At 68.2% G+C, this 113,054-nt stretch carries 108 protein-coding genes and 3 pseudogenes; 77 read left to right on the top strand and 34 right to left on the bottom strand.

What is annotated here, in order from left to right; translation table 11 throughout:
• The 6 genes from BLQ75_RS02730 to BLQ75_RS02755 form a co-directional block, all read right to left on the bottom strand.
• Window positions 1-1,140 (bottom strand): methyltransferase domain-containing protein (locus BLQ75_RS02730; RefSeq protein WP_092597346.1); only part of this gene is annotated, 1,140 nt, incomplete at its 3' end.
• The gene (locus BLQ75_RS24105) at window positions 1,127-1,327 is read right to left on the bottom strand and encodes a hypothetical protein (RefSeq protein ID WP_244515200.1); all 201 of its coding nucleotides are present in this window, start codon (window positions 1,325-1,327) and stop codon (window positions 1,127-1,129) included. The genes BLQ75_RS02730 and BLQ75_RS24105, both read right to left, overlap by 14 nt.
• An 800-nt stretch (window positions 1,328-2,127) precedes the next feature.
• Window positions 2,128-2,466, bottom strand: a complete 339-nt coding sequence (gene tgmA / locus BLQ75_RS02740; protein WP_092598307.1) for a putative ATP-grasp-modified RiPP — start codon at window positions 2,464-2,466, stop codon at window positions 2,128-2,130.
• A 301-nt stretch (window positions 2,467-2,767) separates the two neighbouring features.
• A complete protein-coding gene (locus BLQ75_RS22915) occupies window positions 2,768-3,130 on the bottom strand; it encodes a hypothetical protein (RefSeq protein ID WP_139182893.1) in 363 nt (120 codons plus the stop codon).
• The gene (locus tag BLQ75_RS02750; RefSeq protein WP_092597352.1) at window positions 3,123-3,365 is read right to left on the bottom strand and encodes a hypothetical protein; all 243 of its coding nucleotides are present in this window, start codon (window positions 3,363-3,365) and stop codon (window positions 3,123-3,125) included. The genes BLQ75_RS22915 and BLQ75_RS02750 overlap by 8 nt, the downstream gene beginning before the upstream one ends.
• Window positions 3,362-3,580 carry a hypothetical protein gene (locus BLQ75_RS02755; RefSeq protein WP_092597355.1) on the bottom strand — a complete coding sequence of 73 codons (219 nt, stop codon included), beginning with the start codon at window positions 3,578-3,580 and terminating at the stop codon, window positions 3,362-3,364. The genes BLQ75_RS02750 and BLQ75_RS02755 overlap by 4 nt, the downstream gene beginning before the upstream one ends.
• Window positions 3,581-3,732: 152 nt before the next feature.
• Between BLQ75_RS02755 and BLQ75_RS02760 the strand changes: the two genes are divergently transcribed.
• The 3 genes from BLQ75_RS02760 to BLQ75_RS02770 all read left to right on the top strand — a co-directional run bounded on the left by BLQ75_RS02760 (window position 3,733) and on the right by BLQ75_RS02770 (window position 5,386).
• Window positions 3,733-4,593 (top strand): helix-turn-helix domain-containing protein, encoded by an 861-nt coding sequence (locus BLQ75_RS02760; RefSeq protein ID WP_092597357.1) that lies wholly within the window; start codon window positions 3,733-3,735, stop codon window positions 4,591-4,593.
• On the top strand, window positions 4,590-4,781 hold the full coding sequence (locus tag BLQ75_RS02765; protein ID WP_092597360.1) for a DUF397 domain-containing protein: 192 nt from the start codon (window positions 4,590-4,592) through the stop codon (window positions 4,779-4,781). Before BLQ75_RS02760 ends, BLQ75_RS02765 begins: the two co-directional genes overlap by 4 nt.
• Window positions 4,782-5,059: 278 nt before the next feature.
• Entirely contained in the window at window positions 5,060-5,386 is a 327-nt protein-coding gene (locus BLQ75_RS02770) for a DF family (seleno)protein (RefSeq protein ID WP_092598310.1), read from the top strand.
• A 222-nt stretch (window positions 5,387-5,608) separates the two neighbouring features.
• Here the strand turns inward: BLQ75_RS02770 and BLQ75_RS02775 are convergent, their stop codons facing one another.
• Window positions 5,609-8,863: a CHAT domain-containing protein gene (locus tag BLQ75_RS02775; RefSeq protein WP_092597363.1), complete on the bottom strand. Its 3,255-nt coding sequence runs from the start codon at window positions 8,861-8,863 to the stop codon at window positions 5,609-5,611.
• A 781-nt stretch (window positions 8,864-9,644) separates the two neighbouring features.
• On the opposite strand from BLQ75_RS02775, the gene rpoB reads away from it, so the two are divergent.
• Both rpoB and BLQ75_RS02785 read left to right on the top strand, forming a co-directional pair.
• Window positions 9,645-13,127 carry a DNA-directed RNA polymerase subunit beta gene (gene rpoB / locus BLQ75_RS02780; protein WP_092597366.1) on the top strand — a complete coding sequence of 1,161 codons (3,483 nt, stop codon included), beginning with the start codon at window positions 9,645-9,647 and terminating at the stop codon, window positions 13,125-13,127.
• Window positions 13,128-13,219: 92 nt separating this feature from the next.
• The gene (locus BLQ75_RS02785) at window positions 13,220-17,131 is read left to right on the top strand and encodes a DNA-directed RNA polymerase subunit beta' (RefSeq protein ID WP_092597369.1); all 3,912 of its coding nucleotides are present in this window, start codon (window positions 13,220-13,222) and stop codon (window positions 17,129-17,131) included.
• Window positions 17,132-17,655: 524 nt separating this feature from the next.
• Here the strand turns inward: BLQ75_RS02785 and BLQ75_RS02790 are convergent.
• Both BLQ75_RS02790 and pdxR read right to left on the bottom strand, forming a co-directional pair.
• Window positions 17,656-18,129 (bottom strand): DUF6319 family protein, encoded by a 474-nt coding sequence (locus BLQ75_RS02790; protein ID WP_092597372.1) that lies wholly within the window; start codon window positions 18,127-18,129, stop codon window positions 17,656-17,658.
• A gap of 141 nt (window positions 18,130-18,270) precedes the next feature.
• Complete coding sequence (gene pdxR, locus BLQ75_RS02795) at window positions 18,271-19,689, bottom strand: MocR-like pyridoxine biosynthesis transcription factor PdxR (protein WP_092597375.1); 1,419 nt, start codon at window positions 19,687-19,689, stop codon at window positions 18,271-18,273.
• A gap of 45 nt (window positions 19,690-19,734) precedes the next feature.
• Between pdxR and BLQ75_RS02800 the strand changes: the two genes are divergently transcribed.
• The 30 genes from BLQ75_RS02800 to map all read left to right on the top strand — a co-directional run bounded on the left by BLQ75_RS02800 (window position 19,735) and on the right by map (window position 43,914).
• On the top strand, window positions 19,735-20,199 hold the full coding sequence (locus tag BLQ75_RS02800; RefSeq protein WP_092597378.1) for a carboxymuconolactone decarboxylase family protein: 465 nt from the start codon (window positions 19,735-19,737) through the stop codon (window positions 20,197-20,199).
• A gap of 331 nt (window positions 20,200-20,530) precedes the next feature.
• Window positions 20,531-24,790 carry an ADP-ribosylglycohydrolase family protein gene (locus BLQ75_RS02805; protein ID WP_092597381.1) on the top strand — a complete coding sequence of 1,420 codons (4,260 nt, stop codon included), beginning with the start codon at window positions 20,531-20,533 and terminating at the stop codon, window positions 24,788-24,790.
• 517 nt (window positions 24,791-25,307) lie between these two features.
• On the top strand, window positions 25,308-25,682 hold the full coding sequence (rpsL, locus tag BLQ75_RS02810; protein WP_043570381.1) for a 30S ribosomal protein S12: 375 nt from the start codon (window positions 25,308-25,310) through the stop codon (window positions 25,680-25,682).
• A complete protein-coding gene (gene rpsG / locus BLQ75_RS02815; RefSeq protein ID WP_043570383.1) occupies window positions 25,682-26,152 on the top strand; it encodes a 30S ribosomal protein S7 in 471 nt (156 codons plus the stop codon). Before rpsL ends, rpsG begins: the two co-directional genes overlap by 1 nt.
• A 79-nt stretch (window positions 26,153-26,231) precedes the next feature.
• Window positions 26,232-28,334, top strand: coding sequence for an elongation factor G (gene fusA / locus BLQ75_RS02820; protein ID WP_092597384.1), 2,103 nt, complete (start codon window positions 26,232-26,234; stop codon window positions 28,332-28,334).
• 162 nt (window positions 28,335-28,496) lie between these two features.
• Window positions 28,497-29,690 carry an elongation factor Tu gene (tuf, locus tag BLQ75_RS02825; RefSeq protein ID WP_092597387.1) on the top strand — a complete coding sequence of 398 codons (1,194 nt, stop codon included), beginning with the start codon at window positions 28,497-28,499 and terminating at the stop codon, window positions 29,688-29,690.
• Window positions 29,691-30,216: 526 nt separating this feature from the next.
• Window positions 30,217-30,522 (top strand): 30S ribosomal protein S10, encoded by a 306-nt coding sequence (gene rpsJ / locus BLQ75_RS02830; RefSeq protein ID WP_017976809.1) that lies wholly within the window; start codon window positions 30,217-30,219, stop codon window positions 30,520-30,522.
• A 51-nt stretch (window positions 30,523-30,573) separates the two neighbouring features.
• Window positions 30,574-31,224, top strand: a complete 651-nt coding sequence (gene rplC / locus BLQ75_RS02835) for a 50S ribosomal protein L3 (RefSeq protein WP_092597390.1) — start codon at window positions 30,574-30,576, stop codon at window positions 31,222-31,224.
• Window positions 31,224-31,922 carry a 50S ribosomal protein L4 gene (gene rplD, locus BLQ75_RS02840; RefSeq protein WP_092597393.1) on the top strand — a complete coding sequence of 233 codons (699 nt, stop codon included), beginning with the start codon at window positions 31,224-31,226 and terminating at the stop codon, window positions 31,920-31,922. The genes rplC and rplD overlap by 1 nt, the downstream gene beginning before the upstream one ends.
• Complete coding sequence (gene rplW / locus BLQ75_RS02845; protein ID WP_043570394.1) at window positions 31,919-32,218, top strand: 50S ribosomal protein L23; 300 nt, start codon at window positions 31,919-31,921, stop codon at window positions 32,216-32,218. The genes rplD and rplW overlap by 4 nt, the downstream gene beginning before the upstream one ends.
• 47 nt (window positions 32,219-32,265) lie before the next feature.
• Window positions 32,266-33,105: a 50S ribosomal protein L2 gene (gene rplB, locus BLQ75_RS02850; protein ID WP_092597396.1), complete on the top strand. Its 840-nt coding sequence runs from the start codon at window positions 32,266-32,268 to the stop codon at window positions 33,103-33,105.
• 18 nt (window positions 33,106-33,123) lie between these two features.
• Complete coding sequence (rpsS, locus tag BLQ75_RS02855; protein WP_019852820.1) at window positions 33,124-33,405, top strand: 30S ribosomal protein S19; 282 nt, start codon at window positions 33,124-33,126, stop codon at window positions 33,403-33,405.
• 69 nt (window positions 33,406-33,474) lie between these two features.
• Window positions 33,475-33,900 carry a 50S ribosomal protein L22 gene (rplV, locus tag BLQ75_RS02860; RefSeq protein WP_170837289.1) on the top strand — a complete coding sequence of 142 codons (426 nt, stop codon included), beginning with the start codon at window positions 33,475-33,477 and terminating at the stop codon, window positions 33,898-33,900.
• On the top strand, window positions 33,900-34,817 hold the full coding sequence (gene rpsC, locus BLQ75_RS02865) for a 30S ribosomal protein S3 (RefSeq protein WP_092597399.1): 918 nt from the start codon (window positions 33,900-33,902) through the stop codon (window positions 34,815-34,817). The genes rplV and rpsC overlap by 1 nt, the downstream gene beginning before the upstream one ends.
• Before the next feature lie 3 nt (window positions 34,818-34,820).
• Window positions 34,821-35,240: a 50S ribosomal protein L16 gene (gene rplP / locus BLQ75_RS02870; protein WP_043570406.1), complete on the top strand. Its 420-nt coding sequence runs from the start codon at window positions 34,821-34,823 to the stop codon at window positions 35,238-35,240.
• Window positions 35,240-35,482: a 50S ribosomal protein L29 gene (gene rpmC, locus BLQ75_RS02875; RefSeq protein ID WP_017976800.1), complete on the top strand. Its 243-nt coding sequence runs from the start codon at window positions 35,240-35,242 to the stop codon at window positions 35,480-35,482. The genes rplP and rpmC overlap by 1 nt, the downstream gene beginning before the upstream one ends.
• Entirely contained in the window at window positions 35,479-35,757 is a 279-nt protein-coding gene (gene rpsQ / locus BLQ75_RS02880; protein WP_043570408.1) for a 30S ribosomal protein S17, read from the top strand. Before rpmC ends, rpsQ begins: the two co-directional genes overlap by 4 nt.
• Window positions 35,758-35,883: 126 nt before the next feature.
• Window positions 35,884-36,252, top strand: coding sequence for a 50S ribosomal protein L14 (gene rplN / locus BLQ75_RS02885; protein WP_043570410.1), 369 nt, complete (start codon window positions 35,884-35,886; stop codon window positions 36,250-36,252).
• Window positions 36,252-36,566 (top strand): 50S ribosomal protein L24, encoded by a 315-nt coding sequence (gene rplX, locus BLQ75_RS02890; RefSeq protein ID WP_092597402.1) that lies wholly within the window; start codon window positions 36,252-36,254, stop codon window positions 36,564-36,566. Before rplN ends, rplX begins: the two co-directional genes overlap by 1 nt.
• Window positions 36,567-36,569: 3 nt before the next feature.
• A complete protein-coding gene (gene rplE / locus BLQ75_RS02895; RefSeq protein ID WP_043570416.1) occupies window positions 36,570-37,145 on the top strand; it encodes a 50S ribosomal protein L5 in 576 nt (191 codons plus the stop codon).
• A gap of 43 nt (window positions 37,146-37,188) precedes the next feature.
• The gene (locus tag BLQ75_RS02900) at window positions 37,189-37,374 is read left to right on the top strand and encodes a type Z 30S ribosomal protein S14 (RefSeq protein WP_043570418.1); all 186 of its coding nucleotides are present in this window, start codon (window positions 37,189-37,191) and stop codon (window positions 37,372-37,374) included.
• Between the two features lie 234 nt (window positions 37,375-37,608).
• Window positions 37,609-38,007 (top strand): 30S ribosomal protein S8, encoded by a 399-nt coding sequence (rpsH, locus tag BLQ75_RS02905; RefSeq protein ID WP_092597405.1) that lies wholly within the window; start codon window positions 37,609-37,611, stop codon window positions 38,005-38,007.
• 16 nt (window positions 38,008-38,023) lie between these two features.
• Complete coding sequence (gene rplF / locus BLQ75_RS02910) at window positions 38,024-38,563, top strand: 50S ribosomal protein L6 (protein WP_043570422.1); 540 nt, start codon at window positions 38,024-38,026, stop codon at window positions 38,561-38,563.
• A gap of 2 nt (window positions 38,564-38,565) precedes the next feature.
• Window positions 38,566-38,970 carry a 50S ribosomal protein L18 gene (gene rplR / locus BLQ75_RS02915; protein ID WP_170837290.1) on the top strand — a complete coding sequence of 135 codons (405 nt, stop codon included), beginning with the start codon at window positions 38,566-38,568 and terminating at the stop codon, window positions 38,968-38,970.
• A gap of 64 nt (window positions 38,971-39,034) precedes the next feature.
• Window positions 39,035-39,646 (top strand): 30S ribosomal protein S5, encoded by a 612-nt coding sequence (rpsE, locus tag BLQ75_RS02920; RefSeq protein ID WP_092597410.1) that lies wholly within the window; start codon window positions 39,035-39,037, stop codon window positions 39,644-39,646.
• 5 nt (window positions 39,647-39,651) lie between these two features.
• Window positions 39,652-39,834 carry a 50S ribosomal protein L30 gene (rpmD, locus tag BLQ75_RS02925; RefSeq protein ID WP_092597413.1) on the top strand — a complete coding sequence of 61 codons (183 nt, stop codon included), beginning with the start codon at window positions 39,652-39,654 and terminating at the stop codon, window positions 39,832-39,834.
• Window positions 39,834-40,283 carry a 50S ribosomal protein L15 gene (rplO, locus tag BLQ75_RS02930; RefSeq protein ID WP_092597416.1) on the top strand — a complete coding sequence of 150 codons (450 nt, stop codon included), beginning with the start codon at window positions 39,834-39,836 and terminating at the stop codon, window positions 40,281-40,283. Before rpmD ends, rplO begins: the two co-directional genes overlap by 1 nt.
• Before the next feature lie 454 nt (window positions 40,284-40,737).
• A complete protein-coding gene (gene secY, locus BLQ75_RS02935; protein ID WP_092597418.1) occupies window positions 40,738-42,048 on the top strand; it encodes a preprotein translocase subunit SecY in 1,311 nt (436 codons plus the stop codon).
• 282 nt (window positions 42,049-42,330) lie between these two features.
• Window positions 42,331-42,885: an adenylate kinase gene (locus tag BLQ75_RS02940; RefSeq protein WP_092597421.1), complete on the top strand. Its 555-nt coding sequence runs from the start codon at window positions 42,331-42,333 to the stop codon at window positions 42,883-42,885.
• A gap of 240 nt (window positions 42,886-43,125) precedes the next feature.
• The gene (gene map, locus BLQ75_RS02945; RefSeq protein WP_092597423.1) at window positions 43,126-43,914 is read left to right on the top strand and encodes a type I methionyl aminopeptidase; all 789 of its coding nucleotides are present in this window, start codon (window positions 43,126-43,128) and stop codon (window positions 43,912-43,914) included.
• Window positions 43,915-44,236: 322 nt separating this feature from the next.
• Here map and BLQ75_RS02950 read toward each other — a convergent pair whose 3' ends face one another.
• On the bottom strand, window positions 44,237-44,878 hold the full coding sequence (locus BLQ75_RS02950; protein WP_244515201.1) for a class I SAM-dependent methyltransferase: 642 nt from the start codon (window positions 44,876-44,878) through the stop codon (window positions 44,237-44,239).
• Window positions 44,879-45,422: 544 nt separating this feature from the next.
• Between BLQ75_RS02950 and infA the strand changes: the two genes are divergently transcribed.
• The 8 genes from infA to BLQ75_RS02990 all read left to right on the top strand — a co-directional run bounded on the left by infA (window position 45,423) and on the right by BLQ75_RS02990 (window position 50,262).
• Window positions 45,423-45,644 carry a translation initiation factor IF-1 gene (gene infA, locus BLQ75_RS02955; RefSeq protein ID WP_017976785.1) on the top strand — a complete coding sequence of 74 codons (222 nt, stop codon included), beginning with the start codon at window positions 45,423-45,425 and terminating at the stop codon, window positions 45,642-45,644.
• 53 nt (window positions 45,645-45,697) lie between these two features.
• Window positions 45,698-45,811: a 50S ribosomal protein L36 gene (gene rpmJ / locus BLQ75_RS02960; RefSeq protein WP_084133832.1), complete on the top strand. Its 114-nt coding sequence runs from the start codon at window positions 45,698-45,700 to the stop codon at window positions 45,809-45,811.
• 233 nt (window positions 45,812-46,044) lie between these two features.
• Window positions 46,045-46,422, top strand: coding sequence for a 30S ribosomal protein S13 (gene rpsM / locus BLQ75_RS02965; protein ID WP_092597426.1), 378 nt, complete (start codon window positions 46,045-46,047; stop codon window positions 46,420-46,422).
• A 23-nt stretch (window positions 46,423-46,445) separates the two neighbouring features.
• Window positions 46,446-46,850 carry a 30S ribosomal protein S11 gene (rpsK, locus tag BLQ75_RS02970; RefSeq protein WP_043570442.1) on the top strand — a complete coding sequence of 135 codons (405 nt, stop codon included), beginning with the start codon at window positions 46,446-46,448 and terminating at the stop codon, window positions 46,848-46,850.
• A 25-nt stretch (window positions 46,851-46,875) separates the two neighbouring features.
• Window positions 46,876-47,481, top strand: a complete 606-nt coding sequence (gene rpsD, locus BLQ75_RS02975) for a 30S ribosomal protein S4 (RefSeq protein ID WP_092597428.1) — start codon at window positions 46,876-46,878, stop codon at window positions 47,479-47,481.
• Window positions 47,482-47,632: 151 nt separating this feature from the next.
• Entirely contained in the window at window positions 47,633-48,751 is a 1,119-nt protein-coding gene (locus BLQ75_RS02980; RefSeq protein WP_092597431.1) for a DNA-directed RNA polymerase subunit alpha, read from the top strand.
• Window positions 48,752-48,802: 51 nt separating this feature from the next.
• Window positions 48,803-49,363 carry a 50S ribosomal protein L17 gene (gene rplQ / locus BLQ75_RS02985; protein ID WP_092597434.1) on the top strand — a complete coding sequence of 187 codons (561 nt, stop codon included), beginning with the start codon at window positions 48,803-48,805 and terminating at the stop codon, window positions 49,361-49,363.
• A 5-nt stretch (window positions 49,364-49,368) separates the two neighbouring features.
• Window positions 49,369-50,262, top strand: coding sequence for a tRNA pseudouridine synthase A (locus BLQ75_RS02990; protein ID WP_211481135.1), 894 nt, complete (start codon window positions 49,369-49,371; stop codon window positions 50,260-50,262).
• 81 nt (window positions 50,263-50,343) lie between these two features.
• Here BLQ75_RS02990 and BLQ75_RS02995 read toward each other — a convergent pair whose 3' ends face one another.
• Window positions 50,344-50,637: a DUF2218 domain-containing protein gene (locus tag BLQ75_RS02995; RefSeq protein WP_092597438.1), complete on the bottom strand. Its 294-nt coding sequence runs from the start codon at window positions 50,635-50,637 to the stop codon at window positions 50,344-50,346.
• Window positions 50,637-51,143: a MarR family winged helix-turn-helix transcriptional regulator gene (locus tag BLQ75_RS03000; protein WP_170837291.1), complete on the bottom strand. Its 507-nt coding sequence runs from the start codon at window positions 51,141-51,143 to the stop codon at window positions 50,637-50,639. Before BLQ75_RS03000 ends, BLQ75_RS02995 begins: the two co-directional genes overlap by 1 nt.
• 95 nt (window positions 51,144-51,238) lie before the next feature.
• Here BLQ75_RS03000 and BLQ75_RS03005 point away from each other — a divergent pair, with 95 nt between their 5' ends.
• Window positions 51,239-52,651 (top strand): DHA2 family efflux MFS transporter permease subunit, encoded by a 1,413-nt coding sequence (locus BLQ75_RS03005; RefSeq protein ID WP_139182894.1) that lies wholly within the window; start codon window positions 51,239-51,241, stop codon window positions 52,649-52,651.
• Window positions 52,648-53,010, top strand: a complete 363-nt coding sequence (locus BLQ75_RS24630; RefSeq protein ID WP_092597448.1) for a helix-turn-helix domain-containing protein — start codon at window positions 52,648-52,650, stop codon at window positions 53,008-53,010. Before BLQ75_RS03005 ends, BLQ75_RS24630 begins: the two co-directional genes overlap by 4 nt.
• A 55-nt stretch (window positions 53,011-53,065) precedes the next feature.
• Here the strand turns inward: BLQ75_RS24630 and BLQ75_RS03015 are convergent, their stop codons facing one another.
• The 4 genes from BLQ75_RS03015 to eccE all read right to left on the bottom strand — a co-directional run bounded on the left by BLQ75_RS03015 (window position 53,066) and on the right by eccE (window position 58,009).
• Entirely contained in the window at window positions 53,066-54,301 is a 1,236-nt protein-coding gene (locus BLQ75_RS03015) for a cytochrome P450, cyclodipeptide synthase-associated (RefSeq protein ID WP_092597451.1), read from the bottom strand.
• Between the two features lie 23 nt (window positions 54,302-54,324).
• The gene (locus tag BLQ75_RS03020; RefSeq protein ID WP_170837292.1) at window positions 54,325-55,026 is read right to left on the bottom strand and encodes a tRNA-dependent cyclodipeptide synthase; all 702 of its coding nucleotides are present in this window, start codon (window positions 55,024-55,026) and stop codon (window positions 54,325-54,327) included.
• A 1,070-nt stretch (window positions 55,027-56,096) separates the two neighbouring features.
• Window positions 56,097-56,831 (bottom strand): hypothetical protein, encoded by a 735-nt coding sequence (locus BLQ75_RS03025; protein ID WP_052427819.1) that lies wholly within the window; start codon window positions 56,829-56,831, stop codon window positions 56,097-56,099.
• The gene (gene eccE / locus BLQ75_RS03030; RefSeq protein ID WP_170837327.1) at window positions 56,828-58,009 is read right to left on the bottom strand and encodes a type VII secretion protein EccE; all 1,182 of its coding nucleotides are present in this window, start codon (window positions 58,007-58,009) and stop codon (window positions 56,828-56,830) included. The genes BLQ75_RS03025 and eccE overlap by 4 nt, the downstream gene beginning before the upstream one ends.
• Window positions 58,010-58,322: 313 nt before the next feature.
• Here eccE and eccB point away from each other — a divergent pair, with 313 nt between their 5' ends.
• The gene (gene eccB, locus BLQ75_RS03035) at window positions 58,323-59,903 is read left to right on the top strand and encodes a type VII secretion protein EccB (RefSeq protein WP_092597460.1); all 1,581 of its coding nucleotides are present in this window, start codon (window positions 58,323-58,325) and stop codon (window positions 59,901-59,903) included.
• Between the two features lie 239 nt (window positions 59,904-60,142).
• On the opposite strand, the gene mycP is transcribed toward eccB, so the two are convergent.
• Together mycP and eccD are read right to left on the bottom strand one after the other, a co-directional pair.
• On the bottom strand, window positions 60,143-61,585 hold the full coding sequence (gene mycP / locus BLQ75_RS03040; RefSeq protein ID WP_092597463.1) for a type VII secretion-associated serine protease mycosin: 1,443 nt from the start codon (window positions 61,583-61,585) through the stop codon (window positions 60,143-60,145).
• Window positions 61,586-61,657: 72 nt separating this feature from the next.
• Window positions 61,658-63,070 (bottom strand): type VII secretion integral membrane protein EccD, encoded by a 1,413-nt coding sequence (gene eccD, locus BLQ75_RS03045; protein ID WP_092597466.1) that lies wholly within the window; start codon window positions 63,068-63,070, stop codon window positions 61,658-61,660.
• A 327-nt stretch (window positions 63,071-63,397) separates the two neighbouring features.
• Here eccD and eccCa point away from each other — a divergent pair, with 327 nt between their 5' ends.
• The 11 genes from eccCa to BLQ75_RS03095 all read left to right on the top strand — a co-directional run bounded on the left by eccCa (window position 63,398) and on the right by BLQ75_RS03095 (window position 77,796).
• On the top strand, window positions 63,398-67,444 hold the full coding sequence (eccCa, locus tag BLQ75_RS03050; RefSeq protein WP_092597469.1) for a type VII secretion protein EccCa: 4,047 nt from the start codon (window positions 63,398-63,400) through the stop codon (window positions 67,442-67,444).
• Between the two features lie 245 nt (window positions 67,445-67,689).
• On the top strand, window positions 67,690-69,555 hold the full coding sequence (locus BLQ75_RS03055) for a type VII secretion-associated protein (protein WP_092598316.1): 1,866 nt from the start codon (window positions 67,690-67,692) through the stop codon (window positions 69,553-69,555).
• Between the two features lie 176 nt (window positions 69,556-69,731).
• Entirely contained in the window at window positions 69,732-70,049 is a 318-nt protein-coding gene (locus BLQ75_RS03060; protein WP_043570460.1) for a WXG100 family type VII secretion target, read from the top strand.
• 51 nt (window positions 70,050-70,100) lie between these two features.
• Window positions 70,101-70,391: a WXG100 family type VII secretion target gene (locus tag BLQ75_RS03065; protein ID WP_092597472.1), complete on the top strand. Its 291-nt coding sequence runs from the start codon at window positions 70,101-70,103 to the stop codon at window positions 70,389-70,391.
• A gap of 419 nt (window positions 70,392-70,810) precedes the next feature.
• The gene (gene rplM / locus BLQ75_RS03070) at window positions 70,811-71,257 is read left to right on the top strand and encodes a 50S ribosomal protein L13 (protein WP_043570465.1); all 447 of its coding nucleotides are present in this window, start codon (window positions 70,811-70,813) and stop codon (window positions 71,255-71,257) included.
• Between the two features lie 23 nt (window positions 71,258-71,280).
• A complete protein-coding gene (gene rpsI / locus BLQ75_RS03075) occupies window positions 71,281-71,781 on the top strand; it encodes a 30S ribosomal protein S9 (protein ID WP_425286432.1) in 501 nt (166 codons plus the stop codon).
• A 202-nt stretch (window positions 71,782-71,983) separates the two neighbouring features.
• Entirely contained in the window at window positions 71,984-73,318 is a 1,335-nt protein-coding gene (gene glmM, locus BLQ75_RS03080; protein ID WP_092597478.1) for a phosphoglucosamine mutase, read from the top strand.
• Window positions 73,319-73,369: 51 nt separating this feature from the next.
• Window positions 73,370-73,537, top strand: coding sequence for a hypothetical protein (locus tag BLQ75_RS23310; RefSeq protein WP_170837293.1), 168 nt, complete (start codon window positions 73,370-73,372; stop codon window positions 73,535-73,537).
• 586 nt (window positions 73,538-74,123) lie between these two features.
• Window positions 74,124-74,453, top strand: a complete 330-nt coding sequence (locus BLQ75_RS03085) for a hypothetical protein (protein ID WP_092597481.1) — start codon at window positions 74,124-74,126, stop codon at window positions 74,451-74,453.
• Between the two features lie 3 nt (window positions 74,454-74,456).
• Window positions 74,457-77,075, top strand: coding sequence for a WXG100 family type VII secretion target (locus BLQ75_RS03090; RefSeq protein WP_092597484.1), 2,619 nt, complete (start codon window positions 74,457-74,459; stop codon window positions 77,073-77,075).
• A 163-nt stretch (window positions 77,076-77,238) separates the two neighbouring features.
• Window positions 77,239-77,796, top strand: coding sequence for a hypothetical protein (locus BLQ75_RS03095; protein ID WP_092597487.1), 558 nt, complete (start codon window positions 77,239-77,241; stop codon window positions 77,794-77,796).
• Window positions 77,797-77,919: 123 nt separating this feature from the next.
• Here the strand turns inward: BLQ75_RS03095 and BLQ75_RS23315 are convergent, their stop codons facing one another.
• Both BLQ75_RS23315 and BLQ75_RS03100 read right to left on the bottom strand, forming a co-directional pair.
• Window positions 77,920-78,066, bottom strand: a complete 147-nt coding sequence (locus tag BLQ75_RS23315; RefSeq protein WP_170837294.1) for a hypothetical protein — start codon at window positions 78,064-78,066, stop codon at window positions 77,920-77,922.
• 546 nt (window positions 78,067-78,612) lie between these two features.
• Window positions 78,613-79,422: a hypothetical protein gene (locus BLQ75_RS03100; protein WP_092597490.1), complete on the bottom strand. Its 810-nt coding sequence runs from the start codon at window positions 79,420-79,422 to the stop codon at window positions 78,613-78,615.
• Between the two features lie 355 nt (window positions 79,423-79,777).
• Here BLQ75_RS03100 and BLQ75_RS24635 point away from each other — a divergent pair.
• Window positions 79,778-79,954, top strand: a pseudogene (locus BLQ75_RS24635) (RNA-guided endonuclease TnpB family protein); the annotation flags it as partial.
• 100 nt (window positions 79,955-80,054) lie between these two features.
• Here BLQ75_RS24635 and BLQ75_RS03105 read toward each other — a convergent pair.
• Entirely contained in the window at window positions 80,055-80,873 is an 819-nt protein-coding gene (locus tag BLQ75_RS03105) for a dienelactone hydrolase family protein (protein ID WP_092597493.1), read from the bottom strand.
• A gap of 123 nt (window positions 80,874-80,996) precedes the next feature.
• Here BLQ75_RS03105 and glmS point away from each other — a divergent pair, with 123 nt between their 5' ends.
• The 6 genes from glmS to BLQ75_RS03135 all read left to right on the top strand — a co-directional run bounded on the left by glmS (window position 80,997) and on the right by BLQ75_RS03135 (window position 88,113).
• Window positions 80,997-82,859: a glutamine--fructose-6-phosphate transaminase (isomerizing) gene (glmS, locus tag BLQ75_RS03110; RefSeq protein WP_092598319.1), complete on the top strand. Its 1,863-nt coding sequence runs from the start codon at window positions 80,997-80,999 to the stop codon at window positions 82,857-82,859.
• A 204-nt stretch (window positions 82,860-83,063) separates the two neighbouring features.
• Window positions 83,064-84,590, top strand: a complete 1,527-nt coding sequence (locus BLQ75_RS03115; protein WP_244515205.1) for an NAD(P)H-hydrate dehydratase — start codon at window positions 83,064-83,066, stop codon at window positions 84,588-84,590.
• A gap of 284 nt (window positions 84,591-84,874) precedes the next feature.
• Complete coding sequence (gene alr / locus BLQ75_RS03120; RefSeq protein WP_092598321.1) at window positions 84,875-86,020, top strand: alanine racemase; 1,146 nt, start codon at window positions 84,875-84,877, stop codon at window positions 86,018-86,020.
• Window positions 86,017-87,129, top strand: coding sequence for an alpha/beta fold hydrolase (locus BLQ75_RS03125; RefSeq protein ID WP_211481136.1), 1,113 nt, complete (start codon window positions 86,017-86,019; stop codon window positions 87,127-87,129). Before alr ends, BLQ75_RS03125 begins: the two co-directional genes overlap by 4 nt.
• The gene (tsaE, locus tag BLQ75_RS03130) at window positions 87,126-87,608 is read left to right on the top strand and encodes a tRNA (adenosine(37)-N6)-threonylcarbamoyltransferase complex ATPase subunit type 1 TsaE (RefSeq protein ID WP_043570494.1); all 483 of its coding nucleotides are present in this window, start codon (window positions 87,126-87,128) and stop codon (window positions 87,606-87,608) included. Before BLQ75_RS03125 ends, tsaE begins: the two co-directional genes overlap by 4 nt.
• 118 nt (window positions 87,609-87,726) lie before the next feature.
• Window positions 87,727-88,113: a DUF5313 family protein gene (locus tag BLQ75_RS03135; RefSeq protein ID WP_092597499.1), complete on the top strand. Its 387-nt coding sequence runs from the start codon at window positions 87,727-87,729 to the stop codon at window positions 88,111-88,113.
• Between the two features lie 507 nt (window positions 88,114-88,620).
• Here the strand turns inward: BLQ75_RS03135 and BLQ75_RS03140 are convergent.
• On the bottom strand, window positions 88,621-90,018 hold the full coding sequence (locus tag BLQ75_RS03140; RefSeq protein ID WP_092597502.1) for an FAD-binding oxidoreductase: 1,398 nt from the start codon (window positions 90,016-90,018) through the stop codon (window positions 88,621-88,623).
• Between the two features lie 62 nt (window positions 90,019-90,080).
• On the opposite strand from BLQ75_RS03140, the gene BLQ75_RS03145 reads away from it, so the two are divergent.
• The 5 genes from BLQ75_RS03145 (at window position 90,081) to BLQ75_RS03165 (ending at window position 92,815) form a co-directional block, all read left to right on the top strand.
• Window positions 90,081-91,058, top strand: coding sequence for a helix-turn-helix transcriptional regulator (locus BLQ75_RS03145; RefSeq protein ID WP_211481137.1), 978 nt, complete (start codon window positions 90,081-90,083; stop codon window positions 91,056-91,058).
• Window positions 91,059-91,176: 118 nt separating this feature from the next.
• The gene (locus BLQ75_RS23320) at window positions 91,177-91,326 is read left to right on the top strand and encodes a hypothetical protein (protein ID WP_170837295.1); all 150 of its coding nucleotides are present in this window, start codon (window positions 91,177-91,179) and stop codon (window positions 91,324-91,326) included.
• A gap of 401 nt (window positions 91,327-91,727) precedes the next feature.
• A complete protein-coding gene (locus tag BLQ75_RS03155) occupies window positions 91,728-92,042 on the top strand; it encodes a MerR family transcriptional regulator (RefSeq protein ID WP_244515206.1) in 315 nt (104 codons plus the stop codon).
• A gap of 219 nt (window positions 92,043-92,261) precedes the next feature.
• Window positions 92,262-92,465, top strand: a complete 204-nt coding sequence (locus BLQ75_RS03160; protein WP_092598332.1) for a cold-shock protein — start codon at window positions 92,262-92,264, stop codon at window positions 92,463-92,465.
• Window positions 92,466-92,593: 128 nt separating this feature from the next.
• Entirely contained in the window at window positions 92,594-92,815 is a 222-nt protein-coding gene (locus BLQ75_RS03165; protein WP_092597508.1) for a DUF5313 family protein, read from the top strand.
• Here BLQ75_RS03165 and BLQ75_RS03170 read toward each other — a convergent pair.
• Window positions 92,791-93,027 (bottom strand): hypothetical protein, encoded by a 237-nt coding sequence (locus tag BLQ75_RS03170; protein WP_092597511.1) that lies wholly within the window; start codon window positions 93,025-93,027, stop codon window positions 92,791-92,793. The two genes, BLQ75_RS03165 and BLQ75_RS03170, sit on opposite strands and share 25 nt — an antisense overlap.
• 51 nt (window positions 93,028-93,078) lie before the next feature.
• Window positions 93,079-93,906, bottom strand: coding sequence for an SAM-dependent methyltransferase (locus BLQ75_RS03175; protein ID WP_092597514.1), 828 nt, complete (start codon window positions 93,904-93,906; stop codon window positions 93,079-93,081).
• Between the two features lie 162 nt (window positions 93,907-94,068).
• Here BLQ75_RS03175 and BLQ75_RS23325 point away from each other — a divergent pair, with 162 nt between their 5' ends.
• Window positions 94,069-94,242, top strand: coding sequence for a hypothetical protein (locus tag BLQ75_RS23325; RefSeq protein ID WP_170837296.1), 174 nt, complete (start codon window positions 94,069-94,071; stop codon window positions 94,240-94,242).
• Window positions 94,243-94,404: 162 nt separating this feature from the next.
• Here the strand turns inward: BLQ75_RS23325 and BLQ75_RS03180 are convergent, their stop codons facing one another.
• The gene (locus BLQ75_RS03180; RefSeq protein ID WP_092597517.1) at window positions 94,405-95,211 is read right to left on the bottom strand and encodes an IclR family transcriptional regulator; all 807 of its coding nucleotides are present in this window, start codon (window positions 95,209-95,211) and stop codon (window positions 94,405-94,407) included.
• 455 nt (window positions 95,212-95,666) lie between these two features.
• Between BLQ75_RS03180 and aceB the strand changes: the two genes are divergently transcribed.
• Together aceB and BLQ75_RS03190 are read left to right on the top strand one after the other, a co-directional pair.
• On the top strand, window positions 95,667-97,268 hold the full coding sequence (gene aceB, locus BLQ75_RS03185; RefSeq protein ID WP_092597520.1) for a malate synthase A: 1,602 nt from the start codon (window positions 95,667-95,669) through the stop codon (window positions 97,266-97,268).
• A gap of 414 nt (window positions 97,269-97,682) precedes the next feature.
• Complete coding sequence (locus BLQ75_RS03190) at window positions 97,683-98,942, top strand: DUF6986 family protein (protein WP_092597523.1); 1,260 nt, start codon at window positions 97,683-97,685, stop codon at window positions 98,940-98,942.
• Window positions 98,943-99,374: 432 nt separating this feature from the next.
• Here BLQ75_RS03190 and BLQ75_RS03195 read toward each other — a convergent pair whose 3' ends face one another.
• From BLQ75_RS03195 to BLQ75_RS03205, 3 genes are all read right to left on the bottom strand, one after another.
• A complete protein-coding gene (locus tag BLQ75_RS03195; RefSeq protein ID WP_092597526.1) occupies window positions 99,375-99,869 on the bottom strand; it encodes a DUF3995 domain-containing protein in 495 nt (164 codons plus the stop codon).
• 157 nt (window positions 99,870-100,026) lie between these two features.
• Window positions 100,027-100,770, bottom strand: coding sequence for a M15 family metallopeptidase (locus tag BLQ75_RS03200; protein ID WP_092597529.1), 744 nt, complete (start codon window positions 100,768-100,770; stop codon window positions 100,027-100,029).
• A gap of 84 nt (window positions 100,771-100,854) precedes the next feature.
• Window positions 100,855-101,928 carry a peptidoglycan recognition protein family protein gene (locus BLQ75_RS03205; protein WP_092597532.1) on the bottom strand — a complete coding sequence of 358 codons (1,074 nt, stop codon included), beginning with the start codon at window positions 101,926-101,928 and terminating at the stop codon, window positions 100,855-100,857.
• 256 nt (window positions 101,929-102,184) lie between these two features.
• Here BLQ75_RS03205 and BLQ75_RS03210 point away from each other — a divergent pair.
• Both BLQ75_RS03210 and BLQ75_RS03215 read left to right on the top strand, forming a co-directional pair.
• Window positions 102,185-103,025: pseudogene (locus BLQ75_RS03210) on the top strand (IS5 family transposase).
• A gap of 28 nt (window positions 103,026-103,053) precedes the next feature.
• Window positions 103,054-103,857: pseudogene (locus BLQ75_RS03215) on the top strand (IS5 family transposase).
• 683 nt (window positions 103,858-104,540) lie between these two features.
• On the opposite strand, the gene BLQ75_RS03220 reads toward BLQ75_RS03215, so the two are convergent.
• From BLQ75_RS03220 to BLQ75_RS03245, 6 genes are all read right to left on the bottom strand, one after another.
• Window positions 104,541-106,064: a nucleobase:cation symporter-2 family protein gene (locus BLQ75_RS03220; protein ID WP_170837297.1), complete on the bottom strand. Its 1,524-nt coding sequence runs from the start codon at window positions 106,062-106,064 to the stop codon at window positions 104,541-104,543.
• A gap of 168 nt (window positions 106,065-106,232) precedes the next feature.
• Window positions 106,233-107,123 carry a factor-independent urate hydroxylase gene (pucL, locus tag BLQ75_RS03225; protein ID WP_092597535.1) on the bottom strand — a complete coding sequence of 297 codons (891 nt, stop codon included), beginning with the start codon at window positions 107,121-107,123 and terminating at the stop codon, window positions 106,233-106,235.
• Window positions 107,124-107,130: 7 nt separating this feature from the next.
• Window positions 107,131-107,481 (bottom strand): hydroxyisourate hydrolase, encoded by a 351-nt coding sequence (uraH, locus tag BLQ75_RS03230; protein WP_170837298.1) that lies wholly within the window; start codon window positions 107,479-107,481, stop codon window positions 107,131-107,133.
• Window positions 107,478-108,005, bottom strand: a complete 528-nt coding sequence (uraD, locus tag BLQ75_RS03235; RefSeq protein ID WP_092597538.1) for a 2-oxo-4-hydroxy-4-carboxy-5-ureidoimidazoline decarboxylase — start codon at window positions 108,003-108,005, stop codon at window positions 107,478-107,480. Before uraD ends, uraH begins: the two co-directional genes overlap by 4 nt.
• A gap of 318 nt (window positions 108,006-108,323) precedes the next feature.
• A complete protein-coding gene (locus BLQ75_RS03240; RefSeq protein ID WP_092597541.1) occupies window positions 108,324-108,680 on the bottom strand; it encodes a helix-turn-helix domain-containing protein in 357 nt (118 codons plus the stop codon).
• Between the two features lie 8 nt (window positions 108,681-108,688).
• Window positions 108,689-108,943 (bottom strand): thiamine-binding protein, encoded by a 255-nt coding sequence (locus BLQ75_RS03245; protein ID WP_092597544.1) that lies wholly within the window; start codon window positions 108,941-108,943, stop codon window positions 108,689-108,691.
• Between the two features lie 160 nt (window positions 108,944-109,103).
• Here BLQ75_RS03245 and BLQ75_RS03250 point away from each other — a divergent pair, with 160 nt between their 5' ends.
• From BLQ75_RS03250 to gcl, 3 genes are all read left to right on the top strand, one after another.
• Window positions 109,104-109,901, top strand: a complete 798-nt coding sequence (locus tag BLQ75_RS03250; protein ID WP_092597547.1) for a hydroxypyruvate isomerase family protein — start codon at window positions 109,104-109,106, stop codon at window positions 109,899-109,901.
• Window positions 109,902-110,154: 253 nt separating this feature from the next.
• Window positions 110,155-111,033, top strand: a complete 879-nt coding sequence (locus BLQ75_RS03255; RefSeq protein WP_092597550.1) for a 2-hydroxy-3-oxopropionate reductase — start codon at window positions 110,155-110,157, stop codon at window positions 111,031-111,033.
• Window positions 111,034-111,354: 321 nt separating this feature from the next.
• The gene (gene gcl, locus BLQ75_RS03260; RefSeq protein WP_092597553.1) at window positions 111,355-113,049 is read left to right on the top strand and encodes a glyoxylate carboligase; all 1,695 of its coding nucleotides are present in this window, start codon (window positions 111,355-111,357) and stop codon (window positions 113,047-113,049) included.
• The last annotated feature ends 5 nt before the right edge of the window (window positions 113,050-113,054 follow it).

Consider the following 113,054-nt stretch of genomic DNA (forward strand, 5'->3'; position numbering starts at 1 on the left):
CCAGTGGGTGGGGTTGTGGGGGTGGTCGATCCAGAGCCGTTGGTGGTGTTGGGTGGCGGTGATGCCGAGGCGGGGCCAGTCGGGTTTGCCGTGGGTCAGCCAGGTCTGGTGGGCGTGTTCGACGGGTTCCCACAGTGGGGTGGGTCCGGTTTCGGTGACCTCGTATCGGTTGTTCGTGGTGGTGAGGGTGATGTCGGTGGTGGAGCCGTCGGGGGCGGTCATGGTGGCCGCCGCCGGTCGGCCGGTGTCCGGGTCGAGGCGCATGCCGATCGTGACTCCGTCGGGCAGGCCGTGGAATTGGGCCAGCAGCCAGACCACGCGGTTGTCCCACCAGGGGGTGGGTGGGGTGGTGGTCGTCCGGCTGCGGGGGCTGCTTGTGTCGGGTGCTCGGTGTTCGCCGGGGGTTGTCGGAGCGGCGCCGCGCATTCCCATGAACGAGGCCCACCGGCTGGAGAACCGGCCTTCCAGTCGGTCACCCCGCCGGTGGAGGAGAGCGAGCCCGCCCGCGTTGATCGCCGCGGGCATCACGTTCACGAGCACCGTGCCCCCGGGGGTGAGTTGTTCGGCCCAGTTCCAGGGCACGCGGGGGACGGAGCAGGTGGCGATGATGCGGTCGTAGGGCGCGTGTTCGGGCAGGCCGTCCGCGCCGTCGCGGCAGGCCAGCGTGGGGTGGTGGCCCAGGCGGGCCAGCCTCTCGCGGGCGGCCTCGACCAGAGCAGGGTCGATGTCGACGGAGTACACCTCGCGGTCGCCGAGCCGATGGGTCAGCAACGCGGTGGTGTAGCCGGTCCCGGTGCCCACCGCCAGCACGGTGTGCCCGTCGTGGACGTCGAGGGTTTCGAGCATACGCAGGATCAGGTCGGGTTTGGTGCCGCTGGACAGCGGATGGTCTCGCCCGTCGAGCGAGGTCACCAGCGTGATCGGGGAGTACGCCGCGTCCAGGCCTTCCGGCGTGGTCGCGTCCACGGGTTCCCATTCGTAGTTGTCCGGGGTCTGCCGGTAGAAGGTGGGAACCAGTTCGTGCCGAGGCGTGGCGGCCACGGCCGCCTTCCACGCGGGCTCTTGCAGCGCTCCGTCGGCCTCCAATCGTTCGGCCAACCGCGCCGCGCGATCGGTCCAGGCGCCCTCACGCTGTGACATGGTGGTGCTCCTCGTGGTCGGTGGGGTTTGAGGTGAGCAGTTCGGCCAGCTGGCCGGTGATCGCCGCGCCGGTGGCGGCTTCGAGCCACCCGTACTGGCCGCCCGGGTTGATCTCCAGGAAGACCCACCGGCCCTCGGGAGTGATCACGAAGTCCAGCGCGCCGTACAGCAGACCGAATCGCCGCATCAGCGCGCACGCCGTCGGCGACCCGCTGCGGTGGGGTGGTGAGCTCGTAGTGCAGTGCTCCGATGTCGCTGCGCCAGTCCACGTGCGACGCGGCGTTTCCCGCTTCGATGCGCACGGTAGTGATCGTGTCACCAACCGCGATGACACGTGCCTCGGCCCGCTTCGGTACCCATCGCTGGGCCAGGTGCACGGTCGACTCGATGCCGTTCAGGTCGTCGAGATCGGCCGCGTCGAGCGCCCGCGTCCAGGCAACGGAGTGGGTGTTATCGCTGGTGAGGCTGGTGTTGCCGAGCATTTTCGTGACTGTTCGCCCTCGGCCCGCGAACGAGGTGAACGAAGTCGGCTCGTTGGTCAACGCGGTCTCGGGCACGCACAGGCCGAGCCGGGCTGCTTCGGTCAGTTGCACAGGCTTGTACGCGGCGTCGGCCAGGCGGGACGGGTGGTTGACCCATATCGCGGGTAGCGAGGCCAGCACCCCGCCCAGGCCGTACTTCGCTTCGAGGAACGCGTGTTGGCGTACCTGTGGTTCCCACTCGTTCGGGAACCGGAACGCTTCGGGTGCGCGGTAGTACACGCCGGTGATCTCGGAGAGGTCGATGGTGTGCGCGGGAGTGGTCAGGTGTCCGCACCAGCGGTCCCCCGCGCAGCTCGGCGGACAGGCCGAGCCGCGCGGGAAACCATCCGGTGTTCACCCGATGAACCCGCGTGCCGCGTCGTTGGACGGCCTCGACCATCGCGTCCGCACTGGGGTCGATGTCGCGGGCGAGGATGAGCACTGTCACGGATGAAGCCTTTCCGGATCAGTTCGATTCGGACATGTCCGGGGCGAAGTCCTTGGCCGACCAGTCCTCGGAGGGGCCTTCCTGGCCGTCCATGTTGGTGGTGGTCATGCCCATGTGAAGTTCGTGCAGCGGCATACCCCGCTCGTCGACGGCGACCTGGCGGTCGTGGTCGTAGCGGCCGTTCAGTGCCCTGTCCGTCGGATCGCCGACGGCGACCATGTTCCGCAGTCCCCACGGCTGAGAGGCAGGCCCGGCGGGCTGCTCCCCCTGCGGGCGTGCCAGCGGGAACTGGGCCGAGTGCGAGGCCACCGGCTCGTGGGCGAACGTTGCGTCGCGCTCGCTGGTTGGCGTTGTCATAACCTGTTCTCCTTCCTTTCGGGGCAGTCCTGCCCTGCTCGTGTCGTCCCCGGCGGCTTCGGAGAACCGCCGGGGACTCCCGGTGGGGACCGGGTGGACACCGCCGGGTCGGCGGTTGACGTGGAGGCACCGGCTCGGCGGCAGCGGTTCGGCGGTGGGCGGGGTGGTTTCGCCGAAGCGGGGTAGTGGGGGTGTTTCGCGCTGGGTGGTGGCCCGGTCGATGTTGTCGGGGTGTGCATCGGCCGGGCGGGACGGTCCGGTGCCGGGGGTCGGGGGTGTCAGCGGCACCGGACCGTGTTCGCTACAGGGTGCGTAGCCCGGCCAGGACACGGTCGAGCAGAGCCGTCGAGGGCCGCTCGTCGGGCGCGGTAGCCTGGGCGGGCCGACCCGGTAGCTTGCTCCTACCGGGTCGGCGCTGTACTGCCGCCGACAACGGCAGCGTCCCGCGCCAGTGCGTGAAGCGGCCTTGTCCGAGCGCGGGCATGATCTCGGTGAGGGCCGCGTCGGCCCGCACCTCCTCGGGCCCGGTGCGGCCCGCTTCTCGTCGTGGCCGCCGGGTGGTGAACGCCCCCGGCCCCGCCGTTGGCACGGGAGGTTCGCCGTGGCGACTGGTGGCCGCGTCCCGGCTCCATCGGTGAGCGGCGCCCGGTGACGACTCAGGCATCGCCATCCCCCTCGACGGGGGTGGTCCGCCCGTTCGGCTCGTGACCGGGAAGTTCCCCGGCGGGCAGGGTCTCGGCGTGCTGGCGCAGAGCGGTGGCGAACTCTTCGAGCGCGGCGGCGGCATCACGGCACTGCGCCGAGCTGTAACGGCGCCAGCCCAGCGCGAAGGCCGCGTCGCTCATCAGCCACTCGCAGCGTCGTGCCAGGATCGCGATCTCGGCGTGCGGGCTGCTCATGAGAGCTCACTCGCTCGGATCGCCGCGTCGAGCACCGCCCGCAGCTCCCGGGCCTGCCGCACCGTCCACACCGTCCGGTTGTAGACCGTCGGCGTCTCGATGCGGATCACCTCGGGAGTCCACTGTGACCGCCACACCCGCAGCGAACCGGAGCCACCTTCGTGATGGCATCTCACCCGCACCCCGAAACCGGACGTCTCGTATCTCTGGGACATTCGACAAGCTCCCTATTTTTCGCGGAACGACCAGCTGTTTCCGCTCCTCGTGACCATGTGATGCGACAGTATTTTGTCGTGCGCGCCATCCACGATGCTTCGATCGAGTGATGTTGGTACACAGAAAAGTCTCAGCGACATAATCTTGTCGCATGGCAAACACCAAGCGAACTTCTCCGAGGGCGCGTGCTCTTGGCGCAGAATTGCGCGATTTCCGCGAACAAGCAGGAATGACAGTGCGCGATGTAGCGGAGCGACTCGGTGGGCATCACTCGAAGTACGCCAGACTCGAAACCGGGCAGACGCCGCAGTCTCCGGAAATGGTCGTCGCACTGCTCACGACATACGGAGCATCGGAATCCGAGCGCGACAGGCTCGCGACAATGGCCCGCGATGCGACAGACGAAACGAACTGGATCAAGCCGAGAACACGATCGGTGAACCAAGATCTGACCACGCTGATCGAGTTCGAGCGGACAGCGACCTCGATCGTGGACGTCTCACCGATCATGATTCCGGGACCGCTCCAGACCGCGGACTACGCACGAGCGGTCATGTCCAGCGGGACACCTTCGGAAGAGCTGGAAGCACAAGTCACGATGCGCGTGGGGCGGCGTGACGTGCTGACAAGACGAAACGCCCCGACGCTGCACTCGTTCATCGGTGAATGGGCGCTGCGCGAGCCGATGGGCAGTGCCGAAATCATGGCCGACCAGCTACGGCACCTCGCCAAGATGGCTGAACTCGACAACGTGACCATGCGCGTGATCCCCAGCAGGACCGGCGGGTGGACACCCGCGCACGCGGGTCACTTCCTGCTCTTCGAATTCGCCAAGGCGGCACCGGTGGTGCACGTGGAACACCTGCGATCCGATGCGTTTCTCAGCAGCCCTGGGGAGATCGAGGTGTACCAGGAAGCGACGGCTAACCTCCGTGGCGTGGCGATGAGTCCAGAGGACTCGGCGGAACTCATCGCCAGCATCGCAACGGAGTTGGAGGACAGCCAGGAATGACGGTACACCCCCGAGGATGGCGGAAGTCTAGCCGCTCGAACCAACACTCGCACTGCGTCGAGATCGGCCGCGTCGGTGACGGCGCCGCCGTGCGTGACACCAAGGATCGTGCGGCCGGGTACTTCACCGCCACCGGCGCCCAGTGGGCCGCGTTCATCGATGCCGTGAAGAACGAGCGGTTCGAGTGAGCCGACGGCTCGTGCGGCAGCCCGGTTCGTGAACCGGTCCGAACCGTTCCTCGGGGGTCGGTTCCGAGTTTCGGCCCCGACTTTCCGGGGAGCGGTTCAGCGCGGGCCGCACCGTGAACCCCACCGCGAACCGGCCGCCGGAGCTCTCCCGGCCATCGACTCCCCGAGCTTGGGACGCGACGGCCTTCGAGGTCCGCGAGCTCCGAACGCGGCCGGTGAGTGAGAAGCGGGCCCGAACTCCGGAGACAACTGCCCGCGAGCCGGTGCACCATGAGGTCGTGGACGTCGAACTGCTCTACTTCGCGGACTGCCCGAGCTGGTACCTGACCCGGGAACGGCTCGACCAGGCCCTCAGGATGTCGGGGCACCCGGAGGTGGAGGTCCGCCTGCGTGCTGTCGAGACGGACCGGCAGGCCCGGGACCTAAGCTTCCCGGGATCTCCCACCGTCCGCGTCAACGGCCGTGACGCGTTCCCGACCACGGCCGGGACGTACGGCCTGACCTGTCGGGTCTACACCACCCCGGACGGGCTCACCGGTTCCCCCACCGTCGACCAGCTCGTCCACGCGCTCCGCGCCGCTTCCCAGAGCCACGCCTCCCAGTGACCTCGCGGCGTTCCCCGGCTCGTGACGATCCCCGAATCCACCCCGGTTCGGTCCCGAGGTCCGGCGCCGGTTCCACGGCCCCGCGTGCGGGCCGTCCCCGAGAAATCGGCACCGCCCCCATCGGTTCGTGCGCCCGCCGTGCGGACAGGTGCCCCCAGGTCGGTGCTCCCCAGCTCGTGTTCCCCGGCCGGCGCCGCCGGAGCGGTGCTGCCGGATGGGACCTCAGGTCCCCACGTGGGTGTAACCGGCCCACAGCGTCGGTGCGTCGGGATACCGCTTGCGCAGTCTGCGCGTCGTCGCGTTGAGCACGCTGGGGGAGAACTCGGCGCGGAACTCGCCGTCGCGGGCCAGCTCCGCGTACAGCGCCGAGAGCACGTCCTCCGCCGGTCCCCGGTGCATCGCCCACAGGGTGCTGATCACGTGCCTGAAGCCCATGAAGGCGAACGCGCCCGCCATCGTCAACGCGGCGGCCGAGGGGGTGTCCTTGGTCCTGCAGCGGGCCAGGCACAGGAACTTCGCGTCGCCGAAGTCGCGCTGGCCCAGCTCCAGCAGATTCAGCGATCTCGCGCGCTCCTCCCGGTCCAGCACCAGCCCGGCGGCGGGCTGGGCGGCGTGCTGCGTGCTCGGCTCGCAGACGTGAACCAGTTGGTGCTGGTCGAACGCGGCGAACACGTCGTCGGCGGTGTGGTCGCGCTCCGACATCAGCGTCGCCGAGGGCCAGTGCCGCGCCGGAATCCTGCCCGGCTGGTCGGGGGTCCGCTCGTCGGCCGGTCCGGCGATCAGCGCCCCGTCGGCCCCCGCCCGCTCCCGGCGGTGCTTGGCCGCCAGCAGCACGCGCAGCCCCGGGGTGTACGAGGAGATCACGCGGTCCAGCGCGCTCTCCCCCGCGGTGGACGTCGCGGCGTGCAGCGGCAGGAAGGCCGCCGCGCCCTGCGTGCTCCACCACAGCCTGGGCCAGCGCGCGCCCTGCGGCGGCATCCGGGTGTAGCCCATCCGGTCGAGGACGGGGCGCGTGACGTTCCGCCACAGCCAGTCCAGCGTGCTGCCGAGCGCGCGTTCGGTGTCGGCGGTGCGCTGCGCCTGCTGCGCGGCGTTCAGGGCCGAGGCGGCGTGCTCCTCGGCCAGTTCCGGGGTCACCGAGGGCAGGCTCACCACCAGCGCCCGACCACCGAAAACGATTACCGCGTCCGAACGGTACTCGCTCAGGTTGACCAGCACGACCGCTCCCTCGTCGGCCGCCTCGGCCAGCGCGTCGAAGGTCCGGGTCCGAAGCCTGCCCTCGTGCCCGGGCTCCGCGCGGATCTCGGTGAGCAGCTCCTCCCAGGTGTCGGCCAGCCAACGCCTGCGGCGCACGTCGTCGATGACGTCCACCCCGCCGAGGATCGGTTCCTCGGGATGTCGGTCGAGGAGCCTGCGCAGCCGAACCGCGTCGGTGGCCAGCTCCGGGTGGCTCAGGTTGAGCTGGCCGAGTTCGCTGCCCGCGGGCAGCAGCTCGGACAGCAGCGCGGCGCGGCCGTGCTCCAGCAGCTCCACCGCCCGCTCCGGCTTGCCGACCTCGATGGCGCAGGCCGCCGCGTCGGCGGTCACGTGGGCCCAGCGGCGCTGCACGGTCGGGGTGGCCACGGCGCGCTTGCCCTGGGTGACCAGCGGAAGCAACTCGACGGCCAGTGTGAACGACTCCAGCGCCTCGGACCAGCGGTGCGCCTGGGCGGCGAGCCTGCCGCACAGGTTGGCCGCCTTGAGTCGCTGGTCGGCGGGACCGGTCGGCAGCGTGGCCGCGTCGGTCAGCGTCTTGCGGGCCCAGCGGTACAGCTTCCGCCTGCCGGTGCGGCGGTAGAGCGTCTGCAGCGCGCGCCCCAGATGGGTGGCGACCGTGACCCGCTCCGGTGCCGAGTCCGGCATGGCGATCAGCGCTCTGTCGAACATCTCGATCGCCGTGTCCAGCTCCTCGTTGCGGGAGTTGAGCCGGTGGCGGTGGGCGGCCACGACGCCCAGCTGCGCGTAGGCGGTGTACTGCGGCGCGGTGCGCTGCTGGGAGTTCCGCAGCGCCTCCTCGGCCGCTTCCCCCGCCCGGTCGAGGTCGGACTGCTGGCCCGCCCGCTCGAACCTCGTGATCAGCGTGGAGGCGAGCGAGTTCAGCACCGCGCAGCGCTTGGCCGGGGTGGTCTCGCTGTCGGTGGCGGCCTCCCCGGCGGACACCGCCGTGTCCAGCGCGGCCGTGTTGCCCGCGTGCAGGTAGTGCCTGCGGGCCAGCGCGCCGTAGCTGGCCAGGGCCACGGCACGGTTCGGGTCGTCGCCGGCCAGGTCGCGCATCACCGGGCTGATCGTCTTCAGCGCGCGGTAGAGGTTGCCGGACTCGCCGCTGCTGTCCAGGTGCTCCACGGTCGAGGAGGTGAGGTTCCAGATCAGCTTGCCCAGCACCGGGTTCCCCGCGTCCAGGTCCTCCAGCACTCCGAACAGCTCGTTGATCGCGGACTGCAGGTCGGCGAGATCGCCCCGCTGGCGGTAGCGCAACCGCAGCGCTTCCGCGAAGCGGAGCAGCATCCAACGGCGGTGCTGGCCGTCCGGGAGCAGCCCCACGCCGATCCGCAGGTACTTGATCCCCTCGTCGAGGTCGTTCGGGTCGGTGGTCCGCTCGTGTCTGCGCAGCAGGGCCGTGCCCAGACTGATCAGCGGATCGGGACTGTCGGTGGGAGGGCCGCCGTCCTGGCCCGCGGACTCGCGCAGCGCGGCCTGGAAGACCTCGATCGACTCGTCGTCCGAGTCGTTGTCGGCGGCCAGCCTGGCGTGCAGCTTCAGCGCGTTGCCCAGCCTGATCAGGGCGGTGCCCCGGTGGCGCCGCAGGTCCTCGGCCGGGTCGCCCACCGAGGAGGGAGCCGTCCTCTCGGTGCGTTCGACGCCGAGGCGGGCGATCTCGACGGACTCGGCGGCCTGCTCGGCCGAGCCCGTGCGGTTCGCGGAGTCGGTCAGCGCCAGTGCCAGGTTGCTCAGGTAGAGCACCTCGTCCGGGTCGTCGCGCCTGGCGGCATCCGCGGCGGCGCGGTAGTAGGACACGGCGTCCTCCAGGTGCGCCGGATCACCGGAGGCCAGGTGCGCGAGCTGGGCGGCGCTCCCCAGATTGTTGAGCACCCCGGGGCGGGAGGGGTCCTGCTCCGGCAGCGCCCCCGCCGTGGCGCGCAGCACCTCGGTCACCCAGGACAGTTCCGTGAAGTCGAAGGTGCTCATCATCCGGTTGAGGGCGGCCAGCGCCTCCGCGTAGCGCTGCTCGGCGTCCTGCTCCGTCGGTCGGGCCGGGGTGGTGCTCCGCCCCTGAGGGGCGGGCTGCTGCCGCGGGGGCTGCTCCTGGGAGGGACGGTCGTCCGCCTCGTTGGTGAACCAGCTGTTGGCGGTACCGCTCGTTCGCCGTTCCGGTGTCGGCCCCCCGGAGTGGTCCTGGCCCCGGGGCGTTCGGTCCTGCTGGTTCAACTGGTCGTTCATCCTGTTCTCCCGTGTCACCGCGGGTGCGAAACCGGGGCCGACTCCTCGGTGCCTGCGGCGTCCGCCGAGTAGGATCACGATTCCGCACGGTCACGCGTCGATCGTGTCACGACCGTTGCTCGGTGCAGACGATACGAGTGCGTCGTACGGTTCCGCCGGGGTATCGGTCAAAAATTCGCACAGATCTTCCGGGATGTGGGAACACGGGACGTTCTCGCGGTGTTCACCCTCCCGTTGACCTGGCGGCGGGGCGCGGCCGGGTCGGGTGCGGTGGTTCGGTTCGCGAGGGGGGTCTCGCCGTAGCCCGCTCCGGAAGGGCCGAGCCGGGGCGCTCGCCGCGATCTCGGGGCGGGTGAGCTGTGACGTCGGTCGCGGCGTAGAGTGACGATCGGAATGCGCGGCGTGGTGTGTGGTCACATCGAGTGACCATGCTTTCGTTCGGGAGAGTGATGCGGCGTGGAGCTCTTGACTCACGGCCTCCGGGCGGTCACGCTTGTTTTCGGTAGACGCCGGAGCGGATGACCTAGCGGGTGATGCGGTGATCGCCGAGGCGGGCGGTAACGGCCCCCTCTCGACAGCGGGCGACACGCGCGCTAGACTGCTACGTTGCGCTGCCCGCATTCCCCGTTCCCTGGCCTGAGGACTCAGCAATGGTGGCCCTGAGCTGGGGCTTTCCGGATTGCGGGCGCCATTGCACCCTTGACAGCCGTGCTATCCGGACACCTACACCCAACGCTCCGGAAGCGGTTGCAGCCAGTTCAGAGTCCCGGAAGGACGCATCTTGGCAGTCTCCCGCGCGACCAAGGTCTCTGCAGCTTCCAACTTCACGAGGGGGATCCCTGGGGCCCCCAGGCGGGTCTCATTCGAGAAGATCCGTGAGCCGCTGGAAGTACCAGACCTGCTCGATCTGCAGGTCCAATCCTTCGAATGGCTCGTCGGTGACGAGGCCTGGTTCCAGCGCCGGGTCGATGCCGGCGAGGAAATGCCCGTTGGTGGCCTGGAAGAGGTCCTGAACGAGATCTCCCCGATCGAGGACTTCTCGGGCTCCATGTCGCTGTCCTTTTCCGACCCGCGATTCGACGAGGTCAAGGCCTCCATCGAGGAGTGCAAAGACAAGGACATGACCTACGCGGCTCCGCTGTTCGTCACGGCGGAGTTCATAAACCAGACGACGGGCGAGATCAAGAGTCAGACCGTCTTCATGGGGGACTTCCCCGTGATGAGCGACAAGGGCACGTTCATCATCAACGGCACCGAGCGTGTCGTGGTCTCCCAGCTGGTCCGCTCGCCCGGCGTGTACTTCGACCAGACCGTCGACAAGTCGACGGACAAGGACGTCTACAGCGCGAAGATCATCCCCAGCCGGGGTGCCTGGCTGGAGTTCGACGTCGACAAGCGCGACACCGTCGGCGTGCGCATCGATCGCAAGCGCCGCCAGCCGGTGACCGTCCTGCTCAAGGCGCTGGGGTGGACCGCGGAGGGCATCCGCGAGCGGTTCGGCTTCTCCGAGACGATGCTCTCGACGCTGGAGAAGGACCACACCACGGGCCAGGACGAGGCCCTGCTGGACATCTACCGCAAGCTGCGTCCCGGCGAGCCGCCGACGAAGGAGAGCGCGCAGACGCTGCTGGAGAACCTCTTCTTCAAGGAGAAGCGGTACGACCTCGCGCGCGTCGGCCGGTACAAGGTCAACAAGAAGCTCGGCATCGACCTGCCGTTCACCTCGGGGGTGCTCACCCACGAGGACATCGCCACCACCATCGAGTACCTGGTGCGGCTGCACGCGGGCGAGAGCTCGATGGGCTCCGAGGGCAACGAGGTCCCGGTCGAGCTCGACGACATCGACCACTTCGGCAACCGCAGGCTGCGCACCGTCGGTGAACTCATCCAGAACCAGGTGCGGGTCGGCCTCTCCCGGATGGAGCGCGTCGTCCGCGAGCGCATGACCACGCAGGACGTCGAGGCGATCACGCCGCAGACGCTGATCAACATTCGTCCGGTGGTCGCCGCGATCAAGGAGTTCTTCGGTACCTCGCAGCTCTCCCAGTTCATGGACCAGACCAACCCGCTGGCCGGGCTGACGCACAAGCGGCGGCTCTCGGCCCTGGGGCCGGGCGGTCTGTCCCGGGAGCGCGCCGGCGTCGAGGTCCGTGACGTGCACCCCTCGCACTACGGTCGGATGTGCCCGATCGAGACGCCGGAGGGGCCGAACATCGGTCTGATCGGTTCGCTGGCGACCTTCGGCAGGGTCAACCCCTTCGGGTTCATCGAGACGCCCTACCGCAAGGTGGTCGACGGTGTGGTCACCGACCAGGTGGACTACCTCACCGCCGACGAGGAGGACCGCTACACCAAGGCGCAGGCCAACACGCCGATCGACGACGACGGCAACTTCCTGGAGGAGCGCGTACTCGGCAGGCGCAAGGGCGGCGAGGTCGAGCTGCTCGCCCCCACCGAGATCGAGTACATGGACGTCTCGCCGCGCCAGATGGTCTCGGCGGCCACGGCGATGCTGCCGTTCCTGGAGCACGACGACGCCAACCGCGCCCTGATGGGCGCCAACATGCAGCGGCAGGCCGTTCCGCTGCTGCGCAGCGAGTCCCCGCTCGTCGGCACCGGCATGGAGCTGCGTGCCGCCGTCGACGCGGGCAACGTCATCACCGCCGAGAAGGCGGGTGTCGTCGAGGAGCTGTGCGCCGACTACCTCACGATCATGGACGACGACGGCAACCGGCGCACCTACCGGCTGCAGAAGTTCGCCCGCTCCAACCACGGCACCTGCATCAACCAGAAGCCGATCGTCAACGAGGGCGACCGGGTCGAGGCCGGCCAGGTCATCGCCGACGGCCCCTCGACCGAGAACGGCGAGATGGCGCTGGGCAAGAACCTGCTGGTCGGCATCATGCCGTGGGAGGGGCACAACTACGAGGACGCGATCATCCTCTCCCAGCGGCTGGTGCAGGACGACGTGCTGACCTCGATCCACATCGAGGAGCACGAGGTGGACGCCCGCGACACCAAGCTGGGTTCCGAGGAGATCACCAGGGACATCCCGAACGTCTCCGAGGACGTGCTCTCCGACCTCGACGAGCGCGGCATCGTCCGGATCGGTGCCGAGGTGCAGGGCGGCGACATCCTCGTCGGCAAGGTCACCCCCAAGGGTGAGACCGAGCTGACCCCCGAGGAGCGGCTGCTCCGGGCCATCTTCGGCGAGAAGGCCAGGGAGGTCCGCGACACCTCGCTGAAGGTGCCGCACGGCGAGACCGGCAAGGTCATCGGCGTCCGCGTCTTCAATCGCGAGGAGGACGACGAGCTTCCCCCCGGTGTCAACGAGCTGGTCCGGGTCTACGTGGCCCAGAAGAGCAAGATCCAGGACGGTGACAAGCTCGCGGGCAGGCACGGCAACAAGGGCGTCATCGGCAAGATCCTGCCGATCGAGGACATGCCGTTCACCAAGGACGGCACCCCGATGGACATCATCCTCAACACCCACGGTGTGCCGAGGCGTATGAACATCGGGCAGGTTCTGGAGACGCACCTCGGCTGGATCGCCTCGCAGGGCTGGTCCATCGACGGGGACCCGGACTGGGCGAACAAGATCCCCGAGGAGCTCTACGACGTCGAGCCGGGCACCAAGACGGCCAGCCCGGTGTTCGACGGTGCTCGCGAGGAGGAGATCACCGGTCTGCTGTCGTCGACGAAGCCGAACCGCGACGGTGAGCGCGTCGTGGACGGCGATGGCAAGGCGATGCTGATCGACGGGCGGAGCGGGGAGCCGTACCCGCACCGTGTGGCGGTCGGCTACATGTACATCCTCAAGCTGTTGCACCTGGTGGATGACAAGATCCACGCCCGGTCGACCGGGCCGTACTCGATGATCACCCAACAGCCGCTGGGTGGTAAGGCCCAGTTCGGTGGCCAGCGCTTCGGTGAGATGGAGTGCTGGGCGATGCAGGCCTACGGCGCCGCCTACACCCTGCAGGAGCTGTTGACGATCAAGTCCGACGACGTGCTCGGCCGCGTCAAGGTCTACGAGGCGGTCGTCAAGGGCGAGAACATCCCCGAGCCGGGTATTCCGGAGTCGTTCAAGGTGTTGCTCAAGGAGCTGCAGTCGCTGTGCCTGAATGTCGAGGTGCTCTCCAGCGACGGCGCCGCCATCGAGATGCGTGACGGCGACGACGAGGACCTCGAACGCGCGGCGGCCAACCTCGGCATCAACCTGTCCAAGAACGAGGCGCCCTCGGTCGACGACGTTGTCAACTGACCTCGTCGCCGGTTCGCGGAAGCCCGGCGCGGCTTCCGCGAACCGGCCCCACGTCCACCCGGCACACACCCAACAAAGGGAGAAGACCCGACGTGCTTGACGTCAACTTCTTCGACGAACTCCGCATCGGACTCGCGACTGCCGACGAGATCCGCCAGTGGTCGTACGGCGAGGTCAAAAAGCCCGAGACCATCAACTACCGCACGCTCAAGCCGGAGAAAGACGGGCTGTTCTGCGAGAAGATCTTCGGCCCCACCCGGGACTGGGAGTGCTACTGCGGCAAGTACAAGCGAGTCCGGTTCAAGGGCATCATCTGCGAGCGCTGCGGTGTGGAGGTCACCCGGGCCAAGGTGCGGCGCGAGCGGATGGGACACATCGAGCTGGCCGCCGCGGTCACCCACATCTGGTACTTCAAGGGCGTGCCGAGCAGGCTCGGGTACCTGCTCGACCTGGCCCCCAAGGACCTGGAAAAGATCATCTACTTCGCGTCGTACGTGATCACCTCGGTCAACACCGAGATGCGTCACAACGACATGCCGACGCTGGAGAGCGAGATCGGCGTCGAGCGCAAGAACATCGCCGACCAGCGTGACTCGGACCTGGAGGCACGGGCCCAGAAGCTCGAGTCGGACCTCGCCGAGCTCGAATCCGAGGGCGCCAAGAGCGACGTTCGCCGCAAGGTCAAGGAGAGCGGCGAGCGCGAGATGCGCCAGATCCGCGAGAAGGCCCAGAAGGAGATCGACAAGCTCGACGAGATCTGGGAGACCTTCACCAAGCTGGAGCCCCGTCAGCTGATCTCGGACGAGTCGCTGTACCGCGAGCTCTACGACCGCTACGGCGAGTACTTCACCGGCGGCATGGGCGCCGAGGCCATCGAGGCTCTGCTCGCCAACTTCGACATCGACGCCGAGGCGGAGGGCCTGCGGGAGGTCATCCGCAACGGCAAGGGCCAGAAGAAGCTGCGCGCCCTCAAGCGCCTCAAGGTCGTCGCCGCCTTCCAGACGACCAAGAACAGCCCGCAGGGCATGGTGCTCGGCGCGATCCCGGTGATCCCGCCGGACCTGCGTCCCATGGTCCAGCTCGACGGCGGCCGCTTCGCGACCTCCGACCTCAACGACCTCTACCGCAGGGTCATCAACCGCAACAACCGCCTCAAGCGCCTGATCGACCTCGGCGCCCCCGAGATCATCATCAACAACGAGAAGCGGATGCTGCAGGAGTCGGTGGACGCGCTGTTCGACAACGGCAGGCGTGGCCGTCCGGTCAGCGGCCCGGGCAACCGCCCGCTGAAGTCGCTGTCCGACCTGCTCAAGGGCAAGCAGGGCCGGTTCCGGCAGAACCTGCTCGGTAAGCGCGTGGACTACTCGGGCCGTTCGGTCATCATCGTCGGTCCGCAGCTGAAGCTGCACCAGTGCGGCCTGCCGAAGGAGATGGCGGTCGAGCTGTTCAAGCCGTTCGTGATGAAGCGGCTGGTCGATCTCAACCACGCGCAGAACATCAAGTCCGCCAAGCGGATGGTCGAGCGGCAGCGCCCCCAGGTCTGGGACGTGCTCGAAGAGGTCATCTCCGAGCACCCGGTGCTGCTCAACCGTGCGCCCACGCTGCACCGGCTGGGTATCCAGGCCTTCGAGCCCCAGCTGGTGGAGGGCAAGGCGGTTCAGCTGCACCCGCTGGTCTGCGAGGCGTTCAACGCCGACTTCGACGGTGACCAGATGGCGGTGCACCTGCCGTTGTCCGCCGAGGCGCAGGCCGAGGCCCGGGTGCTGATGCTGTCCAGCAACAACATCCTCTCGCCCGCCTCCGGGCGTCCGCTGGCCATGCCGCGACTGGACATGGTCACCGGGCTGTACTACCTGACCCGGCAGGTCGACGGGGCCACCGGTGAGGGGCACGCCTTCTCCTCGTACGACGAGGCGCTGATGGCCCACGACCGGGGGTCGCTCGACCTGCAGGCGCTGGTCAAGATCCGGATGCGCGACATCGTCCCGTCGAAGGAGGAGACTCCGGAGGACTGGGAACCGGGCACCCCGTTGACGCTGCAGACCACCCTCGGCCGGGTGATGTTCAACGAGCTGCTGCCCGCGGACTACCCCTTCGTCAACCGGCTGCTGCCGAAGAAGGCCCAGGGCGCGATCGTCAACGACCTCGCCGAGCGCTACCCGATGGTCTCGGTCGCCCAGACGCTGGACAAGCTCAAGGACGCCGGCTTCTACTGGGCCACCCGGTCCGGTGTCACCACCGCGATCTCCGACGTGATCGTTCCGCCGAACAAGAAGGAGATCCTCGACTCCTACGAGGAGAAGGCGGATCAGGTGGAGAAGCGGTACCGCCGTGGTGCGCTCTCCCACGAGGAGCGCAACGCCGAGCTGGTCAAGGTCTGGAACGCCGCCAAGGACGACGTCTCCGAGGCGATGGAGAACAACTTCCCGGAGGACAACTCGATCAACATGATCGTGAAGTCCGGCGCGGCCGGGAACATGTCCCAGGTCGTCCAGCTCGCCGGTATGCGCGGTCTGGTCTCCAACCCGAAGGGTGAGTACATCCCGCGTCCGATCAAGACCAACTTCCGCGAGGGTCTGTCGGTGCTGGAGTACTTCATCTCCAACCACGGTGCCCGCAAGGGTCTGGCCGACACCGCGCTGCGTACCGCCGACTCGGGTTACCTGACCCGTCGTCTGGTGGACGTCTCGCAGGACGTGATCGTGCGCGAGAACGACTGCGGTACCGACCGCGGCATCCGGATGCCGATCGGCGAGACCACGCCGGACGGCAAGCTGGTGCGCGAGCAGCACGTCGAGACCAGCGTCTACGCGCGGATGACCGCCGAGGACGTCACCGACTCCGAGGGCAACATCCTGCTCGCCCGCGGCTCTGACCTGGGTGATCCCGCCATCGAGACGTTGATTTCGGCGGGCGTGAGCACCGTCCGGGTCCGCAGCGTGCTGACCTGCGAGTCCGGTTCGGGGGTCTGCTCCTACTGCTACGGCCGTTCCATGGCCACCGGCAAGCTCGTCGACGTCGGCGAGGCGGTCGGCATCGTCGCCGCCCAGTCCATCGGTGAGCCGGGTACGCAGCTGACCATGCGTACCTTCCACCAGGGCGGTGTCGGCGGTGACGACATCACGGCCGGTCTGCCGCGTGTGCAGGAGCTGTTCGAGGCCCGGCTGCCGAAGGGCAAGGCTCCGATCGCCGACGCCTCCGGCCGTGTCCGCCTGGAGGACAACGACCGCTACTGGAAGATGACCCTCACGCCGGACGACGGCGGCGAGGACATCGTCTACGACAAGTTGTCCAAGCGGCAGCGGCTCGCCGTGATCAACGTGCAGGGCACCGAGCGGCAGCTCGAGGACGGCGACCACGTCGAGGTCGGGCAGCGGCTCATGGAGGGTGCGGTCGATCCGCACGAGATCCTGCGCGTGCTCGGGCCGAGGGAGGCGCAGCTGCACCTGGTCCGCGAGGTGCAGGAGGTCTACCGCTCGCAGGGCGTGGGCATCCACGACAAGCACGTCGAGGTCATCGTCCGGCAGATGCTGCGCCGAGTGATCATCATCGACTCCGGTGCGACCGAGTTCCTGCCCGGTTCGCCGGTCGAGCGGGCGCAGTTCGAGTCGGAGAACCGGCGTGTGGTCTCCGAGGGCGGCGATCCGGCCTCCGGCCGTCCGGTCCTGATGGGTATCACCAAGGCCTCGTTGGCCACCGAGTCGTGGCTGTCGGCGGCCTCCTTCCAGGAGACCACCCGGATTCTGACCAACGCCGCGATCGAGGGCGCCAGCGACAAGCTGATCGGTCTGAAGGAGAACGTCATCATCGGTAAGTTGATCCCGGCCGGTACCGGTATCAACAAGTACCGCAACATCCAGGTGCAGCCGACCGAGGAGGCTCGGGCCGCGGCCTACGCGATCCCGTCCTACGACGACGGCTACTACGCGCCGGACGTGTTCGGTCCCGGCACCGGTGCCGCGGTGCCGCTGGACGACTTCGACTTCGGGCGCGACTACCGCTGACACGAACGGTGCGCCGGACCAGGGAGTTCGGCGCACCGTCGCGGTCGAAGAAGGCTCCCTGCTCGTCTCCTCCGAGCAGGGAGCCTTTTGTGTCGTGAAACTTCGGGGCCGGTTCGCGTGCCGGTGCCGGTGGCGGAACCTCCGGCGCCGACGGCGCTCCGGGAGTGGGCACCTCGAGTAGCTACTACGCCACGTGCCCACTGTCCTCGCGGCGCCGACGCCGGAGAACCCGCGGCGGTGCGGGATGCGCAGCCGTAAGTGCTCGGCGTCGTTCGATCCGTCGATTTCTCGCGTAATCGCCGGGACTCTTCGACTGGGTGATCAGTTCCGACCACCCTCGTGGGCCGACTCCCACCACTCACTCCACCGGCACCGCCGCGGGGTCTCGGGTGCGGCTCTCGCGAGGACGCCGGAGACGTCGTGTAGTACCTACCCGATGTCTCCGACCCCGCAGCGAGAGCCGTGCCAGAGGTTCCGCCGGACGACCTCCTACGCAACCGGGGCGGAAGTGCTCACACCGGAGGTCAGCTCTCCAACTCTTCCAGCGTCTTGCGCACCCGCTGCAACTCCGCCTCCAGCTCGGCCAGCCTGGCCTCGTGCTGCTGACGGGCCTCGGACAATACCGACTCGATGGCCTCCGAGATGTCGTCGTGCAGCTCACCGGCGGCCTTGGACACCGAGGACGCCGCGATGGGCAGCCCCTGTACGATCTTCTTGCCCGCGTGCGTCAGGTCGGCCTGCCACTCGCCCTCGGCGGTGCCGCTGACCGTCAGCGTGAGCTCCACCTGGCGTGTCTTGCGCGCACCGCCCTGCTTACGCCCCTTGGTCTTCTTCTGCGTTCCCTGCTCCGCGCTGCCGCTGCCGCCGCTCGGATCGGCGGTCTCGGCCTGCCGCTCCGCGTCACCCCGGCCGGTGGCTTCCTGGCCGGTGGTGGGCTGTTCCGGAGCGGTCTGCTCGGTGGTGGGCTGGTCGGAGGTCGGTTCTTGCTGTTCGCTCACTTTTCCCCTCTCGGGTCGCACGGCCGAAAAAGATCAGGATAGAACGTCTGTTCGATACCGCTTCGTGCGGTGCTGCCACCGCCGCGGCGGGAAAGGCGAGGCCGCGAACGGATTCCGCCGCCGTGCCCTCGAATTCCCGGTTCAGTGCTCCGTCAGGCCACGTAACAGCGCACGCAGTGCCTGTCCGAACGCGTGTCCCGGCGGAGCCGCGTAACCGATCATCAGACCTTCCCGGCGCAGCCGGTCGTCCATCCAGTGTTCGGCGAGCCCGTTCACCGCGACGGAGTGCCGACGCAGCCGTCGCAGCACCCGCCGTTCGGAAGGCCCTTCCGGAGCCAGTCGCAGCGTCAGGTGCAGGCCCGCCGCGATTCCGGCGGGATACAGCTCGTGGCGCACCTTCGACTCGGTGAGCGCGGTCACCACCCGCTGTCGTCGTCGCTCGTAACCGGCCCGGCAGCGCCGCACGTGTTGATCGTAGCTTCCGGAACGCAGCATCTCGGCCAGGGTGAGCTGTTCTATGACGGGGGGAGTCAGATCCCCGTTCGCCCTGTGTTCCCGGACCGGTTCCACCAGGTGTTCCGGCAGCGCCAGCCAGGCCAGCCGAAGCCCGGGAGCCAGGGTTTTGCTCGCCGTTCCCGCGTACACCACCTGCCGTGGTGCGATCCGCTGCAACGCCGCGACCGGCTCGCGGTCGAACCGGAACTCCCCGTCGTAGTCGTCCTCGACGATCAGTCGGTCCTCGGCGCGCGCGAGCCTGCCGAGCTCGGTGCGCCGTTCGGCCGACATGGTGATCCCCAGCGGGTACTGGTGCGCCGGGGTCACCACCATGACCGGGCTGTGCGCCCCGGTCGTCTCGATGCCCGAGTCGTCCAGCGGAACACCGCGCACCCGCAGCCCGCTCTCCCCGGCGATCCGGCGCAGCTTCGGCAACGAGGGGTCCTCGAAGTCCACAGCGGACACTCCGCGTCGTGCCAGCACCTCGCACAGCGTCCCCAGCGCCTCGCCGTAACCGGCGAAGACGACGATCCGCTCCGGTGAGGTGCGCACCCCGCGCACCCGGGCCAGGTACTCGGCCAGCGCCCCGCGCAGCGCCGGATGCCCCGCCGGGTGGCCGTAGTCGAGTTCCTCGGCGGGAACCGTGCGCAGCGCGCGTCGCTGGGCGGCCAGCCAGTCCGCGCGGGGGAACCCGCTCAGGTCCGGTTTGCCGGGGCGCAGGTCCCAGCGGAGTTCGGTGGCCCTGCGGGTGGCCGACTCCCGGAGCTTCCCCGGCACGGGGGACTCGACGGCGGCGACGGTGGTCGCCGCGCCCTGCCGGGTGACGAGCAGTCCCTCGGCGACCAGCAGCTCGTAGGCGCGGGTGACCGTGCCCCGGGACACGCCGAGATCGGCGGCCAGCAGCCGGGTGGAGGGAACCCTGCTCCCGGCGGCGATCCGGTTCTCCCGGATGGCGGTTCGCAACGAGGCGGCCAGTTCGACGCTGCTCCCCCAGGCCCGCCGGTCCAGGTGGAGGTCGATCCCGCTCTTCCCGGAACGTTCCGAACTGGACCCGTCGTCACGCATCGCACTGGACCATATCCGAGTCCCGTGAGCGCTTAGGTTCGTGCCATGACCGAACGACGCATGGACCTGTCCGAAACGACCCCGGAGCTGTACCGGGCGATGCGCGAATTGGAGCTCTCGATCCAGCGGGAGCTGGAACGGGTCGGGGTGGAACCGGAGGTGTACGAACTGGTCAAGATCCGAGCCTCGCAGCTCAACGGCTGCGCGTTCTGTCTGGACATGCACCTGACGGACTCCCGGCGGCTCGGCATCGCCCAGCAACGGCTCGACGTGCTCCCCGCCTGGCGCGAGGTGGCGGTGTACTCCGAACGGGAGCGCGCCGCGCTCGAACTGGCCGAGGCGATCACCCTCGTGGGCGAGAGCCACGTCGACGACGAGGTGTGGCGACGTGTGCGCGAGGTCCTCTCCGAGCCGGAGGCGGCCGCGTTGACCTGGGCCGCGACGGGGATCAACACCTGGAACCGGCTGGCGATCACCTCGCGGGCGCAGCCGCCGGAGCGGCGGGAATGACCCTGTCGTCCGGGCTGATCCGTTCTGTGTGGGATCGGGCCCCCGAGTGGTTGGTACTCTTTCGGTCGTGGCGGTGATCCGGACTCCTCGGCACACCGGAGTGCGCCGGAGGCCGTGCGGTTTCCGCGGGGCGCGCGTCGTCCGGCCGGTCGCGCCGCGGCTCGCGGTGGGACGCGAGAACGGGTGAACCTCCTGGAGCCGTTCGAGGTGAGCGTGCGACTGTCGGAACCGGACTGCCGGACTGCCGGGGTGCGTCCGGGCGGCGTCGTCGCCCCGAGCGTTTCCGGTGTCGCGGCCCGGCAAGACCGAACCGAGCAGGAGTAGCCTCCCCATGACCGACAGGCAGTCCAGGCCCGCCCAGTCCGCCGGTCACGTCGGTGCCTCCGGGCAGCCGAGCTGGTCGGACCGACTGCGCGGCGCGTTGCTCGGAGGTGCGGTCGGTGACGCGCTGGGGGCGGGGGTGCGCGGTTGGAGCTCCTCGGCCATCCGGCAGTGGCTCGGGCCGCGCGGTGTCGTGGACACCCTCCCGGTCTTCGGGCACCGGGGCGGTGTCACGGACCTGACCCAGCTGACGGTGTTCACGATGGACGCCCTGCTGCGCGCCCGGGCCACCGGCGAGCAGGACCCGCTGCCGGTGATCCGCGCCAACCACATGGCCTGGTTGTACACCCAGGGGGTTCCCTGGGGGTACGCGATGTCGGGGTACTGGCGTGTCCACCCCGAACCAAGCGGCTGGCTGCTCGGCAGGTCCGAACTGTTCTCCACCCGCAACCCGGGAGGACCCGCCCTCCGCACGCTGTCCGCGCTGACGGACCGGATTCCGGCCGAGCAGCTCACCCCCGGGCAGCCCGCTGCCGTGCCGCCGGACGACCGCCCCCTCGCGGACAGTCTGGTGTGGACGGCACCGGTGATGGTCTGGAGCGGGGAGGCCCGGACGGTCGACGCTGTGGCCGCGCGGGTTCCGTGGCTGCTGACCTCGGACTACGAGACGCGTGCGGCGTGCGCGCTGCACGCCGACGTGCTCGGCGCGCTGATCAACGGCGTCCCGCTGTGGGACGCCGTGCGCTCCTGGGAGCTCCACCGCTCGCAGCTGGAGCAGGGCGTCCCACCCGCCGGGGTGCTGCGGACGCTGCACGCGGCCGTGTTCACGGCCAGGCAGGGTGGACTCGTTGATCCGCGAATGCTGGACATCGAGTTCTTCCCCTCCAACGGGCTGGGGGAGATCGGCATAGCGTTCGCCTCGGTGGCCTCCGCCGCGACGTTCGCCGAGGCCGTCACAGCGGCGGTCAACCACTCCGCCGACAGCAGTATCGCCGGCGCCCTGGCCGGGCAACTGGCCGGGGCGGTGCACGGCGCCGCCGCCGTTCCCGAGCGCTGGGTGGCGGAGCTGGAACTTCGCGAGGTCGTGGAGACGCTGGCCGCCGACGCCGCCGAGGCGTTCGCGCCGCCGCCACCCACCCCCAAATGGGCCCAGCGCTACGTCGACAACACCGCCGAGCACGCGCGGGGGCTGGACGCCACGGCCTGGACCGTGGACGCAACCGCCCCGCCGACCCAGGTGCTGCCCGCGATCGGTGGTGACGAGGCGGAGGAGACGACGAACTCCGTAGCGGAGGCGCGGGCGGACACCGACCCGTTCCCGGTCGGCGGCATCGACCCGGGAACCGATCGCATAGTGCTGCGCGGCACCTCCGCGCGTTCGCCGAACCCCGCGAGCTCGGCCGGTGCGCAGTCCCACGCCGACGTCTCCTGGCCGGAAACACCCGGTTACTCCGAGAGAGGCGCCGCCGGGCCGGTGGAGGAGGTGACCGCCGAGCCAGTGGGGGACGTGGCGGAGACCGAGCACCCGGAAGGCGTGGCCGCCCCACCGGTGGACGACAGCGAGGCGGACTCCACCGATCCGCTGTCCCGGGGGTTCATCGCACCGGAGCCCGCGCCCCCCACGGCGGAGTCTCCGGACGCCCGGCGGGCCGAAGACGAGCGGGAAGACCACGCGGAACTCACGTTCCCGGACGAGTCCGAGGTGCGCTCCGCCCCGCGCATCAGGTTGCCCGGTGTGGACCAGCTCCCGCCGTTACCCGGGAGTAGGACCGCCGGGACCCCGCCAGCCGACACCGCTTCCCCCGAGCTGTCCTCGATACTCGACTCCGCGCCGGATGTGGCATGGCCCCCGGAAGCCGGGCGGTCCGATCGGGAGGCTTCCGAGGAGGCGGAGCGACCCGACGAGGCCTCACGGCCCGATAATGGATCGCCGGAGGCCTACGGCGATGTCGTGCCGGAGGCGGCCGCGCCCGTCGCGCACCTCGATGTCGAGCGGGACGAGCCCGCCGGATACGGGGGAACGCGGGAGTCCTCCGCCGGAGAGCCCCTCATCGGAGGACCGCCCTCCGGCGGGACGGATCTCGAAGACCGGGGGCCTGCCCCCGTATGGGAGAGCGCCGAGGAAGGCGAACGCCCGGGCGGGGACGCCGCTCCGGGAACGACCGAAGCGGACGGATGGCCTGATCCGGCGGAGCACGCGGGCCTCTCTGACCTCGCGGCCACCGACCACGGTGAGGCCTCCGCGTCCGAACCCCACCCCGTCGGGAGTCGAGCCGGAGGCGGCCACGCGATCGCGGAGGACTCCGACGCGGTGGGTCCCTCGCTGACCGAGCGCATCCTCGGTTGCCTGCTCGGCGGAGCACTCGGGGACGCGCTCGGTGCCGGGATCACGCCGGAGAGCGCCGAGGAGATCACCGCCCGCCACGGTGCGGGGGGACCCGTCGAGCTGCCGGAGTACGCGGGTGCCAGGGGATCGGTGACCGCCGCCACGCAGACCACGCTGTTCACCACCGAGGGACTGATCCGTGCCCGTACCGGGGACCCTGGCTCGCCGGACGCCGTGGACCCGCTGCCCGAGCTGCGGCTGGCCGCGCAGCGCTGGCTCCACACCCAGGGCGTTTCCTGGCGCTGGGCGGCCGGTGAGTTGTTCGCCGAGCACCCGGAGCCCGACGGCTGGCTGGTCGAGGTCTCGGCTCTGTTCGCCGTGCGCTCGCCCGGCTCCTCCGTCCACGGCGAGTTGGAGGCCTTCGGGGAGCGCTCCGCTCACGGGGAGCAGACGGCCCCGGTGGACAACTCCACCGGGTGCGGCGCGCTGGTCCGGGCCGCCCCGGCCGCGTTCTGGTCCGCCGAACCGGCCGAGGTCTTCGAGGTCGGGGTGCGATTGGCCTCGCTGACCCACGGTCATCCGAGCGGTTACCTGCCCGCCGGGGCCTTCGCGGTGATCGTGCAGCAGGCGGTGTTGGGCAGGGGGCTCGACGAAGGGGTCTGGCTGGCCCTGCAGGTACTGGAGACGTGGCAGGGGCACGAGGACACCAGCGCCGCGCTCGCCGCTGCGGTGGATCTCGCCGCCAACGGGGAACCGGAGCCCGAACCGCTCGTGCGGCGGCTGGGCGAGGGGCGCCGGGCGACCGAGGCCCTCGCGATCGCCGTGTGCGCGACGCTGGTGGCCGAGGACGTGCGCGGTGCGCTGCGCATCGCGGTTCGCCATTCGGGCAACAGCAGCGCCACCGGTACGGTCTGCGGCTCCATCGCCGGTGCGCTGTTGGGAGTGGGCTCGCTGCCGATGGACTGGCTGGCCGAGCTCGAACTCCGGGAAGTCGTGGAGCGGATGGCCATGGACTGCGTCGCCGCGTTCTACGCCGGGCTGCGTCCGGAGCGCGACGGCGAGGAGGAGTCCCCGTCGTTCGACGGTGAGTGGCACCGCAGGTATCCCTCCCGGGCTCGGCGGGAGCGGGACCTGAGCTCCCCCTCCGAGCAGGGGGGCTTCGCCGACTTCTCACCCGCACCGGAGCCGGAGCCACCCGTGGAGCGGGCGGCACCGGAGGAGGCCGGACTCGGTGGGAGTTCGCGGCCCCGCGATGCCGAGGAGGACTTCGGTGGTCCCGGCGTCTCCACCGGTTTCCCGGACGGCCCGGCCCCCGAGGAGTGGGCTCCGGAGCCGTTCGGTGACTCCCGCGCCGAGTCCGCCGCGCGGGAGGGGACGGTCACCCGCGCGGCGGAGGAGGAACCCGCCGGGGAGTGGTCCGCGCCCTCCGGAACCTCGGACGGCGCGGAGCGTGCGGTGTTCGACACACCCTTCCCCGAGCCCGCTCCGGAGCCGACCGACGGAGGAGGGGGACCGGTCTCCGGCCCCACCCAGGCGTCTCCGGCCGGGTGGACCGAACCGGGCGAGGTCGACACCGGTTCCGACGGTGGGGACACCGGTGAACAGACCCCCGTTCCGGAGGCGGCGGGTGAGGCTCTCCCGGAACCTGATGACGCTCGGAGTACCCACGTGATCCCCGTGGTGGCGGACGGCACCGCGAACGCGAACTCCATCGCCGCGGTCGGTTCCGACCCCGGGGCGGCCCCGCCCCCCGGTTCCGCCGAGGCCGGCACGGCCGACGCACCGGAGGAACCGGTCAGGAGCCCCGGTGCCCACAGCGGGGAGCCGGGACCGGGGCGGGAGAGCCCGGAAACCGGCAGCGGGCAGGCGCACCACCCGAAACCCGCGCCCCGTCGCATCAACAGCGTCAGTTCCGGGCGGCTCGACGTGCTGGACGATTCCTGAGCGCTCGCGGTGCGGTTCGGTCATTGCCGGGGTGCGCGGACGTGGAACCGGTGAGCCGCACTCACGGTGCGGGAGGGTGCGGCTCGGGACTCGTCTTCTCTTGTCCTCCCGAGTAGAGTCGGGAGCCGACGTTGGCGAGTCGGGCGCGCACCCCCGTTTTGACCCTCTGCAAACGGGGCAGGTATCTTTATGACTTGGACCCGAAACCCCTCGGGTCACTCCGCATGTCCGTGCGCGAGAACCGCCCGCGTGGTCGGCGGGGGAGCGCCCGTGGATGGTGCGGAACTCTCCTGACGGCCCATCTGGGCACCCGCCCGCTGGGACGCCGCCCCGCCACACGGCCGAGGAACGGGCGACACGCCCGACCTCGTGTCGCGGGTGAGGGCGCGGGGGAGGCCCAAGTACACAGAGACCTACGTACGCGGTGCTCGGCGCCAGGGGTGCGAACGGTGCTCGAACGAGCGCTGCTGTTAACGAGTACCACCAAGAAGCGAACGCTCGAGAAGAAAGCCGGTCCATGCCCACCATCCAGCAGCTGGTCCGTAAGGGCCGCCATGACAAGGCCGCGAAGGTGACGACCGCGGCGCTCAAGGGAAGCCCGCAGCGCCGTGGTGTGTGCACCCGCGTGTACACCACGACTCCGAAGAAGCCGAACTCGTCGCTGCGCAAGGTCGCCCGTGTCAAGCTCACCAGTGGCGTCGAGATCACGGCCTACATCCCCGGCGAGGGGCACAACCTGCAGGAGCACTCGATCGTGCTCGTTCGCGGTGGCCGTGTGAAGGACCTCCCCGGTGTCCGCTACAAGATCATCCGCGGTTCGCTCGACACGCAGGGCGTGAAGAACCGCAAGCAGGCTCGCAGCCGGTACGGAGCGAAGAAGGAGAAGAGCTGATGCCCCGGAAGGGTCCGGCCCCGAAGCGGTCGCTGAGTGCCGATCCCGTGTACAGCTCGCCGCTGGTCACCCAGCTGGTGAACAAGGTGCTGGTGGACGGCAAGCGTTCGCTGGCCGAGCGCATCGTCTACTCGGCGCTCGAGGGATGCCGTGAGAAGACCGGCACCGATCCGATCGTGACGCTCAAGCGCGCGCTGGACAACGTCAAGCCCTCGCTGGAGGTACGCAGCCGCCGTGTCGGTGGCGCGACCTACCAGGTCCCGGTCGAGGTGCGCGCCGGCCGTTCGACCACGCTGGCCCTGCGCTGGGTGGTTCGTTTCGCCCGTCAGCGTCGTGAGAAGACCATGATCGAGCGCCTCACCAACGAGCTGCTCGACGCGAGCAACGGTCTCGGTGCGAGTGTCAAGAAGCGCGAGGACACGCACAAGATGGCGGAATCCAACAAGGCTTTCGCGCACTACCGGTGGTGAGGTCGGGGACGGCTGTATTGCCCGCCTCGGCTCACCGATTCGACGGCTTCAGGCTTGCTGTAGGAACGGGGACTAACTCGTGGCACGCGACGTGCTGACGGACCTGACCAAGGTCCGCAACATCGGCATCATGGCCCACATCGACGCGGGCAAGACCACCACGACCGAACGGGTCCTGTACTACACCGGGATCAACTACAAGCTCGGTGAGGTGCACGACGGCGCCGCGACGATGGATTGGATGTCGGAGGAGCAGAAGCGGGGTATCACGATCACCTCGGCTGCTACCACGACGTTCTGGCAGGAACATCAGATCAACCTCATCGACACCCCCGGGCACGTCGACTTCACCGCCGAGGTGGAGCGTTCGCTGCGCGTGCTCGACGGCGCCGTCGCCGTCTTCGACGGCAAGGAGGGGGTCGAGCCCCAGTCCGAGCAGGTGTGGCGCCAGGCGGACAAGTACGGCGTCCCGCGCATCTGTTTCGTCAACAAGATGGACAAGATGGGCGCCGACTTCTACTTCACCCTCGGCACCATCAGGGAGCGGCTCGACGCCAAGCCCCTGGTGCTGCAGCTGCCCATCGGCAGCGAGTCCGACTTCGAGGGTGTGGTCGACCTGGTCAGCATGAAGGCGTTGACCTGGCGTGGCGACGTCGCCAAGGGTACTCAGTACGAGATCGAGGACATCCCGGCCGACCTGGTCGAGACCGCCAACGAGTACCGCAGCGAGCTGCTCGAGTCGGTGGCCGAGTCCAGCGAGGAGCTCATGGAGGCCTACTTCGGCGGTGAGGAGCTCACCGTCGACCAGATCAAGCAGGGTATCCGTGCGCTCACGCTGAACCAGGAGGCCTTCCCCGTGATGTGCGGGACGGCCTTCAAGAACAAGGGCGTGCAGCCCATGCTGGACGCGGTCGTGGAGTACCTCCCCTCGCCCCTGGACATCCCTGCCGTGCAGGGTGTGCTGCCCGGCTCCGGCGAGGCCGCCTCGCGGCAGGCCAGCACCGAGGAGCCCTTCTCGGCCCTGGCGTTCAAGGTCGCGGTGCACCCGTTCTACGGCAAGCTCACCTACGTCCGGGTCTACTCGGGCAAGATCGAGCAGGGTGCCCAGGTGATGAACTCCATCCGGGACCGCAAGGAGCGCATCGGCAAGCTGTTCCAGATGCACTCCAACAAGGAGAACCCGGTCGAGGAGGCCCAGGCCGGGCACATCTACGCGGTCGTCGGGCTGAAGGACACCAGCACCGGTGACACCCTCTGCGATCCGCAGAACCAGATCGTTCTGGAGTCGATGAGCTTCCCCGACCCGGTCATCGAGGTCGCGATCGAGCCGAAGACCAAGGCCGACCAGGAGAAGCTGTCCACCTCGATCCAGAAACTCGCCGAAGAGGACCCGACCTTCCAGGTCAAGTTCGACGAGGAGACCGGGCAGACCATCGTCAAGGGCATGGGTGAGCTCCACCTCGAGGTCCTGGTCAACCGGATGAAGACCGATTTCAAGGTCGAGGCCAACATCGGCAAGCCGCAGGTCGCCTACCGTGAGACGATCCGCAAGTCGGTCCAGAAGCACGAGTACACGCACAAGAAGCAGACCGGTGGTTCCGGTCAGTTCGCGCGCGTGGTCGTCAACCTGGACCCGATCGAGCAGACGGCGGAGAGCGCGACCTACGAGTTCGACAACCAGATCACCGGTGGGCGTATCCCCCGCGAGTACATTCCTTCGGTGGACGAAGGCGCGCAGGACGCTATGCAGGTCGGCGTGCTGGCGGGTTACCCGATGGTCGGTGTCAAGATGACCTTGGTCGACGGCCAGTACCACGAGGTGGACTCGTCGGAAATGGCGTTCAAGGTCGCCGGTTCGATGGCGATGAAGGAGGCCTGCGCCAAGGCCAGTCCGGCGCTGCTCGAACCGTTGATGGCGGTCGAGACGACGACACCCGAGGAGTACATGGGTGAAGTCATCGGCGACCTCAACTCCCGCCGTGGTCACGTTCAGGCCATGGAGGAGCGTGGCGGTTCCCGCGTCGTCAAGGCGTTGGTTCCGCTGTCCGAAATGTTCGGGTACGTGGGCGACCTGCGCTCCAAGACGCAGGGTCGCGCGAACTACTCGATGGTGTTCGACTCCTACGGCGAAGTTCCGGCGAACGTGGCCAAGGAGATCATCGCGAAGGCTACGGGGGAGTAACTCCGCTGTAGTCCCCGCATCGGCCCGTTTCCGCGCCAGGGAGAACGGGCCGGTGGCACAACCCGACAGGACTCCGCCCGGAGCTGGTTCCCACGCGAGAGGGCGCGTGCGGGGAGCGGTGTAGCGGAGCGGAAATCATGACAAGTCCAGGAGGACATTCCAGTGGCGAAGGCGAAGTTCGAGAGGGACAAGCCGCACGTCAACATCGGGACCATCGGTCACGTTGACCACGGCAAGACCACCCTGACCGCGGCTATCACCAAGGTCCTGCACGACAACCACCCGGACCTGAACCCCTACACGCCTTTCGAGGACATCGACAAGGCGCCGGAGGAGAAGGACCGCGGCATCACGATCCAGATCGCGCACGTCGAGTACCAGACCGAGGCGCGGCACTACGCCCACGTGGACGCTCCTGGCCACGCGGACTACGTGAAGAACATGATCACCGGTGCCGCCCAGATGGACGGCGCGATCCTGGTCGTGGCGGCCACCGACGGCCCGATGCCGCAGACCCGTGAGCACGTGCTGCTGGCCAAGCAGGTCGGCGTCCCCTACATCCTCGTCGCCCTGAACAAGGCCGACATGGTCGACGACGAGGAGATCATGGACCTGGTCGAGATGGAGGTCCGTGAGCTGCTCAGTGAGCAGGACTTCCCGGGTGACGACGTTCCGATCGTCCGGGTTTCCGCGCTCAAGGCGCTCGAGGGCGACGCCGAGTGGGGCCAGAAGATCATGGACCTGCTCAACGCGGTGGACTCCAGCGTCCCGGACCCGCAGCGTGCCACCGACCAGCCGTTCCTGATGCCGGTGGAGGACGTCTTCTCCATCACCGGTCGCGGGACCGTGGTCACCGGCCGTGTCGAGCGCGGTGTCATCAAGGTGAACGAAGAGGTCGAGATGGTCGGCATCAAGGAGAAGCCGATCAAGACCACCGTCACCGGTGTCGAGATGTTCCGCAAGCTGCTCGACAGCGGTGAGGCCGGCGACAACGTCGGTCTGCTGCTGCGTGGTGTCAAGCGTGAGGACGTCGAGCGGGGCATGGTCGTCATCAAGCCCGGCTCCACCACCCCGCACACCGAGTTCGAGGCGCAGGTCTACATCCTGTCCAAGGACGAGGGCGGTAGGCACACGCCGTTCTTCAACAACTACCGTCCGCAGTTCTACTTCCGTACCACCGACGTGACCGGTGTGGTGACCCTTCCCGAGGGCACCGAGATGGTCATGCCCGGTGACAACACGGAGATGTCGGTGCAGCTCATCCAGCCCATCGCCATGGAGGAAGGGCTGCGCTTCGCGATCCGCGAGGGTGGCCGCACCGTCGGCGCGGGTCGCGTCATCAAGGTCAACAAGTGATGGCAGGGTTCCGGTTCCGGCGTTGACCGGGCTCGGAACCCACCCCCGATTCGTGGGCGGCACATCCGGTGTGTCACCCTGAATGGGTTGCCTGTTGGGGCGGTCGGCCTTCATGACCCGTGTGAATCACGGTTCGTGATCGGTTCGACCGCCCCGACTTGGGCGCGCCGTCGCCGTGAATTCCCTTCGCGGTACGGCGCTTCCGGTTGCGCGGGTGCCGCCGGACACACGTTCCGGCCGGGGCCGATATAGGTGGCAACTCGAGGTGTACGGATCCCTGCGGATCCATCTCATCGGCGACGATCGATGGGACCGGCTTGCATCGTGCGGGCGACACGCCCGACCGCGTGTGCCGGGCACCCAGACACCTGAACAGGGGCGGGCTGCGAACCGTGGTGTCGCGTTCGCGAGATCGGTACGAGACGTGCTCTTCGCGCGTCGTCGACGGGTCGGCGCGGCGACGGCGCCGGGTCTGCGCACCGCGCTAGGTACTAGCGGCACGAGACTAGAGGAACGGCAAGCCACTATGGCGGGACAGAAGATCCGCATCCGGCTCAAGGCCTACGACCACGAGGCGATCGACGCGTCCGCGCGCAAGATCGTCGAGACCGTGACGCGCACCGGCGCTTCGGTCGTCGGGCCGGTGCCGCTGCCTACCGAGAAGAACGTCTACTGCGTCATCCGCTCCCCGCACAAGTACAAGGACTCGCGGGAGCACTTCGAGATGCGGACGCACAAGCGGCTCATCGACATCGTCGAGCCGACGCCCAAGACGGTGGATGCGCTCATGCGCATCGACCTGCCGGCCAGTGTCGATGTGAACATCCAGTGAGCGGTCGACGCGCATTCGTTTCAGTGACAGGCGGCGGAGAGAACGAGACCCATGTCTGAAAGGCAGATGAAGGGGATTCTGGGCACCAAGCTCGGGATGACCCAGGTCTTCGACGACAACAACCGGGTGGTCCCGGTGACGGTCGTGCAGGCCGGGCCCAACCTGGTGACCCAGATCCGTACCAAGGAGAACGACGGCTACCAGGCCGTGCAGCTGGCGTTCGGCGCCATCGACCCGCGCAAGGTGAGCAAGCCCCGCGGCGGCCAGTTCGCCCGCGCCGGGGTGACGCCGCGCCGTCACCTGGTCGAGCTGCGCACCTCGGACGCCACCGACTACGAACTCGGTCAGGAACTGACGGCCGAGGTGTTCGAGTCGGGTTCGCGTGTCGACGTGGTCGGCACCAGCAAAGGCAAGGGCTTCGCGGGCACGATCAAGCGGTACAACTTCGGCAGGCAGCCGATGAGCCACGGTACGCAGGCCGTGCACCGCAAGCCGGGTTCGATCGGTGGCTGTGCTTACCCCGCCAGGGTCTTCAAGGGCAAGAAGATGCCCGGCCGCATGGGCGGTAAGCGCGTGACCACCCAGAACCTCAGGGTGCACCGGGTCGACGAGGAGTCCGGGCTGCTGCTGATCAAGGGCGCGATCCCCGGCCCGAACGGCGGCCTCGTGCTGGTCAAGAGCTCTACGAAGGGTGGTGCGTGATGGCCGCGAAGCTCGACGTCCGCACTCCGGACGGCAAGACCGACGGGCAGGTCGAGCTGCCCGCGGAGCTGTTCGACGTGCAGGCGAACGTGCCGCTGATGCACCAGGTCGTGACCGCCCAGCTCGCGGCGGCGCGGCAGGGGACGCACTCGGTCAAGACCCGGGGCGAGGTCTCCGGCGGTAGCAAGAAGCCGTACCGCCAGAAGGGGACCGGTAACGCCAGGCAGGGCTCGATCCGCGCTCCGCAGTTCGTCGGCGGTGGCACGGTGCACGGCCCGACCCCCCGGGACTACTCGCAGCGCACCCCCAAGAAGATGAAGGCTGCCGCGCTGCGCGGCGCGCTTTCCGACCGTGCTCGTTCCGAGCAGCTGCACGTCATCAACCAGGTGACCGCCGGCGACAAGCCTTCCACCAAGGAGGCCAAGGCCGCGCTGCGCAACGTCACCGACGCCCGGAACGTGCTGGTGGTGCTCAACCGCACCGAGGAGATCGCGTGGCTGAGCCTGCGCAACCTCCCCCACGTGCACATCATCGACCCCGGTCAGCTGAACACCTACGACGTTCTGGTCAACGACGACGTCGTGTTCAGCAAGGAAGCCTTCGAGCGTTTCGTCGCGGAACGGTCTCCGGGTCGTTCGGCCAAGACCGCGGTCACTTCCGACGCGACTTCGAGTCAGGCTGAGGAGGCAGACCAGTGATCCCCGATCCGCGAGACATCATCATCGCGCCGGTGATCTCGGAGAAGAGCTACGGCCTCATCTCCGAGAACCAGTACACGTTCCTGGTGCGCCCGACCTCGAACAAGACCGAGATCAAGATCGCGGTCGAGAAGATCTTCGGCGTGCAGGTCAAGAGTGTCAACACGATCAACCGCCAGGGCAAGCGCAAGCGGACCCGCACCGGTTTCGGCAAACGCAAGGACACCAAGCGGGCGATCGTGACGCTGTCCCCCGATAGCAAGCCGATCGAGATCTTCGGTGGTTCGGCCGCCTGACACGGGCGTGCGGAACCGACCGAAGGAGACTGAGGACTGCGATAGAGATGGGCATTCGCAAGTACAAGCCGACGACGGCGGGTCGTCGCGGTTCGAGCGTGGCCGATTTCTCCGAGATCACCCGATCCCACCCGGAGAAGTCGCTGGTCCGTCCGCTGCACGGTAAGGGCGGCCGGAACGGGCACGGCAAGATCACCACCCGTCACCAGGGTGGCGGACACAAGCGTGCTTACCGCGTGATCGACTTCCGTCGCAACGACAAGGACGGTGTGCCGGCCAAGGTCGCGCACATCGAGTACGACCCCAACCGCAGTGCGCGCATCGCGCTGCTGCACTACCGGGACGGCGAGAAGCGCTACATCGTCGCGCCGGACAAGGTCCGGCAGGGCGACATGGTGGAGAGCGGGCCGCGGGCCGACATCAAGCCCGGCAACAACCTGCCGATGCGCAACATCCCCACCGGTACCGTGATCCACGCCATCGAGCTCCGTCCCGGTGGCGGAGCGAAGATCGCGCGTTCGGCGGGCACCAGGGTCCAGCTGGTGGCCAAGGAAGGCCCCTACGCCCAGTTGCGGATGCCCTCGGGCGAGATCCGCAACGTCGATGTCCGCTGCCGGGCCACGGTTGGCGAGGTCGGTAACTCCGAGCACTCCAACATCAACTGGGGCAAGGCGGGTCGTAACCGCTGGAAGGGCAAGCGCCCGACCGTCCGCGGTGTCGTCATGAACCCGATCGACCACCCGCACGGCGGTGGTGAGGGACGCACCTCCGGTGGTCGTCACCCGGTCAACCCGAAGGGCAAGCCCGAGGGTCGTACCCGCCGTAGCAAGCCCAGTGACAAGCTCATCGTTCGGCGCCGCCGCACCGGTAAGAAGAAGCGGCGCTGAGCAGGGAGGTAACGACCGATGCCACGTAGCCTGAAGAAGGGCCCGTTCGTGGACGACCACCTGCTCAAGAAGGTGGACGCCCTGAACGAGTCCGGCAAGAAGACGGTGATCAAGACCTGGTCGCGCCGGTCCACGGTCATTCCGGACATGGTGGGGCACACGATTGCGGTGCACGACGGCCGTAAGCACGTGCCGGTGTTCATCAGCGAGAACATGGTCGGGCACAAGCTCGGCGAGTTCGCCCCGACCCGCACTTTCAAGGGTCACGTCAAGGAAGACCGGAAGTCTCGCCGCCGCTGAGCGGTTTTGTGACACGAACGAGCCGGATCGTCGCGGGAGTTCGACGATCCGGGGCAAAGGGGTAGCAGGATGAATGCCCGTACCGACGACAGTGCCGCGGTTGAGAATCCGCGTGCAGTGGCGCGGGCCCGCTTCGTCCGCGTGTCGCCCATGAAGGCGCGCCGCGTGGTCGATCTCATCAGGGGCCGGAGCGCCAGCGAAGCCCTGGACGTGCTCAAGTTCGCGCCGCAGACCGCCAGTGGTCAGGTGTCGAAGGTGCTCGCCAGTGCGATGGCCAACGCGGAGAACAACAACGCGCTCGATCCGAGCACGCTGTGGGTACACCGCGCGTATGTGGACGAGGGGCCGACGCTGAAGAGGTTCCGCCCGCGTGCTCAGGGCCGGGCCTTCCGGATCCGCAAGCGGACCAGCCACATCACGGTCGAGGTCGAGTCGCGCCAGCCGAAGGGCCAGGGCAAGTCTCGTAAGCGCAGCCAGAAGGGGAGTGCCCGGTAGTGGGTCAGAAAATCAACCCGCACGGCTTCCGGCTCGGCATCACCACGGACTGGAAGTCGCGCTGGTACGCCGACAAGCAATACGCGGAGTACGTCGCGGAAGACGTCAAGATCCGCCGTCACCTCTCCAGCGGGATGGAGCGCGCCGGGATCTCGAAGGTGGAGATCGAGCGCACCCGCGAGCGGGTGAGGGTGGACATCCACACCGCCCGGCCGGGCATCGTCATCGGCCGTCGCGGTGCGGAGGCGGACCGCATCCGCGGTTCGCTGGAGAAGCTGACCGGCAAGCAGGTTCAGCTCAACATTCTCGAGGTCAAGAACTCCGAGGCCGACGCTCAGCTGGTCGCGCAGGGTATCGCCGAGCAGCTGTCGAACCGGGTCTCCTTCCGCAGGGCCATGCGTAAGGGCATCCAGTCGGCGATGCGCTCTTCCCAGGTCAAGGGAATCCGAGTGCAGTGCAGTGGCAGGCTCGGCGGTGCCGAGATGTCCCGTTCGGAGTTCTACCGCGAGGGACAGGTGCCGCTGCACACGCTGCGTGCGGACATGGACTACGGGTTCTTCGAGGCTCGCACGACCTTCGGCCGCATCGGTGTGAAGGTCTGGATCTACAAGGGCGAGCTCATCGGCGGCCTGAAGCAGAAGCAGCAGGAGTCCGAGGTGCGCCCGCCGCGCGGTGAGGGCGGCGGTGGTGGCCGCGAGGGCGGTCGCGGTGGCCGTTCCGAGCGTGGTGGCCGTCGTCGTTCGGGTGCTTCCGGCACCACGAACGTGGGTACCGAGGGTGGCCGTGCCGCCGCGAAGGGCGGAAAGTCCGGTGGCTCCGCGGAGAGCCCGCAGCAGGAGCAGACGGCGACGGATGCCGCCGCCGCGAACGCTCCGGCTGTCAGCGAGCCGCACGCTGATGAGAAGACGGAGGACTGACAAGTGCTCGTCCCACGCAAGGTCAGGTGGCGCAAGAGCCACGCGCCGAAGCGTAAGGGCTTCGCCAAGGGCGGCACCCGGATCAACTTCGGCGAGTACGGCATCCAGGCGCTGGAACAAGCCTACGTGACCAACCGGCAGATCGAGTCGGCCCGTATCGCGATCACCCGGCACGTCAAGCGTGGTGGCAAGGTGTGGATCAACATCTTCCCGGACCGCCCGCTGACGAAGAAGCCCGCCGAGACCCGCATGGGTTCGGGTAAGGGTTCGCCGGAGTACTGGATCGCCAACGTCAAGCCGGGCCGGGTGGTTTTCGAACTGAACTACCCGAACGAGAAGATCGCTTACGAGGCATTGAGGCGCGCGGTCCACAAGCTTCCGATGAAGTGCAAGATCGTGTCCCGCGAGGGTGGTGACTTCTGATGGCGGCTGGTGTCACCGCTACCGAGCTCCGGGAACTCAACGACGAGGAGCTCGTCTCCCGGCTGCGTGAATCGAAGGAGGAGCTGTTCAACCTTCGGTTCCAGATGGCTACCGGGCAATTGCAGAACAACCGACGGTTGCGCGTCGTTCGCCGGGACATCGCTCGGATCTACACGATCATGCGTGAACGTGAGTTGGGCCTTTCCGTGTCTCCCGAGGGCGCCGAGGAGGGCGCGGCATGAGCGAAACAGTCACGCAAGAGCAGCAGCGCAACCAGCGCAAGACCCGTGAGGGCTACGTGGTCTCGGACAAGATGGACAAGACCGTGGTCGTGGCCCTCGAGGACCGCAAGAAGCACCCGCTCTACGGCAAGATCATGCGCAAGACCACCAAGGTCAAGGCGCACGACGAGAACAACGAAGCGGGTATCGGCGACCGGGTGTTGCTGATGGAGACTCGTCCGCTGTCGGCCACGAAGCGCTGGCGGTTGGTCGAGATCCAGGAGAAGGCCAAGTAACGCCATCCGCGGGGGGCGCCAGCATGCCCCCCGCGGGTTGTTGTGACCGCGCATGCCGGGTCGGAAATCGGGCATGCCAAAGTGTCTCCGCACAGCGGGTGCGGAAACTTAGGGTCAGGAGTAAAGGTGATCCAGCAGGAGTCGCGACTGCGAGTCGCCGACAACACCGGGGCCAAGGAGATCCTCACGATCCGGGTGCTCGGTGGTTCCGGTCGGCGCTACGCGGGGATCGGCGACGTGGTGGTGGCCACCGTCAAGGAGGCCATACCCGCCGCCGGTGTCAAGCGTGGTGATGTGGTCAAGGCGGTAATCGTCCGCCAGAAGAAGGAGAAGCGTCGTCCGGACGGTTCCTACATCCGGTTCGACGAGAACGCCGCCGTCCTGATCAGGCCGGGTGGTGACCCGCGCGGTACCCGTATCTTCGGTCCCGTCGGGCGCGAGCTGCGTGACAAGAAGTTCATGAAGATCATCTCGCTCGCCCCGGAGGTGCTGTGATGAAGGTGAAGAAGGGCGACACGGTCGTCGTCATCGCCGGTAAGGACAAGGGTGCCCGGGGCAAGGTCATCCAGGCCTTCCCGGCACGGGAGCGTGTGCTGGTCGAGGGTGTCAACCAGATCAAGAAGCACACGCGCGTCTCGCGCACCGAGCGCGGTGCGCAGTCCGGCGGCATCGTGACGCAGGAGGCCCCGATCCACGTCAGCAACATCATGGTCGTGGACTCGGACGGTAAGCCCACCCGCGTCGGCTACCGCACTGGCGAAGACGGCAAGAAGGTTCGGATCTCTCGCCGCAACGGTAAGGACATCTAACTCGTGACTACCACGGAGAAGAACACCGAGAGGATTGTCCCGCGGCTGAAGGCCCGCTACCGCGACGAGATCATTCCGGCGCTCAAGCAGGAGTTCGAGTACTCCAACCCGATGCTGGTGCCGGGCTTGGTCAAGGTCGTCGTCAACATGGGTGTGGGCGATGCCGCGCGGGACAGCAAGCTGATCGAGGGCGCGGTCCGCGACCTCGCCACGATCACCGGCCAGCGTGCCGAGGTGCGCAGGGCGCGCAAGTCCATCGCGCAGTTCAAGGTCCGCGAGGGCATGCCGATCGGCGCCAGGGCGACGCTGCGCGGCGCCCGGATGTGGGAGTTCGTGGACCGGCTGGTCAGCATCTCCCTGCCGCGGATCCGGGACTTCCGGGGGCTGTCGCCGAAGCAGTTCGACGGTAACGGCAACTACACGTTCGGTCTCAACGACCAGTCGATGTTCCACGAGATCGACCAGGACTCGATCGACCGGTCGCGCGGTATGGACATCACGGTAGTGACAACGGCCACCACCGACGAAGAAGGCAGGTCGCTGCTGCGGCAGCTGGGCTTCCCGTTCCGGGAACAGTGACTCGTGGCCGTCGCTGCGGATCGAGACTAGGAGAACTGAGCCGATGGCCAAGAAAGCACTGATCAACAAGGCGGCGCGCAGGCCGAAGTTCCGGGTGCGTGCCTACACTCGTTGCCAGCGTTGCGGAAGGTCCCGTGCGGTCCTGCGCAAGTTCGGGCTGTGCCGGATCTGCTTCCGCGAGATGGCTCACGCGGGCGAGTTGCCCGGGGTTAGCAAGTCTTCCTGGTGAGGTCGTGACGACGGGACGGCTCTGCCCGTGGGGGAGCGTCTCGTCACCGGCACCGAAACCAGTGGCTGCAGCCCGGCAACGGCTCGCGACGACAACGGACTGGCCGCGGCGGAACTCTCCGCGAAGCGGACAGCCAGTACCCCGACTTCGTTTAGGCCAGGGTCCAGACCTGCGGACGTGGGTTCGCGGCATCCGGGCCCGGGGAACCGAACGAGAAAGGTTGACAGGGTCACCATGACGATGACCGATCCGATCGCAGACATGCTGACACGTCTGCGCAACGGGAGTCGCGCATACCACGACGAGGTCGTGATGCCGCACTCCAAACTCAAGGCGAACATCGCCGAAATTCTTCAGCGCGAGGGCTACGTGGCCGGTTCTCGCGAGCAGCAGGGCTCCAAGACCAAGGAACTGGTCGTGGAGCTCAAGTACGGGCCCAACCGCGAGAAGTCCATCACCGGGCTGCGCCGGGTTTCCAAGCCTGGTCTGCGGGTGTATGCCAAGTCCACGAACCTGCCCAAGGTGCTGGGGGGACTCGGCATCGCCATCATCTCGACGTCGAGTGGTCTGCAGACGGACCGCCAAGCGATGCGAAACGGTGTGGGCGGGGAAGTCCTCGCCTACGTCTGGTGAAGGAGGAGTTTACGGTATGTCGCGCATCGGGAAGTTGCCGATCACCGTTCCCTCCGGCGTCGATGTGGACATCGACGGCCAGACGGTTACGGTGAACGGCCCCAAGGGCAAGCTGCAACAACGCATTTCCGAACCGATCAGGGTCGAGAAGGACTCGGACGGCTCGCTGCTGGTGAAGCGGCCGGACGACGAGCGGGCCAGCCGCTCGCTGCACGGTCTCTCGCGAAGCCTGATCAACAACATGGTCGTCGGGGTCAGCCAGGGCTTCCAGAAGGATCTCGAGATCCAGGGAGTCGGCTACCGCGTGGTGCAGCGGGGGCAGAACCTGGAGTTCGCCCTCGGCTACAGCCATCCGGTGATCATGGAACCCCCCGAAGGCATCGAGTTCGCCACGGACGGCCCCGCCAAACTGTCGGTCAAGGGCGTCGACAAGCAGCTCGTCGGTGAGGTAGCCGCCAGGATCCGCAAGCTGCGTCTGCCCGAGCCCTACAACGGCAAGGGTGTGCGCTACGCGGGCGAGAAGATCCGCCGCAAGGTCGGGAAGACGGGTAAGTGACCATGAGCGAGAGCACCACAGCCACCAGGAAGAAGCCGGTGGGCAAGAGCATCGCGGGCGTGCGTCGCCGTGCCCGCGCCCAGCGGCACGTTCGAATCCGCAAGAAGATCAGCGGCACCCCCCAGCGGCCGCGTCTGGTCGTCAGCCGCTCCACGAAGCACATCGTCGCGCAGGTCATCGACGACACGATCGGTCACACCCTGGCGGCCGCCTCCACCCACGAGCCCGACATGCGCTCGTTCGAGGGGACCAAGACGGCCAAGGCCACTCGCGTGGGCGAGCTGGTCGCCCAGCGGGCCGCGCAGGCCGGGGTCGAGAAGGTCGTCTTCGACCGCGGTGGTCACGACTACCACGGCCGGGTAGCCGCTCTCGCGGATGCCGCACGCGGCGGCGGTCTGGAGTTCTGACAGTGCGCAATTACCACATCGTCGTCGTACGAAGGATGACAGCACGTAACGGAAGGGACGCCTGATGCCTGGACGCACTCGGCGTGAAGGCGGTTCGGAATCCGGCGGCAAGGACCGCAAGGACCGCCGCGACGGTGGCCGTGGCGGGGCGGCCCAGGAAAAATCCCCGCAGTTCGAGCGTGTAGTGACCATCAACCGGGTCGCGAAGGTCGTCAAGGGTGGCCGGCGGTTCAGCTTCACCGCGCTGGTCGTCTGCGGTGACGGCGACGGCCTCGTCGGTGTTGGCTACGGAAAGGCCAAGGAAGTGCCTTCCGCCATCGCCAAGGGGGTCGAGGAAGCCAAGAAGAACTACTTCCGCGTACCGCGGGTCGCGGGCACCATCACGCACCCGGTGCAGGGTGAGGACGCGGCGGGCAAGGTGCTGTTGCGCCCCGCCAGTCCGGGTACCGGTGTCATCGCGGGTGGTCCGGTTCGTGCGGTGCTGGAGTGCGCCGGTGTGCACGACGTGCTGAGCAAGTCGCTGGGCAGCGGTAACGCCCTCAACATCGTGCAGGCCACGATCACGGCGCTGAAGGAACTCCAGCGTCCCGAGGAGGTCGCGGCTCGCCGTGGTCTCCCGATCGAGGACGTGGCTCCGGCCCGGATGCTGCGGCAGCGCGCGGGTCAGGAGGTCTGAATCCGATGAGCAAACTCAAGATCACCCAGACGCGGGGCCTCGTCGGCACCAAGCCCAACCAGCGTGCCGCGATGCGCACCCTCGGGCTTCGTAAGATCGGCCAGGCGGTCGTTCGTCCGAACAGCCCCACGGTTCGTGGTCAGGTCGACACCGTCGGCCACCTTGTTTCGGTCGAGGAGGTCGAGTAATGGCCATCAAGATTCACGATCTGCGGCCCGCCCCCGGCGCCAAGCGGGAGAAGATCAGGGTCGGCCGTGGTGAAGCCTCCAAGGGCAAGACCGCGGGGCGCGGCACCAAGGGGACCAAGGCCCGCAAGACCGTGGCCCCCGGCTTCGAGGGCGGTCAGATGCCGCTGCAGATCCGGTTGCCGAAGCTGCGCGGCTTCAGGAACCCGAGCCGGGTCGAGTACCAGGGCATCAACGTCGGCAAGCTGGCCGAGCGCTTCCCGCAGGGCGGCAAGGTCGGCATCGACGAGCTGATCGCCGCCGGTCTGCTCAAGAAGGGCGAACTCGTCAAGATCCTCGGTGGTGGCGATCTCGATGGGGTGAAACTGGACGTGACCGCGCACGCGTTCACGGGCAGCGCCAAGGAGAAGATCGCCGCCGCGGGCGGCAGCACCACCAAGCGGGAGCGCTGAGTTCGTACGAACCGCCCGAGGGCGGAGTCGTCTCCCGGTGTTCGTCAACCGGGGCCGCTCGGCGGCTCATCGGTTCGGGCCGGTCGACCACTCGGTCGACCGGCCCGATTTCCGTTCGGAGCCGGTCAGCGGCCTCTCCTCGGGCGATGGACGCCCGTGTGCCGGTTTCCCGGTCGCGAGTCGCGCGGGACGGTGGTTGGGGCACGGGTTTCGCCGGTCGCGAAGAGTGTCCGAAATGGTCTCCCTTTGATCACCGTCGGTGTTGGTCGGATATCGTTTCGTCGCCGTTGTCCGTAGGTGGCTACTGCGGGCGGGGTGAGTGCTGTTAGAGTCCGTGCGGTGATTCCGTGCCGCACGGTGGTACGGAATCGTTGACGGAATCCAGCCGTGGGCGACTCGTGAGTCGGCCACCGACATCGGCCGGTGACTACCGGCTCGCGCACAGGAGGTCTGCGTGCTCGGCGCCTTCCGCTCGGCTCTGACGACGCCGGACCTGCGCCGCAAGATCCTGTTCACACTGGGAATGGTCGTGCTGTACCGCTTGGGTGCCACGATTCCTTCGCCGGGGGTGTCGTACCCGAACATCCAGCAGTGTGTAGAGGTTCTGCAAGGCGAGAGTCAGAGCGTCTATTCGTTGCTGAACCTGTTCAGTGGCGGAGCCCTGCTTCAACTGTCGGTGCTTTCCCTCGGGATCATGCCCTACATCACCGCCAGCATCATCGTTCAGCTGTTGCAGGTGGTGATTCCGCGGTTCGAGCAGTTGAAGAAGGAAGGTCAGTCCGGCCAGGCCAAGCTCACGCAGTACACCCGCTACCTGACGGTCGCGCTGGCGGTGCTGCAGGCCACGGGTATCGTCGCCCTGGCCGTACGGGGCCAGCTCTTCCCCGGGTGCCAGCAGGAGGTCATCCCGGACAACTCCGTGCTGAACATGGTGGTCATCGTCGTCACGATGACCGCGGGCGCGGCGCTGTTGATGTGGATGGGTGAGCTGATCACCGAGCGCGGGGTCGGCAACGGCATGTCGTTGCTGATCTTCACCTCGATCGCTTCCCGCATCCCCGCCGAGGGTGGCAACATCCTGAACAACAGCGGCGGTTTCGTCTTCGCCGTGATCTGCTGCTTCGGTCTGGTCATCATCGCCAGCGTGGTGTTCGTCGAGCAGGCTCAACGCCGCATCCCGGTGCAGTACGCCAAGCGCATGATCGGGCGCCGGATGTACGGCGGCACCTCCACCTACCTGCCGCTGAAGGTCAACCAGGCCGGTGTCATCCCGGTGATCTTCGGTTCCTCGCTGCTCTACCTCCCGCAGCTGCTGGGGCAGCTCGCGGGCAACCAGAACACCTGGTGGTCCCGCTTCATCCAGACCTACATCGTCGATCCGTCCAGCTGGGTGCACATCCTGCTGTACATGGCGATGATCATCTTCTTCGCCTACTTCTACGTCTCCATCACGTTCAATCCCGAGGAACGTGCCGACGAGATGAAGAAGTTCGGCGGCTTCATCCCCGGCATCCGTCCCGGCAGGCCCACCGCCGAGTACCTGAGCTTCGTCCTCTCGCGCATCACGCTGCCCGGCGCGCTCTACCTCGGCATAATCGCGGTGCTGCCGAACTTCTTCCTCGGAGTCACCGGCGGACAGGGCGGTGCGCAGAACTTCCCGTTCGGCGGCACAGCGGTCCTGATCATGGTCAACGTGGGGCTGGACACCGTCAAACAGGTCGAGAGCCAACTCACGCAGCGCAGCTACGAGGGCTTCCTCCGGTAGGCTCGAAGGAACCCGGCGACGATTTCCGTGGCCGCTGCCGGGCCGGTGGGACCGCCTCGGGAGGGGTGCCCCGCCGGGAGTGGTTTCCCACACTTCGGGCGGTGGCCATGGCGAAATCGGCCACGTCGGTTACGGTGTCGATCGCTCGATGTCCGCGTCGACGGTGCCCGCGCCGGGAGTCGTTCCCGGCCGCGCCGCGGCGCGGACGTGCGATGACAGACGGGACGAAAGAGCCCGCCAACCGGTGGCGTGAGCCATCATCACGGATTCGGAGGCAGACCCTTGGTGCGATTGGTTCTGGTCGGCCCGCCAGGCGCGGGCAAAGGCACCCAAGCGGCCGTGCTGAGTGAACATCTCGCGGTCCCCCACATCTCCAGTGGCGACCTGTTCAGGGAGAACATCGACAACGCCACGCCACTGGGCAAGGAGGCCAAGAGCTACCTCGATGCCGGAGAACTGGTTCCGGACGAGGTCACCAACGAGATGGTCCGTCAGCGACTCGCCGCCAGTGACGCGGCCGAGGGCTTTCTGCTCGACGGATTCCCGCGTACCACCCCGCAGGCCGACGTGCTCGGCAACATCCTCGCCGAGAACGGGATGTCGCTCACCGCTGTGGTGCAGTTCGAGGTTCCCAGGGAGGAGCTGGTCCGCAGGCTGCTGGACCGCGGTCGCTCGGACGACACCGAGGAGCTCATCCGCCGCAGGTTGGACGTGTACGACTCGGAGACGGCGCCGCTGCTGGACTACTACCGGGACAAGCTGATCACCATCGACGCCTTCGGCCAGGTCGAGGAGGTCACCTCACGGGCCCTGGAGGCGCTGCGCGCTCGCGCCTGAGCGGTTTCCGCTCCGCGCGGCCGGGGTCGGCCCGGTGCCGAACGGCGGACCCCGGGCCGGGCGCGGTGGTGTGAGGCACCGCGCGTTCGTGGTGGCCCTCGGCTCGCCCGCCGTCGGGTGTCCCGGCCCTGAGGGGCGCCCGGTCGCGCGGTTCCCCGGCCCGGGCCCGGATTACCCCCGGAATCGTGGTGGGGCGACAATCGTTCGGTGAAGGACCGTTGACTTGACGGGAGGGGCGCGGTGTTGCGTCGCGGTAAGGATATCGAGCTCAAGAGCGATGGCGAGATTCAGGCGATGCGTGCGGCGGGGCTCGTCGTCGCGCGGGCGCTCGCGACGGTGACCGAACACGCGAAGCCGGGTGTCAGCACCGCCGAGCTCGACTCCCTGGCCGAAGGCGTCATCCGGGAGGCCGGTGCGATCCCCTCCTTCAAGGGTTACCACGGTTTCCCGGGGTCGATCTGCGCCTCGATCAACGAGAAGATCGTGCACGGCATCCCCTCGGAGACCGAGGTGCTCGCCGACGGCGACCTGATCTCGGTGGATTGCGGTGCGATTCTGGACGGTTGGCACGGCGATTCGGCCGTCACCATCCCGGTCGGTTCGGTGAGCGGACGCGACCTGGCCCTGTCCGCCGCCACCGAGCGCGCCATGTGGGCGGGCATCGACAAGGTCGCGGCGGGCAACCGGCTGACCGACATCTCGCACGCGGTGGAGACCGCGGCCAGGTCGGCGGCTTCCTCGGACGGGATCGACTACGGGATCATCGCGGAGTACGGCGGTCACGGCATCGGAACCCGGATGCACATGGAGCCCTTCCTGCCCAACCTGGGCAAGCCGGGCAAGGGCCCGAAGCTGCGGGTGGGGATGGCGTTGGCGGTCGAGCCGATGCTCACCCTCGGTCCTCCGGACAGCGAGGAGCTGTCCGACGAGTGGACCGTGGTGACCTCCGATGGTTCCCGCGCGGCGCACTGGGAGCACACCGTGGCGATCACCGAGGACGGGCCCTGGGTGCTCACCGCCGCTGAGTGAGGCGACCGTGCCCCGGTTTTGGTGGGTGGTTCCGTGGCGGAACCTCTGGCGCGGCTTTCGCCGCGGGTGCCGGAGACCTCGGGTAGGTACTACACAACGTCGGGGCCGTCCTCGCGAGAGCCGCACCGGAGAACCCGCGGCGGTGCCGACTGCGGGCATGGTCGGGGTTCGGCCTGCGGGAGTGGTTGGAGTTCGGCATTGCGTCGTAGCGGCACGGCGATTCCGCGAGAGATTGACGCCCACCCAGGCCGGACCGCCTCACGCATCGGGGCCCTCGCCCAGCTGCGCGGCGATTTCGCGGCCGCTTCGGGGGCGACAGCACTCACTCGATCGGGTGGCGGCAGGTGTAGTGCAGCATCGGTGGCACGCTGCGCCAGGTGGTTTGGGTCACCACCTCGCCGAAACTGGTTTCCAGATGGTTCCGGAACCTGCGTCCACCCGGACTGTGCCGCATGGGCAGGTAGGTCATGGCGGTGAACGCCCCACCGGGTGCCAGGTTCCGGCAGCACTGCCGCAGCAGGTCGCGCTGCTCCTCGTCGGACAGCAGGGACCAGGGAATGCTGCTCACGATCACGTCGGCGTTGTCGATGCCGAGCCGTGGCAGCGTGCTCCGTAGCTCGCGTGCGTCGCCGTGGACCGTCTCCATCTCGGGAAGCCGCAGACGCAGGTGACGAACCATGCTCTCGTCGAGCTCTATGCCCACGTGCCTGCCCGCGGCGGGCAGGCGGTCGCGTATCCCGACGCTGAGCGAGCCCGTTCCCGGCCCGAGTTCGACGACCACCGGGTCACCGTGCGGGGGGACCACGCGGGCGACCGTGTTCGCCACGGCGTTCGAGGTCGGGGTGGCTGCCCCGACGGTGCCGGGGTGCCGGATCGCCGCTGTGAGGAAACGCCGGTAGTCGGCGGCCGGTGCGTTCCGCAACCACTGGACGGGTGAGAAGCGGCCGTGGCGTTGGGTCGTCAACTGTCTCTCCTCGGCGTGCCTGACCGGAGCCCTCTCGTGGGACGGTCGTCGATCATACCGACATCCCCGTCGGCGCACGTTTCCTCTGTTTCGAGTGATACCCACCACGTTCGGGGGTATGCTCGGTGCGTTGGCGGGGTCTTCCTCCGTGCCGGGCGTGGAGTGGGTGGCAGTGCCGTTCCGTTCATGACTCTCAGTGTTTACCAGGTTGCGCAAAGTGACTGTCGGCGCGATGTCCAGCCCCGATTTGGGTGGCATTCGCGCGTGCGCGTACAGTGGAGTATCGGCGCACTCGTGGCGCCGGTTCGTCATGCCGTTCTGTTCGCAGGAGGCGTGGCCCGCTGGGGCGGGCAGCGGCGCGGTTTCCCGGACGCGGGGCCGTGATTCCTGTGTGTGTCCTCCGGGCCAGCGTGTCCGTGGGTGGTAGGGCGGCCGGACCGCGCCGGAGTGGGTCTGCCTTTGGTGCCGGCTCCGGCGTCAGCGGTAAAACAACGGTACGAAGTGCCGAGAAGATGAACTGTCACCGTCACGAAACGCGGAGGACATGGGCAAAAAGGACGGGGCCATTGAGGTCGAGGGTCGGGTGATCGAGCCGCTCCCCAACGCGACCTTCCGCGTCGAGTTGGAGAACGGCCACAAGGTCCTCGCGCACATCAGTGGCAAGATGCGCCAGCACTACATCCGCATCCTGCCCGAGGACAAGGTCGTCGTGGAGCTGTCTCCCTACGACCTCTCCCGTGGGCGCATTGTCTACCGCTACAAGTGACCTCCACGGTGTCCGGGGTTACGGACACGCGTCGCGATCAGGGGAGCACGGCCGTGAAGGTCAAACCGAGTGTCAAGAAGATCTGCGATAACTGCCAGGTGATCCGTCGCCACGGACGGGTCCTTGTGATCTGCGACAACGGTCGTCACAAGCAGCGTCAGGGCTGACCGGCGGCGACGCGATCGCTACCGAGAACAACAAACCAAGCGATACAAGGGACCTCCCCGCGACCTGCCGGCTCGGGAGTTGAGTCGGTTCACCCCCGGAACCAGGCCGGGGCTTCGTGTGGGTACGGGTCCGGACGGGTCTTCCGGTTTCGGAAGGCTCCGCCCGGGTTGGCTCCGTGCACGAGGACGGTCGGGGAGTAGACCTGGAACGACGAGTGAGGAGCACCTGCCAGATGGCAAGGATCGCCGGCGTCGACCTACCGCGCGAGAAGCGCATCGAGGTCGCGCTGACCTACATCTACGGCATCGGCCGCAGCAGCTCGAAGGAGATTCTGCGCAACGCGGGTATTTCCATGGACACCCGCGCCAAGAATCTCGACGACGAGCAGCTCGCCAAGCTGCGTGAACACGTTGAGAACAACTACCGGGTCGAGGGTGACCTCCGCCGCGAGGTGCAGGCCGACATTCGCCGGAAGATCGAGATCGGCTCCTACGCCGGGATGCGGCACCGTCGCCACCTGCCGTTGAACGGGCAGCGGACCAAGACCAACGCCCGTACCCGCAAGGGGCCGAAGAAGACGGTCGCAGGCAAGAAGAAGGCCAGGAAGTAAGCCTCGCGAGGAGATAAGCACTAATGCCACCGAAGGGTCGCGCCGGGACCGTCAAGAAGGTCCGGCGCAAGGAAAAAAAGAATGTAGCGCACGGACAGGCGCACATCAAGAGCACGTTCAACAACACGATCGTCTCGATCACCGACCCCGGCGGTTCGGTGATCAGCTGGGCCTCCGCGGGCCACGTCGGCTTCAAGGGCTCCCGCAAGTCCACGCCGTTCGCCGCGCAGATGGCGGCCGAGAACGCCGCCCGCAAGGCGGCCGAGCACGGCATGAAGAAGGTCGACGTGTTCGTCAAGGGGCCGGGCTCCGGACGTGAGACGGCGATCCGCTCGCTGCAGGCCGCCGGCCTCGAAGTGGGAACCATCCAGGACGTGACCCCGCAGCCCCACAACGGCTGCCGCCCGCCGAAGCGGCGTCGGGTCTGAGAAGCGGGAGAGGAGTAGAAACGCAATGGCCCGTTACACCGGTCCCGCGACCCGCAAGTCCCGCCGGTTGAAGGTTGACCTCATCGGCGGCGACCAGTCGTTCGAGCGTCGTCCGTACCCGCCGGGGCAGCACGGCCGTGGGCGAATCAAGGAAACCGAGTACCTGCAGCAGCTCCAGGAGAAGCAGAAGGCCCGCTTCACGTACGGGGTGCTGGAGCGTCAGTTCCGGTCCTACTACGAAGAGGCCAACCGCAGGCCCGGCAAGACCGGTGACAACCTGCTGCAGATGCTGGAGAGCCGGTTGGACAACGTGGTCTACCGTGCGGGGCTCGCGCGCACCCGCAGGCAGGCCCGCCAGTTGGTCAACCACGGGCACTTCCTGGTCAACGGCAGGAAGGTCGACATCCCGAGCTATCAGGTCGCCAAGTTCGACATCATCGACGTCAAGCCGAAGTCGTTGAACACGACGCCGTTCATCATCGCCAAGGAGACCCTTGGTGAGCGGCCCTGCCCGGCCTGGCTGCAAGTGGTGCCCTCGTCGCTGCGCATTCTGGTGCACCAGCTGCCGGAGCGCGCGCAGATCGACACTCCGGTCACCGAGCAGCTCATCGTCGAGCTCTACTCGAAGTGATACCGGGCGGAGCGGCTACCGCATCGATGGCTGCTCCGCGGTCCGGTACGGGTGGGGACGCGACGCGTCCCCACCTCGCCCACTGTTCGCAGCGGGCACGCCATCCCTTCGGCGTAAAATGGCGGGCGCCGTGTGGAAAGGAAAAACGACAGTGCTCATCTCCCAGCGACCCTCACTGTCCGAGGAGCCTATTTCGGAGACGCGCTCCCGGTTCACCTTCGAGCCGCTGGAGCCCGGCTTCGGTTACACCCTCGGCAATTCGCTCCGCCGTGCCCTGCTGTCCTCGATCCCGGGTGCGGCCGTGACCAGCCTGCGTATCGACGGTGTGCTGCATGAATTCACCACGATTCCGGGGGTCAAGGAAGACGTTACAGACGTCATCCTGAATATCAAAGAACTCGTGGTCAGTTCCGAGGACGACGAGCCCGTCACCATGTACCTGCGCAAGCAGGGCCCCGGTGACGTCACCGCCGCCGACATCGTCCCGCCCGCCGGCGTGACGGTACACAATCCCGATCTCCACATCGCCACCCTGAACTCGAAGGGCAAGCTGGAGATCGAGCTCGTGGTCGAGCGGGGGCGTGGCTACGTTCCGGCGGCACAGAACAAGGAGTCCGGAGCCGAGATCGGCCGGATTCCGGTGGACTCGATCTACTCGCCGGTTCGAAACGTCTCGTTCGACGTTACGGCGACTCGTGTGGAACAGCGCACGGACTTCAACCGACTCGTACTCGATGTCGAGACCAAGCCGTCGATGACCGCGCGCGACGCGGTCGCCTCGGCAGGCCGCACGCTGGTCGAACTGTTCGGCCTGGCCCGTGAGCTCAACGTCGACGCGGAGGGCATCGAGATCGGTCCGTCGCCCGCCGAGGCGGACACCATCGCAGCGTACTCCATGCCGATCGAGGATCTCGATCTCACGGTACGCTCGTACAACTGCCTCAAGCGCGAGGGTATCCACACCGTCGGCGAGCTGGTCTCGCGCAGCGAGGCCGACCTGCTCGACATTCGCAACTTCGGTGCGAAGTCGATCGACGAGGTCAAGATGAAGCTGGTCGGTCTGGGGCTGACCCTCAAGGACAGCCCTCCGGGATTCGATCCCTCCGCGGCTGCCGCCGAGTACCCCTCGGAAGGCTGGTCGGAGGAGCCGGGGATGTCCCAGGGCATGCCCGCCGGCGGTTTCGACACCGGTCTCGACGGCGGTTACGACACCGGCTTCGACGGTTATGACGACGACGGCCAGGACTACGCGGAGACTGAGCAGCTCTGACGACTGCGCTTCGCGGACTGGTTTCCGGCCGCACCTTGAGAGGAGCAACCGATGCCCAGCCCAACGAAGGGTCCGCGTCTTGGCGGGTCGCCGTCGCATCAGCGGCTGATCCTGGCGAACCTGGCCACCGCGCTTTTCGAGCACGGGCGGATCACCACCACCGAGGCGAAGGCCAAGCGGGTTCAGCCGCTGGCCGAGCGCCTCATCACCAAGGCCACCAAGGGTGACCTGCACAATCGTCGCGAGGTGCTGAAGACGATCCGTGACAAGGACGTCGTGCACAAGCTCTTCGCGGAGATCGGCCCGTTCTTCTCCGACCGCCCCGGTGGCTACACCAGGGTGACCAAGACCATGCCGCGCAAGGGCGACAACGCCCAGATGGCGGTCATCGAGCTGGTCAACGAGAAGACGGCCACCTCCGAGGCGGAGGCCGCTCGCGGCACCAAGTTCGCGAAGGACCAGCAGGCCACGGCCGGGTCCTCGCAGCAGAGCTCGGAAACCGCCGAGGCGGCCGCCGGGTCCGAGGAGGCGAGCGCCGCGGAGTCCGCTTCCGAGACCTCCGAGGCCGAGAGCACCAGCGACGAGGACACCGAGAACAAGGACCAGTCCTGATTCCGTTGCGTGCCGAAGCCACTGACGAACCCGCCGCTCCCGACAGGGAGGGCGGGTTCGTTCGTGTTCGCGTCGAGCTGGCCTACGACGGCACCGACTTCTCCGGCTGGGCGCGCCAGCCCGGACTGCGCACCGTGCAGGGGCTGTTCGAGGACGCGCTGCGCAAGCAGCCGCCCGGCAGGGAACTGGCCGGGCCGGTCGTGGTCGCCGGGCGCACCGATGCCGGAGTGCACGCCGACCGCCAGGTGGTGCACGTCGACGCCGTGCCCCTCACCGCCGGTGACCGGCACCGGCTGGAGCTCGACGAGTACGGCGTGCCCGACCTGACCCGGTTGTGCGGCCGCTGGAACCGGATTCTGCCCGGGGACGTGCGGGTGCTGCGGGCCGATGTCGCCCCGAGCGGTTTCGACGCGCGGTTCGCGGCGATGCGGCGGCACTACCGCTACCGGGTCTCCGACGCCCCGTGGGGAGTCGACCCGTTGCTGCGCCGGGACACGTTGGCCTGGAACCGGCCGTTGGACCTGCGGCGGTTGAAACTGGCCTCGAACGAGCTGGTGGGGTTGCACGACTTCGCGGCCTTCTGCAAGCCGCGCGAGGGCGCGACGACGATCAGGCAGTTGCAGGCGTTCGAGTGGGAGCGGGTCGATCGGCACCTGCTGGTGGCGACCCTCACCGCCGATGCCTTCTGTCACTCCATGGTTCGCAGCCTGGTGGGTTCGGTGCTGATGTCCGGGGACACCAGGCGCGGCGTCGAGTGGCCTGCCGAGATGCTGCGCGAGGGCACCAAGACCAGCGCGGTGGCTCCCGCTCACGGGCTGACGCTGACCGGGATCGACTACCCCCCCGATGACCAGCTGGCCGAGCGGGTCAGGACCACCCGGGCACGGCGTTCCCTCTGAGTGTTCCCGCTAGAGATCCCACTACCAGGTTTCTCTCGTCCTGCCCGCGGAGGGGATTTCGGCCGCATGTACTGAAGCGCTTCATGATTCCCAGCTGACGCCGAGCCCGTCGCGCTTGCCGAAGCGTTCCAGGTGGCTGGTGATGACGTGCTGAAGGTGCGTGAGATCGTCCTCTCTCGCCGCTTCGGCGGCTATGTCCAGCCGGTCCGGCAGTGGCGTGAGCACGCACCGTCCGCTGCCGTGATCGGGAGGCAGGGTGATTCGAGTGCTTTCCGCGTCGTGTTCCACGGTGCAGTGCGGCTGCAGGTGGGAGACCAGTTGCTTGAGGTAGCGCTGCGCGCGGTCGGTGTTCATCTCGGCGTGTGTCCGTACCATCAGTCCGCCTCCTGGTCAGTGGTGGCGAGAGGGTTGTTCGTACCGGGGACGATGTCGGCGAACGAACGGTCGTGGTTTTCCCGGACGAAGCGTTCGAGACCGGCCACGAACTGTTCGGCCTGGTGGCTGGGCCAGCTGCGCAGCTGCTGCTCGAATATTCCGGCGAGGCGGTCTCGTAGCACCGCGACGGTGCTCTCCCCCTCGTCGGTGAGTATCAGCAGCGTGTTGCGCGCGTCGGCGGGGTCGGGGCGTCGAGTTATCAGCCCGCCGTCTTCCAGCCGGGTCGCGTGCCGACTCACTCCGGAACGGTCCAGTCCGACCTCGGCACCGAGGGTTCCGGCAGTGACCGGTCCCAGACGCGCCAGTCCGGACAGGATCGGGTACGAGGTGATGTCCACGCCGCGGCCGACACCCGCGACGAGATCCTCGTAGAGGTTGACTCGTATGCGCCGCTGCAACAGTTCGCCGAGTGCGGCTTCGCACCGTCTTCCCAGTTCATCGTTCACGCACCTCACTCTATCGCAATACCCGTGCGCGATGCACGGGTATTGGTGTAGCCTCCAATGCGTGCAATCCGCACGCATTGGAGGGTGGGAAGCTGATGATTCAGCAAAAAGCCGGGGCCGTCGAGGCACCGGCGAAACTCGACGACGGTACTCGCCGACTCATCGTGGTGCTGCTGGCTGGAGCCGTTCTGCCGCTGCTGGACACCACCGTCATCAACGTGGCCCTGGACCGGCTCGCCAGGGTGTTCGACGCACCCGTATCGACCGTCCAATGGGTGGTAACCGCCTACGCCATGGCCACGGCCATCGCCATTCCGCTGAGCGCATGGGCGATCAAACGCTTCGGTGGCAAGCAGATGTGGCTGGCCTCGTTGAGCCTGTTCCTGGCGGGATCCGTGCTGTGCGGGATAGCGCCGAACGCGGGAAGCATGATCGCGTTCCGAGTTCTGCAGGGGCTCGGCGGCGGAATGTCCATGCCCGTCCTGCAAACCCTGCTGGTTACCTCGGCCGGACAACGACAGGCACGTCGTGCCATGGCCGCGATCGGGTTCCCCACGGTCATCGCCCCTGTCGTCGGTCCGGTCATCGGCGGGGCGATCATGAACGGGCTCAGCTGGCGCTGGGTGTTCTTCGTCAACGTTCCGGTGTGCCTGCTCGCTCTGGGACTGGCCGTCAAAGGCGTCCCCGCCACCACGCCCGAACCGCGCAGTCGTCTGGACAGCACCGGGCTGCTCCTGCTCACCGGTGGATTCGCGGCGCTCGTGTACGCGCTGACCAGTGCCGCCAGCCCCGGTGACCTGACCAGCTGGTCGTTCGCTCTCTCCGCTCTGGGCGGTGTGGCTCTCCTGGTAGCCTTCACCGTTCATGCGATCCGCACCCGGTACGAACCGGTGGCCGACGTGCGTCTGTTCGCCATCCCCAGCTTCGCTGCGGCCACGGTGGCGATGCTGCTGTCCGGGATCATCTTCTACGGTGGGTTGATCCTGTTGCCGCTTTACTACCAGCGGATCGTCGACTACTCGGTACTCGGCGCCGGAGGAATGCTCGCCCTGCAGGGGGTGGGTGCGTTGTTGGCCCGTTCGGCGGCGGGACGTGTCGCTGAACGAGTGGGTTCCCGAGGAATGGTGCTGGGCGGGCTCGTCGCGGCCACGGTCGGTACGGTGCTGTTCTCCCTCGTGGAACCGACCGATCAGCCGTGGCTGACAGCAGCCCTCGTTCTCCGTGGCGCGGGAATCGGCATCGTGACCGTCACTGTACTGGGGGCCGCCTATCGTGACGTTCCAGCCGCCTCGGTCGCCCACGCCAGTAGCCTCGGTCGCATCATGCTGCAGCTCGGATCCGCCCTGGGGGCCGCGACCATGACAACAGCTCTCGCCTGGCAACACGCCACTGCTCCCGCCGGTTCCCCACCGATGGACGACTTCCGGGCGACGTTCTGGTGGCTGTCCGTGGCAACAGTGCTCACAGCGCTGCCCTCGTTGTGGCTTCCAGGACGGAGTAGGGAATGAACAGCGATCTTCCGGCCGGACCCATCGACACGGGAGTTGCAGTGAGACGAGTGGTATGTGGGTCGCAAGCACGGGACTGGCATCTCACCGACCGTGAAGTCGACGTTCTCGCGAACGTCGCCGCAGGCTACACCAGTGAACAGATCGCCGACGCGCTCAGCATCAGCGTACACACGGTCATCAGGCACATCAGCAACATGCAACACCGCTGCGGTGCGCCGAATCGTATGTGGCTCGTGTCGCGAGCCTACTGCGCAGGAGTACTGGTCTCAGGTGCGTGGCCTCCTGTCGCTTCGGATCTGCGGTGTTTAGGATGCGTGCACTCCTATGAGTGCCGTGTACGAGACACCGCGTCGTAGCCACCGGTGCTGGTGTGTCGGGCCTGAAGCCCGACACGCCAGCCTCACGATCAGGTCACATCGGCGGGGGAGTGAAACGTAGGTGCAGTGCTTCAGGTCCGCGCGTGTACAGCCCGGTCTCACGGTAAGTGAATCCAGGTTCGTACTCGATGTCGCCCAACAAGTCGAGCAACAGGTTGGTGACCTCTTCGAGCTCGACACGAGCGAACGCGGCACCGATGCAGTAGTGCATCCCTGTTCCGAATGCGACATGGTCCGCTGCCGCGGAAAACGATCGTGCCGTTTCCATATCAGTCCGGTCGATGTCGAACGTGTCCGGGGCGGTGAAAGCGGAAGGATCCCTATTCGCGGGGCCTGTCAGGCAAAACACCATGGTACCCGGATCTACGGGGTAACCTGCGATTTCGGCGTCGGTTACCCCGGAGCCAACCTTGCGAGGAATCACCTGCACCGGCGGCGTGTAGCGCAGTGTCTCCGCCAGCGCGGCCGATATCAGCGAACGATCGGCGCGTACACGGTTCAAGTCGTCGGGACGATCCAGCAGATGGTGGAAGAGCAGAGCCAGTGTCTTGTCCGCAGGCTCGGTGGCCGCAAGTAGAATGTTCATGCAGAGTGCGAGGATATCGTTGGTGCTCATCTGCATGCCGTCGACTTCGGCCGAGCACAGTGCGGACATGTAGTCCCCGCCGGGGTAGCGGCGTTTTCGTTCGATGATTGGGGTTAGATACTCTGCCAGCTGTTGACTGCAACGCAGCGAGTGCTCGCGTTCCTCATCGCTCATTCGAAGGCTTGTTATGAATTCTGCTACACCGGAATGCCAAGTAAGAATATCTTCCCAGTCGGACTTGGGCAGGTCGAGCAGGTCTAATGTGACGTATACGGCAAACTTTTTGCCGAAGTCTTCGACCAAGTCCACACGTCCTTGATCGAGAAAAGGTTCGATCAGCTCGTGGGCGTTGCGTCGGATCATCGATCCGTACTGATCGCTCAGCCCTTTGCCGGATATTCCTCTGATGACGATTTTTCGTTTGTTCGTGTGCTCTTTCCCTGTCATCTGTGCCAGCACACGACCACACATGACCGGCTGAGCCCGCTGTGTCAAGGATTCGGTTGTGAATCGTTCGTTGTCGCTGAGCACGGCGCGCACATCGGCGTGGCGGCTGATGAAGTAGCCACCGGTTACGGGATCGGCCATCACCGGATATTTACTGCGGAGAGCGGGAAAGAACTGATATGGGTCGGTAAGAAATTCGGGCGACAGTATGTCGATCGGGCAACCGGGGGCGGTCATCGTGAATCCTCCTGGTGTGCGTCTCACATGTACACGTTCTGTTCGGAAACGCTTTCGGAAATGACGGCATATCCCTGCTTCTGGCTGATGCTTACTGGAAATTCGCCCGAGAAAATTCGTTCGCCGAGTGGCCAGGGGCGATGATAGAGAAGTACTGACTCGCTGACACCGAGGATGCTCGGTGTGTCGAGAAAAAAAGGAAGTTCTGCGAGTACGTAGGGAACAGCTTTCCTGGCTTGTTCATTTGTGACTTCGGTTGTTTCGTTGCCCAAGCTGGCTAATCGACCGTGCACCGCTTGTCGTGACATGTCGGTGCATGCTTTTCGGAAAGATGCGTCATTTTCGAAAACGTGCTCGATCCATCGGCGGGAATGTTGGTAGCTGTCGAAGTTCATGAAATCGGAGAAAGTATGGATTCGTGCTCCTGACCAGGGTGAGTGGATGCGTAGGGCACGCTGCGCGGACCGTCGGTTCCGACTGATCGCTTCACGCGCCTTGCGGCGGGCACGACCGGCAGGGGTTCCGGTCGCCTGGAGCAGTAATGAGGCTTCTTCTCCGGCCAGCAGTACGTCGAAATTGCTGGTTATCGTAGATGCCCAGCGCACCAGCTTTGCTATGTAGGTATCACTGAATCGACTGTTAAACGGGCTTACCCCGATAAGTAAGTGGTACGGGTTGTTTACAAGTTTCCGGCAGTTGTCCGTGCATGGTTCGATAGCGAACACACTGAAACACCTCCAGGGCGGAGCGAGTCGCTGACACGGCTCGTCGGCTGTGCTCACTCGGGGGCACTGTCTGCGGGGGTTTTCCCCCGGTGCGTCTTTGAGGTTACAAAGAATGTCGAGCAGCTCGATCGCAAATTATTGCCATCATGCAAGAATTTGCTACAGTAAAAACGACGAAAGCGAATCGGGGGGACAAAGGCGAAACAACTGACTCCGGTGGTGTGTGGAACGCTGGATGTCACTTGCTTTTCCGGTGAACTCGTGGTGTGTACCGAGAAGTTCGGTGGGAATGGCCACTCTGGGGTGCCGTGTTCGATTCTTAGCAGTGCGAACCGTTCAGCCGGATCTGGCCGGGGCGCTGTTCTCCTTTGCGCGCCCACGTGCGCTCTTGGTTGGGGTAAGAAGATGGACGGCGGGTTGTCGAGGCAGGTATTCCGATGCGGGAAGTAGCTTCTATAAGGTTTTGTTTCGTGATCGCTGATCCGGCTCAAAAGCTCAGTCCGGGCAGTTCGGATGACTCGTATGCGTAGCGAGTCGATACGGAAGCGGTACCGGTAGCGGTTCGATCCGCGCTGTGGTTCAGGAACGGAGCTGACAACGCGAACGGCTGGTCAGCGGGTGCGAGCGAGCCGTGCAGTGGCTACGTCTTAGGGGTGGAGGACCGTCTCGGTGTTCCAGACGTTTCGGAACAGGTCGCCGTGCGAGGTGTGGTGCCTCCGGACCAATTTAGTTTCCGGGAACCGCCGCTTCGGCGGTCTGTGTTCGTAACAGTTATCCCGGCTGGTGAGTCCCCGAAGTGTAGTCCTACGTGTCACTGACCGATTCGGACGGTATCAGTGCCGTTCCGCTGCTCGATCCGCGTGCTGCGGATGTATTGTCAAGTCACTTATTTTGAGCCGATCAGTGCTTCCGATCATTGTTTGCTCTGGTTCCCCGGCTTCGAGCAGCGGTAAATTCGTGAGTGAGAGCGATCGATCTCGTTTCGTGCTGTGAGCGGACTAGTTTCCCGAGCAGCCGTGCGTCACGGATGCTCGGGAAAGCGGAACCCAGGAGGTCATGAAGCCACGGGGTCAGTCCCCGCGCCGGATGGGCCCCAGGATCTCCTGCTCGCGTTTGTTCGTCACGAGCTGGATCGGGCTCCAGAGCATGTTGCCCAGGGCGATGATGCCGTCGTCCTTGAGCGTGGTCAGCTGTTGCACCTGTGGCGGGTGCAGGTGCCAGATCCGTCCGGCCAACTGTGCCTGGTTCATCGGGATCCGTTGCAGTAGCACCAGGTCCGCAGTGTTCGCGGCGGTGCCGTTGCCCACCTGCGGGTGCAGGTAAGGCAGCACGTACATGGTGGTCTGCCACGCCGAGCGCGGCGGGAACAGCTCCTGCGGGACGGCTCCGCCGTCGTGGATGACGAGCAGCGGGGCGTCCTCACTGGAACGTGGCAGGTCGAACGGGGTGAGCCGTCGGATCTGCACGAGCGGCACCGGCCTGCCGTCGGGCGTGGTTCCCGCCGCCGCCTCCAGGTTCTTCCAGGAATCGGGACGCCCGGTGGCGATGATCACCCACGCGCCGGTGGCCATGGCGCGCAGCGCGATCTGCCGTGCCAGGTACAGCCCGCCCACCGTGACCATCCTGGTGGGTTGCGGCCGCAGGACCGAGGTGGAGATCGGTTCACCGTGCGGCCCCGACCCGATGATCATGCCGCCGCGGTCACCGGACGGGCTGATGGCGTCGAGCGTTTCCGGCGGCACGAGAAACTCCGGAACCGCCTCGCGCAGCTCGTCGGGGGTGTCGATGGTCCTGCTGCGGCTCATATGGCGCCTCCCAACGGCAGTGTCGCGGTGAAGCCCGCCAGCTGCACGCCTCGCAGCGGCGTCAGGGTCACGCCCAGTCGGTTGCTGAGCGTGCGAAGTCGCTCGTCGGCGGTGTCCAGCTCGTCGGGCGTGCGGGCGCTGACCCTGACCAGGCTGCGCAGTCCCACCTCGTCGTTCTCACCGGTGGGTGAGATGGACAGCGCCACGGTGGAGGACAGCGCGCGCACTCCGGTGAGCGCGTTGATGTTGTTGCTCAGCTGCGAGGGCCAGCCGGTGATCGCGTAGCTGGAGTGGCCCACTCCGCCCGCCGTGACGCCGTCCCAGCGTTCCTTCAGCCCCACCGAGCGCTCCGAACCCAGCACCGACTGCAGCTCGGCCGAGGCGATGCCGGCCTGCAGCAGCTCGTCCGGATCCAGCGGCCGGGTCGGCACCGACTCGCGTTCCAACGCGCTGCGCACGCGGGACAGCGCGCCGATCAGCGCGCGATGGGCGCCCACGATGCCGCCGCCGCGTTCGCCCACCGCCTTGGCGCACCGCTTCGGGTCCAGCCGTACCGTCACCCAGGTGGTGCGGCGGGCCGCCGCGGGCAGCGGTCCCAGCACCTCCAGGTAGGAGTTCAGCGCGGGTGAGTTCGAGGGCAGCGCGGCGCTGCCCGGGTAGCAGTGCCAGATCACCTGTATCGCGTCGAGGACCACCCCCCGGTCCTCCAGGCACGGGGTGAGCGAACCGAGCGGAAGGTTCGGAGCCTTGCCGATCTCGGTGACCAGGGAGGGGGTCGGCTCCACCATGAGGACGGCGGTCCACTTGCCGTCGTTGAAGGCCATCCCGACGTGGTTGCGGTCGTGGTCCTGGCCGTGTGCCACGACGAGGTCCGGGACGACCAGTCGCAGCAGCGAGACGCGGTGGTTCTCCTCCGGGCCGATCACCCCGTCGCCGTTCTCGTCGCCGCCTTCGGTCAGCCCGGGTGTGACGGGGTGGACCACACTGGTGTGGTTGCGGAACTTGTACCCCAGTACCAGCCCGAACATCTGGGTGAACCATCGGCCGCGCCTGCGCAGCAGGGCGATGATGACGGCGACTCCGGCGACTCCCGCCGCGATCGGCCACAGTGTTCGGTCGATTCCGACCATGACGAGCCCGGCCGCGATGCCGAGCTCCATGACGACGAGGTTGGACACCGGCAGGGCCCCCAACCGGGCGCCGTTGGTGCGTCGCCGCGCCTGGATACGCGCCCGCGTCGTGTTGGTGGGCCCGGCGCCGGACGATCCAGGTGCTTTCGGCGGGGCCGAATGCTGCGTGGTCACGGACATCCGTTGGGTCTCTCCCCCTCGCAGGTAGATGCGTCTGCCCACTGTGGGTGCGGGCGAGTGTGGGTATCGGTAACCGATCGAAGAGAATACTGCGCCGAGTCGGTCGAACCGTACCCACGCGGCAACCTTTCCCGGCTACCCTGCTGAACGGTACCTCGGACGGGAGAGCTTTAGGCTGAGAATGGCATCAACACCCACGACCAAATCGCAAGTCCAGGCGTACAGGTTCGTCATACGTCGCATGGAATCGGCACTCGCCCGCAAGGACGCGGTGATGCTGCACGATCCGCTCGGTTCGCACAAACGCGCCACGATCGCGGGTGCGATCATCGCCTGCATCGGCATGATCGGTTTCCTGGTGTGGGGGTTGTTCGGCGGCCAGGGCACCGTCCCCAAACCGGGCTCGGTGGTCATCGCGAAGGGTAGCGGCAGCGTCTACGTCGTCACCTCGGACGACGAGGCCGACAAACGTCTGATCCCGATGCTGAACATGGCCTCGGCGAAGCTGCTCGTCATGGCGAAGGGGAACAACCAGGGACAGGCGATCGAACCCACCAAGGTCGATCAGGCCGCTCTCGCGGAGCTGCCGCGTGGGCCCCGGACCGGGCTGCCCAACGCCCCGGACTTCCTGCCCGAACCCGACCAGGCGGCCACTCCGGCGTGGGCGATCTGCGACGTCGCCGAGCTCAACAAGGCACTGGACACCGAGGACATGCTGAACGCGGCCGAGGTGAGGACCACGGTGCTGGGCGGAGTGACCGGTCACGGTGCGGAGCTGGGGCGCGACGAGGCGCTGTACGTGGTGGACGCCTCCTCGGAGGAGCCGTACCTGATCTACCGCGCCCAGCGAGGCAACGACACCGGCGCCCGCGTGGTCAGGGCGAGCCTCACCGGGGAGGACACGGCCGTGGCCGAGATGTTCGGTCTCGACGACGCGGTCCCGCGTCGGATCAGCACCAACATGCTCAACGCGATCCCCGAGGTGGACTCGCTGGAGGTCCCCGAGCTGGAGGAGACCACACCGCGTTACGAGAGCGGCAGCTACCAGGTGGGGGATGTCCTCGCCCGTAGCGTGCCCGGCGAACCGGCGCAGCTGTTCGTGCTGCGTCCCAGCGGCAAGCAGCGCATCACCCGGGGAGCGGCCGCCGTGCTGCACGCTTCGAGGTACAGCTCCAAGGAGATCCCCAATGCCACGGGCATGCTCACCGACATCGGCAGCGCCGATGCCGCCGACGAGCTCGACGTGGACCACTTCCCGGTGGGTGTTCCGCAGCCGCTTTCCTTCGAGGACGCGAACCGCTCCTGCCTGAGCTGGTCCGAATCCTCGGGTGAACAGCGTGTCACGGTCACCGTCGGCTCCGGTTCGCCCGCTCCCAAGGCTCCGGTGAAACTGGCCCAGTTCGACGGAACGGGTCCGAGGGTGGACTACTTCTACATGCCACCGGGCAAGGCGGCCGTGGTGCGGGGCACGACAGGCCCCGACACCGCCGAGGGCGGCCCCATCTACCTGGTCTCGAACCGAGGGGTGACCTACGGGATCAAGGACGTGGCCACGGCCAAGGGACTCGGCATCGTCAACGGCGCCGGGGACATCGGAGCGGCCCCCGCCTCCGTGCTCGGCACGCTGCCCTCCGGTGACTTCCTGGACCCGGCGCAGGCCAGCTTCGTCTACGACTCCATCCCCGTCGAGCCCGGCGCGGGAGTCAACCGGGCCCCCGAGGAGGACCAGCGGCAGGCAGGCAGCGGCGTGGCAGCCGATTAGCGGATCGTCGGCGGGACCGGCCGGGATTTCCGGGACGGACCTCCCGGCGGCTCCCGCCCCCAGTGGGGCGCTCGTGTCACACCGGTACTCACGCGGGAGAGCGGGAGCGTCCCGTGGGGGTCGGTCGGGAGACACCTCGCCGGGTAGTGCGGCGGCCCGGGACCGGCTCGGTCCCGGGCCGCGAGTTCGTTCGCCCGCCGTCGAGGGGGTGAACCGCCGGCGGATCGCCGGGTGGAGAGTCAGGAGGTTTCCGGTTCGACCGGGGACTCGTTCCTGCGCCGGGCCCGTACCCGTCGCACCGCGTTGAGCAGGAACGCGGTGAACAGCACGGTGGCCAGCCCGCCGATGGTTCCCCCCATGGCAACCGCGATGGCCGCCCAGTTCCGCTGCGGGAACACGTGCGCCTCCAGTCGCCGCGGCTCGACGGGCGCGGCCGAGGCGTCGTGCTCGGCCGGGATGACGTCGTTGATCGCCGCCATCGGATTGACCATGCCGTATCCGATGATGTCGTTGCTGCCGTTCGTACCGCCGTGGTGTTGGGCGGTCTCGGTGATCCGCCGCATGACCTGGGCCGCCGACAGTTCCGGGTACCTCTCCTTGATCAGCGCGGCCAGTCCGGAGACGTACGGCGCGGCGAAGCTGGTGCCCTGCAACGGTTCCGGCCGGCTGTTCGACCCGTGGGCGACCCGGTTCACCAGTCCGCTGCCGTTGGTCCCCGGGTCGAGCGAGATCAGGTCCTCGCCGGGGGCGGCGACGTCCACCCAGGGGCCGGGAATGGTGAACTCGGACGGTGCCCCCTGCCGGTTCACGGAGGCGACGGTCAGCACGTACTCGTCGAACCAGGCGGGCAGCACGGCGGTGCCGGGGTCGCCCGGTTCGTTCTTCTCGCACTCGCCACCCGCGTTGCCCGCGGCGGCGACCACCACCACATTCTGCTCGTAGGCCTGCTTGACGGCTTTCTGGAGCTGCTGGTTGGGTTCGTTGGGGGCCAGTGCCCGCGCGATCGACTGGCAGGACGCCTGCGAGATGTTGATCACGTCCGCGCCCTGTGCCACGGCGCTGGCCACGGCCTGGGCCATGGTCTTGGTGTTGCCGACCTTCTTGCCGCTGTCCTCGTTCTTGTAGATGTCCGAGGACTGACGGATCGACAGGATGGTGCTCTCCGGTGCCACGCCGACGAAGCCGGTCTCGTCCGAGTGGCCGGCGGCGATGATGCCCGCGACGACCGTGCCGTGCCCGTCGCAGTCCCGCAGCGCTCCGGTGTTGATGGTGGAACCGCCCTCGACGAGCCTTCCACGCAGCCTGGGATGCCGGTTCACTCCGGTGTCGATCACGGCCACCGTCTGTCCCGCCCCGGTGAGCCCCTGGTCGTGGGCGCGACCGAAGCCGAGTACCCGCTGGCTCCAGGGCTGCCGTCTGATCCGCGATCCGTCCTCACTGGCGGCCAGGCACGCCCGCTGCCGCGTGAAGCCGCCGTTCTGGCTGAGCTTGCCCGACGGCACTCCCACGTCGTCCGGCAGCGGAGGCGGCTGCACCGTTCGTCCGCTGTCGGGAGCGGTGCCCTCCTCGTCCTGGGCGGTGGCGGGCTGTACCGGGCCGCACACGACGAGCGTGGCGAACGCGGCCGACAGCGCCAGGACACGCCGGAAACGGCCACGGTGCACGGTTGTGGTTGAACGCATCACGTTTCCTTCTCAGCGGCTGTTCGGCGAACCGACCGTCCTGCCGAGTTGCGCCACGTACTCATCGAGGGGTCAGAACAGGCTGATGTTGAGGTCGCGGATGGTCATGTACACGTCCATGACGCCCAGGGCCAGTGGAAGCACGAGTGCGATCAGCACCGCCTCGATGATGTCCACGCTGCGGCGCTGCACGGGGGAGAACCGCCGGTTGGGGAACACCACGCCGAGGACTATCGCGGCCACGCCCAGCAGCAGCAACGGCCAGAACACCCAGGTGAGCTTCTGCTGCGAAGTGGTCATCGTGGGCAGCAGCAGCTGGACCGTCATGCCCAGGGCGGCCAGGAGCCCGCTGAGCAGCAGCGCGATCGCCTGGCTGCCGTTGGCGTAGTTGCGGCCCCGCAGCATCAGCACGGTCGAGACCACCGCGGCCAGCAGCGGGCCCCAGATGTTCGGCGCGGTGGTGGCGATCACGGCACCGAGGGCGGCTGTGCCGCCGCATCCCACGATCAGCCCGGTCATGTACCGGTGCGCGAGGCCGGACTGGCGCTGGATCTCGTGGTAGTCGGGGAAGCCGCCGTCCTCCTTGAGGTCCTCGGAGCTGCCGGGGACGTGCGGCAGGGGCAGTTTGGCCAGCTGGATCGTGATGCGGGGGAGCATGGAGATCCCGGCCAGGCCGACCGCGGCTGCGCCCGCCGCCACCCCCGCGGCGGTGGCGGCGGGTACCAGCGTCGCGACCAGGAAGCCGATCACGGCGAACAGCGAGATCGTGGCCGCGGCGATGAACGTGATGATTCCCGCCCCGATCACCATGATCGACACCGAGGCGAATATGAGCACGAGCGCGCTGGCCAGCAGCAGTTTCGGTCGCATGTCCTGGCCGGGAACGATGTTGAGACCCGCCACGAACGCCATGGGCAGGCCGCCCGCCGCCGCCAGCACCGTGCCGGTGGTCGCCGCCCCGTAGGCGCGGGCGACGATCGCGCCGATACCGGTCGCGAAGATCGCCACCGCCAGGCCGGTCACCGCGGCGATGACGTGGAAGATGATGCCCTCCGGGACGGCGGCCATCCCCAGGGCGACTGCGGAGGCGAGCATCGCCAGCGCGCCGGCGGCGTGCCCGGTTCGGGCCGCCGTCTCCTTGGTCCAGGGGCGGTAACCTCCCGGCTCGGCCTCGGCGAGCGCGTCCACGACGTCGTCGTACAGCGGCGGTGGGGGGTCGTCCGACTTGCGCCGCAGCTGGAGCATGTCACCGTCCACGATGCCCAGTGCGGCGAGCGTCTGGCTGGGATCCAGCGGCGCGTCGCCCAGCTTCGCCAGGCACCATCCGCCGTGACGTGCTCCGCCGTCCGGGGTGGCTTCGTGTGCCATGTCGAGCAGCATCGGCAGCAGATCCGCCACCGAGACGTCCGCGGGTAACGCGAGGTCGATGCGCGTCTTCGGCGCCACCACCGTCACGCGGCTGAATACCGTGGTCCCGGTCGCCACTTGGGCCCCCTACTCCCTCGTCCTTCGATGTCCGATCCATGTGCGTGCTCTACGCGCCCTGTTCGATCCAACCAAGCGGGATGGAAATCCACGAAAACACCCCACTCCGGCGCGTGGTCCTCTTAGTATGGCCGTGCGGACCGGATCGCGGGTTCGGTTTGCCAGAACTGTCGCGAGCCAGTTCCCAGCGGATCACCGTGAGCGGGCTGTCCTGCGGCTGTGCCGTGGTTTCCGCCCCCGGCACGGGGCGCGGCCCGGCTGGTTACAGAATGCTGCTTGCGCAGTTGAAGACAGATCGCCGACAACATGGAAGGGTGCTGCTGTCCGGTGAGCACGCTGCAGTTCAAGCGACCGCCACGCATGGCCGCTCCTAAGCCGCCGGGTGGCGAGGTTCATCTCGAGTCTCCTCCCGAGATTCCGAGGGCGGTCCCCGGAAACATCGTGCAGAAGCTCCTTCCGGCCGTCATGATCGTGGCATCCCTCGGAATGATGGTCTTCATGCTTCAGCGGGCCAGAAGCAACCCGATGATGATGATGATGCCGATGATGATGCTGGTTTCCACCGTGGGCATGATGGCCGGTGGTAACCAGGGCGGCGGGCAGAGCAAGGCCGAGATGAACGAGGACCGCAAGGACTACTTGCGCTACCTCGGGCAGATGCGGGAGCGGGCCAGGCAAGCCGCCGACGAGCAGCGGTTGGCACGCACCTGGGTGCACCCCGACCCCTCGACGCTGTGGTCGATCGCCACCAGCCGTCGGATGTGGGAGCGCCGCGCGGGCGACAGCGACTTCTGCCAGATCCGGGTCGGCCTGGGATCGCAGCGGCTGGAGACCCGGCTCGTTCCGCCGCAGACCGGCCCGGTCGATGAGCTGGAGCCGATCACGACGTTGGCGCTGCGCAGGTTCGTCCGCGCGCACTCGCTGGTCTCGGAACTGCCCGTGGCCACCTCGTTACGTGGTTTCGCCGCCATCGGGTTGCAGGGCGACCGTGAGACCACGCGGGCGCTGACCCGCGCGATGCTGGCGCAACTGGCGACCTTCCACACGCCCGACGACGTGGTCATCGCGGTCGCCAGCGGTGGGCGTTCCCGGGTCGAGTGGGACTGGGTCAAGTGGTTGCCCCACGCCCAGCACCCCGATCTCACGGACGGGATCGGCCAGCAGCGTCTGATGGCGGGTTCGCTGCGCGCGGTCGAGGAGATGCTCGCCGACCAGTTGGACGGCAGGCCCCGCTTCAACCGCAACAACGCCCCTCCGGACGGCCCGCACGTCGTGGTCGTGCTCGACGACGCCGAGATCAGCCGCGAGGAGCAGATCATCCTCGAAGGCGGCATGACCGGGGTCACACTGATCGATCTGTCCGATGTGCTCGGTACGCTGACGACCAAGCGGGGGATGCGCATGGTCGTCGAGGAGCAGCGCGTGGGTGCCCGCAGCGGCAACAACGTCGAGTGGTTCGGCGTGCCGGACTCGATGACCAAGGAGGAGGCCACCGCCCTGGCGCGGCAGCTGTCCCCCTACCGCATGATGTCGGCGCGCGGCGGCCAGACCGAGACGGAGAGCAGCGGCCAGGAGCCGCTCACCACCCCGCTCAACTACATCGAGCAGCTCGGGCTCAGCGGCGACCCGATATCGTTCGACCTCAACGAGGCGTGGCGGCCGCGTCCGATACCCGAGCGCTACAAGGTGGCCATCGGGCCGGGGGAGTACGGCCAGATCGTTTCCCTGGACATCAAGGAGACCGCCTCCGGCGGCATGGGGCCGCACGGGTTGTGCATCGGCGCCACCGGTTCCGGCAAATCGGAGTTCCTTCGCACGATCGTGCTCGGTCTGATGGCGACGCACTCCTCGACGGCGTTGAACTTCGTACTGGTCGACTTCAAGGGTGGCGCGACGTTCAACGGTTTCGAGGCGGCTCCGCACGTCTCGGCGACGATCACCAACCTCGCCGACGACCTGACCCAGGTCGACAGGATGCAGGACGCGCTGGCGGGCGAGCTCAACCGGCGCCAGGAGGAGCTGAACAAGGCCAAGGTCAAAAACGTCTGGGACTACGAGGAGGCGAGGCAGGCCGGCTCGGACCTCGCGCCCATGCCCGCCCTGTTCGTGGTGATCGACGAGTTCTCCGAGCTGCTTTCCACCAAGCCCGAGTTCGCCGAGCTGTTCAACATGATCGGACGGCTGGGGCGTTCGTTGCAGGTTCACCTGCTGCTCGCCTCACAGCGCCTGGAGGAGGGCAAGCTGCGCGGGCTGGACTCGCACCTGTCCTACCGGATCGGACTCAAGACCTTCAACCAGGCGGAGTCGCGTGCCGCGATCGGCGTCCCCGACGCGGGTGACCTGCCCGCCACCGGTGGTCACGGCTACCTGAAGCACCCGGGCGGCATGGAGCGATTCCGGGCGGCCTACGTCTCGGGGCACATGCACCAGGGCGGGGGCAAGCGCCGCACGGTGGCGGCCTCGCCCGTCACCGGTGAGAAGCGCCCCAGGTTCTTCGTGCCGGACTACATCGAGCCGCCCGCCGAACCGGAGCAGCCCGCCCAGCCGGAACCCGAACCCGAGCAGTCCGAGGTCGTGGACAACGACGGCGACGGTCTGCCCGACAGCGACTTCCAGCTCGTGATCAACAAGGTGCAGGGGCAGGGACCGCCCGCCCACCAGGTCTGGTTGCCACCGCTGGACGCTCCGCCCACTCTGGACTCGCTGCTGCCGCCGCTCTCGGCCACCGAGGAGCGCGGCTACACACCGGTCGGCAACGTCGGCAACGGGAAGCTGCAGGTGCCGGTGGGCATAATCGACATGCCCTACCAGCAGCGCCAGGACCACATGGTGGTCGACCTCGGGGGTGCCAACGGTCACGGCGCCGTGGTCGGCGGTCCGCAGTCGGGCAAGTCCAACCTGATGCGAACACTGATCTCCTCGCTGGCGCTGACCCACACTCCGCAGGAGGTGCAGTTCTACTGCGTGGACCTGGGCGGTGGTTCCATGGCCGCGCTGCAGAACCTGCCGCACGTCGGCGGTTTCGGTGGTCGTCGGGACCAGGACGTGGTGCGCAGGACCGTCGCCGAGATCAAGCAGCTGGTGTCCGAGCGCGAGGCGCGGTTCCAGCAGCTCGGGGTGGACTCGATGGCCGACTTCCGCAAGCGCAGGGCGGACGGCCGGATAACCGACGACCCCTACGGGGACGTGTTCCTGATCATCGACGGCTGGGGCGCGTTCCGCAACGACTTCGACTCGCTGGAACAGGACGTGCTCGACCTGGCGGCCCAGGGGTTGACCTTCGGGGTGCACGTGTTCGTCTCGGCCAACCGCTGGGCCGAGATCCGCCCCGCGCTCAAGGACCTGATCGGGACGCGCTTCGAGCTCCGGCTGGGCGACCCCAGTGAGTCCGAAGTGGACCGCAAGGTGGCCGTCAACGTTCCCTCCGGCAGGCCGGGGCGCGGTCTGCACCCCAGCAAACTGCACTTCCTCACCGCCATCCCCAGGGTCGACAGTGAGAACCTCGGTGACCGCGTCGGCTGGGAGGCGTACAACCAGGATCTCTCCGAAGGGGTCGCGGACCTGGTCACCAAGGTGCGGAACTCCTGGCAGGGCAGGCCCGCCCCGAAGGTGCGGCTGTTGCCCGAGGTACTTCCCCACGAGCAGCTGCCCACGCCGGAGCAGCAGCCCAAGCAGCGGTTGGTGCCGATCGGCATCAACGAGGACGGCCTGCACCCGGTGTACCTGGACTTCGACGCCGAACCGCACTTCTACGCCTTCGCCGAGCGGGAGGCGGGCAAAACCTCGCTGCTTCGCACCATCGTGCGGGGGATCACCACCCGCTACACGCCGAAGGAGGCGTTGGTCCTGCTGGTGGACTACCGGCGCACCATGCTCGGGTTCCTGGACACGGGACACCTGATGGAGTACGCCGTGTCCGCCGACCAGCTCCGCGGCAACATCAACGACGTCTGCAACGCGTTGAAGAAGCGGCTGCCGGGGCCGGACGTCACCCAGGAGGAACTCAAGAACCGCTCCTGGTGGTCGGGACCGGAGCTGTTCGTGGTGGTCGACGACTACGACCTGGTGGCTCCGCAGGGCAACAACCCGATGCAGCAGCTGGCCGAGTTCGTCCCGCAGGCCAGTGACGTGGGGCTGCACGTGGTGCTGGCCCGCAACTCCGGCGGTGCGGGCAGGGCGTTGTTCGAGCCGATCATCGGCAAGATGCGCGAGTCCTCGGCGCCGGGGCTGGCCATGAGCGCCAACAAGGACGACGGCCAGCTCGTCGGCAACATCAAGTCCAGGCAGCTTCCCCCGGGCAGGGGCACCCTGGTGAGCCGGAGTCTCAAGGGAGGTCCGCAGCTGATCCAGACCGCCTACATCCAGCCGGAGTGACCGGCTCACCGACGACGGCGGGTCCCGCTTCCGGGAGCTCCCGGAAGCGGGACCCGCCGCGGGCAACGGCCGGGCCGCGCCCGTCCCGCGCCTCCGGTGGCGGTTCCCGACTCGTCGAGTCGCGCCCCGGTTGACCGCTCCGTGAACGAGTTCCCCCGCGGGGGCCGTGCACTACTAGGGTGCTGCTCGGATCGATCTCCGGTGGTGCCGGTGCTCGCGGACCGGCGACGGCGAAGGAGTTGTGCGTGACCCTGCACGTCGCGGTGGACTTCGGTACCTCCAGTACCTGCACCGTCGCATCGCTCGACGGTGCCGAACCCCATGTGGTCGTCATCGACGGACAGCCGCTGCTCTCCTCCGCGGTCTTCGCCTCGGGCGACGGCACGTTGTTCGTCGGGCAGGAGGCCGAACGCCAGGCCGCCGTCGACCCGGCGCGCTTCGAGCCGCACCCCAAACGCCGCATCGACGAGCCCGAACTGCTGCTGGGCGGCACCGTGCTCGCCGTGGGCGACGCCGTCCGCGCGGTGCTGACCCGAGCGGTGGAGGAATCCCGGCGCTACGCGGGCGGTGTGGCAGTCGATCTGCTCGTGCTGACCCATCCAGCTGACTGGGGGAGGGTGCGCACCGGGCAACTGCGCCGCGCCGCCGCCGGGCTGGCTGCCGAGATCGTGCTGGTCCCGGAACCGGTGGGGGCGGCGGTGTTCCACTCCGCCGACCGCGGTCTGCCGGACGGTGCCGCGCTGGCCGTTCTCGACCTCGGCGGTGGGACGGTCGACGCCAGCCTGGTGCGCCGTTCCGAGGAGACGTTCCGGGTGCTGGCTACCCGGGGAAAGCCGGACTTCGGCGGGGCCGACATCGACCAGGCCCTGCTGGACCACGTCGGCGGGACGGTCGAACCGCTCGACCCCGCCGCCTGGCGTCGGCTCGTCGAGGGGCGTGAGATCGCCGACAGGCGCCGCAGGCGGGTGCTGCGGCAGGACGTCCGAGGAGCCAAGGAGACGCTCTCCCGCCACAGCTACACCGACGTCCCGCTCCCGCCGCCGTTCTCGGACACCCACGTCACCAGGTCGGACCTGGAGTCGCTGATCGTGACGCCGCTGAGCGACGTGGCCGACCTCGTGCTCGCGGTGCTGGCCGACGGGGGCGTGACGACGGAGGAACTGACCGCGATCTTCCTCGTCGGCGGTTCCAGCAGGGTGCCGATGGTGGCACGGCTGCTCCACGAGCGGACGGGGATCGTACCGACCACACTGGACCAGCCCGAGACCGTGGTCGCCCGTGGCGCGCTGCGCGCCGTACGGGAGGACCCGGCGCGTGACGTCACGCGTGCCCTGTCGGTCTCCTCCGGCCCGCACCGGACCGGGAGCGCCCCTTCGAGCGCGGGCCCCGCATCGGCGCCCCGGCCCTCCGGGGCCGGGCCCGTCGGGCAGGCGGGGCCGGTGGTGCGTCCGTGGTCCGAAGCCGAGGGGCGCGCGTGGCCGACCGGGGCCACCACGCCGGTCCCCACGCCCCCGGCGGGCGGAACCGGTGGTTTCTCTCCTCGTGCCGGGAGCGGTCCCGGCACGGGCTCCGGCGCTTCTCGGCGCGTCCCTCGGAGGAGGTGGTTGTTCGGGGGACTGGCGGCGGTCCTGGTATCGGCGGCTCTGGTGGTCCTGTCGGTGATGTGGTTGCTCCCGGGCGCGCGTGGCACCCACGTGGCCCGCTACGGCTACCAGTTCGAATACCCGGCGAACTGGGAACAGGGCGGCGGTGATCCCGAGCTGTGGGAGACACGCATTCGGCCGCCCGACTCCGGCGGGGGCGAGCTCGTTTCGGTGCGGGCGGGCAGACCGGGCTACGACGTGGCGGCCAGCCGCGAGCGCTCCGTGCGCGAGTTGCGGGAGAAGTTCGACGGTTCCGACAGTGAACTGTCCGGTTTCGAGCCCGACACCCGGTTCGCGGGTGAGCGAGTGGTGCACTACCGCGAACGACTGAGTGGTTCCGTCGTGGACTGGTACGTGCTGCACCGCTCGGACACCCGGATCAGCGTCGGCTGCCAGTACGACCCGGCGGGGAGGAGTCGGGTGACGGCGGCCTGCGAACAGGTCGTGAGCAGTCTGTCGGTGCGTTGATCCTCGCCGGACAGAAGGGAGATCGGACACGGTTCGCGCGGTGTTCGGGGCCGGTGCGTTTACTCGCGCAACGTGATCCGCGGAAAACCGCGACACCGGTGGAACCGTTCTGGCAATGTCTGCGTCGGAAGTTCGACCGATCTTTCGCGGCCATACGACGAAGGGGGACTGAACCCATGTCTCAGCAGGGATTCGGGACAGATGTCGAGTTGATGCAGAAGTCCGCCGCTCAGGTGGAGGACGTCCGCAACAACGTCGATCAGGCGATCCAGAAGCTCAACGGTGAGCTCGAACCGGTCATGGCCGGGTGGAGCGGTCAGGCCGCGCAGGTCTTCCGCAAGCTGATGGAGCAGTTCAAGGAGAACGCGAACACGATCACCACTCAGCTGCAGGAGATCAGCGACAACATCAAGTCCTCGGGTCAGGACTACGCGCAGCGCGACGAGGAGCAGGCCGCCGAGGTCTCCAAGATCGAGGGCATGCTCAACGGCTGAGCTCGGTGACATCCGCCGCATTTCCACATCACACAGAGGGGACCAACAGCAATGAGTGAGATCCGGGTAAGTTTCGAGCAGCTCAGCGCCGCCGCCGAGAGCCTGAGCCAGACGGCCACCAAGATCCAGGCCGAGCTGGACGAGCTGGAGAACACCATCAAGCCGCTGGTGGAGACCTGGGACGGTGCCGCTCAGGAGCAGTACTTCCAGGCCCAGACCGCCTGGGACAAGGCCGCCCAGAACATGCAGGAGATCACCGCCAAGATGGGCATGGCCGTCAACGCGGCCAACGAGTCCTACCAGGCGGGTGAGCGCGCCAACGCCGCCAAGTTCGGTGGCTGAACCGCGCCGGATGTGACGCGTGCCCCCTGGATCGCAACGGGTCCAGGGGGCACGTCTTCTCGGCTCCTCCTGTCCGATATCATGGGGGCGGTGCTGAGGTAGGCCGAAGCAGTCCCGTCGCCGCGACGGCTCCCGTGCGGGTCGTGGCGGGTGTGGGGGACCCGTTTTGACCCGCTTGTCAGCCACCGAGTACTCTCATCCGTTGTTGTGCGGTGGGTGTGCACGACCGCGAGATGACTCGGTGACCGGCCGAGGCGGAAAGCCCCGGGGGCGGCTCGCACGAGGTGACGGTCTCGATCGCTCGTGGGATGTGCCGGTTCCCACGGGGTGAATCGGATCGCGATGCGCCCCGACGTAATGGGCGACGGGACACGACTGCCGCACCGAGATTCCAACGCGAACGACGACGAGGTAGACCCGTGCGCACGTACAGCCCGAAGGCCGGCGAGGTGACCCACGCCTGGCATGTGATCGACGCCGAGAACGTGGTGCTCGGCCGGCTGGCCACCCAGGCCGCCACGCTGCTGCGTGGCAAGCACAAGCCGACCTATGCTCCGCACATGGACACCGGCGACTTCGTCGTCATCGTCAATGCCGACAAGGTCGCCCTCACCGGTAAGAAGCGCGATCAGGCCTTCGTCTACCGGCACAGTGGTTATCCCGGCGGCCTGAAGAAGAACTCCTTCGGCGAGATGCTCGACAACAAGCCCGAGCGCCTGCTGGAGCAGACGATCAAGGGCATGCTGCCCAAGGGGAAGCTCGGCCGCGCGATGGCCAAGAAGCTCAGGGTCTATGCCGGGCCGGACCACCCGCACCACTCGCAGCAGCCGCAGCCCTTCGAGATCGAAACGAAGGCCAAGAAGTGACCGAGGGATACGAGGAAGAGCACGTGAGCACTCCAGAGACCGACGAAGCCCCGGCTCCCGAGGTCCTCGATTCAGAGGTCCCGGCCGACGAGCCGGCCCCTGAGGCTTTCGCTCAGGGCGTGGCGCCGATTCCGTCCAGCAGGCCCATCCAGACCGTCGGGCGTCGCAAGAAGGCGATCGTGCGGGTTCGGCTGGTTCCGGGCAGTGGCCGTTTCGTCCTCAACGGCAAGCCGATGGACGAGTACATGCCCAACCGGGTGCACCAGAACATCGCCCGTGAGCCCATGGAACTCGTGGAGCGCACGGAGAGCTTCGATGTTCACGTGAACCTGCGCGGTGGTGGCCCCTCCGGCCAGGCCGGCGCGCTGCGGATGGCCCTCGCCCGTGCTCTGGTGGCCTACCAGCCGGAGGACCGGCCCGCCCTGAAGAAGGCCGGCATGCTCACGCGTGATCCCCGGGCCAAGGAACGCAAGAAGTACGGCCTCAAGAAGGCCAGGAAGTCCCCGCAGTACAGCAAGCGGTGACTTTCCCGGACCCGCGCCAGCGGGTCCGGACTCGCCCCGCCGTGCCCCTCGCACGGTGGCACGGTCGGGGCGGTGCCGACATCCTGTGTGGGAGCAGTCACGACAGCCCGTCGGGCGTCGGGGCTGCTCCCGTGGTGTTTGGTACCGGAGTGCTTCGTTTTCCCGGTCGCCTGGGCGCGCCGTGAGCATCAGGAGGAAGCGGTTGTCCCGTCTGTTCGGCACCGACGGGGTGCGCGGTCTGGCCAATTCCGATCTCGGCCCGGAACTGGCGATGTCCCTGGCGAGCACGGCGGCCCGCGTGCTCTACGACCGGGACGACTCCCGACGACGGGTCGCCCTGGTGGGGCGGGACCCGCGAGCCAGCGGTGAGATGCTCGAGGCCGCGGTGACCGCCGGCCTGACCTCGGCGGGGGCCGACGTGGTTCGTGTCGGCGTGCTGCCGACCCCGGCCGTCGCACGGCTGGTGGCCGACACCGGTGCCGACCTGGGCGTGATGATCTCCGCCTCGCACAATCCGATGCCGGACAACGGGATCAAGCTGTTCGCGGCGGGTGGGCACAAGCTGGCCGACGCGCTGGAGGACGAGATCGCGGCGCGGCTGGAGGAGAACCCGGTTCGACCGGTCGGCGAGCACGTCGGCCGGATACGGGACATGCCCGAGGCCCTGGACCGCTACGTGGCGCACCTGCTGGCCTCGACGCCGGACTCGCTGGACGGCCTGCGCGTGGTGGTCGACTGCGCCCACGGCGCCGCTTTCCGGGCCGCCCCGGAGGCGTACCGGCGGGCGGGGGCCGAGGTGATCGCGCTGCACGCCGAGCCGGACGGGCTCAACATCAACGACGACGTCGGTTCCACCCGCCCCGACCGGTTGCGGGCGGCCGTGGTCGAGCACGGCGCGGACCTGGGGATAGCCCACGACGGGGACGCCGACCGCTGCGTGGCAGTCGACGCGACCGGGGAGCTGGTGGACGGCGACCAGATTCTGGCGGTGCTGGCCCTGGCCATGCGGGACGCCGGGGAGCTGGCCCACGGGACGGTCGTGGCCACCGTGATGAGCAATCTCGGGCTGCACCTGGCGATGCGCGAGCACGGCCTCGAACTCCGCACCACCGCCGTCGGCGACCGCTACGTGCTGGAGGAGCTGCGTGGCGGTGGCTTTTCCCTCGGTGGTGAGCAGTCCGGTCACATCGTGTTGCCGGAGCACGCCACCACCGGGGACGGGCTGCTCACCGCGCTGCGGTTGATGTCGCGGATGGCGGCGACCGGTACCCCGCTCGCCGAACTGGCGGCCACGATGACCCGGCTCCCGCAGAGCCTGGTGAACGTTCCCGTGTCGGACAAGAGCACCGCTGTGAACGCTCCGGCGGTCTCGGAGGCCGTGGCCAGCGCGGAGTCCGAGCTCGGGGAACACGGCAGGGTGCTGCTGCGCCCCTCCGGGACCGAGCAGTTGGTGCGGGTGATGGTGGAGGCCCCCACGGCCGAGTGCGCCAAGCGCACGGCGGAACAACTGGCCGAGATCGTTGGCTCGATCAGATGAATATGTGATCAAAGTCTCGCATTGTGCGTCCGACTGTGAGAGCCTTGTCACATGGGTGCCATCGCAGTCACGATGTTGATCGCGCTGTTCGCGGTCAGCCTGGTCGCAGGTCTTGTAGTGTTGTCCGCTCTCGCCGTCGCGGGTGCCAAGGCGGCCACCTTGGCGCACGACGGCAGCAACTGGCTGGTGGAGCACTGGCCACGCCGTGCCAAGCCCTGATTCGCGGCCCGGCGAATCGACTCCCCGCTTCCGAGTCCTCGGGTATCCGGTGGGAGTGATCCGTCATGCGTTACTTCTTCGGTGATCTGCTCTACGTACTGTTCCTACCGCTCGCCGTGATGGCTCTCGGCGTGATCGTCGTCGCGGTGCTGGTGTCGCCGCCGACCTGATCAACAGTTCCACCCGTTTCGGGTAGCATTCGTTCCGTGGTGGTGATCCACCTCCGCTGCTGTGCGTGGGCACCTGCCGGGATGCCGCGCGGGCATCGCCGATGAGGTGCCCGTGGTTCGGCTCGCCGGAGATGCCGGACCCGTCGCTCGGTACGGTTCCACGGATGTGCCGCTTCCGCCCCGGTACCGATGTGAGCCTCCCCCGGCAGTGATTCCCGGACGGGTTGAGTCACGTCGTACCTCGTCCGCCGTCTCGGCTGTGGCTTTGCGCGTGCAATGACCGCGCGATGACGTAGTCGAACCCTCACGGCAGCGTCCGGCGATCTGGGATGATCCACGATGCACCGAACGCTCACGGACCCACGTGTTCGCGTCACGGGCGATGCCGAGGACAAGCGGTTTAGGGGGACGACTTCATGGGCCGGCCGAACGGGTCCGCCGATTACGACGGCGAGGCGATGAAACGGGTCGCCAGGAGTACGGAACAGCTGGCCGACGCCTTCAACGCCGGAACGAACTTCGCGGAGTCGATCGATTCGGGCGAGGGCACCTTCGGCCGGGTGGGCAGGGACATCGGTGTCGGGGCGACCTTCGAGACCGTCTGCCAGGGATTCTCCCGGTCACTGGGCAAGGCTCGGGAGCACCTGAACGAACTGGCCGGTGACATCCGGTCCTCCTTCACCGACATGGAGTCGCGGGACCAGGACCAGGCGGAGAACGTGGCCGACGCCGGGAAGGGGGAGTGAGCCGTGGGTAGTCCGAACAATCTCTCCCCGCCCGACGAGCACCATGAGGAGATTCGGGAAAACGCGAACAGGAACGATTCTTCCGATGGTGGTTCCGCACCGTCCGGCCACGGGAACTCGGATTTCCACCTGGACAAGCTGAACGAGCTCGAGAAGGTCATGCGCGAAGACGTGTGGGGCAGGGTCTTCCGAAGATGGCGGACCCACGAGGGCGCGGCCAAGAAGTACCCGGGTGAGGAGTTCGCGGTGTACGGCACCGGAACCGTCGAGACGCGCGAACTCCCGAAGCTGCGCGGTATCGACTGGGGGATGCTGGAGTCGGCCGCGGGCAAGCTCGCCGAGCTCGCGAGCAACCGGGACGCCTGGCTGGACCACCTCGGCTCGTTGGAGAAGGACCTGGACCAAGCCTGGCAGGGCCGGGCGGCCGACGCCGCACGCCAGCGGTACACGGCGGTCAAGGCCCCCATGAACAAGTACTGCGACGACCTGAACGCGACCAGCCGGGCACTGCACAAGGCCGCGCAGGTTCCCAAGAAACGCGTCGGTCCCGGCGGTCTGTCCGACTTCAAGGACAAGAGCAGCTTCTTCAAACACTACGGTGGCGACGACGAGTCCGAGGACATGCTCCAGGACCTCGACGGTATGGAGAAGATGGTCCGGGAGGGGCTCCGGTACAGCAAGTCCCAGCTGCAAGATCCGGAGATGAAGGAGTTCGGCAAGGCCCTTCTGCCTCGTGTGGAGGCACAGATGCCGGACAGAGACGTGAACGTGGACCCCAAAGACGCCGAGGAACCGAAGAAGATCGAGTACCACGTCCAGATCACCTGGGATGATCTTCGGAAACCCGGTGCGCCTGGCTGTCGGGACGGTGGTGGCACCGTTGCCAACAAACGCATCAAGTGGCTGGACGACTTCTGCGGCTGGTACGCCCACGACGTCAGGGCGCTGCGCGAGGAGATACACGACGCCTACGAGCACACCGAGGAGGCCTTCTCCGCGCTGCGGGAACAGCTGGGCAAGCTGGACGGCACGACCTTCGACAAGCTCGATGAGGGCGGCCCGCGGCGGGACGGAGGGCAGCGTGGTGAACAGCGCAGTCCCGCCGATGCCGGTCTCACCACCCGATCCCAGGGCGGTGGCACCGGTGGGATGCCGGGTGGAGGCGGCACCGGCGGTGCTCCCGGCGGTTCCGGGGTTCCGGGCGGTCAGACCGCCGGGATGCCCCAGCAGCCGAGCACTCCTTCATCCGAGGAGATCCGCGACCGGATGTCCGAGTCGGGCGAGGAGGCGGCTAGGGTGGCGCCGAGCGGGGGCGGCGGTCCCGGAACTGACCGCGGCCTGGATCAGGTGACCATCGGGGAGGGCGCCGAGCGGATCGCGGTTCGCGAGGCCGACTCGCAGGGGCGTACGCAACTGACGCTGCTGGACGAGCAGGGCCAGCCCCGGACTTATCAGATTCCGTTCGGTGATCAGGGCGGTGCGGCCGTGCCGGATTCCACCGATGCGGGGAGGTCGGCGGAAGCCCCCGGTACTCCCGGCCCGCGAGGCGATCCGTTGGGCGAGACGGACCCGACGGCTCCGCGCGGCGACTCACGCGGCCCTACACTCGTCCGGCCGAACGACGACGGCACCGCCGTCATCCGGGAGGGCGAGCGCACCATCAACGTGGCGCGGGAGGTCGGGGGAGGACTGCGCCTCACGATCGACGACGGTGACGGTCAGCCGAGCACGCGAACCGTCGACTTCGGCGAGGAGCGTCCCGGCGTGGAGCGGAGTGCCGGTGCCGAGTCCGGCCGCACCGCACCGGCCGCCGCCTCGCGAGAGGAGTTCCAGCGGCAAGCACCTCCGGGGGAGCAGCCGGGACAGACCTCCCAGCAACGGGTGCCCCCGCAGCAGGCGGAGCCGGGCGTGCCACGGCAGGACGACCTGGATTCCGCCGGAGCGCCACGCACGAACGCGGCCTTCTCCGCCTCCCCTGTGGACCCGGGCGGCGGTGGGCTCGCTCCCGCCGCCCAGCAGGGGGCGACTCCCGCCCCGGAAAGTCTCGGAGTCCCTCGGCAGGAATCGGCGACCGGTGGTGAACCGGTCACGGGCACTTCTCCCGAAACCGGGCAGCGCCTGGACGGACGGCCCGCCGATTCGTTCGAGACCGCCGCGCGAACCACTTCGCAGTGGGGTGGTTCCGGGGTGTTCGGCGACGCCGAGGGGTTCTCGTCCCGGTCCACCTTCACCGCGTTCTCCGGTGATCTGTTCAGCGCTCCCGAGGACGACGGTGGGAACGTCTGGGGCAGCCGCCCGACGGACCGGCTCGGTGACATCGAGGGCGAGGCCGGTCTGGCCACAATGGATGGAAAGTCCGGCAGGACCGAATCGCAGGGAGCCACCGGGTTGGCCTCGATGGGGGAGTCGGCCGGTGCTTCCGGGCAGGGCGAGCAGGGCGGCGCTCGGGGCGGCATGATGCCCATGGGCGGTATGGGAGGAGCCGGTCAGCAGGGTGGTGGCGACGAGGAGCGCAGCAACGACAGTCCCTGGCGCACCGAGGGGGATCTGTTCGACGACGGCCTCGATGCCGAGACCCGCTGGCAGTACCGAGCGGTGCTGGGCGAACCGGAGGAGAAGTGACCGTTCGGGCGGCGTCGTGGCGCGCTGCTCCCCTCCGGTCGAGGGGCGGTAGTCCGACCGGGGAGCTCTCGCCTGCGGCGTGCCGAGGCGGCTCGGGTGGCCGCTCGGCCGTCCCGGTATCGCCCGGCTGACCCGGATTCGTGGAAAGGTTTGGAACGCGGGAATGTACGAGTCCGAGGTGTCGGTCGCCGAGATCGAGGCCGTCCTGGAGCGGTCCCGGCGCCGCAAGGACGAGTTGGACAGTGAGTACGAACAGCGGACCGCGGCCGTGCAGGCCGAGATGGACGAACGGGAGCGCGTCTTCCAGGAGGAGGAAGAGCGGGCGCGCATCGAGGAGGAGCAGCGGCGGGAGGCCGAGCGAGCGGTGCTGCGGGAGCGCGCGCGCCGCGAGCAGATCCGCATCGGTGAGCAGGACGACGAGGACCCGTTCGCCGACCAGGTGAGTTCCGGCGGATTCCCCGTCGCTCCGGCCCCGGCCGACGTCGGGGGCGCGCAACCGCCGCCTCCGCGTACGGACGCGGGATGGAACGTCGCGGCCGGGCGGTTCGGCAGGTCCGCTCCCGAGGAGGCTCCGGTCGAACAGCGGCCTCCGGAGCCCAGGCCGGGCCCACCTCCCCGGGAACAGCCCGCTTCCGCCCCGCCGCCCCGCCGTCGCGCGGCGGCCGCCGATGACTGGGACGACGACGAGGAGGACTTCTCGCAGCGCAGCTGGCTGCGCTAGTGAATCCGGTGGCGGGAAGCCTCGCCGTTGCCGGCCCCGCGGTCGGGAGCCCCGCGGCTGGGAGCGGGGCCGTGCTCGGCCCGTGAGGCAGCTCCCCTCACGGGCCGAGGTCGCCCGGTGGTGTCAGTGGCCACCCGGCATTCCGTAGTAGTACCGCTGCTGTGGTGGCCGGACCGGTTTCTGGCGCAGTGACCGCAACACCGAGGGAAGGAAAACCAGCATCGACGCCAGGATCGAGCAGTAGAACATCACTCCTTCCGCTGTTTCCATGATGTAAACGATATCCATCGGAGCTTGCCATTCGGCTCTGCTGAACAGTGCAAACAGTGCTTCTGCGGATGCGGCGAATATAGTGAAAATTAAGATTATTATAGCAGCCGCTTTCGCGGCTCTAGTGCGTGCCAGTAGCATCACAGCAAGTGTCAACAGCGCTGCTCCGTTGAGAGTCCACACGATAGTAGTCGTGTATTTCGCTATTTCACTCGCGTACTCGAGACTGCCACGCTGGTAAAGCAACGTTTGCCCTACCAGTGGTTGGACGGAGACAGCGGTGATGACGCCACCGAGCACTAGGGTAGCTATTCCCAGCACTACGGGGGCCGGAGAGCCGCCGTCCGGGCGGGAGGTGCTCGACTGGGTCCCCGTCGGCTGTGGTTGTCCGGGGTAAGCCGGATAGGTTCCGGGATGGGCCGGTTGCGGTGGCGGCGCGGCTCCCGGTGGTCGCTGCTGTCCGTGGAACGGCTGTGGTGAGTTCATTATGCTGTCCTCCGAGGTTTTTCCGACTGTCGGAATCGCCGCACGATATTCGGTGTCGATTCAGTATCCCGGCTGCTGTCCGTACACCGGTTGCTGTGGTGGTTGTTGCCGCCTCGGTTTCGTGTGCAGCGTGCGGGACACTCCAGGGAGCAGCGCGAAAACCGCGGGAATCAGGTAGAAAATATTACCGGAAAGCTGGCTCCAGTTGTAGAAGTGCTCGTAAAGGTACTCCATGTGACTCGGTGTCCAGATGAACCCGTAAATCGTGTCCACGACGTACAGTGTCACTGTCAGTGCTATTACCGCTGTGGCGAAGAAACGCGCCTTGTTCCGTCTGGTGAACAGTAGTATTCCCACTACGACGAGCGCGGCCGCGTCCAGCAGGGCCAGGAAGTTCCACGATTCCCGGGCGATGTTCAGTGCGACGGTGGGGTAACCGCCGTACTCCGTCCAGAACCGCACTATGTTGATGGGGTACATGATCAGCGTCCGCAGTCCCGCGATGACCGCCCAGACGGCGACGATGACGGCCAGCGGCCTGCCGGTGTCGTCGATCGGGCCCGCTACCTGTCGCTGAACGGGTCGCTGCTGGGAGGCGCCGTACTGCCACCCGTATCCCGTGTTGGGAACCGGATAGCCGTAGGCCCCGGTTTGACCGGTTCCGGCAGGCTGCTGTCCCCATCCCGGTGCGCCACCGGCCTGCTGTACCCCTGGCTGCGCCCCGGCCCGCGGGTAGCCCTGGTAATGCGGCACCTGTTGCCCCTGCTGCGGCATCGGTGGCGGTTGCTGCGCCGGGGGCTGTTGCGGGTAGGGCACGCCGCCCGACTGGGGCTGCTGCGGTACGCCGTGCGGCGGCTGTGGCGTGCTCATCGTTTCTCCAATCGGCGGAGATCCCGGCGCTCGCGCCGGGGGGTGAGCTGATCCCGAGTGTTGTTCGGTGCCCCCGAGATCGAGACTCGCGAACAAGAGTGTTGGTACGTAAGAAGACGGCCGGACGATGTGGAGGCGGGCGTGGCACGTACCGCTGCTGTCCGACCGATGCACGACGCGGCGAGCCGTCGCCCACGTTCGGCCGCGTCCAGCGAGGTCCACAACCTCGCCCCTCGACGCGTGGACCCGCGCGTGGTTCACCGAACAGCGCCGCGTGAACCACGACGAGACCTCGGAGCCGCTCGCCGAACGGAAACGCTCGGACGAGCTCTCCCATCCGGGTGAGGTGTCGTCGGTGCCGCCGCACGTCCGCACGGGGACACGCGGCGGGTGCGCTCTCCCGCACGAGCGCGACGTCAACGCCGCCGAGAACATCGAGGCCGCCGGGCCGGCGGCCTCGGTCCGCGGAGCCGGTGTCAGACCTCAACGGGAGTCCTCCCGGACGGGACGGTCGGCCGGAAAGCGGGAACCTTCCGACACGAGCCGGAAGGAAACCCCCTGGAACGGGGAGTGGCCGAGATCCACCATTGTGGTGGATCACGTCGCTGCCGTGTTCCGTTCGGAGTTTTCCGTCACGCGGCGGCCAGCGGTCCCTTGCTGTGCTCGCCGTCGATGGCCGCGCCGGACACGTCGTTGGTCAACAGTTCCGCTCCCCGCCGGTCGCCGGTCAGGGTGCGCAGGAAGAAGGCGGTAAGCAGGGCGCGGGAGAGCCGTTGCGAGCCGTAGTGCGACCTGCCCTGCAGCAGCAGCTCGCTCCAGTGCCTGCCCTCGGCGAAGGCGAGATGACCGGCCTTGCGCACGGTTCGCAGCTGCGCGGGTCCGCCCCAGGCCCGGTTGATCGGTTCCGCGTTGGAGCGGGCCGAGGCCATCAGGTCGCGTTCCCCGGCCAGCTGTAGCCCCGGCACGCTCACCCGCCCGGCAGCGGCGATCGCGGAGGGCATCGTCTCGGTGGTGCTCAGTCCGGCCACCGCCCGGATACGGCTGTCCTCGGCGGCCGCCAGCACGGCGCAGCCACCGCCCATGCCGTGCCCGGCGACGCCCAACCGCCGTTCGTCCACGCTGATCCCGCCCTCGCCGAGCCGGACGTTGACGCAGATGTCCAGGGCGGTGCGCAGGTCGGCCGCGAACATCCGGTGCGAGGCGAACGGTCCGGTGTGCGTGGTGGGCGCCGCCACCACGAATCCCCACGAGGCCAGATGGCGCAGCAGCCCGGTGTAGCGCCGGGAGGGTTGCAGCCAGCCGTGCCCGAACGCGACGGCGGCCAGCCCTCGCCCACTGCGCGGTGCGCAGACGATGCCGGGCAGACCGACGAGCGCGAGGTCACCGTGCAGCACGTCGTGCGGTCCCCGTCGCGCGAGCTCCTGCAGCGCCTTCTTCGCGTTGTGGGCCATGACTCGTCACGGTAGCGGACACGCCGCGCCACCCGTGGCAGCGACCGGCGGGGCGATCGGGCGACACTCGGATGGCCGACACGTATCAGGTTCAGACCAAATCTCCTGGCTATGCTGGGTCGGGTGTGCGGCATTGTGGGTTATCTAGGACATCGCCCGGCCCTTGACGTGGTGCTTCAGGGACTGGGGCGGTTGGAGTACCGGGGCTACGACTCGGCGGGGATCGCGCTGTTGGACGGCGACGGCTCGCTGGCCGTGCAGCGCTCGGCGGGGGCGCTGTCGAACCTCGAACAGCGGCTCGCCGAGGACGGGCGCGAGCGCTTCGTCGGCACGGCGGGCATGGGACACACCCGCTGGGCCACCCACGGCGCGCCGACCGATCGCAACGCCCATCCCCACCGGGACCTGTCGGGGAAGGTGGCGGTGGTCCACAACGGGATCATCGAGAACTTCGCCGAGCTGCGCGCCGAGCTCGAGGCCGACGGGGTCGAGCTCAGCAGCGACACCGACAGCGAGGTGGTCGCGCACCTGGTGAGCAGGGCTTGTGCCGCCGGGCCCACCGCCGGTGACCTCGGTGCCTCGCTCGGCGCGGTCGCCGCCGGGCTCGCGGGGGCGTTCACCCTGGTGGCCACCCACGCCGACCATCCCGACGTGATCGCCGCGGCCCGACGCTCCTCCCCGCTGGTGCTCGGCGTCGGCGAGGGCGAGACCTTCGTGGCCTCGGACGTGGCGGCTTTCATCGAGCACACCAGGAACGCCGTGGAGCTCGGGCAGGACCAGCTGGTCACCATCACCCGAGACGGGTACCGGGTGACCGACTTCGCGGGGACACCGGTCGAGACCAAGCCGTTCACCGTCGACTGGGACCTGTCGGCCGCCGAGAAGGGCGGGCACGACTACTTCATGCTCAAGGAGATCGAGGAGCAGCCCGAGGCGCTGACCAACACGCTGCGCGGGCACTTCTCCGGCGGCGGTGTGGTGCTGGACGAGCAGCGCATCAGCGAGCAGGACTTCCGGGACATCAACAAGGTCTTCGTCGTGGCCTGCGGAACCGCCTACCACTCGGGGTTGTTGGCCAAGTACGCCATCGAGCACTGGTGCCGGATTCCGGTGGAGGTGGAGCTGGCCAGCGAGTTCCGTTACCGCGATCCGGTGCTGGGCAGGGACACGCTGGTCGTGGCGATCTCGCAGTCCGGGGAGACCGCCGACACCCTGGAGGCGGTGCGGCACGCCCGGACCCAGCACGCCAGGGTGCTGGCGATCAGCAACACCAACGGTTCGCAGATTCCCCGCGAGTCCGACGCCGTGCTCTACACCCACGCCGGGCCGGAGATCGGCGTGGCGGCCACCAAGACCTTCCTGGCCCAGATCGCGGCGAACTACCTCGTGGGGCTCGCGCTGGCGCAGGCACGCGGCACCAAGTACGCCGACGAGCTGGAGCACGAGTTCTCCGAGCTGGCCGCCATGCCGGAGGCCGTGCGCTCCGTGCTCGACACCGTCCCCAGGGTGCGGGATCTGGCCACCCGGATGTGTGAGGCCAAGGCGGTGCTCTTCCTGGGTAGGCACGTCGGCTACCCGGTGGCGCTGGAGGGCGCGCTCAAGCTCAAGGAGCTCGCCTACATGCACGCCGAGGGCTTCGCGGCGGGCGAGCTCAAGCACGGCCCGATCGCGCTGATCGAGGACGGACTGCCGGTCGTGGTCCAGATGCCCTCGGTCAAGGGGAACTCCCACCTGCACGCCAAGCTCGTGTCCAACATCCGCGAGATCCAGGCGCGCGGCGCGCGCACCATCGTGATCGCGGAGGAGGGGGACGAGGTGGTGCGGCCGTTCGCCGACGAGCTCGTGGAGATCCCCGCCGTGCCCACGCTGCTGCAGCCGCTGGTCGCCACCGTCCCGTTGCAGGTGCTCGCCGCCGAGATCGCCCGCCACCGGGGTTTCGACGTGGACAAGCCGCGCAACCTCGCCAAGTCGGTCACCGTCGAGTGATCCCCTCGGCGTCGCGGCGCGGGCACCGCGCTCCCGCCCTCGGCGCCCGCGGGTTCTCCCGGCCGGCTCTCGCGGCCCGGCCCCGGCGTGGCGTGGTAACCACTGGACGACGGGCCTGACCGAGGCGCCGGAGGTGGGAGGCCCCGCCGGGGCGCCCGGACGGCCGGGACACGGAGACTTCGACAGCCGAACCGCCAGGAGGAGATGTCTGTGCTGGGTGTGTGGTCCCCTGAACGGGTGCGTGAGGCGGAGCGGCGGCTGTTCCGCACGGTGGCCGAGCCCGTGGTGATGCGGCGTGCCGCCAACGGGGTGGCGCTGTCGGTGCGCGGGCTGCTCACCGAACGGTTGGGGCGCGTGTCGGGGCGCCGCGTCGCGCTGCTCGTGGGCGCGGGCAACAACGGCGGTGACGCGCTCTGGGCGGGCGCGCTGCTGCGCGACCGCGGGGTCGGGGTGACGGCGGTACTGCTCTCGCCCGGGAAGGCGCACGCCGAGGGACTGCGCGCCCTGCGCGCGGCGGGCGGACGTGTGGTCGAGGCGGGCGACTCGGAGCTGACGGCCGATGCCGTCGAGGCGCTCCGGCGCGCCGACGTGGTGGTCGACGGCATAGTCGGGCTCGCCGCGCAGGGCCCGTTGCGCCCGCTCGCGGCCGCCGCCGTGGAACAGGTGGCGGCACCCGTGGTGGCGGTGGACCTGCCCAGCGGTGTGGACCCGGTGACCGGGGCGGTGGAGGGACCGGCCGTCTCGGCGGCGGTGACGGTGACGTTCGGCGGACGCAAGCCGTGCCACGTGCTCGGCGCCGGTCCGGCGCGTTCCGGCAGGCTCGACGTGATCGACATCGGGCTCGGTCCCCACCTGGCGGAGCCGGGCTGTTCCGTCATGGAGACGCACGAGGTGGGGCACGCCTGGCCGGTGCCGCGTGCCGAGGACGACAAGTACAGCCAGGGCGTGCTCGGGGTGGCGGCGGGTTCCGCCACCTTCCCCGGAGCGGCGGTGCTCACCGTCGGTGGCGCCGTGCGCACCGCCTCCGGGATGGTGCGCTACGCCGGACCGGCCGCCGACGTGGTGCGGCAGCGCTGGCCCGAAGTGGTGGCGACCGGTTCGGTCGGCGACGCGGGCAGGGTGCAGGCCTGGTCGGTGGGGCCGGGGATCGGCACCGGCGCGGCCGGGCGCGAGGTGCTGGCCGCGGTGCTCGACAGTTCGAAGCCGGTCGTGGCGGACGCGGACGCGATCACACTGTTCGCGGGCGACGAGACGCTGTGGGACGCGCGGGACCCGGACGTGCCGCTGGTGCTCACCCCGCACGAGGGCGAGTTCGCCCGGCTGGTCGGGCAGCGCCCGGTGGACCGGGTCGCGGCGGTGCGCGAGGTGGCCCGGCGCTGTTCGGCCGTGGTGCTGTTGAAGGGCAACACCACGGTGATCGCCGATCCGGACGGTCGGGTGCTGGTGCACCCCTGCGGGCACGCCTGGCCCGCCACGGCCGGTTCCGGCGACGTGCTCACCGGCATGATCGGCAAGCTGATCGCCACCGGGATGGAGCCGTCGCCGGCGTGTGCCCGCGCCGCGCACGTGCACGCCCGGGCGGCGGAGCTCGCCGCCACGGGTGGTGCGGCCGAATCCCGCGAACCCGGGGAGGCCGCTCCGGTGGGGGCGCCCATCGGTGCCTCCGCCCTGCTGGAGGCTGTACCCGACGCCGTCCGTGAGGTCCGTGCCGTGGCGTCCTCGGTTTCGTGAACCGCCCGAACGAGGTGTGACCGGACTCGAAGCCCGCTGATGGTCCGGAATCCCTCTCCTGCCACAACGCGTGATCTCGGCGCAGTGAGCGCCGAACCACCGGTCACGCGGCTCGACCACCCGCGGGGTCTGCGGCGTGCGCTCTCGTGAGGAGAGCCGGAGACGTCGTGCAGTACCCATCCGACGTCTCCGGTACCCGCTCACGAGACGCGTGCGGAGTTCCGCCGAATGAGCGGTACGGCAGCCGAGCGGGGCCACTCGGGGATTGTGCGACCATGAGCAGGATGAACGAGCGTCCCGCGTGCCGAGCCGACGTCCGCGTCGATCTCGCGGCGATCCGGCACAACGTAACCGTGCTGTCCGGGCTCGCCGCCGAGTCCGGCGCGCGGACCATGGTCGTGGTCAAGTCCGACGGCTACGGTCACGGTGCGTACACCGTGGCGGAGGCGGCCCTGCGTTCCGGTGCCGAGTGGCTGGGTGTCGCCTCGATCCCCGAGGCGCTGGAACTGCGGGAGCGGGGGATCTCCGCTCCGCTGTTGTGCTGGCTCTACCAGCACGGTGACGACGTGACCGGCGCGGTACGGGCCAGGGTGGACCTCTCGGTGTCCTCCGAGTCGCAGTTGCGCGACGTCGTGGCCGCCGCAGGGGCAACCGGGCGGACCGCCCGGATTCACCTCAAGATCGACACCGGCCTGCATCGCAACGGAGCCCCGGCCGAGCTGTGGGAGCGACTGGTGGCGCTGGCCGCCAAGGCCGAGGCCGACGGCGCGTTGGAGGTGTTCGCGGTGTGGTCGCACCTGGCCTGCGCCGACGAGCCGGGGCACCCCTCCGTCGACGTCCAGGCCGAGCGGTTCCGGATCGCCTACGAGCAGGCCCTGGCGGCCGGGCTGCGACCGCTGCGGCATCTGGCCAACTCGGCGGCGCTGCTGACCCGTCCCGACCTGCGGTTCGACATGGTGCGACCGGGCATAGCGGTCTACGGACTCGACCCGGTCCCCCAGGAGGGTGACCACGGGCTGCGCCCGGCGATGACCTTCCGCTCCTCGGTGGCGCTGACCAAGCGGATCGCCGCCGGGGAGAGCGTCTCCTACGGCCACATGTGGACCGCCCCGGCCGAGACCACCCTGGCGCTGGTGCCGGTCGGCTACGCCGACGGGGTGCCGCGTTCGTTGTCCGGCCGGTTCTCGGTGTGGCTCGGTGGTGAGCGCCGCCCGGTGGTCGGGCGGGTGTGTATGGACCAGATCGTGGTCCGCTGCGACGACGCCCCGGTGAGCGAGGGGGACGAGGTGGTGCTGTTCGGCCCCGGTGACGAGGGTGAGCCCACGGCCGAGGAGTGGGCCGAGCGGCTGGGCACCATCCACTACGAGATAGTCAGCGGTATGTACCGTTCGCGTGTGAGCCGAACCGTTGTGGCGGAGGACGCGCCGTGAGGCCGTGGCACGCGATCGCCTGGTCGGCCGGGATGGTGGGCGCCGTGGTCACCGGCACCGCCGTGAGCCTCGCCTCGCACAGCTCCCGGATCGCCGCGCAGCGCAGGAACGGAGCCGAGGCCGATCCGCATCAGGGCGAGGCGCTGGGCAGGCTCGAACCGGACCGCAGGTCCACCGTCGCGGCCGACGACGGCGTTCCGCTGGCGGTGCAGGAGGTCGGACCCGCCGGGGGTGGGCAGGCCGAGCTGACCGTGGTGTTCGTGCACGGTTACACGCTGGACTCCCGCTGTTGGCACTTCCAGCGCAGGGACCTGCCGTCGCTGCGGGACCCGAGGGTGCGACTGGTGCTCTACGACCAGCGCAGCCACGGGCGCTCCGGGCACTCCGGGCGCGCCAACTGCACCATAGAGCAGCTCGGCAGGGACCTGGACGCGGTGGTACGGGCGACCGCGCGGCGCGGACCGGTGGTGCTGGTCGGTCATTCCATGGGCGGCATGGCGATCATGGCGTTGGCCGAGCAGCGGCCCGAACTGTTCCGGGAGCGGATAGCGGGGGTGGCGCTGCTGGCCACCTCGGCCGGTCAGGTGGGTGCGCGTGGGCTGCCCAGGCCGTGGCTGTCGAAGAACAACCCGCTGACCAGAACGATGGGCGTGCTCGCCCGGTGGCAGCCCGGGCTGGTGGAAAGCGCTCGGCGGAGCGGTTCGCACGTGGCCTGGAGCGTGGTTCGCGGCCTGGCCTTCGGTGATCGCGGCGTGGACACCGCGCTGGTCGACCTCACCGACGACATGATCTCCTCCACCACCGTGGAGACGGTGACCGACTTCCTGGACACCCTCGGCTCGCACGACCGCACGGCCGCGCTGGCCGGGCTGCGGCACTCCGAGGTGCTGGTGCTGGGCGGGGACGCCGACCGGCTCATTCCGTTCTCCCATTCGGAGACGATCGCGGCGCGGCTGCCGGAGGCGGAGCTCGTGCGGATCGATGGGGCCGGGCACATGGCGATTCTGGAACGTGCCGAACTGGTGACCGAGCGGTTGGGCGAGCTGGTTCGGCGGGCGGCGCGGAAACAGCGGTCCCAGGGGGCCGAGGAGAAGGTGAGCGGCAGTTGAGTTCCGATGTGGTGAGCTGGACCTACGAGCTGGCGACCGAGGAGGACACGTCCCGCTTCGGCGCCGCGCTCGGCGCCGTGCTCGGCGCCGGAGATCTGGTGCTGCTGGACGGCCCGCTCGGCGCGGGCAAGACCGCGCTCACGCGCGGCATAGCCCGGGGGATGGGGGTGAGTGGCCGGGTCACCTCGCCCACCTTCGTGCTGGCGCGGGAGCACTACTCCTCGGACTGGCGCCGCCCGGCGCTGGTGCACGTGGACGCCTACCGGCTCACCTCGCTGGCCGAGCTCGACGACCTGGACCTGGACACCGAGCTGACCGAGGCGGCCGTGGTGGTCGAGTGGGGCGGCGGTTTCGCGGAGCGGCTGGCCGAGGACCATCTGCTGGTCCGCATCGAGCGGCGCGAGGACGAGACCCGCGCGATCACGCTGTACCCGCAGGGGCGGCGCTGGCAGGACCGGCTGCCGCCCGCCTTCGAGTGAAGGTCCGGTCGGGGTTCCGGCCCGTTCGTCCGTCGAGTTCTCGGCCGGGTTCGTGGCGGGTCGGACGGTGTGGGTGGTGGTCCGTCGGGACGGCTGCCCGAGGGAGCGAGGGATCACGATGAGCGGCGGAGTCCGTCCGAATCCGGTGTGGTGGCTCTGGTACGTCTACGGTGGACGCCTGCCCGAGCGTTACCGGGAGTGGGTGCTGCACGACGTCACCTGCCGGACCTGGGCGCTGCGGCACATCGCCCGGGTGTTCGTGCAGGTCTCGCCCGGACTGCTCGTGCTGCTGCTGCCCGGGCCGTTGTGGATCACGGCGATGTGCGTGGTCGGCGGGCTGCTGATGTCGCTGTTGTACTCCACCTCGTCCATGGTGGAGAGCTGCGAGACCCGGCTCGTCAAGCACGGATACCCGCTCGGAACCGGACGTGCCAAGCGTGCCGAGCGCCAGGCGACGGAGGACGCCGAGGCGTGGCAGCGCTACGTCGAGCGGTACCGCTGCTGAGTGCGTCGAGCGGTCTCGCCGCACGCATCGGGCCGGTGCGTCCCATCGGTTGCCTGCCCCGGATGCGGTGAGCCATCCGACCCGCGTGGCGGCTCACCGCCACGCGCGTGGAGAGCACTCGGCGGCTCCGGATGCGAGCAACATTGAGAGCGGTTCACCTCCACGCCCGTGGAGAGCACCCTCTGCGACCTGCGACGTTACAACCGCCGCTGCACGTTTTCACACCACCGCGACATCGCACCTCGGATCTGGGGAGAGTAGTTCCCGGCCGGTTTCGGGCAGGAGCCATCCTAGCGTCGGCAACCGAACGTTCCGAGCCCCGCACACCACGACCAGCCATCGTGGCCGTAGGCGCGAAAAGTCCCGCCCGATGACACACCGAGCGGGCTTCACGCGGCGGGGCCTGCCGTCGAGACGCTCGTTTTCGAGCGCGTCGCGGAAAGCGGTGAAGTGGCCGGGTAGATACCGCGAAGGCGGGGCTGTCGGTACCGAGCTTCCGGCACGGTTTCAGCGGCCGTTCCCCAGCGGCGGTATCGGGTGGTTGGTGTGCAGCATCCCGTCCGGATCGTAGTAGGCCTTCAGTTCCGCGAGTCGTCGATAAGCGGCCGGGGCGAACGCGGTGCGTACCCGCTCCGGTTCGAGCGGGCCGTAGCTGAAGTTGAGCGAGTGCCCGTGCGCCCGTCCTTCGAAGAGCGCCAGGACCTCGTCGTGCCGTTTCCGCGCTTTGTCCTCACCCGCACCGGGTTCGACCGGCGACAGCACTCCCAGTGAGAATCCGGCCACGCGGTGGCCGACCGCGTTGGGGACCTCCGGCTGCCGGGCCAGCGCACCACCGAGGTGCCGGATTCCGGTCACGCACATCACCGGCGCCGACGGCCCGGCCAGTTCGACCAGATCGGACAGTTCCCGATCGTCCGCCCCGTCGATCAGCAGGTTCCCGCCCCGGTAGCCGTGCGGCTGGTCGGGTTCGTCGAACACCGTTCCCGACTCGGAGTACGGCAGTTCGCGCAGCGTGTCGCGCAGCGGCGCACCGAGCCCGCGCAGCGGTTCGACCAGGCGTTCGCCGTCCTCGGCCGAACCGAGGTAGCTGAACCGCAACTGCGCCACGTGCCGTCCGCGCAGCACCTCCGGAACTCCCGGGACATCCGGGTAGGGCAGCATCGTCGCGGCCGAGGTCATCTCCTCCGGAACGGTGTCGGTCCAGTCCCGCCAGGCCCGCAGCACCTCGGGCACCCGTGCGAGGTCGAAGAACAGCCCACCGCCGTAGATCCGCCGCACCGGCAGCAGCGCGATCTCCATGCCCGTGACCACTCCGAAGTTGCCACCGCCGCCGCGCACGCCCCAGAACAGCTCCGGTTCCTCGTGCGCGCTCACCCGGCGGTGAATTCCGTCCGGCGTGACCAAGTCGAGGCGCCGCACGTGGTCGGCGGCGAAGCCGTGGCGGCGGGCGAGCAGCCCTACCCCACCGCCCAGGGTGTAGGAGACCGCGCCGACCCCCGGAAAGCTGCCCGAGAGCGGCGCCAGGCCGTGCGGCGCCGCCGCTTCGATCACCCGTTGCCAGTCGGCCCCCGCCTCGACCCACGCCGTACGGGCTTTCGGGTCCACCCGGACCCCCGAGATCCGGTGCGTGTCGAGCAGCACCCCACCGCACAGCGCTGCACCGCGTCCGTGGCCGGTGGCCTGCACCGCCAACCGCGTTCCGGAGTGGGCGGCGAACTCGACCGCGGTGCGCACGTCGCTCTCCTCGGCTGCCTCGACGACCACGGTGGGGCGGTGCGGCTCGAGGAGCTGGAAGCCGGTGGTGGAACCGTCGTACCCGTTGCCGCCCGGCGTTATCGCCCGCCCCCGGACGTGGCGGCGCAGGGCGTCCGGCTTCGGTTCCGCGTTCTTCGTCGTGTCGGTCATGCCTGGCACGCTACGAGCGGTCGCGGACAGCAGATGTCCGCAAGCGAGGAGAGACTGGAAACGTGGAATCGGAACCGACTCGCGACGACTTGCCGACACGCGTACTGCGGTTGCTCGCGCTGCTGCAGAGCAGGCGGGAGTGGTCCGGTGCCGAGCTCGCCGAGCGGCTCGGGGTCACCCGGCGGACCGTGCGCCGCGACATCGACCGGCTGCGCGCGCTGGACTACCCGGTGGTCGGCACGACCGGAACGGCCGGTGGGTACCGACTCACCTCCGGCGAGCGACTGCCGCCGCTGCAGTTGACCGACGACGAGGCCGTCGCCGTCGCGGCCGGGCTGGTGCGGGCGAGCGGCGGTGCCGCGACCGGTGTGGCGGAGAGCTCGATGCGGGCGCTGGCCAAGCTCGAACGGATGCTGCCCGCCCGGCTGCGTCCCCGCCTGACAGCCCTGGCCCGGACGGGCACCGCCGTCGAACGCGGCGATCCTCCGCCGGTCGACGCGGGTGTGATGGCGGTGCTGGCCGGTTGCGCCCACGACCGGGAGATCGTCTCCTTCGACTACCGGGACCGCCACGATCGGTCCAGCGGTCGGCGCGTCGAGCCGCACGGCTTGGTCACCGTGCACGGGCTCTGGTACCTGCTCGCCTACGATCCCGACCGCGCCGACTGGCGCACCTTCCGGGTGGATCGCATCGACCGGCCCGCCCGCACGCACCGCTCCTGCCCGCCGCGTCGGCTGCCCGCGCCGGACGCGGCGAGTTACCTGAGGGACTCGTTCGCAAGCGCGTCGTACCGCTACACCGCGCGGATGGCCGTGCGGCTGCCCGCCGAGACCGTGCGTGCGGGTGTCTTCGGGCCGATACCCGGCGAGATCCGGGAGGACGGCCCGGAGGCGTGCGTGGTGCGGCTCAGCGCCGAGTCGCCGGAGCTGGTCACCCAGTACGTCGTCGTGGTCGCCGCGCTGGGCGGCGAGCTCACCCTGGACACCTGCGCGGAGATCACGGGTCGGCTGCGCGGGTTGGGGAACCGGTTCGCGGGGTAGCCGTGCCGTTCCCGCCGGGAGTTCGATTCCGGAAACGGGATGCCGCCGCGAGCCGGTCTAATCCGGACAGCCGTCGGTCCCCCTGCCGGGGCGTACACGCCTGATCGATTCGGCGACCATGGCGGCGACGAGGACCGCGCCCACGATCGCCGCGCCCCATTGCAAGAACCCCGGTACCAGGGAGCCGCGCCCCGAAGTGGCGCTCAGCAGCAGCGAAAGCACGGCCAGCGAGCCCGATACCGAACAGAGCGCGAGGATATTCGTCTGAGTTCCTGCCCACCCGACCATGGCTGACCCGAGATTCCGGTGTCTGACCCAGAGGATTTTTGTGATCGCCGCTGTAGACATGATGGGTTGGTCCTGTTAAAGTTATTATCAGCTGACGGAGAGCACTGAAGCGCCATCACCGATGAATCGGCGCCGTGAGTGATGAGAAGTGCAGTTGCAGGCCCCCGGTGGGCCCGTTGGTCCTCACCCGGGTTGTGAAGGTAAGTCCGTGATCCGCACGCGTATGAGAAGGGGGTCGTCGAGTCAGTTGTTTTCCGGTCGCCCCCATTTTCCCGTGTTGGTGGGTGGGGGCACGGCCTGAGCAGTGAGTAAGTATCCCTCTGCGGTCCCCGGCGCACTGTTGGTGTGCCGGGGGCCTTGTCGAGGGAACGGGGAGCGGTAGTGGATCAAAATCGGCCTGGAGCCGAGGAGAAGTTCGACGACGAGGACTATCCCGCCTACACCATGGGGCGGGCCGCGGAGATGCTGGAGGTTACCCAGCCGTTCCTGCGGTCCTTGGAGGAGGCGGGGTTGATCGCCCCGCAGCGCTCCGGCGGGGGACATCGCCGCTACTCCCGCCGTCAGCTGCGGCGGGCCACCCGCGCCCGCGAGCTCGTCGACCAGGGTACCCCGGTGGCGGCGGCCTGCCGGATCATCAGCCTCGAGGATCAGCTCGCCGAGTACACCGATCGGCCGGAGTCGGGCGCGCAGGGTTAGGTCGCCCCCCCCGTCGGTGCGGGCCGTGGGTGGGGTGTGTAGGATCTTTGATGGTCGTTGAGTTTCTGGGTTCGTGTTGTGTGCATGCTCGCAGGATGTTGATGCGGGCGAGCTTCTTTCTTTGGTTGTAGCTGGAGCGAGTCGCCGTCTGAGATCCCCGGCCCGGGCCTCCGCACGGTGTGGTGGCTCGTCATACCCCAGCTCCCGAAGGAGACGGACATGACTAACGGAACTGTGAAGTGGTTCAATTCGGAAAAGGGCTTCGGCTTCATTGCCCCGAACGAGGGCGGCCCGGACGTGTTCGTGCACTACTCGGCGATTGATGCCTCCGGCTTCCGTACTCTCGAAGAGGACCAGCAGGTCACCTACGACGTCAGCCAGGGCCCCAAGGGGCTGCAGGCCGACCTCGTGCGGGCGGTCTGAGTACCGCTTTTCTTCTTTCCAGTGTCTCCCCATCCCTCCGGGGTGGGGAGACACTGGCGTTTCCGGCCCAGGCGGGCGGACATATCAAGCCCGTCCGGCCACACCCTCGCGGATCATTCGCACTGCTCGTGCTGCTGCTGCCCGGGCCGTTGTGGATCACGGCGATGTGCGTGGTCGGCGGGCTGCTGATGTCGCTGTTGTACTCCACGTCGTCCATGGTGGAGAGTTGCGAGACTCGGCTCGTCAAGCACGGATACCCGCTCGGGACGGGACGGGCGAGGCGCGCCGAGCGTCAGGCCGAGAACGATTCCGAGGCGTGGCAGCGCTACGTCGAGCGGTACCGCTCCTGAGCGCATCGGGCGGCCCCGCCCCGTCGCACGCGCCTGATCAATTCGGCGACCATGGCCGCGACGAGGACCACTCCCACGATCGCCGCGCCCCACTGCAAGAACCCCGGTACCAGGGAGCCGCGCCCCGAAGTGGCGCTCAGCAGCAGTGAAAGCACGGTCAGCGAGCTCGATACCGAACAGAGCGCGAGGATCTTCGAAGGTGCGCGGGACATGCCGGTTCCTCCTGTCGCACGTCGTCGGCCGTTCGAGTTCGGTTCCGGTCCTCACCGCAGCACGCCGACTCCGGCGTAGGCGTTGCTGCGCGCGGCGTACTCCTCGGAGACCGGTTCGTCGGGGCGCCACCGCGCGCTGGGGACCACGCCGGGGTCGAGCAGGTCGTAGCCGGCGAACATCTCCAGCACTTCCCCGTGGTCGCGGGTCCGCAGCGTGGGTGTGGTGGTGGTCTCGAAGACCTCCTGCGCCCCGCCGACCTCCTCCTCCGAGATGTCCAGCATCGCGGAGTGCGAGATCACCAGCGCGCTGCCCGGAACGCAGACGTCCCGGTAGGCGGCGACCAGCGCGGCGGGATCCGCCACGTCGATGATGTCCAGGATGGCCACGGCGAGCACCGCGATCGGACGTCCGAAGTCCAGCAGCTCGCTGACCCCCGGCGCCCGCAGCACGGCCCCCGGATCGGTGATGTCGGCCTGGGTCATGGTCACCAGCGGGTTATCGGCGAGCAGCTGCCGGGCGTGGTTGACCGCGATGGTCTCGACGTCGACGTAGGCCACCCGCGCGGCCGGATTCACCTGCTGGGCGATCTCGTGCACGTTCCCCTTGGTGGGGATGCCCGAGCCGAGGTCGAGGAACTGGTCGATCCCCGCTTCGGCGCAGGCCCGGACGGCGCGGCCCAGGAACGCCCGGTTGATGTGGGTCCACTCCACGTTGCCGGGAAACGCCCGCAGCAGCTGCTCGGCCGCCTCGCGGTCGGCGACGAAGTTCGCCGAACCGCCCAGGAAGTAGTCGTACATGCGGGCGATGTTCGGGGTGTGCGCGTCGAGCTCACCGAGCTCCGGCTCGCGACCCGTGCCAGTCTCGTCCTGTTCGCTCATCGGAACCAGCCTGCCACGCGGCGCAGCGGTCCGACTATTCGGATGTGGACTTCTCCGCGGCACTCGTTTCCCGCCGTTCGTCCGGCACGAGCGCCCGCGCGGGGGCGGCGGAGAGGTGGTGCAGCGCCCACTCCAGCGGGCCGCGTCTCGGGAATCGACGCCATGCGCTCGGGCGCGTCCTGCTTCATCGAGCCGAGCATCGGGCAGCGCGACGAGCTCGGGGCGGTCTCGTTCCGGGTGCCCACCGGGGTCCGGCGCGAGCGGGTCGAGGTGTCCTGGCCCGATCAGCCCGTACGCGGCGCCGAGCCGAAGGTCACCCCGGTCGGCCAGGCCTGACACCGACCACGGCCGTCGTCCGCCGACGGAGCTGAACCGCATGTCACCGGGGCGCCCCGAGCTCGTCCTCCCGCGGAGAGCGGGAGCGCTTCGCTCGTCCGGAGGACCGAACCGGCCGGGGAAGAGCGGCCGCGCGAATTCACGAGAGATCGACACCCCGGTTCAGGTCGGCTCGCCCGCCGCGCTGAGTTCGTTGCCGAGCTCGGTGGCGAGCCGCCGCATCAGCGGCACCACGTCCTCGACGGCGATCCGCTTCATCCGTGCCTCGGGCCCGCTGATCGAGATCGCCGAGGCGGCGGGGGCCTCGGGGATCGCCACCGCGTAGCAGCGCACCCCGACTTCCTGCTCCCCGTCGTCGAGCGCGTAGCCGAGCTCGCGGATGCGGGCGAGCTCGGTGCGCATGCTCTCGACGTCGGTGATGGTCCGTTCGGTCTGCGGGTGCATGCCGGTGCGGTTGAGCACCTGGGTGACGCTGTCCTCCGGCATCGTGGCCATCACGGCCTTGCCCACGGCGGTGGCGTGCGCGTCCACGCGCCTGCCCACCTCGGTGAACATCCGCATCGAGTGCTGCGAGGGCACCTGCGAGACGTAGACGATCTGCGCCCCGTCGAGCACCGCCATGTTCGAGGTCTCCCCGGTGGCCTCGGTCAGTTCGGCCAGGTAGGGGCGTGCCCAGGAACCCAGCGTGCGGCTGGCCGTCTCGCCGAGCCGGATCAGGCTCGGCCCCAGCGCGTACCGTCGGGACGGCTGCTGCCGGGCGTAGCCGGTGCGCACGAGCGTGCGCATGATGCGGTGAATGGTCGGCAGCGGCAGTGCCGAAGCCTCAGCCAGGTCGCTGAGCGCCACTTCGCCCCCTGCGTCGGCCATCAGCTCCAGCAGTTCGAAGGTGCGTTCGACCGACTGAACGCCGCCCTGCGTGGGTTTGGCGCGATCGGCTCCGTTCCCGCTCGCGTCCTGTCCAGCCGCCATCCCAGTGTTCCTCTTCCCGTGTGGTGCTCGGCTCCGCCGGTGCTCGGTTCCCCTCCACCGTACGGCGATGGGCCAGTGTATCCGCCCGAACGGTCCGTGAGAGCCCGATGTAGCCGATGCGACGTCGGTCCCCGAAGCCCGGCCGGTGGTGTCGGGACGCTGTCCGCGCACCGGTTCGGAGCACGCCGTGGTGGCCCTCGGGGTGGCCCACTTCATCTTGCCTGTAACGGTATGCGGAAACTAACCTCCACGATGCAAAAAACATAACGGGCGTACCGCGAGCCGGTGATGGGCTCGGTCGAGTCTTTCGGCTTTCGAACCCGTCCTTGTCGTTTCGACCGCCCGGCCGGACGAGCGCGGCGGGTGGGTTCCGAAGGGGTGCGAGGGCGCCACCGGCGCGGCAAGCTGTGTCACCAGCCACCGTCTGTAACCCGGCATCAGAAAGAGGTGGACTCATGTCCCAATCGACCCCGGCACAGGGCGTTGAGGTCCTCGGTGCTCCCGTGGAGCGCGGCGAGGAGATCCTCACCCCCGAAGCGCTCGACTTCGTCGCCCGACTGCAGCGCGCCTTCGGCTCGCGCCGCGACGAGCTGCTCGCCCGGCGCCAGCAGCGCCGTGACGAGGCAGCCCGGACCGGCAAGCTGGACTTCCTCGACGAGACCCGCCACATCCGCGAGTCCGACTGGCAGGTGGCCGAGGCCCCGCCCGCGTTGCGCGACCGGCGGGTCGAGATCACCGGCCCGACCGACCGCAAGATGGCCATCAACGCGCTCAACTCCGGCGCCAAGGTCTGGCTGGCCGACCTGGAGGACGCCAACACGCCGCACTGGAGCAACGTCGTCTCCGGCCAGGTCAACCTCTACGACGTGATCCGCAAGCAGGTCGAGCTGCACTCCAACGGCAAGCAGTACAAGCTGCGCGACGACGTCGAGCACGCCGTCCCGCTGGTCCGTCCTCGTGGCTGGCACTTCGACGAGCGGCACATCCTCGTCGACGGCCGGCCCGCCGTGGGCGCGCTGGTGGACTTCGGGCTCTACTTCTTCCACAACGCGCAGGAGGGGTTGCGGCGCGGCACCGGCCCGTTCTTCTACCTGCCCAAGATGGAGAGCCACCTCGAGGCGAGGCTGTGGAACGACGTCTTCGTGCAGGCCCAGCAGGAGCTCGGTGTGCCGCAGGGCTCGGTGCGCGCCACGGTGCTCATCGAGACCATTCCGGCCGCGTTCGAGATGGAGGAGATCCTCTACGAGCTGCGCGAGCACAGCGCGGGGCTCAACGCCGGACGGTGGGACTACCTGTTCAGCGTGATCAAGACCTTCCGCTCGGCCGGATCGGACTTCGTGCTGCCCGACCGCAACAGCGTGACCATGACCGCCTCGTTCATGCGCGCCTACACCGAACTGCTGGTGCGCACCTGCCACAAGCGCGGCGCGTTCGCGATCGGTGGCATGGCCGCGTTCATCCCGAACCGGCGCGACCCCGAGGTCACCGAGCGGGCGCTGGCCAAGATCCACGACGACAAGCGCCGCGAGGCCAACGACGGCTTCGACGGTTCCTGGGTCGCCCACCCCGACACCGTGTCGGTGTGCAAGGAGGAGTTCGACGCGGTGCTGGGCGACAAGCCCAACCAGCTCGACCGCAAGCGCGAGGACGTCTCCGTCACCGCCGCCGACCTGCTCAACACCGCCGAGACCCCCGGTGACAAGACCATCGAGGGGCTCCGCTCGGCCGTGGACGTCGGGGTCCGCTACATCGTCTCCTGGCTCAGCGGCAACGGTGCGGCCGGTATCCACAACATGATGGAGGACGCGGCCACCGCCGAGATCTCGCGTTCGCAGATCTGGCAGTGGCTGCACAACGGCATCGTGCTCAACGACGGACAGCGGGTCACCAAGGACCTGGTGCGCCAGGTGCTCGCCGACACCGAGAAGCAGCTCCGCGCCGAGGAGGGCTTCCCGGCCGAGAACCTGGACCGCGCGGTGGAGCTGTTCGAACGGGTGGCGGTGGCCGACGAGTTCGTCGACTTCCTGACGCTGCCCGCCTACGAGCAGATCGACTGAGCAGCCGAGGCGGTGGCCGCCCGGACGCGTCCGGGCGGCCACCGAGCGAGTTGCCCCGATATCGAAACAGGACGAACGTGGTGTTCGAGTCCGGTTGATGTTCTCCCGGTCGGATTATTGATCGACTCGGGGTTTCATCCGGCACCGGCGGGGCCGAAACCTTAGTCCGCGCAACCACCCACGCGATCGCTCGGAACTTCCCCGATCAGGGGATCCGTTCGACACGAGTGCTTCAGCCCGGGCAGGACGAGAAGCTCCGGTGCGTGAGTCGGATGCATTGCAAGGCAGGGCCGCTCGCCGCGTAGGTCGCTACTCAAGAGTCGGCCCAACGCGGCAAGGCGCCGACTCACGTGACGGCTACCCGACCACGTACGCAGAGCTCCGCTGTGGGGCCGAGAACTCAAAGGAGGACAAGTGCCCAGGACCTCGTTGAACCGGGCCGATGTGGACGTTCGACTGGCCCCGCTGGCCGACGTCGACGCGCGGGTCGCCGCCAGATTCCGCAGGACGGCCTCGGCGCGCCAGCCGGTGCACACCTGCTACGTCCCCGCGGGCAAGGTCGACGCCGACACACCGCGCAACTGGGGAGACGAGGCCCTGGCCGCGCTCGACGAGCACGCCCCGAGCGCGGCCGAGTTCGCCGGGATCATCGAGGTGTCCGAGCGCCGGGCCACCGAGGTCCTGCCGCGCGTGCGGGACAAGCTCCGGAACGCGCCCGTCGAGGATCTGCGCATCGACTTCGAGGACGGCTACGGCGCGCCCGGTGACGAGGTGGAGGACGCCGACGCGGAGCGTACCGCCCGGGTGGTGGCCGAGTGGCTGCGACAGGGCGCGGCACCCGGCAACTTCGGGCTGCGCGTGAAGTCCTTCGACGACCCCGAGCTGCGTGCCCGCTCGGTGCGCACGCTGGACGTGTTCCTCACCGAACTCCTGGCCAGGCACGGCAAGCTGCCCGAGGGGTTCCTGCTGACCTTTCCGAAGGTCGTCGACGTGCGCCAGGTGGAGGCCTTCGTCGAGGTCCTGGAGCTCGTGGAACGCACCCTGGGGCTGGCCTCCGGTTCGCTGCGGTTCGAGATCCAGGTGGAGACCACACAGTCTATTGTGGATACGGAAGGCAGGTTGGCGCTGCCCAGGTTCATCGGGGCGGGGCGCGACCGGATCAGCGGGCTGCACTTCGGCACCTACGACTACACGGCGGGCTGCGGCCTCACCGCCGCGCACCAGCACCTGGCGCACCGGGCCTGCGACTTCGCCAGGCACGTCATGCAGGTCTCGGCGGCGGGCACCGGGATCTTCCTGTCCGACGGCTCCACCAACGTCCTGCCGGTGGGTGAGGCCGAACAGGTGCGACACGGTTGGCGTACCCACTACGGGCTGGTGCGGCGCTCCCTGGAGCACGGCTTCTACCAGGGCTGGGACCTGCACCCCGCGCAGCTGGTCACGCGCTACGCGGCCGTGTTCGCGGAGTTCCGCGACTCCGCCGAGTCCGAGGCGGCACGGCTGGCCGCCTACGTATCCGCCAGCGGGGGAGCGGTGCTGGACGAACCCGCCACCGCCAGGGCGCTGGCGGCCTCGTTCGTGCGGGCGTTGGACAACGGCGCCACCGACGCGGAAGAGGTAGCCCGGATGACCGGGGTCTCCGAGCCCGAGCTGCGCGAGCTCGGCCGGGTGTAGTTCTCTCCGGAACCGCCGTCCGCCACAGGGCGCGGCGGTTCCGCGAGAAGTCGGCGGCCCTTCCGGAGTTTTCGTGGTTCTCCGGGAGGGCCGTCGTCGCCGGGGACGGCCCCGTCCGAGGTGACGTACTCGCCGTCGAAGCCCACACGTTCGAGACTGGGGGACCACGGTGGGGCGGTGACGTCGAGACTCCGCACTCCCTCGAAGTGAACCACGAGCACGTCGCGGGAGCGCATGGCAATCATGCTGGCCGTCGCGCGCGGGCGGCCACAATGTCGATTCTCCCAACTTTTCTGCCACCATCGGCCGGGAGCGGCCCGATTCCACCGGAGGTGGCGTCGATTTCTCGGGTGTGTTCTGGGGGTGCGACGGCGAAGGGGAGGCACCGTTCCGGTCGCGGATCGCTCCGTGCGGACCTCGCGGCGTCCGCCCTCAGAACATCCGCCCACCGTTACCGGAAGGCCGGACCTCACGGGGATCGCCGGAGCGCAGCGCCGTCGCCAGCAGCAGCGCTCCGCCCAGCACCCAGTAGGGGTCCCAGAGCAGCACGTAGTACCAGTACCAGTGGCTGGCGCCGCCCTCGACCGGCACGACTCCGGCCAGCACCAGGCTGTTGCCCACCAGTCCGAAGAGACCGTAGACCGCGCAGACCACCCCGGAGGTCCAGAGCACCAGCGCGAGCAGGCCGCGCACCGCCCGCCGCCACCGCCGGGTGGCCAGCCAGGCGACGACACCGAGCCCGGCCTTGAGTAGGGCAGCCCCGAGGTTCAGCAGCGTGAACAGCGGTGTCGGATCGGAGGTTTCCAACGGGTGCGTCCCGGTGCGCCCGCCGAACGCCCAGAACACACTCAGCGCCGCGAACAGCAGCGCCCACACGACGCTCGCGTAGTGCGGCAGGTACCGGCCGTGCCGTTCGGTGCGCGTCACGTCCCGGACACTATCGGTGTGCGGCCGAAGCGACGACCGTGCCGCACCGGGGTCGCCCGGTACGGCACGTCGCTACCCGATGTCGGGCCCCCGGAGCGAGAGCCAGCGGGAGGTTCCGCCAAGCGAGCATCCCGGCACTCCGGCCGGCAAATTTCGATCAGAAGCAGTTCGGAGCGTTCCAGTACCTGCCCGAACGGGTGTCGAGGTGGGTGTGGTCGTTGTGCCCGGCGGCCCCCGGCCCGATGATGCCGTTGAAGCCGGAGCTCCTGGCCTCGCGGGCGATGTCGCACAGCGAAGGAGCGCCGGTCAGGTCGGCCGCCGTGCCGTAGGTGTGCTTGCTGTTCGGGGCGCCGCCCACGGCGTCGTTGTGCGAGACGCTCCGGAAACCGGAGCTGACGTAGAGCGGGCGGTCACCCAGCTTGTGCCGCAGCGCCTCCAGCTTCCACATGTTGCGCAGCACGTTGGTACGCACGTTCGAGGTGCTGGTGTTGCCCCCGGAGAACCCGCTGCCGTCGTTGGAGGTGAACTCGGAGAACGCGAAGTGCGCCGGGGTGCAGTCGGCGTCCTGCAGCTCGTAGATCTGCCCGTAGGTCTCCGGCCCCGCGATGCCGTCCACGGCCAGGCCGTAACCACGCTGGAACCGCTCCACCGCGCTCGCGGTCTCCGGGCCGTAGATACCGTCGATGTCGACCGGGTCGCCGTACGCGGCCCAGCCCGCCACGCGGACCTGCAGCTCGCGCACATCGCTCCCGCTGTCGCCCTGGGAAAGCGTTTCTCCCCAGGTGTAGCAGGAGTCCGCTGCGGCGGGAGCCGGGTCGACCACGCCCGCACCGCCTGCCAGCCCCAGGCTCAGCGTGAACGCGCCGAGCAGAGCGAGTACCGAACGACCTGTTCGTTTCATTCCTACCTCCCTTGTCGGGGTTCCGACGGCGCGCTCGGGTACGCGCACCGCCGTGGGAAGATCCGCTGTGCCAGGTGGAGCGAGTCAGCCGACAAGCTCGTCCCAGGTGCGGGCGTCGACCACACCGTTGCCCCGCAGCCCCCGCTCGGACTGGAACGTGCGCACCGCCGACTCGGTCACCGGGCCGAAGACCCCGTCCACGGTCGTGCCGAGCCGGTGCTGCACCGCCCGCACCGCGGGACCGCTGTCGCCGTACGTCCGTTCGCGTACCGCCTGGTTCCAGGTCTGGTTGCCCGCAAGTCCGTCCACGATGGCGCCGGTGGAGCGCTGGAAGTCGCGTACCGCTCCCTCGGTGGCGGGGCCGTAGATCCCGTCGGTGGTCAGCGTGGCGCCGTGCTCGTTGAGCAGGTACTGCAGCACGCGCACCCGCTCGTCCTCGTCACCGGAGCGCAGCAGCGGCCAGCTCACCCCGGTCGGGTCGCCGCCGACCGAGGCGGCCACGTCGGTACGCAGCTGTCCCAGCAGAGCGTAGAGCCGGTCACCGGGACAGCCGGTGGCGTTGAAGTCCCGGTGACCGTATATCTCGTAGGGTTCGATGGCGTAGGCGGTGCACAGCGCCGAGCACAGTCCGACCAGTTCGTCGTACTGAGTGCTCGGGAACGCCACGTTGTCGTAGGTGCCCTCGTTCTCGATGCCCACGGCCAGCCTGTTCTGCCCGCTGGTGTGCGCGCTGACGACGTGGCGGCCACCGTCGCGGAAGGCGGCGAGGCTGTGGTGCCTGCCCTCGGTGATGTGTCCGCCTCGGCTGAGCGTGAAGTGCTGGCCGGTGTCGGTCCAACCGTTGTGGTCCATGTGGTGGTCCTGGATGGACCTCGCCAGCTCGAAGGCGTGTGCCCGGGAGTGGTCGGTGCTGTTGGGCGTGGCGGTGTGGTGCACGATGATCTTGCGGGCCGGACGCGACAGCAGCACCAGCTCGTTCCGGGGCGGGCGCGCTCCCCAGGCGTCGGTGCTCGCGATGTCCGGTTCTCGCGTGGTGGGCGGCGTGCGCGCGAGTGCCGTGCCGCCGAGCAGTAGTCCGGTGGTTCCGAGCAGCGTGCCGCCCAGCAGTGCTCGCCGAGTGGTCTCGTTCGGTGCGGCGCCCGGTCGTCTCTCGGACATGGTCTCGCTCCCGCCGTCGCGATCGGTGGTCGAGGATTTTCTCGTTCTCGAACGGGCGGAGTGAATTCTTCCCACCGACGTGGGAGGTGACAAGGATCAGTGCGGAGTTTCGGGAGGAATACCGCCGGCCGGCCGAGTTTCCTGCTCCGGGCGGGTGAAAATGATGCACCGAAACGATTACATTTCGTGTGTCTTCCTTTTTGGTAGGATTTAAGACCGTGTCTCAGTTGGTTGTGTGAGGGTGTGGTGATCGTGGGTGACGGATGAGCTGTCGCGTCGGTTGGTGCGGCGGCGAGTTGTGGGTGTTGGTCGAGCCGTTGGTCCCGCAGGCGGGGGTGCTTCCGTAGGGTGGTGGCCGGGCCCCGGCGGAGGTACGGTCGGTGTTCACCGCGATCGTGTTCGTGGTCACCAGCGAGTGTGCTTGGCGACATCTGCTCCCAGTGTCGGGGTGAGTATCCCGAGGAGCGCATCGGTGGTTCCAACGCTGGACATGCGAGGAGATCTGGCGCAGGCTGCCTCCAGCGGTGCTGGACGAGCTGGGTGGTTCCGGACAGCTGGACTGGTCCCGAGCGATCGTGGACGCGGCCAGCGTCCGCGCGAAAAAGAGGCTGGCCGACCGGCCCCAATCCGGTCGACCGTGGAAAACTCGACAGCACGATCCACATCGCCACGGAACGGGGCGACATCCCCCTGTCGGTGGGGGGGTCGGCGGCCAATACCCATGACAGCCACGCTCTGATCCCTCTGGTGCTGGCGATCCCGCCCACCCGTAGCCGACGTGGGCCGCGACGGTTCCGTCCAGACAAGCTGCACGCCGACAAAGCTCCTCCGACCATCCCGAGTTACGTCGCTGGCCCCATCGGCATTCCATCACCGCTCGCATCGCCCGCCGCGACCTTGACACTTCGACCACCCTCGGACAACATCGGTGGGCCGTCGAACGCACCGTCTTCTGGCTGTCCGGCTACCGACGACTGACCACCCGATACGAGCGCTATGGCAACCACGTCGCCGCCTTCCTCGCTCTCGCCGCCACCCTCACCTGCTACAAAAACTCACCAAATGAGACACGTCTAAGAGGGTGTCTTGATAGGTGATGTGGCGGCGCTGGCATGGTGATCATTCGTGGATGAGCTGTCGTGTCGGTTGGTGCCGGATGAGTTGTGGGCTATCGCAGCACTGTTGCTGCCGGAACACGGAGTCCGTCAACAAGGTGGCGGGCGTTGCAGGGCCGGTGACCGTGCGGTGCTCACGGCGATCGTGTTCGTGCTGACCAGCGACTGTTGCTGGCGGCGGGTGCCACTGTCGTTCGGGGCCAGTGTGCCGACCGCGCACCGACGGTTCCAGGAATGGACCCAAGCCGGAATGTGGCGGCGTCTGCACTGGGCCGTGCTCGACGAGCTCGGCACCGAGGGCGAGCTCGCTTGGGCCCAGCAAGCGTGGATGGGGCCAGCGTTCGTGCGAAAAGGGGGGATCTGCCACCAGGACGAACCCTGTCGACCGAGGCAAGACCGGGTCGAAGTTGCACATCCTGACCGAGGCGAACGGACTGCCGCTGTAAGTGGCGGTCTCCGGGGGAAACACCCACTACATGAACGCCCTCACGCCTCTCGTGCACGCGATCCCGGACGTGCGGTCGCCTCGCGACCACGACGCCGCAGGCCAGCGAAGCTGCACGCCGACACAGGTTACGACTATGACAAACTACGTCATTGGCTGCGCCACCGGAACATCGTGCCACGCATCGCCCGCACCGACGTCGAATCCCACACCAAGCTCGTACGCTACCGCTGGCGCGTCGAACGCAGCTTCTTCTGGCTACTGAACTACCGCCGCTTGGCCGTCCGTTGGGAACGTACAGCCAGCAACTTCACCGGATTCCTCACCCTCGCCGCAGCACTGACCTGCTACAAGAATATCTCCAAATGAGATGCCGCTCTAAGCGGTATTCATTTTTTCTTGATCTTTCCCTTGGTTGGTTTTCGTCTGGCATGTAGCCGAAAATAAAGGGCCGCGCCGAAACAGATGATGGTCAGTGTCAGCGCTGCGTAAAGTATGGGGTTTACATATACGGGAATCATTTCCATTCTGGTTCCGTCCTCCCAGATGCACTTCGAGCTCAGTATTGGGAAGTATTGTTCTTTGATTTCGAGGAAGTCGCCCTCGCCTCGGTGGGGTTGCCATCTGGGCTGGTTGCACACTTCTTTCTGTTGAAAAACGATTAACTCACCACCGGCTCGGAACAGCATCATGTGAGCTGTCGAATAGAAGAGTGTCCCAATCTCGACGAGTGTGAATGTGGGGCGCCGAAAAATTCGTTTCCCTGCCCCCAGTAGGTGTACGATAATTAGGAGATCCAGCGTTAGCAAAACCGGAATCAGTAACGGCGACAAGATAATAGTTGTGAATATTATTTTTCTGTTACTTGTTCGAATATCACTGTTTCTATTTTACTTCAAGGCACACGCGAAGCGGGGATCCGGTCGTGGGAGACCGGATCCCCGCTTCTTCGGCAGCGCCGCACTTCTCCGGGGCCTCATCGGGCGGTGTGCCGGATCAGCACCCGATGGTCGGCGGACGCGGATCAACGCACCCGGGAGCGCGGTTCGGCGTCAGCTGGTGCGTTCGGTGTCCTGGGCGATGCTGTCGGGCCTCGGGGCGGGAACCGGACCGGCCTGGGGGCCCGCTACGCCCACCTCCTCGGGGGCGGTCGTGTCGGCCTGGACCGCGGCGGCCACCGGCTCGCCCCCGGTCTCGTCCGCGGCAACGGGGTGCTCGTCCTGATCGGAACCGCGAGTTCCGTTGAACAGCAGGTTCAGCGCCAGCGCCGCCAGGCAGCCGGTGCTGATACCGGAGTCCAGCACGGTGCGCAGCGCGGCGGGGAAGTGCTCGTAGAACTCGGGGGAGACGATCGGGATCATGCCGACCCCTATGGCGCCCGCGACCACCAGCGAGTTCACCGGGTTACCGAGGTCGGCCTTGCCCAGCGTACGCATCCCGCTGGAGGCGACCGAGCCGAACAGCACCAGCGCCGCACCGCCGAGCACCGGCTGCGGGACCAGCGAGACCACGGCGCCGACGATCGGGAACAGGCCGAGCATGATCAGCACGCCACCCGCGGCGGCCACGACGAACCGGCTCTTGACCCTGGTCAGCGCGACCAGCCCGACGTTCTGCGCGAACGCGCTGCAGGTGAATCCGCCGAACACCGCGCTCAGCGCACTGCCCGCGCCGTCGGCACGCAGCCCGGCCGCGATCGTCCGCTCGTCGGCGGGGCGGTCCACGATCTCGCCCAGCGCGATCATGTCCGCGGTGCTTTCCATCATCGCCACGAGCATCACGATGCAGATGGAGATCGTCGCCGTGAGGCTGAACGCCGGAGCGCCGAGTTCGAACGGCATGGGAACGTCGAAGATCGGCGCCTGCGCGAAGGTCGAGCTGTCCACCGCGCCCAGCGGCCACGCCACGAGGGTTCCGATGACCAGGCCGATCAGCAGCGCGATCCGGTTCCAGAAGCCCTTGAGAAACCTGTTGAGCAGCAGTACCAGCACGAACGTCCCCGCCCCGAGGCCGATGCGCAGCGGGGAGGCGAAGTCGGGGGCCTCGGTGTCGTTACCGGCTATCCAGCCGATAGCCACGGGGAACAGTGACAGTCCGATGAGCGTGATCACGGTGCCGTTGACCAGCGGCGGGAAGAAGCGCACCAGACGTGAGAAGTAGGGTGCCGCGATGAAAGCCAGGATCCCGGCGATCAACACCGAACCGTATACGATGGACAGTGCCTGTTGCTGGTCGTGCTGCGCGACGATGGCCAGGATGGGCGCGACCGAGCCGAAGGTGACGCCGTTGACGAACGGCATGCGCGCCCCGACCCGCCAGACTCCGACCGCCTGCAGCAGGGTCGCGATCCCGGCCGTCAGCAGGCTCGCGCCGATCAGCAACGTCATCCTGAGCGGGTCCAGGCCGAGCGCCTGGCCGATGATCAGTGGGGGTGCCACCACGCCCGCGTACATCGCGGCGATGTGCTGCACACCGTAGGCCAGCAGTTTGCCCGGCGGAAGTACCTCGTCCACCGGATGGGCGTCCTGTCTTCCGTTTCTCGTGCCGCGATTGCGCCTTCTGATGAACAGGGGCATAGGGTACTCCTGGGCCGCGGAGGAAATGTGGGTTAGCTAAATCAATTCTCTGCGAAATCTCGAATCAGGCGTTGCCGTCGAGTAACGGTGTAGTTTCCGAAAAAACCAGGGGGAGAAGTTGAAACAAGGGGGGCCGCCGGTTGTTTTCCGGCGGCCCCGGTGGTGGAATCAGAATTCCGGAAGGCTGTACCAGGCCTTCGGTGCCTCTTCGACGTCGTCGCGGCTCACGGTGCCCTCGATGAGGCCGTAGGGCCGGTCGGCGGCGAAGAAAACCTCGTTCTCGTTTTCCAGACCGAACTGCTGCATGTCCACCAGGAAGTGGTGTTTGTTCGGCAGCGACATGCGTACCTCGGCCACCTCGGGGTGCTTTTCCAGCACCGCCTTGCCCATCTCGTACAGGCTCTGCTGCAGCGCGTAGCTGTGGGTGGTGGCGAATGTTTCGAGCATGGTTTCCCGGACGGACTCGAAGCTCTTCGCCCAGTCCACGTCGGTGTGCAGGTAGCGCCAGCGTGCCGTCACCGCCGTGGCCAGGATTCGGTCATCGGTCTCGGCCAGCGTGGTGAAGCGGTCCTTGGGGTAACCCCAGAACTCCGAGCCCGTGGACTTCAGCACGACCAGGTCCTTGAGCCCGGAGACCACGTGCGTCTCCGAACCGTCGATGGTCACGGCCGTGGTGCGCTTCTCGTCGCTGGAACGCGCGAACGAGTGGTCGTGGCCGGTGCCGGAGACCGGGATGCGTTCCCAGGCGTACTCCTCGATGAGGATGCGAGCGCCCTTGACCGGCTCCTGGGTGTCGATGAAGTGTCGTCCGAGCCGCGTGGCGAAGTCCTCGATCTCACCGACCGGCTGCTCCTTGGCCAGGGCGTAGACCGTGTTCTTCTGGGTGTCGGTCGGCAGCACCTTGGCGTTGTCGCCGGTGTAGTGCGTGTCGTCGAAGTCACCGCGCAGCGCGGTGCTGACGTTGAGGTCCTTGATGGTGTGCCTGCTGCTGTCCCGGTTGATCGTGACGATGCGGCACTCGGACTTGCCGTACTGGTTGGGGCCCATGACGATGCCCATGAGCTGATCAGCTCCCTCGGTAGGTGGAATATGCGAACGGGCTCAACAACAGCGGCACGTGGTAGTGCTGCTCCGAATCCGCCAGGCGGAAGGTGATCTGCACCTGGGGGTAGAAGGAGTCGATGCCCAGTCGTTGGAAGTAAGCCGCCGTCTCGAAGGTCAGCCGGTAGGTTCCCTCGGTCAGCCTGCTCGGTCCGAGCCGCTTGACCCTGCCGTCCTCGTTGGTGACGGCCTCGCCGACCGGGGTCCAGCCGTCCTGGACCGCCTGCTCCAGCGAGACCTCGATGCCCGCCGCGGGCAGTCCCCGCGAGGAGTCCAGGACGTGGGTGGTCACGGCACTCGTGGTTGTCTCGCTCACGCTTCGATCACTCTCGCCAGCCGTAGTCTCGCGATCTTGCGCAGCTCGTCGGCGACGACGCGCAACTCGGTAACGGGGTCGTTGTCCAGTCGGGAACGCAGGATCTCGAGGAGTTCGGGACCGCTGCGTCCGCTCGCGCACACCAGGTAGACGTGGCCGAAGCGGCGCTCGTACTCCTCGTTGGCCTCGGCCAGTTCCACCGCCAGCTTGGTGTCGTCCGCGTCGACCCCGGACTGCTCCCGGCGCGACCACGAGGCCGAGGTGTCGTTGCCGGTGGACCGTTGGCCGATCCGGGGATGAGCGGCCAGTGCCGAGTGGATCTCCGACTCGCTGAGCTCGGCCGCCGCGCGGTCGGCCACTTCGTAGAGTCGCGTGTCGGATTCGTAAGGCCGGTTGTCGGCGATCTCGTTGGCCCAGCGCTGCACGTCGAGGCAGGCCAGCAGTTTCTTGACGAGTTCCGGGCGGGGCAGGCTGTTCAGCCTGGCCAGGCCCGGGCCGGTTCCGGTGGAAGATGGTGCTGACATCGGTGTTCCCCACGGATTCGCGTGGTCGTTCTCCTCGGGTTCACCTGGATGTTCCCTCGGAGCGGTTGGTGGCAAAAGTTAAGTCCGGCCACGTGGAGGTGTCAACACTTTGTTGAAATCTGCTGGTCCGCACTGTGCGTTCGCACAATGATCGCAATCGGCTCGCGGGGGCTTCGACCGAATCGCTCGATTAGGGACGCCCGCGTTCGGTGGTGAGGCGCTGCTCCGTACGGAGCAGCGCGGAGTGCGCGGCCGTCCGACGGGAGCCCGCCGCTTCGGCGGTGGTTCCCCGGGAGGGTGTCGCGCGACGGCGACGGTTCAGGAGCGCTCCCGGTTGAGGTAGTTGTACACGGTGAAGCGACTGACGCCGAGTTTCTTGGCGACCGACTCCACCGACTTGCGCAGTGTGAAAGCGCCGCGCTCCTCCAGCAGGCGCACCGCGCGCTGCTTGTCGGCCCGGGAGAGGTCGGGCAGGCTCGCGCCGAGTTCGGACTCCACCTGCGCGATCAACCGGTCCAGTGCGCTGGTGAGCTCCTCGCTGGGCAGCCGCACGGCCACGGCCGGGTTTCCCTCCCAGTAGAGCAGTACGTCGTCGGGTCTGCGCTCCTCCACCGGCACCGCTCTGGCGCCGATCCGGCTGAGCAGTGGTTGGATCGCGGAAGTCAGCGGGTGCACGTGAAGCCTCAACCGTCCAGGGGTGTGTCGTCGACGCTGACCTGCATGGTTATCCGGTCCGCGCCCGCCTCCAGAGCTCGTTCCAGCACCGCCGACAGGGCGGGCAGCACTGCTTCCCGGTCGCCGCTGATGGCCGTTCCCAGCGGTCCGAAGTCCGGCTCCAGGCCGGATTCGCGCAGCGCGTCCCGCGCCACGGCGGCGTGTGCCGGTGGTTCGCCCTCGCCCTCGAACGGTTCCGTCGTGAACTCGGCTCTCAGCCTCATCGAGTACCTGCCGTTTCCGCTCGGGCTGTTCGTACGCGCCATCACGGTAGCCCGCCGGGGCGAGAGGTGTTGACCCTGTCGTGGTCGCTCAGTATTCTATCGCTGTACGAAATAAAACTTTCACTTAGTGAAAGTAAAGGTGACTCAAGGGGGCACACGGATGCATCGCTTCCCGTACGCAGTCAACACGTCGATCCTGTTCAGCGAGCTCGACGTGTTGTCCCGGCCGGCCGCGGCCAAGGCGGCGGGCTTCGACGCCATCGAGTTCTGGTGGCCGTTCTCCGAGGCCGTGCCCGGTGACGGGGAAGTCGACAAGTTCGTCCGCGCCGTCGAGGACGCGGGCGTCTCCCTGGTGGGGCTGAACTTCTTCGCCGGGGACATGCCCGCCGGCGACCGGGGCGTGCTCTCGCACCCCGCTCGGTCCACCGAGTTCCGCGACAACGTCGACGTGGCCGTGGGGATCGGCGCCCGGCTGGGGTGCACCGCGTTCAACGCCCTCTACGGCAACCGGCTCGAGGGAGTGCGGCCCGAGGAGCAGGACGCCGCCGCCGTGGAGAACCTCACCGTCGCGGCGAAGGCCGCCGCACGCATCGACGGCACCGTGCTGATCGAACCGGTCAGCGGCACCCCGAGCTACCCGCTCAAGAAGGCCGACGAGGCGGTGGCCGTCATCGACCGCGTGTGGGAGTCGGGTGGGGTGGACAACCTGCGTCTGCTGTTCGACCTGTATCACCTGATCACCAACGGTGACGACCCCGAGGCCGCCATCGACGAGCACGCCGCGCGGATCGGACACGTCCAGATCGCCGACGCCCCGGGACGCAACGAGCCCGGTACCGGACAGGTCGACTTCGACCACTACTTCGCCAAGCTGCAGCGCGCTGGTTACCGCGGTTACGTGGCACTGGAGTACAAGCCCAGCGGGACGAGCGCCGACAGCTTCGGCTGGATCTACTGAGGGTCAGCGAGGCGGCTTGTCCGGGGGCCGGTTAGCCGGCACGTGAGTCGGCGCCTTGCCGCGTTGGGCCGGCTGGTGAGTAGCGACCTGCGCGGCGAGCGGCCCGGCCTCGCGATGCATCCGACTCACGCACCGGGGACACCCGCGCCGCGACCCGCACGGCCGCGTCCCGACAGCTGCCCCGGCACGACGATTTCGCGGGAAATCGCCTGTGAGAGTGAACTCGAATACTTCAGTGACGAGAGGAAAAACGATGACCAAGGTAGGATTCGTCGGACTCGGCATCATGGGTGGACCGATGGCGGCCAACCTCGTCGACGCCGGGTACGAGGTCACCGGATACAACCGCAGCAGCGCCAAGGTCGAGAAGCTGGTCGCGGCGGGAGGCAAGGGGGCGAGCACCATCGCCGAGGCCGTCTCCGACGCCGAGGTGATCGTGACCATGCTGCCCGACTCGCCGGACGTCGAGAGCGCGGTGCTCGGCGACGACGGAGTGCTGGCGCACGCCCCGGACGGTGCCCTGCTGATCGACTGCAGCACCATCCGCCCCGAGGTTTCGCGCGCGGTCGCCGAGCAGGCCGCCAAACAGGGCGTTCGGGCGCTGGACGCCCCGGTCAGCGGCGGGGAGCAGGGTGCCATCGACGGTGCGCTGTCCATCATGGTCGGCGGTGAACCCGACGCGTTCGAGGCGGCCTCCGGGGTGTTCGACGTGGTCGGCAAGACCGTGGTGCACGTCGGGCCGGCCGGTTCGGGCCAGACGGTCAAGGCCGCCAACCAGCTCATCGTGGCGGGCAACATCGCGCTCGTCAGCGAGGCCCTGATGTTCCTGGAGGCCCAGGGGGTCGACACCGAGTCGGCCTTCCAGGTGCTCGGCGGCGGGCTGGCCGGGAGCAAGGTGCTCGACGCCAAGAACAAGGGCATGCGCGAGCGCAGCTTCAAGCCGGGATTCCGCATCGAACTGCACCACAAGGACCTGGGAATCCTGCAGAGCGCGGCCCGCGAGTCCGGGGTGGCCACCCCGGTCGGGAGCCTGGTCGCGCAGCTCATGGCGGCGGCCGTGGCCCAGGGGGACGGCTCGCTGGACCACTCCGGGCTGTTCCGGCAGATCGCCCGGCTCAGCGGCAAGGAGTGACCGGTGGGAGGGACAGCGGCAGCGCGGTCCGCGACTGCCGGGTCCCGGAACCGTCGATCGACGACTCCGGTGGGAGGGGTGGCTCCAGCGCCGCCAAGCATCCGGGCCACCCACCCGTCGGAACAACCACGGTGCGGGAGCGGACGCCCAGCCGTCGCCCCGCGTAACGCGGTGCGGAGACTTCCGCACCCGGCACGGCCGGACGACCGACTGTCGTTTCCGGCCCCACACCGAGTGTCACCGAGGCAGGTTCGCACTCCGAGGCACCGTCGAGCAACCGTGCCGCCGCGAACCCGCCGCATCGGAGAGGTAGTGCATACCATGCCGAAGGTTCCCGTCATGCAGGCTGTCGTCGACGTCCTCGAGTCCGAGGGGATCGACGTCGCGTTCGGCTGCCCAGGTGCGGCCATCCTGCCGCTGTACGCGGCCCTGGAGCACCGCGACATCGAGCACCTGACCGTGCGCCACGAGGAGGGCGCCACCCACATGGCCGACGGGTGGGCCCGCACCAACGGCAACGTGGGGGTGGCCATCGGGACCTCAGGGCCCGCGGGCACCAACATGATCACCGGGCTCTACACCGCCCAGGCCGACTCCGTACCGATCCTGTGCATCACCGGCCAGGCCGTTTCCAGCAAGCTGCACCAGGAAGCCTTTCAGGCCGTCGACATCGTCGAGGTCGCCCGGCCGGTCACCAAGTGGGCCGTGCAGGTCAAGGAGGCCGCCCAGGCACCGTGGATCTTCCGGGAGGCGTTCCGGGTGGCCCGTTCCGGCAGGCAGGGCCCGGTGCTGGTCGACCTGCCGCTGGACGTCCAGCAGCAGGAGATCGAGTGGGACCCCAGCATCGACGCGCCGCTGCCGGTGCAGCGGGTGGAGCCGTATCAGCCCCGCGTGGAACGCGCACTGGACATGCTGCAGCAGGCGGAGCGCCCGCTGATCCTCTCCGGTGGCGGTGTGGTGCTGGGTGAGGCCCACGAACGGCTGCGCGAGCTCGCCGAGCTGCTGGGTGTCCCGGTCCAGGTCACGCTGATGGGCAAGGGGTCGTTCCCGGAGGACCACGAGCTGTGGGCCGGTATGACCGGTATCCAGACCAGCCAGCGCTACGGCAACCAGTCCTTCATGGAGTCCGATCTGGTGCTGGCGCTGGGCGCCCGGTTCGGGGACCGGCACACCGGGGCGCTGGACGTCTACAGGGGACAGCGCCGGTTCATCCACGTCGACATCGAGCCCACCCAGCTCGGCAAGGTCTTCGGGCCCGACCTGGGGATCGTCTCGGACACCGGCCCGTTCCTGGACGCGCTGCTGGAGACGGCCAGGCGGCGCTCGGCCGCTCCCCGGTTCCACGCCTGGGTCGACCGGGTCAACGAGCTCAAGAAGACCCACACCAGGCCGGACGACTACGACAGCGTCCCGATCAAGGCCCCCAGGGTGTTCCGGGAGATCAACGAGATCTTCGGGCCGGACACCTACTTCACCACGGCGATCGGGCTGTACCAGATCTGGTCCGGGCAGTTCCAGCGCACCCACAAGCCGAGGCACTACCAGGTGTGCGGCCAGGCCGGTCCGCTCGGCTGGGAGATCCCGGCCGCGATCGGGGTGAAGTCGGCCGAACCGTCGGCCGAGGTCGTCTCGGTGGTCGGCGACTACTCCTTCCAGTTCCTGGTGGAGGAGCTGGCGGTGGCCGCGCAGTACGACGTGGGCTTCGTGGTCATCATGCTCAACAACGAGTACCTGGGCCTGATCAGGATGGCCGAGCAGGGCTACGGCATGAACACCGAGGTCGACCTGCACTACGACGAGCACGGCACCGACAACGTGAAGGTGATGGAGGCCTACGGCTGCTCCGGTCGCCGCGTGTTCGACCCGGCCGAACTCGGCGAGACCATCGAGTGGGCCCGCAAGGAGGCGGTGGCCACCAGCAGGCCGGTGCTGGTCGAGGTGATGATCGAGCGCGAGGCGAACACGGCCAACGGGGTTCGCATCGACGCGATGAACGAGCCGGAGCCGGTCGACTGACCGCG

The organism is Actinopolyspora xinjiangensis (assembly GCF_900104475.1).
GTDB classification, from domain to species: domain Bacteria; phylum Actinomycetota; class Actinomycetes; order Mycobacteriales; family Pseudonocardiaceae; genus Actinopolyspora; species Actinopolyspora xinjiangensis.

Excerpts from the sequence above, each read along its gene's own strand:
- BLQ75_RS24105 (WP_244515200.1), bottom strand. The coding sequence starts at position 1,327 with ATGCGGCGATTCGGTCTGCTGTACGGCGCGCTGGACTTCGTGATCACT.
- tgmA (WP_092598307.1), bottom strand. The coding sequence starts at position 2,466 with ATGACAACGCCAACCAGCGAGCGCGACGCAACGTTCGCCCACGAGCCG.
- BLQ75_RS22915 (WP_139182893.1), bottom strand. The coding sequence starts at position 3,130 with ATGCCTGAGTCGTCACCGGGCGCCGCTCACCGATGGAGCCGGGACGCG.
- BLQ75_RS02750 (WP_092597352.1), bottom strand. The coding sequence starts at position 3,365 with ATGAGCAGCCCGCACGCCGAGATCGCGATCCTGGCACGACGCTGCGAG.
- BLQ75_RS02755 (WP_092597355.1), bottom strand. The coding sequence starts at position 3,580 with ATGTCCCAGAGATACGAGACGTCCGGTTTCGGGGTGCGGGTGAGATGC.
- BLQ75_RS02760 (WP_092597357.1), top strand. The coding sequence starts at position 3,733 with ATGGCAAACACCAAGCGAACTTCTCCGAGGGCGCGTGCTCTTGGCGCA.
- BLQ75_RS02765 (WP_092597360.1), top strand. The coding sequence starts at position 4,590 with ATGACGGTACACCCCCGAGGATGGCGGAAGTCTAGCCGCTCGAACCAA.
- BLQ75_RS02775 (WP_092597363.1), bottom strand. The coding sequence starts at position 8,863 with ATGAACGACCAGTTGAACCAGCAGGACCGAACGCCCCGGGGCCAGGAC.
- pdxR (WP_092597375.1), bottom strand. The coding sequence starts at position 19,689 with ATGCGTGACGACGGGTCCAGTTCGGAACGTTCCGGGAAGAGCGGGATC.
- BLQ75_RS02800 (WP_092597378.1), top strand. The coding sequence starts at position 19,735 with ATGACCGAACGACGCATGGACCTGTCCGAAACGACCCCGGAGCTGTAC.
- BLQ75_RS02805 (WP_092597381.1), top strand. The coding sequence starts at position 20,531 with ATGACCGACAGGCAGTCCAGGCCCGCCCAGTCCGCCGGTCACGTCGGT.
- rpsL (WP_043570381.1), top strand. The coding sequence starts at position 25,308 with ATGCCCACCATCCAGCAGCTGGTCCGTAAGGGCCGCCATGACAAGGCC.
- rpsG (WP_043570383.1), top strand. The coding sequence starts at position 25,682 with ATGCCCCGGAAGGGTCCGGCCCCGAAGCGGTCGCTGAGTGCCGATCCC.
- rpsJ (WP_017976809.1), top strand. The coding sequence starts at position 30,217 with ATGGCGGGACAGAAGATCCGCATCCGGCTCAAGGCCTACGACCACGAG.
- rplC (WP_092597390.1), top strand. The coding sequence starts at position 30,574 with ATGTCTGAAAGGCAGATGAAGGGGATTCTGGGCACCAAGCTCGGGATG.
- rplD (WP_092597393.1), top strand. The coding sequence starts at position 31,224 with ATGGCCGCGAAGCTCGACGTCCGCACTCCGGACGGCAAGACCGACGGG.
- rplB (WP_092597396.1), top strand. The coding sequence starts at position 32,266 with ATGGGCATTCGCAAGTACAAGCCGACGACGGCGGGTCGTCGCGGTTCG.
- rpsS (WP_019852820.1), top strand. The coding sequence starts at position 33,124 with ATGCCACGTAGCCTGAAGAAGGGCCCGTTCGTGGACGACCACCTGCTC.
- rplV (WP_170837289.1), top strand. The coding sequence starts at position 33,475 with ATGAATGCCCGTACCGACGACAGTGCCGCGGTTGAGAATCCGCGTGCA.
- rpmC (WP_017976800.1), top strand. The coding sequence starts at position 35,240 with ATGGCGGCTGGTGTCACCGCTACCGAGCTCCGGGAACTCAACGACGAG.
- rpsQ (WP_043570408.1), top strand. The coding sequence starts at position 35,479 with ATGAGCGAAACAGTCACGCAAGAGCAGCAGCGCAACCAGCGCAAGACC.
- rplX (WP_092597402.1), top strand. The coding sequence starts at position 36,252 with ATGAAGGTGAAGAAGGGCGACACGGTCGTCGTCATCGCCGGTAAGGAC.
- BLQ75_RS02900 (WP_043570418.1), top strand. The coding sequence starts at position 37,189 with ATGGCCAAGAAAGCACTGATCAACAAGGCGGCGCGCAGGCCGAAGTTC.
- rpsH (WP_092597405.1), top strand. The coding sequence starts at position 37,609 with ATGACGATGACCGATCCGATCGCAGACATGCTGACACGTCTGCGCAAC.
- rplF (WP_043570422.1), top strand. The coding sequence starts at position 38,024 with ATGTCGCGCATCGGGAAGTTGCCGATCACCGTTCCCTCCGGCGTCGAT.
- rplR (WP_170837290.1), top strand. The coding sequence starts at position 38,566 with ATGAGCGAGAGCACCACAGCCACCAGGAAGAAGCCGGTGGGCAAGAGC.
- rpsE (WP_092597410.1), top strand. The coding sequence starts at position 39,035 with ATGCCTGGACGCACTCGGCGTGAAGGCGGTTCGGAATCCGGCGGCAAG.
- rpmD (WP_092597413.1), top strand. The coding sequence starts at position 39,652 with ATGAGCAAACTCAAGATCACCCAGACGCGGGGCCTCGTCGGCACCAAG.
- rplO (WP_092597416.1), top strand. The coding sequence starts at position 39,834 with ATGGCCATCAAGATTCACGATCTGCGGCCCGCCCCCGGCGCCAAGCGG.
- infA (WP_017976785.1), top strand. The coding sequence starts at position 45,423 with ATGGGCAAAAAGGACGGGGCCATTGAGGTCGAGGGTCGGGTGATCGAG.
- rpsM (WP_092597426.1), top strand. The coding sequence starts at position 46,045 with ATGGCAAGGATCGCCGGCGTCGACCTACCGCGCGAGAAGCGCATCGAG.
- rpsK (WP_043570442.1), top strand. The coding sequence starts at position 46,446 with ATGCCACCGAAGGGTCGCGCCGGGACCGTCAAGAAGGTCCGGCGCAAG.
- rpsD (WP_092597428.1), top strand. The coding sequence starts at position 46,876 with ATGGCCCGTTACACCGGTCCCGCGACCCGCAAGTCCCGCCGGTTGAAG.
- rplQ (WP_092597434.1), top strand. The coding sequence starts at position 48,803 with ATGCCCAGCCCAACGAAGGGTCCGCGTCTTGGCGGGTCGCCGTCGCAT.
- BLQ75_RS02995 (WP_092597438.1), bottom strand. The coding sequence starts at position 50,637 with ATGGTACGGACACACGCCGAGATGAACACCGACCGCGCGCAGCGCTAC.
- BLQ75_RS03005 (WP_139182894.1), top strand. The coding sequence starts at position 51,239 with ATGATTCAGCAAAAAGCCGGGGCCGTCGAGGCACCGGCGAAACTCGAC.
- BLQ75_RS24630 (WP_092597448.1), top strand. The coding sequence starts at position 52,648 with ATGAACAGCGATCTTCCGGCCGGACCCATCGACACGGGAGTTGCAGTG.
- BLQ75_RS03015 (WP_092597451.1), bottom strand. The coding sequence starts at position 54,301 with ATGACCGCCCCCGGTTGCCCGATCGACATACTGTCGCCCGAATTTCTT.
- BLQ75_RS03025 (WP_052427819.1), bottom strand. The coding sequence starts at position 56,831 with ATGAGCCGCAGCAGGACCATCGACACCCCCGACGAGCTGCGCGAGGCG.
- eccB (WP_092597460.1), top strand. The coding sequence starts at position 58,323 with ATGGCATCAACACCCACGACCAAATCGCAAGTCCAGGCGTACAGGTTC.
- mycP (WP_092597463.1), bottom strand. The coding sequence starts at position 61,585 with ATGCGTTCAACCACAACCGTGCACCGTGGCCGTTTCCGGCGTGTCCTG.
- BLQ75_RS03060 (WP_043570460.1), top strand. The coding sequence starts at position 69,732 with ATGTCTCAGCAGGGATTCGGGACAGATGTCGAGTTGATGCAGAAGTCC.
- BLQ75_RS03065 (WP_092597472.1), top strand. The coding sequence starts at position 70,101 with ATGAGTGAGATCCGGGTAAGTTTCGAGCAGCTCAGCGCCGCCGCCGAG.
- BLQ75_RS23310 (WP_170837293.1), top strand. The coding sequence starts at position 73,370 with ATGGGTGCCATCGCAGTCACGATGTTGATCGCGCTGTTCGCGGTCAGC.
- BLQ75_RS03085 (WP_092597481.1), top strand. The coding sequence starts at position 74,124 with ATGGGCCGGCCGAACGGGTCCGCCGATTACGACGGCGAGGCGATGAAA.
- BLQ75_RS03095 (WP_092597487.1), top strand. The coding sequence starts at position 77,239 with ATGTACGAGTCCGAGGTGTCGGTCGCCGAGATCGAGGCCGTCCTGGAG.
- BLQ75_RS23315 (WP_170837294.1), bottom strand. The coding sequence starts at position 78,066 with ATGGAAACAGCGGAAGGAGTGATGTTCTACTGCTCGATCCTGGCGTCG.
- BLQ75_RS03100 (WP_092597490.1), bottom strand. The coding sequence starts at position 79,422 with ATGAGCACGCCACAGCCGCCGCACGGCGTACCGCAGCAGCCCCAGTCG.
- BLQ75_RS03105 (WP_092597493.1), bottom strand. The coding sequence starts at position 80,873 with ATGGCCCACAACGCGAAGAAGGCGCTGCAGGAGCTCGCGCGACGGGGA.
- BLQ75_RS03115 (WP_244515205.1), top strand. The coding sequence starts at position 83,064 with ATGTCTGTGCTGGGTGTGTGGTCCCCTGAACGGGTGCGTGAGGCGGAG.
- alr (WP_092598321.1), top strand. The coding sequence starts at position 84,875 with ATGAACGAGCGTCCCGCGTGCCGAGCCGACGTCCGCGTCGATCTCGCG.
- BLQ75_RS03135 (WP_092597499.1), top strand. The coding sequence starts at position 87,727 with ATGAGCGGCGGAGTCCGTCCGAATCCGGTGTGGTGGCTCTGGTACGTC.
- BLQ75_RS03140 (WP_092597502.1), bottom strand. The coding sequence starts at position 90,018 with ATGACCGACACGACGAAGAACGCGGAACCGAAGCCGGACGCCCTGCGC.
- BLQ75_RS23320 (WP_170837295.1), top strand. The coding sequence starts at position 91,177 with ATGGCGGCGACGAGGACCGCGCCCACGATCGCCGCGCCCCATTGCAAG.
- BLQ75_RS03160 (WP_092598332.1), top strand. The coding sequence starts at position 92,262 with ATGACTAACGGAACTGTGAAGTGGTTCAATTCGGAAAAGGGCTTCGGC.
- BLQ75_RS03170 (WP_092597511.1), bottom strand. The coding sequence starts at position 93,027 with ATGTCCCGCGCACCTTCGAAGATCCTCGCGCTCTGTTCGGTATCGAGC.
- BLQ75_RS03175 (WP_092597514.1), bottom strand. The coding sequence starts at position 93,906 with ATGAGCGAACAGGACGAGACTGGCACGGGTCGCGAGCCGGAGCTCGGT.
- BLQ75_RS23325 (WP_170837296.1), top strand. The coding sequence starts at position 94,069 with ATGCGCTCGGGCGCGTCCTGCTTCATCGAGCCGAGCATCGGGCAGCGC.
- BLQ75_RS03180 (WP_092597517.1), bottom strand. The coding sequence starts at position 95,211 with ATGGCGGCTGGACAGGACGCGAGCGGGAACGGAGCCGATCGCGCCAAA.
- aceB (WP_092597520.1), top strand. The coding sequence starts at position 95,667 with ATGTCCCAATCGACCCCGGCACAGGGCGTTGAGGTCCTCGGTGCTCCC.
- BLQ75_RS03200 (WP_092597529.1), bottom strand. The coding sequence starts at position 100,770 with ATGAAACGAACAGGTCGTTCGGTACTCGCTCTGCTCGGCGCGTTCACG.
- BLQ75_RS03205 (WP_092597532.1), bottom strand. The coding sequence starts at position 101,928 with ATGTCCGAGAGACGACCGGGCGCCGCACCGAACGAGACCACTCGGCGA.
- BLQ75_RS03220 (WP_170837297.1), bottom strand. The coding sequence starts at position 106,064 with ATGCCCCTGTTCATCAGAAGGCGCAATCGCGGCACGAGAAACGGAAGA.
- pucL (WP_092597535.1), bottom strand. The coding sequence starts at position 107,123 with ATGGGCATCGTCATGGGCCCCAACCAGTACGGCAAGTCCGAGTGCCGC.
- uraD (WP_092597538.1), bottom strand. The coding sequence starts at position 108,005 with ATGTCAGCACCATCTTCCACCGGAACCGGCCCGGGCCTGGCCAGGCTG.
- BLQ75_RS03245 (WP_092597544.1), bottom strand. The coding sequence starts at position 108,943 with ATGAGGCTGAGAGCCGAGTTCACGACGGAACCGTTCGAGGGCGAGGGC.
- BLQ75_RS03250 (WP_092597547.1), top strand. The coding sequence starts at position 109,104 with ATGCATCGCTTCCCGTACGCAGTCAACACGTCGATCCTGTTCAGCGAG.
- BLQ75_RS03255 (WP_092597550.1), top strand. The coding sequence starts at position 110,155 with ATGACCAAGGTAGGATTCGTCGGACTCGGCATCATGGGTGGACCGATG.
- gcl (WP_092597553.1), top strand. The coding sequence starts at position 111,355 with ATGCCGAAGGTTCCCGTCATGCAGGCTGTCGTCGACGTCCTCGAGTCC.